Annotated in this window: 98 protein-coding genes, 1 tRNA gene and 1 pseudogene (2 of these 100 cut by a window edge); 59 read left to right on the top strand and 41 right to left on the bottom strand. The window is 44.6% G+C overall.

What is annotated here, in order from left to right:
* Window positions 1-315: the 5' end (the start) of a LysR family transcriptional regulator gene (locus K0625_RS05320; RefSeq protein WP_220108722.1), read on the bottom strand. 576 nt of this gene lie to the left of the window's left edge; 315 of the gene's 891 nt are visible here — the first part of the coding sequence; the start codon lies at window positions 313-315; the stop codon falls past the left edge of the window.
* A gap of 163 nt (window positions 316-478) precedes the next feature.
* On the opposite strand from K0625_RS05320, the gene K0625_RS05315 reads away from it, so the two are divergent.
* From K0625_RS05315 to K0625_RS05285, 7 genes are all read left to right on the top strand, one after another.
* Window positions 479-868 (top strand): RidA family protein, encoded by a 390-nt coding sequence (locus K0625_RS05315; RefSeq protein ID WP_220108721.1) that lies wholly within the window; start codon window positions 479-481, stop codon window positions 866-868.
* A 40-nt stretch (window positions 869-908) separates the two neighbouring features.
* The gene (locus K0625_RS05310; protein ID WP_220108720.1) at window positions 909-2357 is read left to right on the top strand and encodes an aldehyde dehydrogenase family protein; all 1449 of its coding nucleotides are present in this window, start codon (window positions 909-911) and stop codon (window positions 2355-2357) included.
* A gap of 9 nt (window positions 2358-2366) precedes the next feature.
* Window positions 2367-3350, top strand: a complete 984-nt coding sequence (locus tag K0625_RS05305; RefSeq protein WP_220108719.1) for a membrane dipeptidase — start codon at window positions 2367-2369, stop codon at window positions 3348-3350.
* 130 nt (window positions 3351-3480) lie between these two features.
* On the top strand, window positions 3481-5037 hold the full coding sequence (locus K0625_RS05300) for a BCCT family transporter (protein WP_220108718.1): 1557 nt from the start codon (window positions 3481-3483) through the stop codon (window positions 5035-5037).
* Window positions 5038-5090: 53 nt separating this feature from the next.
* Window positions 5091-6812, top strand: a complete 1722-nt coding sequence (locus K0625_RS05295; protein WP_232846942.1) for a hypothetical protein — start codon at window positions 5091-5093, stop codon at window positions 6810-6812.
* A 19-nt stretch (window positions 6813-6831) separates the two neighbouring features.
* Window positions 6832-7545 (top strand): DUF3726 domain-containing protein, encoded by a 714-nt coding sequence (locus K0625_RS05290; RefSeq protein ID WP_220108717.1) that lies wholly within the window; start codon window positions 6832-6834, stop codon window positions 7543-7545.
* 265 nt (window positions 7546-7810) lie between these two features.
* Complete coding sequence (locus K0625_RS05285; protein ID WP_220108716.1) at window positions 7811-8881, top strand: porin; 1071 nt, start codon at window positions 7811-7813, stop codon at window positions 8879-8881.
* Window positions 8882-8996: 115 nt separating this feature from the next.
* On the opposite strand, the gene K0625_RS05280 is transcribed toward K0625_RS05285, so the two are convergent.
* The gene (locus K0625_RS05280) at window positions 8997-10235 is read right to left on the bottom strand and encodes a CynX/NimT family MFS transporter (RefSeq protein WP_220108715.1); all 1239 of its coding nucleotides are present in this window, start codon (window positions 10233-10235) and stop codon (window positions 8997-8999) included.
* Window positions 10236-10339: 104 nt separating this feature from the next.
* Here K0625_RS05280 and K0625_RS05275 point away from each other — a divergent pair, with 104 nt between their 5' ends.
* Window positions 10340-11125: an AraC family transcriptional regulator gene (locus tag K0625_RS05275; protein ID WP_220108714.1), complete on the top strand. Its 786-nt coding sequence runs from the start codon at window positions 10340-10342 to the stop codon at window positions 11123-11125.
* 330 nt (window positions 11126-11455) lie between these two features.
* Here K0625_RS05275 and K0625_RS05270 read toward each other — a convergent pair whose 3' ends face one another.
* The gene (locus K0625_RS05270) at window positions 11456-13081 is read right to left on the bottom strand and encodes an EAL domain-containing protein (protein ID WP_220108713.1); all 1626 of its coding nucleotides are present in this window, start codon (window positions 13079-13081) and stop codon (window positions 11456-11458) included.
* 412 nt (window positions 13082-13493) lie between these two features.
* Here K0625_RS05270 and msrA point away from each other — a divergent pair, with 412 nt between their 5' ends.
* The 5 genes from msrA (at window position 13494) to K0625_RS05245 (ending at window position 17947) form a co-directional block, all read left to right on the top strand.
* Complete coding sequence (gene msrA, locus K0625_RS05265; RefSeq protein ID WP_220108712.1) at window positions 13494-13994, top strand: peptide-methionine (S)-S-oxide reductase MsrA; 501 nt, start codon at window positions 13494-13496, stop codon at window positions 13992-13994.
* A gap of 117 nt (window positions 13995-14111) precedes the next feature.
* On the top strand, window positions 14112-15593 hold the full coding sequence (locus K0625_RS05260) for a protein adenylyltransferase SelO (RefSeq protein ID WP_220108711.1): 1482 nt from the start codon (window positions 14112-14114) through the stop codon (window positions 15591-15593).
* A gap of 169 nt (window positions 15594-15762) precedes the next feature.
* Window positions 15763-16110, top strand: a complete 348-nt coding sequence (locus K0625_RS05255) for a YciI family protein (RefSeq protein ID WP_220108710.1) — start codon at window positions 15763-15765, stop codon at window positions 16108-16110.
* A 30-nt stretch (window positions 16111-16140) separates the two neighbouring features.
* Window positions 16141-17409, top strand: a complete 1269-nt coding sequence (locus tag K0625_RS05250) for an RNA polymerase sigma factor (protein WP_220108709.1) — start codon at window positions 16141-16143, stop codon at window positions 17407-17409.
* 31 nt (window positions 17410-17440) lie between these two features.
* The gene (locus K0625_RS05245; protein ID WP_333473833.1) at window positions 17441-17947 is read left to right on the top strand and encodes a peptide-methionine (S)-S-oxide reductase; all 507 of its coding nucleotides are present in this window, start codon (window positions 17441-17443) and stop codon (window positions 17945-17947) included.
* Between the two features lie 69 nt (window positions 17948-18016).
* On the opposite strand, the gene K0625_RS05240 is transcribed toward K0625_RS05245, so the two are convergent.
* Window positions 18017-18403 carry a DUF2541 family protein gene (locus K0625_RS05240; protein ID WP_220108708.1) on the bottom strand — a complete coding sequence of 129 codons (387 nt, stop codon included), beginning with the start codon at window positions 18401-18403 and terminating at the stop codon, window positions 18017-18019.
* A 262-nt stretch (window positions 18404-18665) separates the two neighbouring features.
* On the opposite strand from K0625_RS05240, the gene K0625_RS05235 reads away from it, so the two are divergent.
* The 3 genes from K0625_RS05235 to K0625_RS05225 all read left to right on the top strand — a co-directional run bounded on the left by K0625_RS05235 (window position 18666) and on the right by K0625_RS05225 (window position 20504).
* Complete coding sequence (locus K0625_RS05235; RefSeq protein WP_012323473.1) at window positions 18666-19034, top strand: response regulator; 369 nt, start codon at window positions 18666-18668, stop codon at window positions 19032-19034.
* A 147-nt stretch (window positions 19035-19181) separates the two neighbouring features.
* On the top strand, window positions 19182-19697 hold the full coding sequence (locus K0625_RS05230; RefSeq protein WP_220108707.1) for a hypothetical protein: 516 nt from the start codon (window positions 19182-19184) through the stop codon (window positions 19695-19697).
* 69 nt (window positions 19698-19766) lie between these two features.
* A complete protein-coding gene (locus tag K0625_RS05225) occupies window positions 19767-20504 on the top strand; it encodes an arginine N-succinyltransferase (protein WP_220108706.1) in 738 nt (245 codons plus the stop codon).
* 107 nt (window positions 20505-20611) lie between these two features.
* Here K0625_RS05225 and K0625_RS05220 read toward each other — a convergent pair whose 3' ends face one another.
* Window positions 20612-20857 carry an HP1242/YdcH family protein gene (locus K0625_RS05220; protein ID WP_220108705.1) on the bottom strand — a complete coding sequence of 82 codons (246 nt, stop codon included), beginning with the start codon at window positions 20855-20857 and terminating at the stop codon, window positions 20612-20614.
* A 495-nt stretch (window positions 20858-21352) separates the two neighbouring features.
* Between K0625_RS05220 and K0625_RS05215 the strand changes: the two genes are divergently transcribed.
* From K0625_RS05215 to K0625_RS05205, 3 genes are all read left to right on the top strand, one after another.
* Window positions 21353-22093 (top strand): TerC family protein, encoded by a 741-nt coding sequence (locus K0625_RS05215; protein ID WP_220108704.1) that lies wholly within the window; start codon window positions 21353-21355, stop codon window positions 22091-22093.
* Between the two features lie 169 nt (window positions 22094-22262).
* Window positions 22263-23729 (top strand): mannan-binding protein, encoded by a 1467-nt coding sequence (locus K0625_RS05210; protein ID WP_220108703.1) that lies wholly within the window; start codon window positions 22263-22265, stop codon window positions 23727-23729.
* 169 nt (window positions 23730-23898) lie between these two features.
* On the top strand, window positions 23899-24582 hold the full coding sequence (locus K0625_RS05205) for an energy-coupling factor ABC transporter permease (RefSeq protein ID WP_220108702.1): 684 nt from the start codon (window positions 23899-23901) through the stop codon (window positions 24580-24582).
* A 16-nt stretch (window positions 24583-24598) separates the two neighbouring features.
* Here the strand turns inward: K0625_RS05205 and K0625_RS05200 are convergent, their stop codons facing one another.
* Together K0625_RS05200 and K0625_RS05195 are read right to left on the bottom strand one after the other, a co-directional pair.
* Window positions 24599-25144, bottom strand: a complete 546-nt coding sequence (locus K0625_RS05200; protein WP_220108701.1) for an acyloxyacyl hydrolase — start codon at window positions 25142-25144, stop codon at window positions 24599-24601.
* Window positions 25145-25295: 151 nt separating this feature from the next.
* Window positions 25296-26063 carry a hypothetical protein gene (locus K0625_RS05195; protein WP_220108700.1) on the bottom strand — a complete coding sequence of 256 codons (768 nt, stop codon included), beginning with the start codon at window positions 26061-26063 and terminating at the stop codon, window positions 25296-25298.
* 104 nt (window positions 26064-26167) lie between these two features.
* On the opposite strand from K0625_RS05195, the gene K0625_RS05190 reads away from it, so the two are divergent.
* The 3 genes from K0625_RS05190 to K0625_RS05180 all read left to right on the top strand — a co-directional run bounded on the left by K0625_RS05190 (window position 26168) and on the right by K0625_RS05180 (window position 28954).
* Window positions 26168-27040, top strand: a complete 873-nt coding sequence (locus K0625_RS05190) for a LysR family transcriptional regulator (protein WP_220108699.1) — start codon at window positions 26168-26170, stop codon at window positions 27038-27040.
* Window positions 27041-27360: 320 nt separating this feature from the next.
* Window positions 27361-28368 (top strand): ABC transporter substrate-binding protein, encoded by a 1008-nt coding sequence (locus K0625_RS05185; protein ID WP_220108698.1) that lies wholly within the window; start codon window positions 27361-27363, stop codon window positions 28366-28368.
* A 226-nt stretch (window positions 28369-28594) separates the two neighbouring features.
* Window positions 28595-28954 carry a hypothetical protein gene (locus K0625_RS05180; RefSeq protein ID WP_220108697.1) on the top strand — a complete coding sequence of 120 codons (360 nt, stop codon included), beginning with the start codon at window positions 28595-28597 and terminating at the stop codon, window positions 28952-28954.
* Window positions 28955-29016: 62 nt separating this feature from the next.
* Here K0625_RS05180 and K0625_RS24660 read toward each other — a convergent pair whose 3' ends face one another.
* From K0625_RS24660 to K0625_RS05165, 3 genes are all read right to left on the bottom strand, one after another.
* Window positions 29017-29676 (bottom strand): type II secretion system protein, encoded by a 660-nt coding sequence (locus tag K0625_RS24660; protein WP_438944490.1) that lies wholly within the window; start codon window positions 29674-29676, stop codon window positions 29017-29019.
* A 52-nt stretch (window positions 29677-29728) separates the two neighbouring features.
* Window positions 29729-30910, bottom strand: coding sequence for an AAA family ATPase (locus tag K0625_RS05170; protein WP_220108696.1), 1182 nt, complete (start codon window positions 30908-30910; stop codon window positions 29729-29731).
* A gap of 122 nt (window positions 30911-31032) precedes the next feature.
* A complete protein-coding gene (locus K0625_RS05165; protein ID WP_220108695.1) occupies window positions 31033-32205 on the bottom strand; it encodes a membrane dipeptidase in 1173 nt (390 codons plus the stop codon).
* Between the two features lie 218 nt (window positions 32206-32423).
* Here K0625_RS05165 and K0625_RS05160 point away from each other — a divergent pair, with 218 nt between their 5' ends.
* The 3 genes from K0625_RS05160 to K0625_RS05150 all read left to right on the top strand — a co-directional run bounded on the left by K0625_RS05160 (window position 32424) and on the right by K0625_RS05150 (window position 37034).
* The gene (locus tag K0625_RS05160; RefSeq protein WP_220108694.1) at window positions 32424-33344 is read left to right on the top strand and encodes a TAXI family TRAP transporter solute-binding subunit; all 921 of its coding nucleotides are present in this window, start codon (window positions 32424-32426) and stop codon (window positions 33342-33344) included.
* Window positions 33345-33462: 118 nt separating this feature from the next.
* Window positions 33463-35364: a TRAP transporter permease gene (locus K0625_RS05155; RefSeq protein WP_220108693.1), complete on the top strand. Its 1902-nt coding sequence runs from the start codon at window positions 33463-33465 to the stop codon at window positions 35362-35364.
* 557 nt (window positions 35365-35921) lie between these two features.
* Complete coding sequence (locus K0625_RS05150) at window positions 35922-37034, top strand: DUF5700 domain-containing putative Zn-dependent protease (RefSeq protein ID WP_220108692.1); 1113 nt, start codon at window positions 35922-35924, stop codon at window positions 37032-37034.
* Window positions 37035-37574: 540 nt separating this feature from the next.
* On the opposite strand, the gene K0625_RS05145 is transcribed toward K0625_RS05150, so the two are convergent.
* Entirely contained in the window at window positions 37575-39554 is a 1980-nt protein-coding gene (locus K0625_RS05145) for a hypothetical protein (protein WP_220108691.1), read from the bottom strand.
* A 474-nt stretch (window positions 39555-40028) separates the two neighbouring features.
* On the opposite strand from K0625_RS05145, the gene K0625_RS05140 reads away from it, so the two are divergent.
* From K0625_RS05140 to K0625_RS05130, 3 genes are all read left to right on the top strand, one after another.
* Window positions 40029-40310, top strand: a complete 282-nt coding sequence (locus tag K0625_RS05140) for a hypothetical protein (protein WP_220108690.1) — start codon at window positions 40029-40031, stop codon at window positions 40308-40310.
* Window positions 40311-40378: 68 nt separating this feature from the next.
* Window positions 40379-40942, top strand: coding sequence for a hypothetical protein (locus tag K0625_RS05135; RefSeq protein WP_220108689.1), 564 nt, complete (start codon window positions 40379-40381; stop codon window positions 40940-40942).
* 1001 nt (window positions 40943-41943) lie between these two features.
* Window positions 41944-42987 (top strand): transposase, encoded by a 1044-nt coding sequence (locus K0625_RS05130; protein WP_220108688.1) that lies wholly within the window; start codon window positions 41944-41946, stop codon window positions 42985-42987.
* 560 nt (window positions 42988-43547) lie between these two features.
* Here K0625_RS05130 and K0625_RS05125 read toward each other — a convergent pair.
* From K0625_RS05125 to yjjX, 5 genes are all read right to left on the bottom strand, one after another.
* The gene (locus K0625_RS05125; RefSeq protein ID WP_220108687.1) at window positions 43548-43988 is read right to left on the bottom strand and encodes a SufE family protein; all 441 of its coding nucleotides are present in this window, start codon (window positions 43986-43988) and stop codon (window positions 43548-43550) included.
* A gap of 204 nt (window positions 43989-44192) precedes the next feature.
* The gene (locus K0625_RS05120; protein WP_220108970.1) at window positions 44193-45404 is read right to left on the bottom strand and encodes a cysteine desulfurase; all 1212 of its coding nucleotides are present in this window, start codon (window positions 45402-45404) and stop codon (window positions 44193-44195) included.
* A gap of 102 nt (window positions 45405-45506) precedes the next feature.
* Window positions 45507-46550, bottom strand: a complete 1044-nt coding sequence (locus tag K0625_RS05115) for an NADP(H)-dependent aldo-keto reductase (protein ID WP_220108686.1) — start codon at window positions 46548-46550, stop codon at window positions 45507-45509.
* A 111-nt stretch (window positions 46551-46661) separates the two neighbouring features.
* Window positions 46662-47606, bottom strand: a complete 945-nt coding sequence (locus K0625_RS05110) for a bifunctional helix-turn-helix transcriptional regulator/GNAT family N-acetyltransferase (protein ID WP_220108969.1) — start codon at window positions 47604-47606, stop codon at window positions 46662-46664.
* Between the two features lie 138 nt (window positions 47607-47744).
* A complete protein-coding gene (gene yjjX, locus K0625_RS05105) occupies window positions 47745-48308 on the bottom strand; it encodes an inosine/xanthosine triphosphatase (protein WP_220108685.1) in 564 nt (187 codons plus the stop codon).
* A gap of 656 nt (window positions 48309-48964) precedes the next feature.
* On the opposite strand from yjjX, the gene K0625_RS05100 reads away from it, so the two are divergent.
* Together K0625_RS05100 and K0625_RS05095 are read left to right on the top strand one after the other, a co-directional pair.
* Window positions 48965-50236 (top strand): serine/threonine transporter, encoded by a 1272-nt coding sequence (locus K0625_RS05100; RefSeq protein WP_220108684.1) that lies wholly within the window; start codon window positions 48965-48967, stop codon window positions 50234-50236.
* Between the two features lie 77 nt (window positions 50237-50313).
* Window positions 50314-51681: an L-serine ammonia-lyase gene (locus tag K0625_RS05095; RefSeq protein ID WP_012323505.1), complete on the top strand. Its 1368-nt coding sequence runs from the start codon at window positions 50314-50316 to the stop codon at window positions 51679-51681.
* 62 nt (window positions 51682-51743) lie between these two features.
* Here K0625_RS05095 and K0625_RS05090 read toward each other — a convergent pair whose 3' ends face one another.
* Window positions 51744-52187, bottom strand: a complete 444-nt coding sequence (locus K0625_RS05090) for a GNAT family N-acetyltransferase (protein WP_220108683.1) — start codon at window positions 52185-52187, stop codon at window positions 51744-51746.
* A 127-nt stretch (window positions 52188-52314) separates the two neighbouring features.
* Here K0625_RS05090 and K0625_RS05085 point away from each other — a divergent pair, with 127 nt between their 5' ends.
* A complete protein-coding gene (locus K0625_RS05085) occupies window positions 52315-52611 on the top strand; it encodes a DUF4234 domain-containing protein (protein WP_220108682.1) in 297 nt (98 codons plus the stop codon).
* Between the two features lie 52 nt (window positions 52612-52663).
* On the opposite strand, the gene K0625_RS05080 is transcribed toward K0625_RS05085, so the two are convergent.
* The 3 genes from K0625_RS05080 to K0625_RS05070 all read right to left on the bottom strand — a co-directional run bounded on the left by K0625_RS05080 (window position 52664) and on the right by K0625_RS05070 (window position 55312).
* Window positions 52664-53077: an META domain-containing protein gene (locus K0625_RS05080; RefSeq protein WP_220108681.1), complete on the bottom strand. Its 414-nt coding sequence runs from the start codon at window positions 53075-53077 to the stop codon at window positions 52664-52666.
* A 100-nt stretch (window positions 53078-53177) separates the two neighbouring features.
* Window positions 53178-54125: a nucleotidyl cyclase domain-containing protein gene (locus K0625_RS05075; RefSeq protein WP_220108680.1), complete on the bottom strand. Its 948-nt coding sequence runs from the start codon at window positions 54123-54125 to the stop codon at window positions 53178-53180.
* 194 nt (window positions 54126-54319) lie between these two features.
* Window positions 54320-55312 carry a nucleotidyl cyclase domain-containing protein gene (locus tag K0625_RS05070; protein ID WP_220108679.1) on the bottom strand — a complete coding sequence of 331 codons (993 nt, stop codon included), beginning with the start codon at window positions 55310-55312 and terminating at the stop codon, window positions 54320-54322.
* Window positions 55313-55480: 168 nt separating this feature from the next.
* On the opposite strand from K0625_RS05070, the gene K0625_RS05065 reads away from it, so the two are divergent.
* From K0625_RS05065 to K0625_RS05055, 3 genes are all read left to right on the top strand, one after another.
* Window positions 55481-56026, top strand: a complete 546-nt coding sequence (locus tag K0625_RS05065; protein WP_220108678.1) for a GNAT family N-acetyltransferase — start codon at window positions 55481-55483, stop codon at window positions 56024-56026.
* Between the two features lie 21 nt (window positions 56027-56047).
* Entirely contained in the window at window positions 56048-56398 is a 351-nt protein-coding gene (locus tag K0625_RS05060; RefSeq protein ID WP_220108677.1) for a hypothetical protein, read from the top strand.
* A gap of 293 nt (window positions 56399-56691) precedes the next feature.
* On the top strand, window positions 56692-57390 hold the full coding sequence (locus K0625_RS05055; protein WP_220108676.1) for a VC0807 family protein: 699 nt from the start codon (window positions 56692-56694) through the stop codon (window positions 57388-57390).
* Window positions 57391-57580: 190 nt separating this feature from the next.
* Here K0625_RS05055 and K0625_RS05050 read toward each other — a convergent pair whose 3' ends face one another.
* The 3 genes from K0625_RS05050 to metK all read right to left on the bottom strand — a co-directional run bounded on the left by K0625_RS05050 (window position 57581) and on the right by metK (window position 61496).
* Window positions 57581-59332 carry a putative bifunctional diguanylate cyclase/phosphodiesterase gene (locus tag K0625_RS05050; RefSeq protein ID WP_220108675.1) on the bottom strand — a complete coding sequence of 584 codons (1752 nt, stop codon included), beginning with the start codon at window positions 59330-59332 and terminating at the stop codon, window positions 57581-57583.
* On the bottom strand, window positions 59333-59935 hold the full coding sequence (locus K0625_RS05045; protein WP_220108674.1) for a cysteine hydrolase family protein: 603 nt from the start codon (window positions 59933-59935) through the stop codon (window positions 59333-59335).
* Window positions 59936-60341: 406 nt separating this feature from the next.
* The gene (gene metK, locus K0625_RS05040; protein ID WP_220108968.1) at window positions 60342-61496 is read right to left on the bottom strand and encodes a methionine adenosyltransferase; all 1155 of its coding nucleotides are present in this window, start codon (window positions 61494-61496) and stop codon (window positions 60342-60344) included.
* 526 nt (window positions 61497-62022) lie between these two features.
* Between metK and tkt the strand changes: the two genes are divergently transcribed.
* The 7 genes from tkt (at window position 62023) to K0625_RS05005 (ending at window position 70303) form a co-directional block, all read left to right on the top strand.
* The gene (gene tkt, locus K0625_RS05035; RefSeq protein ID WP_220108673.1) at window positions 62023-64014 is read left to right on the top strand and encodes a transketolase; all 1992 of its coding nucleotides are present in this window, start codon (window positions 62023-62025) and stop codon (window positions 64012-64014) included.
* Window positions 64015-64204: 190 nt separating this feature from the next.
* Window positions 64205-65227 carry an erythrose-4-phosphate dehydrogenase gene (gene epd / locus K0625_RS05030; RefSeq protein ID WP_220108672.1) on the top strand — a complete coding sequence of 341 codons (1023 nt, stop codon included), beginning with the start codon at window positions 64205-64207 and terminating at the stop codon, window positions 65225-65227.
* Between the two features lie 120 nt (window positions 65228-65347).
* Window positions 65348-66523 carry a phosphoglycerate kinase gene (locus tag K0625_RS05025; RefSeq protein ID WP_220108671.1) on the top strand — a complete coding sequence of 392 codons (1176 nt, stop codon included), beginning with the start codon at window positions 65348-65350 and terminating at the stop codon, window positions 66521-66523.
* Window positions 66524-66723: 200 nt separating this feature from the next.
* A complete protein-coding gene (fba, locus tag K0625_RS05020; RefSeq protein ID WP_012323520.1) occupies window positions 66724-67788 on the top strand; it encodes a class II fructose-bisphosphate aldolase in 1065 nt (354 codons plus the stop codon).
* Window positions 67789-68016: 228 nt separating this feature from the next.
* The gene (locus tag K0625_RS05015) at window positions 68017-68757 is read left to right on the top strand and encodes a DUF481 domain-containing protein (RefSeq protein WP_220108670.1); all 741 of its coding nucleotides are present in this window, start codon (window positions 68017-68019) and stop codon (window positions 68755-68757) included.
* 270 nt (window positions 68758-69027) lie between these two features.
* Window positions 69028-69768 carry a winged helix-turn-helix domain-containing protein gene (locus tag K0625_RS05010; protein ID WP_220108669.1) on the top strand — a complete coding sequence of 247 codons (741 nt, stop codon included), beginning with the start codon at window positions 69028-69030 and terminating at the stop codon, window positions 69766-69768.
* The gene (locus K0625_RS05005) at window positions 69761-70303 is read left to right on the top strand and encodes a hypothetical protein (RefSeq protein ID WP_220108668.1); all 543 of its coding nucleotides are present in this window, start codon (window positions 69761-69763) and stop codon (window positions 70301-70303) included. The genes K0625_RS05010 and K0625_RS05005 overlap by 8 nt, the downstream gene beginning before the upstream one ends.
* A gap of 54 nt (window positions 70304-70357) precedes the next feature.
* Here K0625_RS05005 and K0625_RS05000 read toward each other — a convergent pair whose 3' ends face one another.
* Both K0625_RS05000 and K0625_RS04995 read right to left on the bottom strand, forming a co-directional pair.
* Window positions 70358-70885, bottom strand: coding sequence for a hypothetical protein (locus tag K0625_RS05000; protein ID WP_232846941.1), 528 nt, complete (start codon window positions 70883-70885; stop codon window positions 70358-70360).
* A gap of 8 nt (window positions 70886-70893) precedes the next feature.
* Window positions 70894-71715 (bottom strand): cytochrome c3 family protein, encoded by an 822-nt coding sequence (locus tag K0625_RS04995; RefSeq protein WP_220108667.1) that lies wholly within the window; start codon window positions 71713-71715, stop codon window positions 70894-70896.
* A gap of 460 nt (window positions 71716-72175) precedes the next feature.
* On the opposite strand from K0625_RS04995, the gene K0625_RS04990 reads away from it, so the two are divergent.
* From K0625_RS04990 to K0625_RS04980, 3 genes are all read left to right on the top strand, one after another.
* Window positions 72176-72919: a winged helix-turn-helix domain-containing protein gene (locus K0625_RS04990; RefSeq protein WP_220108666.1), complete on the top strand. Its 744-nt coding sequence runs from the start codon at window positions 72176-72178 to the stop codon at window positions 72917-72919.
* Window positions 72912-73430, top strand: coding sequence for a hypothetical protein (locus K0625_RS04985; protein ID WP_220108665.1), 519 nt, complete (start codon window positions 72912-72914; stop codon window positions 73428-73430). The genes K0625_RS04990 and K0625_RS04985 overlap by 8 nt, the downstream gene beginning before the upstream one ends.
* Window positions 73431-73505: 75 nt before the next feature.
* Window positions 73506-74891, top strand: coding sequence for a hypothetical protein (locus K0625_RS04980; RefSeq protein ID WP_220108664.1), 1386 nt, complete (start codon window positions 73506-73508; stop codon window positions 74889-74891).
* Window positions 74892-74934: 43 nt separating this feature from the next.
* On the opposite strand, the gene K0625_RS04975 is transcribed toward K0625_RS04980, so the two are convergent.
* The 6 genes from K0625_RS04975 to K0625_RS04950 all read right to left on the bottom strand — a co-directional run bounded on the left by K0625_RS04975 (window position 74935) and on the right by K0625_RS04950 (window position 84764).
* On the bottom strand, window positions 74935-77157 hold the full coding sequence (locus K0625_RS04975) for a PAS domain-containing protein (protein ID WP_220108663.1): 2223 nt from the start codon (window positions 77155-77157) through the stop codon (window positions 74935-74937).
* 140 nt (window positions 77158-77297) lie between these two features.
* A complete protein-coding gene (locus tag K0625_RS04970) occupies window positions 77298-77900 on the bottom strand; it encodes a TatD family nuclease-associated radical SAM protein (protein WP_220108662.1) in 603 nt (200 codons plus the stop codon).
* A 112-nt stretch (window positions 77901-78012) separates the two neighbouring features.
* Window positions 78013-81174, bottom strand: coding sequence for an efflux RND transporter permease subunit (locus K0625_RS04965; RefSeq protein WP_220108661.1), 3162 nt, complete (start codon window positions 81172-81174; stop codon window positions 78013-78015).
* Window positions 81174-82388, bottom strand: coding sequence for an efflux RND transporter periplasmic adaptor subunit (locus K0625_RS04960; protein ID WP_232846940.1), 1215 nt, complete (start codon window positions 82386-82388; stop codon window positions 81174-81176). The genes K0625_RS04965 and K0625_RS04960 overlap by 1 nt, the downstream gene beginning before the upstream one ends.
* Window positions 82389-82646: 258 nt before the next feature.
* Window positions 82647-83873, bottom strand: a complete 1227-nt coding sequence (srmB, locus tag K0625_RS04955; protein WP_220108660.1) for an ATP-dependent RNA helicase SrmB — start codon at window positions 83871-83873, stop codon at window positions 82647-82649.
* A gap of 159 nt (window positions 83874-84032) precedes the next feature.
* Window positions 84033-84764 (bottom strand): tRNA1(Val) (adenine(37)-N6)-methyltransferase, encoded by a 732-nt coding sequence (locus K0625_RS04950; protein ID WP_220108659.1) that lies wholly within the window; start codon window positions 84762-84764, stop codon window positions 84033-84035.
* A 525-nt stretch (window positions 84765-85289) separates the two neighbouring features.
* Between K0625_RS04950 and brnQ the strand changes: the two genes are divergently transcribed.
* The 4 genes from brnQ (at window position 85290) to recJ (ending at window position 90484) form a co-directional block, all read left to right on the top strand.
* Window positions 85290-86636 carry a branched-chain amino acid transport system II carrier protein gene (gene brnQ / locus K0625_RS04945; RefSeq protein WP_220108965.1) on the top strand — a complete coding sequence of 449 codons (1347 nt, stop codon included), beginning with the start codon at window positions 85290-85292 and terminating at the stop codon, window positions 86634-86636.
* A gap of 152 nt (window positions 86637-86788) precedes the next feature.
* On the top strand, window positions 86789-87691 hold the full coding sequence (gene xerD / locus K0625_RS04940; RefSeq protein WP_220108964.1) for a site-specific tyrosine recombinase XerD: 903 nt from the start codon (window positions 86789-86791) through the stop codon (window positions 87689-87691).
* Between the two features lie 189 nt (window positions 87692-87880).
* Complete coding sequence (dsbC, locus tag K0625_RS04935) at window positions 87881-88609, top strand: bifunctional protein-disulfide isomerase/oxidoreductase DsbC (protein ID WP_220108658.1); 729 nt, start codon at window positions 87881-87883, stop codon at window positions 88607-88609.
* Window positions 88610-88759: 150 nt separating this feature from the next.
* Window positions 88760-90484: a single-stranded-DNA-specific exonuclease RecJ gene (gene recJ, locus K0625_RS04930; RefSeq protein WP_220108657.1), complete on the top strand. Its 1725-nt coding sequence runs from the start codon at window positions 88760-88762 to the stop codon at window positions 90482-90484.
* 26 nt (window positions 90485-90510) lie between these two features.
* Here the strand turns inward: recJ and K0625_RS04925 are convergent, their stop codons facing one another.
* The 4 genes and pseudogenes from K0625_RS04925 to K0625_RS04915 form a co-directional block, all read right to left on the bottom strand.
* A complete protein-coding gene (locus K0625_RS04925; RefSeq protein ID WP_232846938.1) occupies window positions 90511-91404 on the bottom strand; it encodes an MBL fold metallo-hydrolase in 894 nt (297 codons plus the stop codon).
* A 532-nt stretch (window positions 91405-91936) separates the two neighbouring features.
* Window positions 91937-92542 carry a hypothetical protein gene (locus K0625_RS04920; protein ID WP_220108655.1) on the bottom strand — a complete coding sequence of 202 codons (606 nt, stop codon included), beginning with the start codon at window positions 92540-92542 and terminating at the stop codon, window positions 91937-91939.
* 228 nt (window positions 92543-92770) lie between these two features.
* A pseudogene (locus tag K0625_RS24895) lies at window positions 92771-92898 on the bottom strand (transposase); the annotation flags it as partial.
* Between the two features lie 507 nt (window positions 92899-93405).
* The gene (locus K0625_RS04915; RefSeq protein WP_220108654.1) at window positions 93406-95094 is read right to left on the bottom strand and encodes an NAD-dependent malic enzyme; all 1689 of its coding nucleotides are present in this window, start codon (window positions 95092-95094) and stop codon (window positions 93406-93408) included.
* Between the two features lie 951 nt (window positions 95095-96045).
* On the opposite strand from K0625_RS04915, the gene fdnG reads away from it, so the two are divergent.
* The 6 genes from fdnG to selB all read left to right on the top strand — a co-directional run bounded on the left by fdnG (window position 96046) and on the right by selB (window position 105131).
* Window positions 96046-99066 (top strand): formate dehydrogenase-N subunit alpha, encoded by a 3021-nt coding sequence (fdnG, locus tag K0625_RS04910; RefSeq protein WP_220108653.1) that lies wholly within the window; start codon window positions 96046-96048, stop codon window positions 99064-99066.
* 2 nt (window positions 99067-99068) lie between these two features.
* The gene (gene fdxH / locus K0625_RS04905) at window positions 99069-99971 is read left to right on the top strand and encodes a formate dehydrogenase subunit beta (protein ID WP_220108652.1); all 903 of its coding nucleotides are present in this window, start codon (window positions 99069-99071) and stop codon (window positions 99969-99971) included.
* Window positions 99972-99976: 5 nt separating this feature from the next.
* Window positions 99977-100621 (top strand): formate dehydrogenase subunit gamma, encoded by a 645-nt coding sequence (locus K0625_RS04900; protein WP_220108651.1) that lies wholly within the window; start codon window positions 99977-99979, stop codon window positions 100619-100621.
* A 2-nt stretch (window positions 100622-100623) separates the two neighbouring features.
* Window positions 100624-101589 carry a formate dehydrogenase accessory protein FdhE gene (fdhE, locus tag K0625_RS04895; protein WP_220108650.1) on the top strand — a complete coding sequence of 322 codons (966 nt, stop codon included), beginning with the start codon at window positions 100624-100626 and terminating at the stop codon, window positions 101587-101589.
* A gap of 123 nt (window positions 101590-101712) precedes the next feature.
* Entirely contained in the window at window positions 101713-103218 is a 1506-nt protein-coding gene (gene selA, locus K0625_RS04890; protein ID WP_232846937.1) for an L-seryl-tRNA(Sec) selenium transferase, read from the top strand.
* The gene (gene selB / locus K0625_RS04885) at window positions 103215-105131 is read left to right on the top strand and encodes a selenocysteine-specific translation elongation factor (RefSeq protein WP_220108649.1); all 1917 of its coding nucleotides are present in this window, start codon (window positions 103215-103217) and stop codon (window positions 105129-105131) included. Before selA ends, selB begins: the two co-directional genes overlap by 4 nt.
* Here selB and K0625_RS04880 read toward each other — a convergent pair.
* A tRNA-Sec gene (locus K0625_RS04880) sits at window positions 105109-105203 on the bottom strand. The two genes, selB and K0625_RS04880, sit on opposite strands and share 23 nt — an antisense overlap.
* 147 nt (window positions 105204-105350) lie before the next feature.
* Between K0625_RS04880 and fdhD the strand changes: the two genes are divergently transcribed.
* The 3 genes from fdhD to yedF all read left to right on the top strand — a co-directional run bounded on the left by fdhD (window position 105351) and on the right by yedF (window position 107837).
* Window positions 105351-106214, top strand: a complete 864-nt coding sequence (gene fdhD / locus K0625_RS04875) for a formate dehydrogenase accessory sulfurtransferase FdhD (protein WP_220108648.1) — start codon at window positions 105351-105353, stop codon at window positions 106212-106214.
* 22 nt (window positions 106215-106236) lie between these two features.
* Complete coding sequence (gene yedE, locus K0625_RS04870; protein ID WP_220108647.1) at window positions 106237-107511, top strand: selenium metabolism membrane protein YedE/FdhT; 1275 nt, start codon at window positions 106237-106239, stop codon at window positions 107509-107511.
* A gap of 89 nt (window positions 107512-107600) precedes the next feature.
* Complete coding sequence (gene yedF, locus K0625_RS04865) at window positions 107601-107837, top strand: sulfurtransferase-like selenium metabolism protein YedF (protein WP_220108646.1); 237 nt, start codon at window positions 107601-107603, stop codon at window positions 107835-107837.
* 115 nt (window positions 107838-107952) lie between these two features.
* On the opposite strand, the gene K0625_RS04860 is transcribed toward yedF, so the two are convergent.
* Both K0625_RS04860 and K0625_RS04855 read right to left on the bottom strand, forming a co-directional pair.
* Complete coding sequence (locus K0625_RS04860) at window positions 107953-108417, bottom strand: YehS family protein (protein WP_012323544.1); 465 nt, start codon at window positions 108415-108417, stop codon at window positions 107953-107955.
* Between the two features lie 117 nt (window positions 108418-108534).
* Window positions 108535-109809, bottom strand: a complete 1275-nt coding sequence (locus tag K0625_RS04855; RefSeq protein WP_220108645.1) for an NRAMP family divalent metal transporter — start codon at window positions 109807-109809, stop codon at window positions 108535-108537.
* A gap of 392 nt (window positions 109810-110201) precedes the next feature.
* Here K0625_RS04855 and K0625_RS04850 point away from each other — a divergent pair, with 392 nt between their 5' ends.
* Both K0625_RS04850 and K0625_RS04845 read left to right on the top strand, forming a co-directional pair.
* Window positions 110202-112814 (top strand): TonB-dependent receptor plug domain-containing protein, encoded by a 2613-nt coding sequence (locus tag K0625_RS04850; RefSeq protein ID WP_220108644.1) that lies wholly within the window; start codon window positions 110202-110204, stop codon window positions 112812-112814.
* 110 nt (window positions 112815-112924) lie between these two features.
* The gene (locus tag K0625_RS04845) at window positions 112925-113548 is read left to right on the top strand and encodes a glutathione S-transferase family protein (RefSeq protein WP_220108643.1); all 624 of its coding nucleotides are present in this window, start codon (window positions 112925-112927) and stop codon (window positions 113546-113548) included.
* A 105-nt stretch (window positions 113549-113653) separates the two neighbouring features.
* Here the strand turns inward: K0625_RS04845 and K0625_RS04840 are convergent, their stop codons facing one another.
* The 3 genes from K0625_RS04840 to K0625_RS04830 all read right to left on the bottom strand — a co-directional run.
* Window positions 113654-114154, bottom strand: a complete 501-nt coding sequence (locus tag K0625_RS04840; RefSeq protein ID WP_220108642.1) for a DUF4447 family protein — start codon at window positions 114152-114154, stop codon at window positions 113654-113656.
* Between the two features lie 90 nt (window positions 114155-114244).
* A complete protein-coding gene (locus tag K0625_RS04835; RefSeq protein ID WP_012323550.1) occupies window positions 114245-114646 on the bottom strand; it encodes an SMI1/KNR4 family protein in 402 nt (133 codons plus the stop codon).
* 115 nt (window positions 114647-114761) lie between these two features.
* Window positions 114762-115343 carry the 3' portion of a RelA/SpoT-related domain-containing protein gene (locus K0625_RS04830; RefSeq protein ID WP_220108641.1) on the bottom strand. 204 nt of this gene lie beyond the right edge of the window, so the window shows 582 of its 786 coding nt (coding positions 205-786); the start codon falls outside the window, past its right edge; it ends in the stop codon at window positions 114762-114764.

Here is a 115343-nt window from a genome sequence, read left to right as displayed (position 1 = left end):
CTTGGCAGCAACAGAGGGGACGGAGGCAATTTTTAAACGGCCAAACTCCCCTTTAGCAGCGGCTCTGAGGTCACTGTCCAATGATTGATATAGGTTTAAAAACTGATTAACCATAGGCAAACAGACCTCGCCATAGGGGGTAAGTTGCGCCTTATGACCCGTATCAAACAGGGCTTGGCCCAGTATCTTCTCTAACTCTTTCACTGAGGTGGACAGAGCGGCTTGAGATCGATTTGCCGTATCTGATGCCGCTCTAAATCCCCCCTTTTCCGCCACGAGAGAGAAATACTTTAACTGCTGCAATTTAATATCCATAACGCCTTCTTTGCCTTTATTTTTCTAATTAGTGTTGCTGAAATGGTCGGTATTAGTGATAAAAAAAACTTATCAATCGTAAAAAATAAAGCGTTCGATTGATGACTTATTCTTGCGCATACTTTAGCCATTACGCAATAACAATTGTCAATAAAGGTTAAGTATGAGCTCAAAGTTAATTAAACAAGCCGTGAAAACAGAGCTATTTGCATCTAAGGCTCCACTAGAGTGGGCGGTGGTTAATAACGGCACTCTCTATACGGCTCAGATCCCTATCAACGCATCCGGTGAGGTGGTTGCTGGTGGCATCAATGCCCAGTCAAAACAGGTGATGGATAACTTAATGCATACCTTAGAGGCGGCCGGTGTTAACTCCGACGCGGTATTGCAAGTGCTTATCTATGTTACTGATCGCAGTTATTTAGCCGAATTTAATCAGGTATACAGTCAATATTTTACCGCGCCTTTTCCCAATAGAGCGGCAATGGTTATTGCTGGATTGGCAAGAGAGGAGATGTTGGTCGAGCTCGTCGTTTATGCGGCAGTGAATTAATCAATCACCTAAAAATTAAATTAAAACAATGGGATTTCATATGACATTTTCTGCAGAAAAATCACTCTATATTAACGGCGAGTGGCACACAGGTATTGCGACAAAAGCCAATATCAACCCCTCAGATATCTCTGAAAGCTTAGGTGAGTTCTCACAGGCCAGTAAGCAGCAAGTTATTGATGCAATTGAGGCGGCAAGAGGCGCGCAACCTCAATGGGAACATACATCACTAGAGAAAAAACAGAGTGTTCTGCAAGCCATTGGCGATGAGTTGATTGCCCGTTGTGATGAACTAGGAAAGCTACTCGCCAGCGAAGAGGGCAAGCCCTTTGCAGAGGGAAGAGGAGAGATCTATCGCGCCGGACAGTTTTTCCACTATTTTGCCGCCGAAGTGTTAAGGCAGATGGGCGACCTTGCTCAATCTGTGCGTCCAGGTGTCTCTGTTGAGGTCACGCGTGAAGCCTTAGGTGTGGTCGCAGTGATCTCTCCTTGGAACTTCCCAACGGCGACAGCGGCTTGGAAAATCGCCCCAGCACTGGCATTTGGTAATAGTGTTATCTGGAAACCTGCAAACCTAACGCCAGCAAGTGCCGTGGCTCTGACTGAGATCATCCACAGACAAGGCTTGCCAGCGGGGACGTTTAATTTAGTGTTAGGCAGTGGTGCTGAGGTGGGCAATACCTTGATCCACTCCCCAGATATCGATGGAGTTAGTTTTACTGGCTCAGTTGAAACAGGCCGTAAAGTGGCAACAGCGACAGCGGCTAACTTTGTGCGTTGCCAACTTGAGATGGGGAGTAAGAATGCACTTGTTATTGCCGACGACGCGGATATCGATATTGCCGTTGAGGCCACCATTATGGGGTCATTCTCAGGTGCTGGCCAAAAGTGCACTGCCTCTTCGAGGTTGGTGGTCTTTGATAGCGTCCATGATGCTTATGTCGACGCCCTGATAAAACGGATGTCAGGACTCAAGGTTGGTCATGCACTAACTGAAGGCGTGTTTATGGGGCCTGTTGTTGATAAAAATCAGTTGGATGCCAATTTTGATTGGCTGGAAAAGGCCAAGGCGGAAGGAGCATCAGTAGGATTTGGCGGTGAAAAGCTGACCCTAGATCATGATGGTTACTATATGTCGCCAACCCTATTACTAGAGACTGATAACAGCTGGTCAGTGAATCAGGAGGAGGTGTTTGCGCCTATGGCTGGGATCATCAAGGTGCAAGATCTAGATGAAGCGATTGCTACGGTTAACGATACGCGATTTGGCTTAACTGGTGGGATCATTACTCAAAGCCTGCGTAATAGTGCAGTGTTTAAACAGCAGGCCCAGACAGGCTGTGTGATGGTGAACTTACCGACAGCGGGTACCGATTACCATGTGCCTTTTGGTGGCCGTAAAGAGTCAAGTTTCGGTCCAAGAGAGCAGGGGCAATACGCCAAAGAGTTCTATACCGTGATCAAAACCACTTATCAGCGTCCCTACTAAGGAGATTCTATGTATCAGGATCAAATTATTATCGACGGCCTGCAGTACTGCAACTGGACCCGAGATTATTTTATCACCTTGAGAGAGAGCGGGATCACCGCAGTCCATGTGACCTTGGCCTACCATGAGGATGCTCGTCAGACCTTGACACAATTTGGGCAATGGAACCGTTTATTTGAGCAAAATAACGACCTGATTATGCCAGTAAATGGCGTGGAAGACATTGCGAGCGCGAAAGCATCTGGCCGTGTGGGGATCTTATTTGGCGCGCAAAACTGCTCACCCATAGATGATGAGATTGACCTGATTGAGGTGATGCGTAAGCAGGGCTTACTGATTATGCAGCTGACCTATAACAATCAAAGCCTACTGGCGACAGGGTGTTATGAAAGTGTCGACTCAGGTGTGACCCGCTTTGGTAAGCAGGTCATTAAAGAGATGAACCGAGTCGGCATGATCATCGATATGTCCCATAGCGCTGAACGCTCAACATTGGAGACGATTGAGCTCTCAGAGCGCCCTATCTGTATCAGCCACGCCAATCCAACTTTTGCCCATGATGCACTGCGTAATAAATCCAACGAGGTGTTAACGGCATTGGGAGACTCTGGAGGGTTATTGGGATTTAGTTTGTACCCATTCCATCTGCCAAATGGAAGCCAATGTCAGCTAAACGATTTTTGCGAGATGGTGGCTAAAACCGCTGATTTAATTGGGGTTGATCGTTTGGCCATTGGTAGCGATCTGTGTCTGAACCAGCCTCAGTCGGTGCTGGAGTGGATGCGAAATGGACGCTGGTCTAAGTCAATGGATTATGGCGAGGGCTCTTCCTCAAACTCAGGTTGGCCAGCGGCTTTACCTTGGTTTGATGCTCAAAACGGGATGAAAAATATCTATAACGGCTTACTCGAACATGGTTTTAACCAAGAGGAAACCAACCAAATTATTGGGGGGAATTGGTTTAATTTCTTGGAGTTAAGTTTAAAAAAATAACAAAACCGAATGATGTCAACATCACTCATATTATTTAAGAGCGTGTGGTTATTAGTTCCTCTAATTAGCAAAAGAAAAGATAGGAGCTGATATGTGCAAAAAAAAGCAGTTAAATGCTGGGGGACACTCAATGTCTAATATAACCGATAGCACAATGATGACGGATAAACCTGGATCCGTTTTAGAGAAATTAGGAGTCGATAATCCAGCTTTTTGGATGAGCGGTGGTTTTATCAGTCTGTTCGTTATCTTAGCTCTTTTTGATAACCAACTTCTGTCAGAGATAGTTAACGCTGGTTTCGCCTGGTCAGTGAACTATTTTGGTCCATTTTGGCAAATTTTGATGTTACTGGCCTTTGTGATTGCCATCGCTTTGGCCTCAGCAAAAACGGGTAATGTTCGTTTAGGTAATCTGGATAAACCGGAAATTGACGGCTTCAAATGGATGGCGATCATTCTATGTACCCTGTTGGCCGGTGGTGGCGTATTTTGGGCCGCAGCTGAGCCTATTGCACATTTCGTGTCTCCACCACCACTTTATGGTGCTCAAGAGGATAAGATGCAGGGGGCATTTAATGCCTTATCTCAATCTTTTATGCACTGGGGATTTTTAGCCTGGGCGATTTTAGGTAGCTTAACTTCCATTGTCTTGATGCACCTCCATTACGATAAGGGCTTACCACTGCAGCCTAGAACCTTGCTTTACCCCATCTTAGGTGAGCGGGCATTGAAAGGCGCGACAGGCGCTTTGATTGATGCATGTTGTATCATTGCTGTGGCTGCTGGAACGATTGGCCCCATTGGATTTTTAGGCTTGCAGCTTAGTTTCGCGTTAAATGCTCTTTTTGGTATTCCCGATGGCTTTACTACACAGCTTATTATCGTGATGTTAGCTATCGTTATCTATACCATCTCAGCCTTGAGTGGGGTAAACCGAGGGATCCAGATCCTTAGCCGTTATAACGTCATTTTAGCGGTTGGTTTGATTATCTATATCCTACTATTTGGTCCAACAAATTTTATCGTTAATAGCTACCTGCAAGGGGTTGGGACTATGATCGATAACTTTATCCCTATGGCGACCTATCGAGGTGACGAGGGCTGGTTAAGCTGGTGGACAGTATTCTTCTGGGGCTGGTTTATTGGCTACGGTCCTATGATGGCGATCTTTCTTGCCAAGATATCTCGAGGTTACACCATTAGAAAGGTCGTTTTCTCAATCTGTATTATCGCACCGCTGATCACCTGCTTCTGGTTTACTGTGGTAGGTGGCTCTGGGCTGGCGTTTGAGATAGCCAATCCAGGTTCTGTCAGTAAGGCATTTGAAGGGTTTAATCTACCCGGTGCTTTATTAGCGGTCACTAATCAACTACCTTTCCCTATGGTGATCTCGATTCTATTCTTAATTCTGACCACCATTTTTATTGTCACAACCGGTGATTCAATGACCTACACCATTAGTGTTGTGATCAGTGGTTCAACAGAACCAAACGCTGTGATTAGGATTTTTTGGGGAATTATGATGGGGATCACCGCCATTATATTGATCTCATTAGGCTCTGGAGGGGTGACGGCATTGCAGTCCTTTATCGTTATTACCGCGGTTCCAGTGTCGCTGATCCTCTTACCTTCCTTATGGAATGGGCCACAGATCGCCATGAAGATGGCGAAGGCTCAAGGTCTATAAACCGATATGGTGCAGTGAGTTTACTGCACCGTTTCCAATGAAAAGGGGGAGTTATGTGTCGTGAGAGTGTAGAGGGAATGGTGTTGAATATGCCTGAAAGAGATGAGTTTCAATCAGAGAGCTCCATGCGAGATCCTGCGATAGTGATGGATCCAATAAGATTAGGTGCGATGCACCAAACTCGTCTTAGCTTTGTAAGAGGTCTATTAAGGCGTATGTACCACAATAAGTGGCAACTCGATGTGGCTCAATGGCAGATCTGTTCTAAAGGTTTTGGTGTGGTGATATATAAGCTAACGACGCCGAATCAAGACTATCATCTGGTGATCTTTTCTAATGAGATTGATGATGAAGATCGCATTGATAGAGTTATCGCTGAAAAGTGGGATATCACTTTCGCCTTAGTCATTGGTGAGATAGATAAGAAGTTGCTGACACAACTGCAAAATAATGTGCCACTGCAGGAGGCGGGGCGAAACTCGACTCAAGTGATTGTACTGGCACGAGCCAATAAAAGTGTGCGCGTATTTGAGCACCTAGTCGATGCATTAGCGGCGGGTGAACAACCAGAGCGTGAGGTGCTGGCACAAGTTGGTTATATCTTAAGAACGACAGCTGTTTACGGGAACGGTAAGTTTGGTATTGCCGATTTTGAGATATTACAAGATAACCCAGATTTTAATCTCTCCTTTAGTGCGCAGATGTGCGCCGTCTATATTTTGAGGCAGTTTAGTCTCGATTGGGTTCACTATTTAGCGAAGCAGCAAGGGGGTGAACAGGCTGTGGAGCTTGATAAAGGTCTGCAACGCTACCTTGGTGTGGGAAATGCTACAGGTTTAGGCATGGCGCCCTATTTGATTAACCACCCTAGAGTTGTCGACCAATGGCTCTCTCAACGTGAGAAAGCGGTTGCAGTAGTCAGTGAGCAAGATATAGCCCAGGCTGATATCACCCTGCTGACTGAGTTACTTAACAGGGCGCGAACCCATCTGCAGCAGGTGGTCACCATAGATGAATATCAACAAAGGTTGAATCATCAAGCCGTGTTGGATCTCTTTGAGATAGTTAAGTTTATTGGTTATACAAAGCATCAAAACGTAACATGGCAAAGACAGATTGAATATAACCAGAGATTTAGCCTTGAATCTCAAGAGGTATTTTTAGCTTGCTTACTCGAGTGTTATCCGCAGCTTGTCGATCCATTAGAGCAGGATATGAATGCTGATGAGGTGTTGGCGATCCCGAGAGGAACCTCTATCCATCATATGCTTGAGGTGCTTAAGACACGTTATCGATGGGCTGTTGACATAGATTTCAGTCAAGAGGAGAACCAATATTGGTTCTGGTACCGCTCGGAAGATAAAGAGGAGCCCCGTTTAGGTGTCAGAGGGATTGAACCTGGCGATGATAAAGAGTTATCACTCGATATCGCCAGACAAGTTAATCAGCTTTATCGAGCCTTGATTGTTGAGCCTGATAACAGAAGCTTGGCCGAGTTTCTGTTGGCATCGCCTCAGTATGCAAGTATTGCGCGAAGAGTCTGGTCTCTTGGTCATTGTCATATGGGCGACATTCAGATGAATGTGTTGGCCAAACAGGCTCTCCCTATGAATCTGTTACGTAGTAAGTTAGCGGTATTTGGCGCGACTAAGTTTGATCCTAGATCCGACCGTTGGGTGAGGGTGACACTCTTTCAAGGAGCACCATTAATGGATGAGCTTCATCCAGATGAGTGGTTATTTCCAGTCCTTCCCGAAATATCAAAACGTAATTAAGTACTGTGGAGCAAGATGTATGATTTTAGTCTCTCATAATGAGTTGGTGGGCGTAGCCACTAAAGCCTTTCAAGGATTGAGATTACCTTATGGGGAAGCTGATCTTATTGCCAATATGGTTGCAGACCTAGAGATGGTCGGTTTACATGGTATTAAGCACTTTATTAATGCGCTTAATTATCTTGGAAATAAAAATAACAAGCCTTGTCATATCACTTTTGAATCATCCGTTGAAATTAATATTGATCTCAACGATGAGAGTATATTGTGTCATATTCCAACAATTCTTGGATATATCTCTGATAAGTTACTAGATGAAAATAGCGTTAAGTTAAATATTAATAATTGCTGTAATCGATGGTTAGCGTTTGGTGAGCTCTGTAAACTGTCAAAGAATGGTATATCCATTAATGCGTGTTGGAATGATTTTTTTGAACCTATTGGTATTAAATATCTGCTTAATTCGGGTGATGAGCTTCCTGATATATATATTAAAAGAGTAGAGGAAGCGAATAGTGACTTGGCGATAAATAGTAAAAGGAGGCTTACTATTGAGTTTAGTAATACACATTTTAAGCTGCCTAATTCAGATGAGTATCAACAACATCTATCATCGACTCGATTAAAGAGGTACCAAGAGGAATCTTGGACTAAAGGGATCTCTGTGCAGGTTAGCGATTGGGAAAAACTGAAACGTTCGTCACAAGCTATTTTAGTACCTTGTAAGAGCTGATCTGTTTTTATTATTATAATATGTGTCAATAATAAAGTAATGATAAGTTTTATTTATTAATTAATAAAAATTAACCGTTGGTAATAGTTTTGAGTGGATGTAAATATTTACATTGTCAGCTCGAATGATTTTTGTTGAATCTTAATTGTAGGTCTTCAATATCTATTGGAAACTTTCTGGTTAGTTGTGACTTCGAACATTAAATAACATTCATAGAGTTGGAATTTAAATCTACAAGTATTTTAATAAAGGTTTAGAAACTACTATGAAATATAATAAAACTATAAATTTAATTGCGATTTCAATTGTTCTATTCACCTCTAGCAGCTCTGCTGGTGAGCTGTTTGATTGGTATGGGACGATTAGAGCACAAGTGCAAGATACCAATAATGGTGAGCTTGAGTATAAGGATAACTATTCTCGCTTGGGGGCTGCGGGAAGTGCGGAGATTTTAGATGGCATAAAAGCTAGCTATAACGTTGAATTTAGGCTGTTTACCAGTGACGGTTCTTTTGCTGGCAGCGACTCACGTGCAAGGCTAGCTAACATTGGCTTAGAGAGTGAGTATGGTTCTCTACTCATAGGTAAGCAGTATTCGCCACAGTGGAATTACACCAATAATGCCATAGATATTTTTGCCGATGTTGACCAGTCAGCAGGCTGTACTAATGAGGCATCAGGTGTGATCTGTCACACCAGCCGTTATGGTTTATTCGGTTATGACCAAGCTGGAAACGGTCACTATGTTGAGGTGCTAAGGCCTGACAGGGCGGTCACCTATACCACGCCCGAACTTAATGGCTTTCAAGCCTCTGCGATGGCGATACTCAATGACGGTGACGTGAAAGCAAGCGCTGATGGTTCAGACAGTGAAACTTTAGTGGGCTACAACATAGCGGCAAAATATAAGTGGCAAGATTTTACTCTCTCTGCAGCACGGTTTGAGGTTAGCTCGTTTGTCGAGGAAGCCAGTATTGACTCAGTTCAGCTGGTATATAACCACGACAAATTAAGTATTGCTGCCCATTATCAGATGTCAGAGGATCTTAGGTTTTATGAAGGCTTGCCCGCTGCTGGTGAGATGGTTGAAGAGCAAGTTTATGAGATCTACGCTGGATATAAATTTAGCGAGGTGCAGATACAAGCCGCTTACTCAATTGTTGATATGACCTCTCCAAGCAATGTGAATGTCGATACTGATCATCTACTTATTGATGTTATTTACCCCCATAAATATGGTCGATTTTATGCTGAATACAGCATGTGGGGAGATGAAGCTGAAGAGTTATTCATTGCGGCGGATACAGTCATATTAGGCGTGCAGTTTGACTTCTAATTCATGGCTAGTTGGTTCGTTGCGATGTTAGAGAATAAAGCGTACCTATTTTAATGAGTTAGAACCTTGGCAGTTCAAAGGTGCCCGAGATGGTTTATGGGCACCTTTTCTTACTCTATTGAACCGATTGAAGTGACTGCTTAGGCTGCTTATATATGGTCTCATTTTTGGATGCAAGAAGTGAAAATATGCTCCAGAGAAAATTAGCTATAGCGCAGAGTATCAAGGGAGGTGTCCAACTGCCTGTATATTCATGCACCGCGCCCATGATGATGGGGCCTGTCGCAGCCAATAAGTAACCTAGGGATTGCGCCATACCAGATAGTGTTGCTGCTTGGTGTGCATCTGTGGTGCGAAGGCTTATCAAAGCTAATGCGACTATAAACCCGCCGCCAGCACCAAAACCAAATAACATGGCCCACAATATCGCAAGAGAGGGGGCTAAGATAAGTCCAATTACCGCGATCATGCCTGAAAGGGTTAAACCTAAGCTCAGCAGGCGTTTATCTTGAATTCTAGACATGATAGGTATCAATACAATGGCTGGAACTGCGGTAAACAGCTGCAGTAAACCATGAATGATACCAGCCTCCTCATGGCTGTAACCTGTGTCGACCAAGATGGTGGGAAACCAGCTAATGAAGATATACATCAGAAACGAGTTAAGAGCTAAGAATAGCGTGATATGCCAGGCACTAGGAGAGCACCATAGATAGCTGTGGCTATCTAGTTGACTGGTATTTTCAGCAGCAGGAGTGTGATTGCGCATCTGAGGTAGCCAGATGAGAATCGCAATAATGGGGAATAGGATGATACTCCCTAGGGAGAAAGCCCAAGTCGGGATCAGTTTTATGCTTAGGTTTTCGGCAACATGAGTCAAAGGGATCGCTAAACTGGCACTCAGAGCCGAGCCCACACCCATCATTAATACATAGATTGAGGTGATAGTCGCCACTCTATTTGGAAAGTCTCGCTTCATTAAACTCGGTAGCAATACATTGGCGATGGCTATCCCAGCTCCAATGATTAAGGTGCCGATAAACAGGGCTGCACCAGAGCCTTGTGACCGAACGGTTATGCCAGCTAGAAGCAGAAATAATGAGATCATTAGGGCGTGTTCTAGCCCTTTTTTTTGAGCCAGCTTGGATGCAAGTGGTGAGAAAAATGCGAAAGCTAACAGGGGAAGTGTGGTTAACATGCCCGCTTGCGTCGCTGATAAGTGAAGCTGTTCCCTGATGAGGTCGAGTAGCGGCCCGACACCTGTGATTGGACTGCGTAGGCTAATTGCGATTAGTAGCACTCCAAGTAGTAGGTAAGCGGTACTGGTGAGCCGGGAGGTTTGATCTTGTGTCACTAAGGAGGTCCTAATATTGCAGTTGATGATTTAGTTATATTAAATGCTAACTCGGCTACTGAATTGAGATATAGTGACTTCATATATCTAAAAACGGTCAATTCATGTCAGCTAAATCCCCCAACTTTCCAGACTTTGATTCTGATAGCTATCCGCAAAAAGTGGTCTCGTTGCGAGCAACAGGAGGGGAGCATGAGGCGGAGACACCATTTCATCAACACCATAAATGTCAGCTAGTGCTGGCTTTGAGTGGATATGTGAAGTGTAAAATTGCAGATGCCATCTGGATGGTTCCAGCGCATTGTGCTGCGTGGATCCCAAGTCAAGTGCCACACAGTAATCGTATCTCTAGCAATGCAGATGTGTGTATGTTGTTTATCGACCCTGATATTAACGGAATGCCCGATAGAAGCTGTACTCTGTCAATATCTCCACTGCTCAGGGAGCTAATCGTCCATTTAACGGAGCAAGATCAGCGCTACCTTGATGAGAGTGCCACAGCTAGATTAGTTGGGGTGCTAATAGAGCAACTGCGAAATATGCCCACTGAACATTTCGATTTTCCTACACCGATTGAACCTAGACTCAATGCCATAGCAGCTCAACTCATGACTACTCCCGACGACAGACGCAGCGTCGGCGAGTGGGCGAGGCAATATGCCATGAGTGAACGTACCTTAGCCCGGTTGACTAAACAGGAGACGGGGTTGACATTTGGTCGCTGGAGAGGCCAGCTACATATTGTACTGGCACTACAGAAGCTTGCCTTAGGTGAAACGGTGCAGCGGATCGCGGAAGATTTAGGTTATGAGTCTGTAAGTGCCTTTATTACCTTTTTTAAGAAAACATTAGGTAAGCCGCCAAAGCGATATATGAAACTAAAAAACTGATGTTTTTATAACTGGGCTAACCTTTTAGTGGGATGCTTCCCGCTTCTATAAAGCGGGAGTATATACTCAAACAACTTCAAGGTGCAGGATTCAGCATGTTGAGAAGTGACAGAGTTCAAGGCATGAAATAGTAGGACTAGTTATTCTAATTCAATATTTCATAACACAGAAAAATGTTGCTTCTCGCCATGCCCTTCGGGAGTTCCCGTAGAATATCTGCACTGTGTTACTGATATCAATAAGGGAATAACCATTATTCTCAATCACTGCCTTGTTCAGCTATCCTACGGGAGCTCTGAAACGAGCATCTTGAGGTAGCTTGGGTATTGATTACAGTAGATTAGGAGGTTTAGGGAATTTTATCTTTTTTAGTGGAAACCTTCTGGTTAATGCAAATCCGGCTTTATTTAATGTGTTATGAGCTCTCTCTTTATTCAGGTGTAGATCATAAAAGTGTTGTAATTCATCTAAGCCAACAGGTTGGGAATAGAGATAGCCTTGATGTAGATATACACCACGTTCACTAAGGTAGTCTGCCTGAACTTGAGTTTCGACGCCTTCAGCAATCATCTCCATCTTTGACTCATGCCCAAAAGCGATAATTGATTTCAGTACGCCAGCTTTTAAATCGTCAGTGCCTATGGTGTCGATAAACATCTTATCTATCTTAATGCTGTTAAATCCTAGTTTTTGCAAGTAACTGAATCCGCCAAATCCTGTACCGAAATCATCGAGTTTAAAGCCTTGGCATTGAGAAGCGAGCCGCTCGATCTCAATAGTGGCTTGTTCAAAGTTCTCCATCGGCTTGCGCTCCGTTAACTCAAAACATAATCTTTGAGTATCACAGCTTTCATGTTTATCAAGCCATTGACTAAGCAGCCCCTTTTCAAGATGTTCGGCAACAATGTTAATACTGACCCATCCAAGCAGTTTGGGCATGTCCCGCTTGACCTGCGCTAGGGTTGATTCCGTTATAGGAATAATCAGTCCTGAATCCTCCGCATAGGGGATAAATTGATTCGGCAGGACCAAGTTACCATCGCTTCTACGCCAGCGAACCAGCATCTCCTGTCCCACAATTTGATTGCTACGGGTATCTATGATTGGTTGATAAAAAGGGATAAATTCACTGTTTTTTAATCCATTGACCAGCATACTTTCCAAAGATATACGGCGCTGCTGCCAATGCCAGTAACTGATAGCGCCTAGAGATGATAAAACTAAGCTTAGGCAAACTAAGTTAAGCCAAATTTTGTCATAAAAGAGCTGATACATAGCATCGCCACTGTTCAATGTTTGAGTCAGATCCAATGCGGGAATGTAACGGCTAACAGTTCTACTATTTTTAGTGTTAGATACGGTTTGTTTTCCCCGTGACACCAAAGGCAACCCATGGTACTGGATATCTACCTGATAACAGTTAGGGCAGAGCTCAGTGAGAAAGCTGTTGAATACCGTGCTGTTAGTGATGGCAATTAAGCTGTGTTCACCAACAGGGAACTCAAAAATAAAGTCACGGAAAAAAGGATTTTGATCATTTGATGTACTGATCTTTATCTCGGTTAGAGGAATTTTTTTTGTTTTCTTTGCCAAATAATTATACGGAGAGGGCAAATTTGAACATTTTAAGCCATTCGCCAGCTCCATCTGAACTAGGCGCACCATCTTTGGGCTAAACTCAGTGCTCCTTAACAGGGCAATATCGGCCTCGTTACAGCTCCATGAGAGCAGTGACAAGTTCGCTTTTCCCTCAGGTGTTGCCGCTGAGATGGTCTGTTTAAGCATAGATTGTTCAAGCAGGGCTAAATCCTGTTGAAGTTTTGATTCAAGCTCATATTGTGCTATTTGCGGATGAATTAACGCCACCAAGAGTAAAGGGATAATAAAGATAAGCAAGGTATGAAGCCAAGGAGCTTTGCACCAATGAGTTTGATGCTTGGATTGCTTAATTAGCAAGGCTGTACTCTCTAAGGGGACGTTGTCGCAAACGTGATATATGTTGATCTAACTAGTAATCTTTTGTACAGATTACGTACGGTTAAGGGGGCGCATTATCCACCAAATTACTTTATCTACTGTGAGCTAAAGCACAAATCTAGAAAGCTTAATTTAAATAATGGTAAAGTATGAACTGTTACTAAGCTAATGGCAGACTTTGGTTTTTTTAATTTGTTTTATTTTGGGGTCATAATCAAGATTATGGTTTCAGGGGAGTATTTTATTTCTATTATTCACTTTGATAGATGGGCCTATGATCTCAGGGATATTCAGGGGTGAAATTTTTTCCTATCAAGCAGGGTCTATACCTAGTGTTGTTGATAATGAAATGTTCATCTGTCAGCCAAATTCCAACCGAGGAGAAATTATTATGGCAATAGAAAGAGCCATCTTAGCTGGTGGGTGCTTTTGGGGGATGCAAGATCTTATTCGTAAGCGTGAAGGCGTGATTGCTACGAGAGTGGGTTATACCGGTGGTGATGTGGTTAATGCCACTTATAGAAACCACGGTACCCACGCTGAAGGGATAGAGATCTTATTCGATAACACGCGAACTAGTTTCAATGAGATCCTCGCTTTCTTCTTTCAAATTCATGATCCGTCTACGCCTAACAGGCAGGGTAATGATAGAGGCTCATCTTATCGTTCAGCGATCTTTTATGATTCAAATGAGCAGAAAGAGCAGGCACAGAAGATGATTGTCCGCATGGATGCATCTGGGATCTGGCCTGGACCTGTGGTGACTGAGTTGGTCCCTGCGGGTGATTTTTGGGAGGCGGAGCCTGAACATCAAGATTATCTGGAATTGAGGCCGAACGGGTATACATGCCATTTCCCTCGACCGGACTGGGTTTTGCCAAGTGAAGAGTGATAGCCGTTAAGGCTTCTCTTTTTTACTAAACTTAGGGTCAGTCATATACTGGCCCTTTCTTTTGGCGACTGTTATTGAGTAAAGTCAATAATAGTTATTAAGCAATTGGACATAAAGATGAGCGATAAAGAGATCGATCTGGGATTAACATTCGACAATAGTTATTTCGATAAGCTGGAAGGTTTTTATGTTGCTTGCTCTGGAGCGAAGGCGCCTGATCCTAAGCTAATAAAGCTCAATGATGCACTGGCTAACAGAGTGGGTTTGACCAATGCTGACCCTATCTCACTTGCCCAGGTGCTATCGGGTACTATTGCTCCTTCAGGTTCGTCGCCGTTAGCCCAAGTCTATGCCGGCCATCAATTTGGTGGATTCAGCCCACAACTGGGGGATGGCCGCGCCTTGCTGCTGGGGGAAGTGCTTGATAAAGATGGTCATCGTCTGGATATACAGCTTAAGGGGTCAGGTCGAACGCCATTTTCACGGGGCGGAGATGGTAAGGCAGTACTCGGTGCCGTACTGCGTGAATATATCGTCAGTGAGGCTATGTTTGCCCTTGATATCCCAACGACCAGAGCCTTAGCTGTGGTCACCACTGGCGAATCTGTGATGCGCAGCCAGTATCTGCCAGGGGCTGTGTTAACTCGGGTAGCATCCAGTCATCTTCGTGTAGGGACATTTCAGTTTTTTGCCTCACGTGGTGAAAATGACAAGGTGAAGCAGCTGGCCGATTATGCCATCGCTCGTCACTACCCTAAGGTAGAGGAGAGCAAGCAGCGCTACTTTGATTTTTTATGTGCCGTTAGAGATAAACAGGCTGAGCTGGTGGCTAAGTGGCTACTGGTTGGCTTTATCCACGGTGTGATGAATACTGACAATATGACCATTAGCGGTGAAACCATAGACTATGGTCCCTGCGCTTTTATGGATAACTACGGCTCTGACACTGTATTTAGCTCAATCGATAGAGATGGTCGCTACTCCTATAATAATCAGCCTGTGATGGCTCAGTGGGATCTGGCGCGTTTGGCCGAAACGCTATTGCCGCTTATTCATGATGATCAGGATGAGGCGATTGCACTTGCCACAACGGCTGTTACTGGTTTTTGGGAGGTGTTCCAGCAACACTGGACGGCTGGCATGAGACGTAAGCTTGGGCTGTCGGCTCAGGAGGAGGGAGATTTTGCTCTCGGAGAACAGCTGCTTGAATCCATGTCTGGTGAAGAGGTTGATTTTACTCAACTGTTCCGTCAGCTTGCGTTAGATCTGCAAAGTGGTAGTGATGAGAGTCAAAAGCTGTTTAATAATGCAGATAAGTTTCTTGTGTGGAGAGGGGAGTGGGAGACGCGTTTAGCTAAAGAGTCGTTAACTGTGTCAAAGCGTATAGAGATGATGAACAGTGCTAATCCTATCTATATTCCTAGGAACCATCAGGTTGAACGTGCTATTGAGGCCGCTGAGATGAGAGGAGATTACCAGCCTTTTGAACAGCTTCTTACTGTACTGGCGACGCCTTTTACGCTTCAAAAAGGTGCCCAGGAGTATGCAGAGCCTGCACCTAATGATTTTGGTCCCTATACAACTTTCTGTGGGACATAACGCTTAATCTTGTTGGTAAAAAACATTACCGTTTTTAGCTGTGGTGCTTTTTTACTTTTATTTTTGGGCGTATGTAGAAATTTCAGCTCCTTATCCGTCTTTAATACAACCAAGCGGTTAGCTTGGTACTTGTACCTTTTATAAAAATTGCGTCATTAAGGAGATAACAATGAAGTTTCTAGCATTAATCTATAGCCAACCTGAGAGTGAGCCTGAATACAATACGCCTGAGTGGGATGAGATGCTCAAAGATTACATGGCAATTACAGAAGAGTTTAAACGTGATGGAGTATTTATTGCTGGCGAAGGGTTGCAGGATGTGAGCACTGCGACATCGGTTAAAGTTCGCGTTAATCAGGCGGAGCTTCATGATGGTCCCTTTGCTGAAACAAAAGAGCAACTCGGTGGTTTTTATCTGTTGGACTGTAAAGATCTCGATCAGGCTTTGCAATACGCCGCCAAGATCCCTTCCGCTAAGTGGGGGACCGTTGAAGTCCGCCCTGTGGCTGAGTATTAATCAGCTCTTTTACGCAGAAAAGGGGGGCTGATGATTGGGCTTATATCTGAACAACTAGATAAGTTAGTTCGTGAAGATAGGGGGCGGATCATGGCAACCTTGATGGCTCAATTCGGTGATTTAGACCGTTGTGAGGAGGCGTTTCAGGACGCTCAAGCCTTAGCGATGCGCGCATGGTTTAGAGGCGTTCCTGATAATGCCAGAGCGTGGATCTTAACAACTGCCCGTCGCCGAGCGATTGATAGTATTCGCCGAGAGCAGTGTTTTCAACATGTCGTATCAGATCTTAGTGAAGAGTTTAGTAGTGAGCTCTGTTTGCCCATCTCAGAAGAGGAGCTTGATGAGTTCTCACTGCCAGATGAGCGCTTAAAACTCCTGTTGATCTGTTGTCATCCAGCTCTTGAGGAGAAAACCTCTGTGGCGTTATCTCTTCGATTTATCGCCGGTTTAACAACAATCGAGATCGCCCGAGCTTTCCTTGATAAACCAGCAACCATAGGCCAGAGGATCACCCGAGCCAAAAGCAAGATCCGCTTAAGTGGCATTCGTTATGGTATGCCAACTCATGAGCAACTCGATGTTCGTATTGCTGCAGTCCTTAAGGTTATCTACTTTATTTTCAATGAGGGGTATGCCTGTCAACAGGGAGATGGGCAGTTGCGATTGGACCTGTGTGAAGAGGCGCTTTATCTGGCAGAGCTAGTATCGCAGCTGCAGCCTAATAACGCAGAGGCTCAGGGTTTATTAGCTCTGATGCAGCTCTCCTATGCGAGAAGCGCCGCTAGGCAAAGTGACGAAGGGCTTTTTATTCCGTTAGAGCTACAAAACCGTGAACTGTGGAATGGAGAGTTGATCAGCAGTGCCTGTCAACGTCTAGAACGTGCACTCGAGCTGGGGGAGTTAGGTCCATACCAACTTCAGGCGAGCATTGGGGCCATACATTGTGAGGCGAAGACGTTTAGCTGCACTGACTGGCCACAAATAGTGATGATGTACCGATTACTGTTTAAATGCCAAACCAATGATGTGGTGTTGCTTAATCTGTTTGTTGCCGAGTCCTACATTTATGGAGCGGAATATGGGTTACATAAAATTGAGCCCCTATCTCGCTCCTTGTCTGCTTATCAACCATTTCATGCGGCACGAGCGGAACTCTTATCAAAACTAGCGCGCTTTGATGAGGCTGTTAAAGCGTATGGGCAAGCGTTGGCTTTAACCTCTGTAGTCAGCGAAAAGCGATATCTGCAGATGCAAAAACAGCAGGTAATGATAAGAAAGGAGGAGTCAAAAGAGGATTAGAGGGGCATCTGAATTTTGATATAGGAGGAGCATGATGGGGAGTGAAAAACTGGGGTTGAGCGGTACCTGTTACTGGTGTACTGAGGCGATATTTCAGTCATTAAATGGAGTTGAAGCCGTTGAGCAGGGGTGGATATCCTCAATTGGTGAGGATGACTGGTTTTCTGAAGGGATCATTGTCACTTTTAACCCTGAACTTATCAGTCTTAAAAACCTTATAGATGTACATCTGCATACCCATAGCAGTACTAGAAATCATTCGATGAGAGACAGATATCGAAGCGGTGTTTATGCAATTGAACCTAAGCAGTTGCCTGAAATAGCAGATGCTTTAATGGTGCTGCAGAGTGAGTTTACTGAAAAGTTAATTACGCAAGCTTACGCTTTTAATCTGTTTAAGCCATCGGCTGATGAGATGCAAAACTATTATTATAAAGATACAGAGCGCCCGTTTTGTCAAAATATAATAACGCCTAAATTGCAAAAGTTGCTTGATACCCACGGGGAGTTGCTCAATAAGGATAAATTGAATCTCTAATGCTTATTTGGGGTTATCTAGAAGCCGGAAAGCTAAGCGTTTTCGGCTTCTGCTTAGATTCAGCTCAAATTACTTTTTACGGCCAAGTACTTTAACACCAGCTCTAGAGCCGTCTGAATTACCAAACACCTCTAACTTTTTAACGCAGCGGTTATAACCGAATCCGCGCCATTGTGTTTCTTGATCTTTTTTCAGATCGCGATAGAAACTGATGGTTTTCGTGCTGCCGTTGTTAAAGGTGACAATAATCTTCTCAAGGTTCAGGTTTCGCTCGGCTCTGACCTTTAATGCATCTGATTTACGGCAGATAAGTAGTGGTATTTTTGCACCGTGATCACCCGCACCCAATAAAATAGTACGACCTAAAGTGATCTGATCATCGGCTTGAGCTAGGCAAGCAGTGACAAGTAAGCTAGTGGTCACTAAAGCCTTAGCTACCAGTTGTTTTATGTTCATATTTAATACTAGTGAGTCAAAAGGGCGGCTACACTAGCCCCAAGCTCAAGACTGCGCTATCAGATGATGACAATTATTCGATCTAGATATCATTTTATCTCTATTAAGTGCTGTTAAAAGCCACAATGACGGCGCTTTATATGAGATTTAGGTAAAGACACGACAGATATTCCCGTTCTCTAGCTATGGGTGGTCAGCTTCTAGCTTTCTTGGTGGTTTTGGATACAATAAAGCTTATGTTTATAGAGCTGAGAGCATCTAAATGAAGCGAGCTAAAATATTGATAATTGATGATGATCCTGTTTGTACTGGGTTATTGCTTGCTGTTTTAGGTGATGATCATCAAGTTTTTACTGCTAACTCTGGCGATGGGGGGATAGATATTATCGATACCCAAACACCTGATCTTATCTTGCTCGATATTACCATGCCCCATGTTAACGGCTATCAAGTGTTAAAACACCTTAAGGCTGACCCGAGTAAAGCTGATATCGCAGTGATAGTGATCAGTAGTTTAGTTGAAACATCCGACAAAGATTTTGCGTTAAAGTTAGGCGCTGATGATTATATGACTAAGCCAGTTTTACCTGCCGTTTTGCAAAATAAAGTGGAGATGTTTTTACAAAGGTAAACTGTTCACTCTCTTACTTTTCATAACTCCTCAGCTCTTTCCTAAGGGGCTCCTGCTCATCCCACATTAACTAAGATTAAAAGTCGCTGTTATCTTATGTTGATATAATCGCACTAACGTTACTTCTTAACTTAAAGAGATGAAATCATGCAGTTTAAACGTCTTGTCCTACCCGCTCTATTTACGTTGGGTTTAGGAGGTTGTGGCTATTTTGATGGCGATGAAAAGCAGCAGTTAGAGCAAGCTTGGTTAGCCAAAAATGCGCAGTTACAGCAAGTGATTGAACAGATCCGCAGTCAAGGTATCGAAGCGGTAGCAAATGGCGCCGAAGTGGGCAGTGTCGCCGCTTGTGTTGCCAGTAAACTGGAGATGGATCCCCTTGGTGAGCTGGTTAATGTAGAGGGGGCTTTAGTTGAGCCTGCCAAGATTGCAGAGCTTCTTAGTGAACTAGAAGGCTTAATGGAGCAAGATTTTAGTCTGGAAAGTATCTCTAGTTTGCTGCAAAAAGGGGCCGATGCGGCGGCTTATGCTAAACAGATCATTGCAGATCAGGGATTAGAGAAAGGAGTGGAACATCTACAGCAGATGGCTGATTCTAGCAGAGAGTTTGCCAGCGAAGATTTAGGAGCTCACTTTCAACAGCTATTGAGTGAGTGCCAGTAATAACCTGTTCTTTCTTCGGCGGCAAGGTTACCATAGTGTTAATGACTGAGTTGAGATAGAGGGAAACGGATGGGAGCATTGCTTTCGAATAGGGTGGCAGCGCAGCGCTTTCAGCGTGGGTTATCTGGGTTGAAGATTTTGCTGATTATTCTGATCACGATTCTTCTCACCATGGGGATAACTATTTTTATTATTCGTACCTATGTTTTTCCCTCTGAATTAACACCTGTGGTATTAAATGCTAAAGAGGAGTCAAGGTTAGATAAAAAGCTGAGTCAGCTTGGCTGGCAAGCCGATACTGGTTCTACATCGAAAACGAGTTCAAATTCCCAAGGAAGTAAGGATCGAACTGCTAAGGCGAGAGTTTCTGAAGTTGATGAGTTAACGCCTGAGCCATATCGAGAGTTAGATGGTGATCGTCAGGTGACCTTTAGTGAGAAGGAGGTCAACGCCATGATAGGAAATAATCCAGATTTTGCCCGTCGTGTTGCTATCGATTTCTCCGATGAACTTGCCAGTGCAAAGATTTTAGTCCCAATTCCTGAAGATTTTCCCATCATGCCTGGTCAGATCCTGCGGGTTAATGCTGGTATTGATATCCACCTCGATGATACACGTCGCCCTGTCGTTGCCTTAGTCGGAGTCAGCTTAATGGGCGTTCCCATTCCTAACGCTTGGCTTGGCAATATGAAAAATGTGAATCTAGTGGGGGAGTTCGGCGATAGTGGTTTTTGGAACAGTTTTGCCGATGGGGTGGAAGATCTACAGGTGCGAGATGGCGAGTTGTATATCAAGCTACGCGAGTAATACCGATTGGTATCATATCGCTCCGCCACTTGCGATGTAGTGTTGAGGAGTAAACGCTAAAACAGATATCAAGGTTAATCTGTTTTAGCGGACTTTATATACTCTTATTATCTGTTATCAAGCGTTAAACATTGATACAGAGAATCTTTTAACACTGCTCTATCATGCTTTAGTTGATGCATGGCCTCATCATCGATGGGAGCCCCATTGAGTTCAAGTTCCCTGATCTCTTTATCGAGTGCATTGTACTGTTTGACACTATTTGCAAACGTGTCATTGCTTTGAGAAAGTTTCACTATGACATCTTTATACTCGGGAAACTCGTGGATAAGAGAGTGATCTTCACCTAACATAAAATCCCCTTAAAACTAGTTAAGAAATAACGAAATTAACCGCACAACCCATGCTAACCCCAAATCCTTTTAGCTTCAAATTTAAACAGATGGTATAGAGTTATTCTAGTCGCTCATACTAATTTAAAAAGTATTTCTGGTTAAGCTTCTCTCGCAGACTTTGAGAACTAGGCGACATAATCACCAAAAGTAGGTAAGTAAATTAAGCTACCAGCTATTCTAAAAATAAATTAATCTGCGTTTAATCTTCTTAGTTGATGATTTTATCCTTATGTTTTAAAAGGGTTTAATGTGGGGTTGTTGATGTTTTTTTAGATTGCTTGTTGAAAATCAACGGGTTTGATAAACAGTGGGGATTAACACATATTGCGGAAACAAAATATTGGTGGTGTAATCGTGCCACTATTAATTTTGGAGGTAACAAACCTAAATGGACGGCCCTGGTAGTCGACTTTACTTTTTAACTGGTTCCTTGTTCGAGGAGCTTCCCCTATTATGTTAGAACTTTTCCTATTACCTGAAACCTGGGTTATTTTTGCTACCTTATTTGCTTTAGAGGTGGTACTCGGTGTCGATAATGTGGTGTTTATCTCGGTTCTTTGTGAACGCTTACCTAAAGAGCAGAGAAAGCTGGCTCGAAATCTTGGGATCAGCTTAGCCGTTGTTGCCCGTATTGGTTTAGTGTTTTCAATTGCATGGATAATGTCATTAACTAAGCCTCTTATTGGGCTGGGAGAGGTGTCGTTTACCGGCAGTGATCTGATTATGATCTTCGGTGGTTTCTTCCTGTTGGCAAAGAGTTTGAAAGAGCTCTGGTCTTGGTTAACAGAATCGGAAACTAATCATTCGACCTATGCTCGAACTGGACTCATGGTAGTGTTACTGCAGATTGTTGCGGTCGATGCGGTTTTCTCCATGGATTCGGTGATCACTGCGGTGGGATTAACAAGTGAAGTCCCCATTATGGTTGCTGCGATATTGTCATCGGCGGTAGTGATGATCTTAGTGGCGGGCAGAATTAATAAGCTGATAACCGATCACCCGGGGTTTAAAACCTTAGCGCTGCTATTTTTAGTCCTACTGGGTGGTTTATTAATGGCTGAAGGTTTTGATATTCACGTTAACAAAGGCTATGTCTATTTTGCCATGGCATTTGGTTTAATCATTGAACTTTGTCATCTTCAATTAAAGAGAAAACAGCAGTTAACTGTTAAGGGGTTAGCGCCTCAGCTGTAGTTGCCTTCTCTATTAAATTAGATATCATAAAGTGAATAGAGGCTTATGCAGTGATGCATAAGCCTTTTTAATATCAATCACTAATAAGGTTAAGTGTAATCGCATGTAATATTAATTACCGTCTGACAGGGTTAATGTTTTATACCTCTTTATTTATAAGGAATATAAAATGAGTAACTTGTATAGACATCTATCACTGGCTAGCTTGTTGGTATTAAGTAGTTGTTTCCCTTCTCTTGCTTTGGCTAACACTTGGAACTGTCCTATAGAAAAGAGTTGGTTGACAGCGCCCTCCCTACCAACAGAAGTTGATAAAAGTAATAAAGATAACACCTCCAACTTCTGTGATTTTTACCGTTTTTCAACTCAAGCCTACCTTTATCTAATGTCACCATCATCAGATAAATCAGGTAAGCGAAACTTTCAGGTCAATGCTAATTACCCTGTACTTGAATATAACGGAGATAATAGCCCGGGTAACTCTTGTGATAAAGAGATCACAGGCCATACACTGCTCACCAGTTTGGAGCAGTCCTCTATCTCAACTGGTCAAGCTGGCGGTGATGCCACCATCTATGCTCAAGACGGCAATGTGGCCTACTATGATGTGAGGTTTAATAAAGCGCTCTGTGATCTGACCGGGAGCGCGACCGAGATGCAGCAGCAAGGGATATATAACTTCCCAGGTGGAACGACAGAGTTAAAATTTGCATGGAAGGTGCTGAGTGCGGTTGAAGTGAGATCGGGTCAGTTTGTGACTCAGGAGCAGTTAATCTCAGGAAAGATGAAGACGCTTGGCCTTCTAGGTATGCATATCGCCATTGCAACAGCGGATCACCCAGAGTTTGTCTGGGCGACTTATGAGCATAAGACTAACTCCCCAGACTGTGATGCATCGGCTTCGCAGAAAAAGCAGGCATGGATGTTTGCAGATAAAACTTGTACTCAAGCTCTACCTGGCTCTGCGGAAAAAGGTGATAAGTGTAACTTTAACCACCCTGAATTAGGACTAACTGCTCCTACTGGTACGCCGACCAATATCTGCCGTATTCATCCATATGGTACTGCTAAAGGTGATCGTGATGCTGCCGAGAACTTAGGTGATATTCTCAGTCAAAATCAAAGCTTGCTCGATCAGTTGGCTAAGAGTAGCACCCCTGATGCGATGAAAGTGCTCACTAACTACTTTAACCTTGGGGCAATTTGGGTGAGTGATATTGCTCAAAGCTCAGGTGGTGTTGGAGTACCAAATGAGCGTGGTTCACTGCGTCTGGCCAATAGCGTTGCAGAAACCGATTATCAAGATGTTAACCTCAACAGTCAGTTTGCTAGTAACTGTTTTGGTTGCCATAACTATCAGGGAACTGCAGAGGCGCAGAAGAATAATATTACCACTCAGGCCCTGAGCCATACTTTTAAAGATATTAAGATTGGTCAAGGTCAACATATCGATGTGACTGCCTCAAGCTATATCGCCAGTAATGAACAAGCCGCTGGGATATGTGGCGTCACTGGTAAAAGTGAGAAAGAGCAGGGTACCTGTAAAGGAACGGCCAGCTTCTTAAAATGGGATGGAAATTGGACTAATGCTAATACGAGTGCAGGCTCTGTATGTGGCTGTGGTCCTGATAAGTAAGCAGTAATGGGAGGTGGTACCTGTTGGTTAGTCGGAATTAGCCTCTTGTTCACGCTCTCGTATTTTTAAACTCCTACCTAAAAATAATCCAGCACTAATATTCGACAGTGCTGGATTTTTTATGTAAACAGATAGCTAGAGAGTAGTATTTTTATCCCAGAGAGAGGATATGAAGGACTTTTTAGCTAGAACAGCAGATGAACTTGATTGGTATTATGGCCCAGAACAGCTGATTTTTATGGGGCTGCTCCTATTATGGCTTTGGCTTATCTGGCCGTCTGATGAGTTTAAGGCGCTGCTTACCGATAAAGCTAAACAGACACAGATCCTATTAGCGTCAGTTGCTTTAAATGCTCTATGGTTACTTAATGCCAATGTTACCCAAGGGATACATGTTCATTTTCTTGGGATTGTGACCTTGATGCTGATGTACGGTTGGCGAATGGCAAGTGTGATATCTATCCTGCCCGTACTCTTCTTTACCACCTTTGTGATTAAAAGCCCGTTTGATTTTGCCATCTATGGCCTACTGGGTATCAACTTGCCTCTGTTTCTCTGCTTTATGGTTTATAGCCAGATATTTAAATACTTACCGCATCATCTTTTTGTGTATATCTTTGGTGGGGCCTTTATTAATGCTTTCCTATCAATCCTATTCCATATCCTTTTATGGGCAGCTTGGCTTTGGTTAAGCACAGATTATGATTGGGCTTTCTTAAGAGATAACTACTTACTGGTTATCCCTCTGCTTGGATTTCCTGAAGCCCTACTTAATGGGATGGCCATTACTCTGTTGGTGGTCTATCGTCCACAGTGGTTATATGATTACTCAGATAGCACCTATCTCAAGTGACTTGCTAGGTGTGTGTTCACCAAAAAAAACCATAACTGAAACCAACGGCGTTTAGCCCATCGTTCTTTTGCGCTAGATTCGCGTTTGAGTAGTGGATAAATGAGAAACCTAATTGGTGATGTTTAAACAGAACTACCCCTGCACCTAACTTATCCTCAAATTGCCAGTGAGAGCCCATATCTCTGTCGCCATAATATGGGCTGCTTAGGTAGGTTGCGCCTATGCCTAGCTCGACATATAGCGATAGATAATCAAATTCAATTTGATACCTGAGTGAAGGGGTAATTGAGCCTCCATTTTTACTGCTAGAGAGGAAGTCATCCCAATGGTGATAGGCAAACTCTACGTTAAAATCGATATTGTTGCGACTAAGAAAGTTATCGTCCATTTCAATATTGTGCACATATGCAAATCGATAAGCTGTGCTTGAATTTGATTCTTTCCAGCCATCCCACCTGGGATCTATCTCACTTTGGATATAGGTCAGGCCTGAGTTTGCTAAGCTTATTTGCGGGGTTAGGATTAAGATAATGAAAGTCGAGTATAGAAAGATTTTGACCATGAAATGAGTTACCTACCATAGTAATTAGCGTATTTAATATTTATCGCTCTCGATATACATCTAATCATAGTCGTCAAAATGGAGGTTGTGAGTGTCAGTTTTAATCGCTGGTAGTTGAAGAGGGGATAGAGGCGCTCCCCTCTGAATAAGATTATTTAAGTCGATATAGCTCAAAGCGATTGACGCCGCTTTTTATCAGGTGAGAGTGTTGCTTGAAGGTGGATGATTGCTGAAATTTAGCTAATCCATCAAACGTATCCCACTCGACGAAGGTCAGCTGACCTGGAGCTATTAGGGGGGAAGCGTGCGCTTCAAAGTTTGGGTTATTCATCTTGTAGATAAAGCGCCCTCCGAGCCCGTTAACAGACTCCTTTATATAATTCATATATTGAAAGTAGTCGTTGGGGTTAGCAGGGTTTAGCCAGGCTACAGCTAAGGTGTAGTGTTTATCTGATTTGAAGGTGAGTTGGAGATCGTATTCTAGCTCCTGAGTATAGATCTTAATTTCATTCCAACCCTGAGGGCGACTCTGTTTCATCGATGGCCAGTCTTGATGTGAAATAAGCTTGTTTTCAGCAGCTTTACTTGGCCAAGAGTAAAAGATTAATCCGTCGGGGTTAAAGTTGCCTACTAAAGTGTCGTCAATCTGGAGTAGTGCTTCGCGTTTAAGGCCAAAGCTTTCACCAAGGGGCAAGACCTCTTTGTAGTATTTTTGTCGGGCTTGCTCTCCCGCCTCTCTTCTCTTTGGCATAACAAGGGAAAACAGTTGCCCCTTAGAGAGATTAATGCTTGTTTCTTTAGGCGTAACAGCTGTTTGTGAGCTGCCTTTTGAGGAGATATCATTTGTGCAGGCGAGGAGCCCAAGGGATAAGGTTAACAGTATTGTATGGGGGATGAGGCTTTTATTGTCTATTCTCATGGATCACTAAATCTTGCTAGTTGTTGAAGTGATATACAGCCTAACAGGGATTATTGGTGCGGCATTGGATTTACTTTTAGAATTAGTGGTGCGAATATGCACCAATGAAAGATTGGGATAACTACCGACTCATACTCGCTCTGCATCGTTCGGGCACCTTACGTGGCGCCGCTGAGCGACTGAATGTTAATCACTCTACCGTCTCCAGACGCTTAGTATTGATGAATAAGGATGCAGGTGGGGAGCTGTTTGAGAAGACGACGTTAGGCTATCGTTCAACTCCTTTAGGGGATGAACTTATTAGTGCAGCGCTTCATATCGAAGAGATCACTATCTCAAGTGAAAGGCGAAAACGTGCCAGTGCAGAGGATATGTCTGGTGAGATTAACCTCTCTGTTCCCCCACCAATATTCCAATACCTGCTACTCGATGATTTTAAGCGGTTTCAACAGCTGTATCCAAATATACGCTTAAATATCAACGCCTCTTTTAATCTCTTAAGTTTAGATAACTCCGATGCCGATATTGTGATCCGCGGCACCGACAATCCCCCTGAACACTTGGTTGGTCGCTGTATTGGTACCATTAGATTGGGCTATTACGCCCAAAAAGCCTATCTAGCCAATACTCCAGAAAATGAACGTCGGTGGATTGGTCGAGATGCGCAGGAGGAGTCGCCTCAGTGGATAAAAGACTCTCCCTTTCCAGAGTTTAAGATAGGTATACGTTCAGATGACATTATGACTCGCCACCAGATGGCTGTTGCAGGGTATGGTCTTACTCGTGGAGCCTGCTTTATGGCTGAACAGGAGCGAGAGTTAGTTCGGCTTTCAGATCAATGCACAGATTACTCTGCTCTTTGGGTGTTAACCCACCCAGATCTGAAAGAGACCCAGCGGATAAGAGTGTTAGCTAAGTTCCTTATCGATTGCCTACTTGAGAAAAAAGGCCTCATTGAGGGGAGAATATTAAGTTAACGCTTAACTCTAGCTTTTAAATTTGAATACATTATTCATTACTTATTATTCATCGTTAAAGATGTTACTCTGACTATAATGGTTTTGTTAGGGGTAAATATTTTTCAGGGGTGGAGTGGTAGTTAATTATGTTGTTAGGTTTTAGGGTTATTGTTTTTACTTTTTTTTGCTTATTAGCTTTTGATTTACCTGCAAAAGAGTCTGCTTTAAATTCAGTTGAACATGTGCATTCCGAAGTGCTGCAAAGCCAAGCAGCTATTCATAAGTCGAGCACTAACGCTTGCTCGAACAAAAATGCTGCTCCAAAGGTGATGGTCATAATGCCACTGGATAGGAGCAGTACTTTTTGGGAAAACATAGTTAAGCACATGGAGTTAGCTGCAAAGCAGTTAAACATTAGCCTTGATGTCCACTACATAAGTCAACTAGAGAGAAAGCGTTTCAGTTATTCAGAATACCTAGACACTGTTATCACTAACAGTGAAAAACCTGATTATTTAATTACCCCTTTTTTTAAGGGAATTGAGCAGAGTTTATTAAGTAAAGTGACTGAGGAGAGGATTTCCCTTTTTACGTTTAATATTCCACTTTCACCTGAATTTATTGCTAAATTCGGCTTTCCTAGAGAAAAATTTCCCTACTGGATAGGGCACATATCACCAGATGAGGTTGATGCTGGTTTTCAGTTGGCGGATCAATTAATCACCCTAGCCGCAAGTCGGTCGCAGCTCGGTGTGATTAAATTATTAGCTGTTAATGGTGATCGCACAGGTGTCGTGGGGCAATTAAGAGAGAAGGGGCTAATGAAGAGGCTAGCATTAAGTCCAGATGTGGAATTATTACAGCTAGTTGATGCTAAGTGGATGCCAGGTAAAGCTCAGTATATGGCGAGCAGGTTAGTGAGGCGTCATCAAAATATTGATCTGTTTTGGACTGCTAGCGATCATATTGCAATGGCAGTAGTGAATGCCTTAGAGGGCTACGAAACTCAAAGAGAGAAGGCTATCGTAGGCAGTATTGATTGGACTAAAGAGATAGAGTCATACATAGAGAGCAGGAGTGTTGGTGTGAGCTTTGGAGGTCATATCTTCGAGGGAGCGTGGATCTTACCTTTACTCTATGATCACTTTAATCATCAAGATTTTGCTAAGGAGCTGACCTCGGTTATCAGTTATAAAATGCAGAGTATCACAGCTAAAAACAGTGTCTTGTTGAAAGCTGATAATATAAAGAAAATCGACTTTAGTTATTTAAGTCAGTGCTTTACTGGTAAAGATAATGCTTACCGTTTCTCCCCATTAAAGCAGTTAATCCAATATGGTTTCTAATCGATACACTCTATCTTTCCCCTTTTTACATTCTCGGCATAACAGCTTCTACTTATAGCACTGCGCTGTGTTATGTGAGCTAGCTCAAGTTTTCCCTCTTTTTTCTATTACCTTAGTGATACATCTTGAACCAATTGTTATCCAGTTAGTCAATGGGAGGGATTCTTGTTGCCTTTATAGGAGTGGGAGTTTGAAAAGTTAAATACGAAAATAAAGGATAACAGAGATGAAGAAGCTAAGTTGGTTATTGATATTTATTCCTGCCCTGTCTGTTTGCGCAGCAGTAATATTGGGGATCGCACACTATTTTCACCTTATTGATAGCTCAGACTTAGTTGTGAAGATGATGATGTTTATTCTTGGATTAAACCTGGCGAGTTGTTTGTTTATTGCCATGAAAACCAGCGGAAACTTACCTTACTTATTGCTAGGTAATATGATGTTTTTTATTGTGTTCGTTTTTTCAATTACGACAGTGAGAAACCATAACTGTAATCATCATGAAGATGTTGAGGTATTTCAGCACCTTCATGAGTTTGAAGGGATAAACATAGGTGTCGATATTCGATGTGATACCTGCAGCTGATATTAAAGAGACTAAGCCATGACCTTCGGGGCATGGCTCTATGGTTGAGCTTTAAGCTGGCTCTAAGGTGAATAGGGCCAGCTAAGTAACTTGGTTTCGCCGTTAACGATATTATATTGAATCGTGGGAAGCCTATCATCAAGCTGGCCGCTGAAACTGCCGTTATAAAACCCGCCAGTGTAGACAAAGTGGCAGTAGTTATCTTGGGTCTCACCCAGCTGCGGTAGAACACCTGCATTACGTGACCACTCACTTTTAACATGGCTGCTCTGCCATCCGTTACTGCCAGAGATAAAGTTTAGCGGCTCCTTATTCTCAATCATATCGTGCCAGATAAGGCTGCAATCACTTTCAAATGCTTCATCTAGGATATCGCCGCCAGCCGGGAATCCAAGTTCGCTGGGGGTACTTTGATAGATAGAGAAAGCTGTGCTTGGCTGTTGATCTATGTTCCATTTACTGTGGAACAGGGTTTTGCCAGCAAAGATGGCGCTCAGGTGCTGTTTGACGAGCGCAGAGTCGGCCTCTTTATTGAGATTGATAAACTTGGGAAGGGCTACAACGGCTAAGATCCCTAAAATGATGATCACTACCACGAGTTCGATTAAGGTAAAGCCTTTTTGTTTTTGTGAGCTTAAATACATTGAGGTAAAAATTTTCTTCCTATTAAGTGTGCAGCTCTCGCCGCTGTCGGTTACGTATTGATACATATAAGAGGGCATTAAAACACATTTACTGTCACAAAGACCATGCTAAAAGGAGGGACTAGTCACTTTATGAGCGGCTCTGCCAATGCCAACTGGGCGTGGTCAAGATATCTTGGCCGAGAATTTCTGTCTGACCTAACTGCTTATCCAGTTCAATTAAGTTGCAGTGTTCAAACTCATTAAGTGCATTGATAAGCCGATTGGCGTGGGAGACTATCCAGAGCTGACAATGCTCAGAGGCTTTGGCTATAAGACGCGAAAGCGCTGGCAGCAGATCTGGGTGTAAGCTGGTTTCCGGCTCATTTAAGACCATCAACTCCGGGGGCCTTGGTGTCAGCAGTGCTGCGATTAGCAATAGGTATCTTAAGGTGCCATCGGATAACTCTGCGGCGTTTAATGGCCTAAGTAATCCCTCTTGATGAAATTGAACCGTTAACATACCGTTAGACTCATATCCGATATGAACCTGAGCTCCTGGAAAGGCGTCGCTGACCGCTTCATTGAATCCCTGTTTATCACCTACCTCAAAGATGGTTTGAATCGCTGAGGCCAGATCGCGGCCGTCATGATGCAACACAGGTGTTCGGGTACCCAGCTGAGCTTTACGTGCAGGGGCATCGCTGTCACTACGAAAGTGATCGTAGAAGCGCCAGGCGCGAATGCTATCACGCAGTTTTATCACCTCAGGTGTTCGCTCAGGATCCGCAAGCTCAGTAAAGATGCTATCGCCATGCTGCATATGCAGATTTAAGGTTTCCCAGCCAGCTTGCTTATTCTGTTCGGCGCGGCTTTTGACTAAGGGTCCACGCCTTTCGACTAATACCGATGCTGGACGGTATCTATTGCCGACCCAGATAGCCTCACGTTTCACTTGCGGATCTAGGCCAAATAAGGTGGTGGAGTCAGGTTTAGGTAAGCCAAGTTCGATAAGGTAACTGTACTCGTCACTGGCAAACCCCAGTTTTAAGCGCTTAGCGTGTTGGCGAACAGTCGGTTCAATAGGCGTCTCACCACTGCGCATCCTTTTGCTGATGGTCTCAGGCCCAGCCCAGAAACTGGAATCCAGCCCTCCCTCTAAAGCCAGTGCATTGACCACGCCCCCTTGTGCGGTTTGTGCAAGTAATCGAAGGGCTTTATAGAGGTTAGACTTACCGCTACCATTGGCTCCAGTGACCAGATTGAGCCGCTCCAGAGGAACGCGAATTTCACGTAGGGAGCGGTAATTTTGAATGGCTAGAGTGGTTAGCATAACTCAGTGGCTTCTCGCTGGCAGGGAACTGAGAGCCATAGTGCCAGCTTTTTTCTATAAGTGTTAGTCAGTGTAGTTAAAAAGATACTGTTGAGTGAATATGGGAAACAGTGGAGTCGCTATTAACCTAACACAGCTTTTAGTACTCTTTGCCAGTTGCCACCCATGATTTTGTCTCTGTCACTGCTGCTAAATCCTGTGTCTGCTAGGGCTGTATCGATACGCTCCATACGGTGGATATGATTGAGCTCAGGGACCACCACATGGACAGGCTCTATCTCGTAACCAAGGACATTTTTAGCACGTAAGCTGTGCCACCAATCTAAGTACTGTTTGACCCCCTCGCTATTATCGTTATTGAGTTTGAGCAGGCTTTTCTGTCCCCGTAACGGGTAGTCATTGGCGATGGCGACAGCATCTATGCCGCCAACTTTTGCCACATGTTTTAGATGGGCCATGTAGTGCTCTGTTGTCGGTACTTTGTCATTGGTCAGCCAGAAGCTCATCATAAACACACCAAACAGGCCCCCTGTGTCACTAATGGCTTTAATCACCTCATCCGGTGAGCAGCGGGCATGATTGACGATGGCGCGAACGGCGCCATGACTCTGTACTATGGGGGCATCGGACAGTTTAGCTGTGTCCAAGGCAGATTGAGGGCTCGAGTGGCTGACATCAATTAAGATCTGTTTCTGATTAAGCTTCTCGATTAACGCTTTACCTGCGCTCGTTAGTGGCTTGTTCAACCCTTGGTTTATGCCACTAGATGAAGGAGCGTTATCCAGTGCGCCGCCACTAAATAGGTTGCCATAGTGATGGGTGAGCTGCAGCGCCCGCAGACCTTTATCAAAAAACTCATCAACCTGGCTGAGCCCTGAGCTTATGCTCTCCTCAACGCAATCGGCTCCCTGAATTTGAAAGAAAACAGCGGTTTTCCCTGTGTGATGCGCTCGGGTAATATCGGCGGCACTCTCTCCTAAAATAAGCTTATCTGGGTGCTGTTTGACCCGAGTAAACGCCTTATCAATGCTCTTCATGCAGGCGTTATAGGTGCGTTTATAGTTGGTGGTGCCATCGCTTTGCTTTATCGCTTCAATATCTGAGATATCACACAGGTAAGCATCGATTTTAGAGTCGGTTAAATCCGATAGTTCGTCGGGGAGAAAGCATAAACCGTCGACATAGAGGCGTTTAGTCGTCGAAGCAAATGTTGAGAAACTGCCAAGTTGGCTCAGTAGGCCCGTTGCGGCTAGTGCTTTAATCAGCTGGCGTCTATCGAGTGTTGTCTTCATCATTTCTCTTCTTTACCCATCTCTCTGGCGTCGATTTATTATTCTTATAACTGGTCATATTAACCTATCTAAATAGACTATTCGATACCTTGACTTTGACCTGTCCTTAAGTGAATATCAGTGCGAAATTAAAGAATAAAACCACTAATAATTAAAGGTTTTTATTAAAAGCAATCTGTAATTGCTAATAAGAAAATATCCTACACCTTAAGGGGAAACCTATGTTTAATCGCATGTTTGCACTCACACTGCTGTTTGCTTTTTCGTCAGTTGTCAGTGCCGAAAATTACTCTATTGGAACAGGTGGGCAGAGTGGGGTTTACTACCCATTTGGTGGTGCGTTAGCTAAGGTGTGGTCTGAGCAGGTGCCCGATGTCAATGTTAAAGCAGAGGTGACTGCCGCGTCGGTGGAGAACACCATTAAGGTGGTACGTGGTGATATGATTGCGGGTATCGCCATGGGCAATGTGGTGTTAGATGCTTACAAGGGCGAGGGGAAGTTTAAGGGCAAGCTACCCGTAAAAACCCTGTTTGCCCTGTACCCTAACTTGGTTCATGCCCTAACTTTAGAGAAATCAGGCATTACCTCGCTGGCAGATCTTAAAGGTAAGCGTATCTCATTAGGCGCGCCTGCCAGTGGCACTGCGGTTACGTCGACGGCTCTGCTTGAGTCTATCGGTATTGATGTGAAAAAGGACATTGATGCTGTATACCTTAACTACTCTGAAACCACCAATGCGTTAGCGAATGGCCAGATTGATGCGGGCTTTATCGTTGGCGGTCAAGGTGTTGGCGCCGTTACCCAGATAGCGTTAACCCATAAGGTGAATATCTTACCTATCTCTGCAAAGGAGAGTGCCGCCTTTATTGAAGCCTTCCCCGCTTACAGCAGTTACACCATTCCAGCTGACACCTACAATCATGTGGCAGCAGTACCAACATTGAGTGTTTGGAATGTATTGGTGGTGAATGCCAAGATGAGTGATGAGATGGCCTATAACCTAACGAAATCAGCATTTGAGAATATCGATCAGGTACGCAAAGTGGTGAAGGCCGCTGAGATGACGACGCCGGCGAACGCTAATCGCCTCGAAGGTGTACCACTGCATGCGGGTGCGCAAAAGTACTTAGATTCATTATAAAAAAATGAGCAAAGTTGACGTTTAGGCGTCAACTTTGCGCTATTGCTCTTCTATATTTTAGCGCTCTCCACTTAGATAACAAAAACAACAAAAACAACAAAAATAAGAGGATAAAAAGATGGCTCCTCGTTCAGTACTGTTTCCTGTGAGCGATCCCGATTTAACGGGGACTAAATCCCATGTGATCACGCTATTGGGTTATCTGATCTTAATGATGGCGGTGGCGCTGTCGGCGTTTCAGATCTGGCAGGGGATCACCTCGACCATCTCCGCAACCTATTTCAGGCCTGTGCACCTAAGCTGGGTGCTAGTGCTTATTTTTCTCCACTACCCTTTAGTTAAACAGCAGCAGAGCCGCTTCTATCTGCCTGGAAGAGTGTTCGATCTGGCGCTTTGTGGATTAACCCTGTTTGCCGCCTATCGAATGTCGATATTTGATTATAACGATATCGACCACCTTCTTTATGGCTTAGGGACTGAAGATCTTGTTGCAGGTTGTCTATTACTAGCATTGTTGATGGAGGGCTGTCGCCGCACTGTCGGCTGGGTGATGGTATTGATTGCTTCGATATTTCTCTCCTATAGCGCCTTTGGCGATCTACTGCCAAGCGGCTTTGCAACTAAGTCCTATTCGCTACAGGAGTTGATCCAGTTCCAGATCTATTCGGCCAATGGCGTATTTGGATCTGCACTAGGGATCGCGGCAACGACTGTGTTTATCTTTGTGCTATTTGGCGCCTTTTTAGAGGTGACTGGGGCGGGTAAGTTCTTTATCGATTTAGCGTTTTCCATTGCGGGTAAATATCGCGGCGGTCCAGCTAAAGCGGCAGTGCTAGCCTCGGCTGGGCTTGGCTCTATCTCAGGTTCTGCTATCGCCAATACGGTGACCACAGGCTCAGTGACCATCCCCATGATGAAGAAGTTAGGCTATAAACCTGAGCAAGCGGCGGGGATTGAAGCGTCGGCCTCGACAGGTGGGCAGATCATGCCGCCCATCATGGGCGCGGGTGCATTTGTGATGGCGCAGTTTACCGGCGTTCCCTATAGCGAGATCATGCTGGCCTCTATCGCACCTGCGATCCTCTACTTCTTCTGCACCTTACTCTACGTGCACTTGATGGCGTGCAAGTTGAATTTGCAAGCGGTGAGTCGCACCGAAGCAGTTTTGGCTGTGATGAAACAGGGCGCACACCACCTGATTCCGCTGGCGTTAATCACAACACTATTGATGATGGCTTATTCACCACTGCTTGTTGGGGTTGCAGGCTGCGCCGCTATCATAGTGACGGCAGCACTGCGTAAACACAGCCGTATTGGGCTCACTAAGTTTATGCTTGGGATGAAAAATGGCGCGCTGATGGCGCTGCCTATCTCGGTGGCCTGCGGCGCGGCGGGGATTATTGTCGGCGTGGTAGGACAAACCGGCATAGGCTTGCAGTTCACTCAGTTTGTGATGGAGTTTTCCGGTGGCTACATGCTAGTAGCGCTGGGGCTTATCAGTATTGTGGCGCTGATATTGGGGATGGGATTACCCGTGACCGCGGCCTATATCGTGCTCGCTGTGATGGCGGTGCCCATGCTGGGTGATTTTGGACTGCCGCTATTAACCGCTCATCTTATTGTGTTCTGGCTATCGCAAACCTCCAATGTCACGCCGCCTATTGCACTTGCGGCGTTTGCAGGGGCGGGTGTCGCCAACGCTAACCCCATGAAATCCTCGATAGAGGCGTTCAAACTTGCTGGTGGCCTGTTTATTATCCCCATCATGATGGCCTATACGGATCTGCTTAATCCTGAGGCGAGTGTGTTCGAGTTTGCTTTTGCCATCGCCCAAACAACGGCAATTATTGTTGCGATTGCAGTCTCTATCGAGGGCTATCTTCTGCGGCGTTTATCGAATGTTGAGAGAGGCGTTGCCTTTATGACTGTACCGCTTATTTTACTTAATCCATTTGGGGCTGGGGCTATTGGAATATTACTGTTAGCGGGTTTGATTGCTGTGCAGTGGAGAACTCGGTAAAGCATAGAAGGGCGGGCTTTGCCCTGCTAGGGCGGCACTGCGTGCCTTCGAGGACGTTCGCAAGCTCACTGCGAGGGCGCTTCGCTGCTAGAAAAAGCTGAGACGAACGTCGCGGGCGACTCATTTGAGTACGGAACGCGTTACTTACGGAATAGCCTGCGGCTACAGGAATGCTTCGCTGACAGTAAAAGCAAAACTGAGTATTTGCCATTGCCGTCATCCCGGGCTTGTTCCGGGATCCATTGTTTTTAAGCTTGGAAGGCGGGCTTTGCCCTGCTAGGGCGTTCGCAGGCTCACTGCGAGGGCGCTGCGCTTCGATAAGTTCAAGAGATAGATGTTGTTGAGCTTCTCCGTGGTCTCCGTGTCCTCCGTGGTGAATAGCTTTTGTCTTGGTAAGTAATGAAGGGCGGCTAAATCGCTTATAACATAGGGATTCACTTAAATATCACTTAGCTTCACCTAGGTGATATTGAATTAGCACTAGTCAGTGCATGAGAGTGATAGGCTCAAAATAACGGTTAAAAATGAATTTAACGTAAGAGTTTTTAAGGGAGATTATGAAGTATCTAGTCAGTGGTTTGTTATCTGTTTTTTGTATCTTAATCCTGTCGATAAATTCAGTATCGGCTCAGTCTGGTGAGCTTGAGAGTAAAGCACCTGCTACTCAAGATAAACCTGTGATTCGAGATAAACAGTATGATTTCACCGCCGTGGAGGCTGGGCTTAAGTTAATTGAGGAGCTTAAGCGAGATAAGACACCTTCAGAGCAGCAGTGGGATGAGCTGTTTAGCCTGCAAGCTTATCAACTTATTTTTGCGATTTCAGGCTTAACCCCCAAGGCGCTAAAGTCACGTTTTAACCATGCATTTAAGCCGAGTATGAACGGTGAGTTTGAAGGGCTGCCAAGTGGAGAGAGGTTTGAGGCTCAGCATCTGCGAAATGCGGTAGAGGAGTTAAGTTGGTTACCTAAATATCAGCAGTGGCTAGTGGAAAATCGCGCGGCAGGAAATGCCACTGAGCTTGCGAAAACTCAACTGCCTGAGTTCGATGCTAATCGCTTTCCAGTTAGCTTTACCTTTGGTCTGTTTGGCCAAAATGCCCACGCCGCTTCGATGGGCGTAGTGCTGGACCCCTATATCGCTTACCTGTCAGATCAACAGGCGCCCTATGAACTAGCAGCTCACGAACTGCATCATTTCTTTTATGATTCACTCTACCCTGAGCCTCTGCTCAATAGGGACGATCCTTTTGAGCGGGCCCTGTACCATATTCAAAAAGAGGGGATCGCCAACCTAATGGATAAACACCATTTCCTTGAGGCTGAATCGCCATTTGATGCCGAGATAAAATCGGCATTTAGACTAGAGATGCAATCAGTTCCAGCGAACATCATTAAGCTGAATAATTTGATGCTAGCCGCGCTTGATTCAAGTGAAGAGACAGATTTTATGGTGTTTCAGCAAGCACTGCCTTATTGGGGACACACAGTTGGCTGGTATATGGCTCAAACCATAGTAAAGGCTGATCTACAATCGGAACTAACCCAAACCATTAGCCAACCCAGGAAGCTATTTGCTGTTTATAACCAAGCTGTGACTAAGTTAAATACTAAGCAGCCGATTTTTTCAGAGCGAGTTTTGCAGCATTATGAGCATCTATCTAAGTTGTAGGTGAATCGCTTTTATCTTGGAAAGCGGAGAAGGACGGGCTTCGCCCTGCTAGGACGTTCGCAAGCTCACTGCTAGGACGTTCGCAAGCTCACTGCTAGAGCGCTACGCTGCTAGAAAAAACTGAGACGAACGTCGCTGGCGACTCATTTGAGTACAGAGCGCGTTGCTCACGGAATAGCCTGCGGCTACAGGAACGCTGCGCTGACAGTAAAAGCTAAGAAGGTCGGGCTTTGCCCTGCTAGGGCGGCACGATGTGCCTACGAGGGCGTTCGCAAGCTCACTGCGAGGGCGCTTCGCTGCTAGAAAAAGCCGAGCTGTAAAGCAAACTGAGAGTTTGGCATTGCCGTCATCCCGGGCTTGTTCCGGGGTCCACTCTCTCTTGATCTTTTCCGTGCTCCTCTGTGTACTCCGTGGTGAATAGTTTTTATCTTGGAAAGTGGAGAAGGGCGGGCTTCGCCTTGCGAGGACGGTACTGCGTGCCTGCGAGAACGTTACCCTACTTTGGGTTTATTCTGCGTAACTGTGTTTGCATATCCTTGATTACTTAGTAGCAGAAACACTTTCGGTTGTCTGGTAGGTATATTGCTTGCTTCTCCAAGGATTATCACCAATTTTTGTCCAAAGAGTTACGTATATAGTGCTACCATTCGTAGGTAAACTTTTCACTAAAGCCAACTGGTTAGTGGTGGTGGAAGAAGATCGAATATTCGAAGAGAACTTCCCCTCCGTACCTACAATCAGGTCGTATAAATATAAATCATTTTCTTGCTTTTCATCTGGTTTATCCCATTCGAATAACACGTTAGAGGATTCTAGTTGTGACTGAGAGCCACTAGAGTCGCTATTTATTGCTACTCTCGTTGTAATACCGTTGGCTGCTTTGTAAGTGTATAACTTGTGCATCCAAGGGTTGTTGCCTTTTTTTGTCCATAAGGTTGCATATACAGTTCTACCATCAATAGGTAAACCTTCTATCAATAAAGACTCATCCTGAGTGATAGATGAGGCGCGGATATTATTAGAGTGCACACCATTAGTACCCACAATGAGATCATAAAAATAATCCTTATCAACGTGTGGCTTTACAAAATCAAATACAACACTCGATGAGTCTAGTTGAGTACCATCAAGAGGTGAAAGCATGCTTACTGCGTCAGGGTCATTTAATGCTTTATAAACAAAGTCTTTGTAATTCCAAGAGTCTGTGTGGGTCCAAAGCCGGGCATAGACATTTCGACCATCACTGGGTAAACCTTCAGTTGCTTTATGTTGGAATGTATAAATAGATTTTTCCTGCACATCTGAAGAAAGAATATCGTTACCACCAGGGTAGGAGCCAAGGAGTAGATCGTAATGTGTCGCGTCTTTGGGGTTATCCCAATAGAAAGCTTCTCGAACACCGTTAAATACAGCGCCATTCTTCTTTGGATAGATTATGCTAGCCGTAGTCCTGTTAGAGTCTAGGGTCGGTGAGGTAAAGCGGTAATCTCGATATACCCACCCATCGGCTATACTGGCTGACCACAATCTCACATATAAAGTTTTATGGTCATCAGGAAGGCCTTCAACGAAAAGTTGATTTACATCTAACACTTCACTGGAGAGAATAGTATTAGAACCGATTTCATCGGTTCCTACATTCAATTGATATGCGTAAACTCCATGAGGTTGATTCCACGAAAAGGTCACGCTTTTACCTTCGATATCGGCTTCAGGAGTATGAGAAACTATGGTAGCAGCTCGAGAACGAGTATTAGGCATATATGGGCTTAGATTAAGATTCTGATTATCAAGGTATTTTAACCTGTTTGGAATTAAGTTATTAACTTTTTCTAAAATTGATGGAGGTACCCTGTCTGGTACGTATCTTGATAGAAAATACATTAAAAACGTTTCAGCGAAATCTTCTCGTATAGGGTAATCATTTCCATACTTAGATATAGATATCCCATCGGCTTTTTGTGCTGCATGCCAAACTGGATTATTTTTGTGATTTAGTTCTACAGCTGAATGTATAGCCTCATGAAACAATGTTTCCTCAAACATACCAGTTCTCTCTAATTTTGCTCCATGGTCTGTATGAACCAGAATTTCCCCCTTGAGACCTCCCCACTTTGCGTCACCATCAAAGATAGTGATTCTTAGTAGACCATCACGTATAGCTCTAGGTAACTGGCCTAGATAAAAAGCGTATTTTTGTGCTTGCGCACGAGCAGCTACAATATTCCCGAACTCAGGACTGACAAAAGCTTGAGTTTGGGTGCCATCTGAAAACTTCATGTCAAAAATATATGCGTAAATAACTCCCCAAGAGTCAGCTCTACGATCATATGTGTAATGCTTTTTGCGACCAAGGTAACCCAGACCATAAAAGGTTGTAGGATCAGTAGGTAATAATATGTTTCGATCTATGCTCAATGTACTAACCCATGGCGGTTCATTCTGAGCATGGCTAATTGACGGGAGCAATAGTAAAAGAAGGGTGAAATACACAAATGAACTATTAGTTAGAATATTCAAAACTAGATTTTCTCCTTATTATTTTCTTTTTATGGAAAACATAATCATTAATATGTAAAGGAAATTAGCATTTAATTTTATAGGATAATGTATGCAATTTACCATATCGACTCTTAGTTGTCTATTTTTTGTTCGAGGTTGTGTTTTGGTGGTGGGGGACTTGAAGCTGAGAAGGGCGGGCTTTGCCCTGCTAGGGCGGCACTGCGTGCCTTCGAGGTTCTAGGGCGCTTCGTTGCGAGTTAAGGAAAGAGCAAAGGCAAGAGCACCTTTTACCACTGAGCGCTGCCCTTCACGGAGGTAAAGATGGAGGAAGAGATTATGGCTTTCGAATCTATGCTGATTAAGCATGAGAGCTTTCACTGTGGTTTCCTTACCGAATTATTATGTTATCGATTTATTTTTATGGGGTGTATAGATAACAGATTGCACCTAGCCAATTGTGGCAAGTGAAGTTAGTTAGGAGAAATGTAGGTCATGAAGCAAGAGCAAGATTTTACAGAGGCTGAACTCATCAATATAGCTGAAATTCTGGATCAATATCAGGGGAAGATGTTGAAGGAAATTGAGTCCGTAATAGAGAAGCATGTTCAAGCTGCCAGTTCAGAACTGGTGAGCACTAACCCAGAACTGGCTAATTACGACTATTTTTCGGCAGTGGTTTTGGGAGACTTATTCTCTAAACTGCACGGAGGGAACAAAGATACAGCCGAAATAATCATACACAACCTTCAAGGGCAGGCAGACTTGAACAATTAAGGTAGACAGAGAGATAATCAGGATAGCCCTATCTTTTGTTGAAATATTAATATTGGAATTAAATGATAATGAGACAGGAAGCTAAACTTTTTATATTTACAATATTGTTTGTTTTAGTGTCAGCTTGTACAAGACAAGTGCAAGAGAAAGAGCTTTTAGACATCTTTGTTGAAAACCAATCTAAGTTTGAAGAGTTATCTAATCTATCGTGCTCTTTACTAAATCATGATTTTAAATCGCTGTACTATGAAGTAGGTGATTATAGTGATAGAGAGCAGAAAGCTAAATCAGCTGATTCAGATAAGGATTATAAATTTAAGTGGTCTGCATTTAATAAATATGGAGAAGAGTTTGAAAATGACATGCAAAAAATTGATGACCTTTTAGCTGACTTAGATCTTGATGGGATATTGATTAGAACATTATCTGAGAAGTGTCGACTATATATTGATGTATGGTCTATCTGGATGACGGGAGAAGGGCAAGAGATGACATACTTGTATAACCCTGAAACCATCTATGAATATAGCCCTAACATTCATGCTAAACCGAATAGAGATCTGAAAACCCAAATTGATTTTACTATGCCGTTATCTTCAGGCTGGTTCGTTGGATACTCTAATACTCCTTGACTAGATTAATGCGAAAATCGAAGAGGTACTTTGCTTGTCATAACTCAGTGTAAACGTGGCTGTGACCTTCCGTGACATGGCCGTTCCTTGGCATCCATGCCATCATGGCATTTGTGAATCCATTCACATCAGATTCCCCATCGAAAGCGTTAGCTATTTTTTCAAGAAAGAACTGAGGAAGATAACTTCGTCGGGGCGTCGAGGACTCTCATTTATAAAGGGGAAAAAGGGGGACTGGCGTTTTCCCCCTTTTGGTCGGGTGTGGGTTGAAAACCCACGACCTTAATCCAAACGAAGCTTGGAAAGCTTATTTACTTAAAGCAAAGAATGGATCCCGGCTAAAAGCATCGCCGGGATGACGGACTAATTCGTTTAGGCTTTTGGTCACAGGGCAAACAAGCTTCCCTCCAATTCAATGAGGCTTGGTAAATACCGAGCACTGTTGCAACAGTAGGCGTTGATGGCACGGATGCCATCATCGAGCCCTCAGGGATGAGTTGATGGCGTTCTACTGAGGTAACAGTGCATAAGCCTGCGGCAAGCAATAGATACAAAAACACCTGCTGCCAATAAAGAATCAAAACAGATATCTCATCAGCCTGCGGACGTAGCTTACCTATATGGGAAGGATCAGGTTATTCAGGGTTGGAAAAGACAGAAGATCCATACCTTCATTGCTACTTCAAATGCCGACTAAGGCTATAAAAAATCACGACCTTAATCCAAACGAAGTTTGGAAAGCTTATTTACTTAAAGCAAAGAATGGATCCCGGCTAAAAGCATCGCCGGGATGACGGACTAATTCGTTTAGGCTTTTGGTCATAGGGCAAACAAGCTTCCCTCCAATTCAATGGGGCTTGGTAAATACCGAGCACTGTTGCAACAGTAGGCGTTGATAGAACAAAAGACAAAAGACAGGACAGCCATATCTTTTTGTCTTCTCGGTGATCCCTTACTAAGCTTTTAGTTATCTTGACTTAGTTTTTTATGGGGGAGTATTTATGACTTCAGCTCGCCGGACATTGATTGATGCAGAAACAACGCCTTTCTACCACGTAATTAATCGTTGTGTGAGAAGGGCTTACCTCTGCGGTAGCGATGATCTGACAGGTAAGAGTTTTGAACATCGACGTGGCTGGATTGTCGATAAAATCAAGGTTCTCTCTTCCATATTTTGTATTGATGTTTGTGCTTATGCGGTGATGAGTAACCACTATCATCTAGTGTTAAAAATTGACTTGAATGAAGTTAATGCATTAAGTCATCGAGATGTGATTAGTCGCTGGCAGCGGTTGTTTCATGGTCATGAGGTTGCCACTAAATACATGAAAGGTGAGGAACTCATTGAGGGAGAGCAGATTCTACTTGATGGACTGATTGCTGAGTGGCAGGAACGTTTAGCTAGTATTAGTTGGTTTATGCGCTGTCTCAATGAAGAGGTTGCACGAAAGGCCAATCGCGAAGATGAGTGTAAAGGCGCTTTCTGGGAGGGACGTTTTAAGTCACAAGCATTACTTGATGAGCAAGCACTTCTTGCATGTATGATGTATGTGGACTTAAACCCCATTAGAGCGGGGATTGCGGACTCGCTGCAAACTTCTGATTTTACCTCAATTCAAGAGCGTATTGCTGAGCTAAGTACTGCTAGGAATACTCAAGAAAAAGCGCTAAAAGCGGTAGATGATAAAACAGAGCCTAACACTGTGGCGCGGTTAAAGCCCCTTGCTGAATTCGATGGTGCAACTCATCAGACAACACAATCCGGTATTCCATTTCACTTTTCTGATTACCTACAACTCATTGATTGGACAAGCAGAATAATTAGGTATGATAAGAAAGGATTTATTGACTCAAGTCGCCCTAAGTTACTTTGTGAATTAGGCATTTCATCAGCTGCCTGGTTAACCTCAACACGAGAGTTTCGTCGTCAATACAGCGGAGTTAGTGGCCGTTGGGATGCAATGTGTAAATTTAAAAAGAAACATCAGAGTGGGAAATGGTGCAAAGGCAAAGCTTCTAGCCAAGCAATTCATCCATCGCCATAAAATGAGGAGAAGCCGAAAAAAGGTAAAAGACAGACAAAAGACAGGACAATCACACCTTCTGCCTTTTGAGCCGCCCCTTTTGTTCAAAGCAAAAGATGGTTTGCAGAGATAATCACAATACTTTGAATTCAATGAGGCTTGGTAAATACCGAGCACTATTGCAACAGTAGGCGTTGATGGCACGGATGTCATCGTCGAGCCCTCAGGGATGAGTTGATGGCGTCCTACTGAGGTAACAGTGCATAAGCCTGCGGCAAGCAATAGATACAAAAACACCTACTGCCAACAAAGAATCAAAACAGGTATCTCATCAGCCTGCAGGATTAGTCGCCTAAATAGGAGGGTTAGATTATAAAGGGTTGGAAAAGACAGAAGAGCCACACCTTCATTGCTACTTCAAATGCTGACTAAGGCTACAAAAAACCACGACCTTAATCCAAACGAAGTTAGGAAAGCACGATTAAAGTCCAGAATCAAAAATCGGGCATAACTGCCCATTCAACCTTCCCAATGACCCAATCAAAAATATTTGAAACTTACTATTAGGTAAGTTTGCCAAATTAAACAGAAAAAGCCTTAATCGCCTTAGCCAAGGCAAACAACCCATTAGTCCGTGAGGGACTCAGCTGCCCCGTTAGCCCTAACATATCGAAATACCCCTCTATATCAAACCTTGCTATCTCAGCTGAGGTTTTACCATGACAGGCGGCCAATAACAGGCCAATCAGTCCCTTTACAATGCGTGCGTCGCTATCGGCGACAAAGTAGTGTTTGCCCGCGATTTCACTGTGATAGAGCCAAGCACTGCTTTCGCAGCCTCTGACCTGAGCCGATTCGACCCGAAAGGCCTCATCAAGCTTTGGCAGCGCTTTGCCGAGCAACATGATTTGACGATAGCGCTCCTGCCAGTTACTGGCTTGCGCAAACAGCGGCAGTATCTCACTGCTGTCGAGCTTAAGGGCTAAAAACGTTTCCTGTGAGGGTTGTGATACTTGACTCATACTCGACCTAATTTGAATGCTTACTATATTAAAATAAAACCGCGCTTGGCTTTGCCGTCTTAGCCTTTCCTAGCTCCTGCTTTCCCTAGGATCTTCTTTCAAACCTGTGACGGCATAAATGCCGACCTACAAAATCTATTTTTTTTGGCTTAGCCCTTCCTAGCACCTTCTCTTCCTAGGACCTTTTTTACCTAGAACCTTCTCTTACAACAACATCTCTTTCACCGATGCCAGAGCTTCGATAAAGCGATCGATATCCTCTTTACTTGTATATACACCCAGCGAGGCGCGACAGCACCCCTTGAGCCCCAAACTTTGCATTAACGGCATGGCGCAGTGGTGGCCGCTGCGAACGGCAATGCCTTGCTGGTCGAGCAGTATGCCCACATCTTGATGATGCTCATCGGCAAGATTAAACGCCACTGCGCCGATATTGCTGGTGTTGGCACCATAGAGAGTGATATCGCCTAGCTGTTTCAGCTGAGTTTGTAGGTAGCTGAGTAGCTCAGCTTCCTGCTTGGCAATGACCTCTCTTGGGAGCGCATTAAGAAAATCGATAGCGGCGCCTAAACCTATCACCTCTGCAATAGGCGGCGTGCCGGGTTCGAGTCGGTTGGGCAGCTGGTTAAATTCGGTGGTTTCGAAACTCACTGTCTTTATCATCTCTCCGCCAGTCATCAGTGGCATTAAAGTGTCCAGACTATCAAAGCGCCCGTAAAGCACGCCTACGCCTGTGGGACCATACATTTTATGGCCAGAGAAGACATAAAAATCACAGCCTATTGCTTGGACATCGATATCTAGATGTGCGATAGCTTGGGCGCCATCGACCAAGGTGATGGCGCCTACCTCTTTTGCAAGAGCAACGAACTTGTTAACCGGATTGAGCGTACCTAAGGCATTGGATACATGGCTTAGGGCGACAATGGCTGGGTTTTCCTGCAGTAGGAGCTTATAGGCGGTCTCATCGAGACGGCACTCACTGTCTAAGGGGATTGGCTTAATGATGGCGCTAGTGCGTTTAGCCAGCTCCTGCCAAGGGACGATATTGGCGTGATGGGCGGCGGTGTCGATTAGGATGAGGTCACCTGATTTTATCTGCCCAGTTAAGCCGTAAGCAACTAAGTTTATCGACTCTGTGGTGCCGTGGGTAAAGATGATCTCTTCACGCTGTTTAGCCTTAATAAACTGGCACAGGTTATCGCGCACTGCTTCATAGTTACTGGTTGCACGGGATGAAAGCTGGTGCGCCGCACGGTGAACGTTAGCGTTATCATTTTCATAGTATCGGGCCATGGCGTTGAGCACTTGCTTAGGCTTTTGACTGGTGGCTGCGGTATCTAGGTAGCACAGTGGGTAACCAGCTAAAGTCTGCTCTAAGGTAGGAAATTGAGCGCGCAGGTGGTGAAAATCCATGGTTTGGGTCCGATATTTGGCTGAAAATAGAAAAGGCGATGAGATCATCAAAGATCTTATCGCCTAATGCAAGTGGCTTTTGCCCTTAACTTAGGGTTTAGCTTATGGGCAGGGCAGGCGGTAAACCTGGGCTAACTCATCGAGTCGTATCATCAACTCAGGTGAGATACTGGTGTTGATGCTGTCGATATTCTCTTTGAGCTGCTCAAGGTTGGTGGCTCCTATGATGTTTGAACCCACAAATTTACGAGAATTGACAAAAGCCAATGACATCTGCGCTGGGCTGAGCTTGAACTCGCGGGCGAGCTCAACATAGGCTTTGGTGGCATCGAGAGCGACTTGTGAGCCTGTATAACGAGCAAACCGTTTAAAGAGGGTCAGGCGCGCGCCTTCAGGCCATTGGTCATCTAAATATTTACCGCTAAGTGCACCGAATGCTAATGGAGAGTAGGCAAGTAGCGGCACCTCTTCACGGTGGCTTATCTCGGCCATTCCCACTTCAAAGCTGCGATTGAGCAAGTTGTAGGGGTTCTGTACTGAGACAACGCGGGGGAGGTTATGCTTCTCTGCAAGTTGCAGGTATTTCATTAAGCCCCAAGGTGTTTCGTTCGAGACGCCGATATAGCGGATCTTGCCCTCTTTTTGCAATGCGGCTAGTGCTTCCAATGTATCTATGATGGGAGTGAGTTTCTCATTCTCATCAATCTGTTGGTAGGAGAGTTCGCCGAAAAAATTGGTGTTTCTGTCGGGCCAGTGTACCTGATAGAGATCTATGGTATCTATTTGTAAGCGCTCAAGTGAGGAGTCGACCGCTTCATGGAGGTTACGCCAGTCTAGGGCCATATTGGGGCGTATATAATCACCTTTTCCACCTGGCGCTGCGATTTTAGTGGCGATGACTAAGTTATCGCGATTGCCTGTTTTCTTGAGATAATTGCCTAAGATGCGCTCGGTGGCACCTTGTGTTTCAGCTTTTGGTGGTACTGGATACATCTCGGCAGTATCAATAAAATTGATGCCTTGGCCGATGGCGTAGTCAAGCTGGGAAAATGCTTCAGATTGGGTGTTCTGCTCACCCCAAGTCATGGTGCCTAAACAGAGTTTGCTCACTTCAAGGTTGGAATGTGGTAGTCGACGATATTCCATAAGATCTCCACTGTGTGTTAAGGAATGCCTTTCCTATCTTTGAGGCTAGCAAGCTTTTATAGAAAAGACTAGGGAGAATATGGCTTAAGAGTGTGAGTTAGGTCGATGAAACTAGCTTAGTTTTAACAACATAGGCATTTCGCAGGCATCGTGCCCTGTATCACCTAAATGTTGTGACATGTGCTCAAAACCGAGGGATTCATACAATGAGATTGCTTCAGTGAGACAAGCGGTGGTTTCAAGATAACAGGCTTGATATTGTTGCTCGCAAGCGTAATCCAGCGCCAAATAAGCCATACGCTTTGCAAATCCTTTACCTCTGAGTTGCTTGCTAAAGTACATCTTCTGCAGTTCACAGACCCCCTTTTCACCACTTAATGGGGCGATGCCTACGCCACCGAGCAGTTCGCCATCGAGTTCGATAACCCAGTAACATGCGCCCGCAACTTGATACTGCTCGCTGGTGTTATCTAAGCTGGGATCGGCGACGCTAAAGCCTTTATCGGCGCAGAGTCCATACTCTGCCGATACCTCTCTTATCAGTTTGGCGATAGCCTGATCATCCTCAGGGATTATCTCTCTGATGGTATAACCTTGCTGGGCTTGAGTGCGACTGATGGCTTTATTATAAGTGGCCATGGCCGACTCGATAGTGGTCGCCTCTTCGGTTGAGAGCTGAGATAGGATCTGGTCGAACATGGTGTTTTGTTGATGATGGAGCTTTTGTAGTAGCTTCTTTCCCTGAGGCGTTAAATGGGCCAGCAGGCTTCGAGTGTCTTTAGGGTTACATTGCGTGTAGGCAAACCCTTTCTCTGTAAGATGTGTGACGGCGCGACTGGCATTGGATTTATCGATATTGAGCCGCTGGGCCAGTTGCTTGATGGACACTGCTTGGTTACTGAGCTCAATGAGTGCATGGGCTTGAACTGGCGAGAGTGGCAGCTCCCCAAAGGAGGAGTTGAGCATGCCTAGCTGTCTGACAATGTGGCGTGAGACTGCTCTTAATCCAGCCCTCGCTCTAACTCTAGGGCAAGGCTCACTATCCAAATCTGTCACACTATTACTAAACGATGTCAATCTTATTCCCTCTGTTAAGGTTTTGGTGCGACTAACATCGATATTCAAAATCGCAAAGTATAACCTAGAGCGGTTTTAGATAAATTGCAAGTGGGGCTGAGCACATGCTAAGCAGTATTAACGTTGGTAAAGCTCCTCATTGAGTAGCGGCGCCATGGTTAAGATTAGGGCTTGGGTGTAGATGCTCTCTCTTGTTGCCACGCCTTGGGTCAATAGCCCGATCGCGCCGCCTTTTTGTTTGATGTTATCTGTGTTGAACAGCCTGTCCATCACATCGCCCAGCTCCTCACCTTCGCTTAATGCTTTATAAACCACTGGCGGCAGTGGGAGTATGGCACTGCGGCCCACTAAGCGTTGCTGTTTATCTGAGATCACTATGTAGGCAAACGTGGCTGGGCCATAGCTGAAGTTATCGACGCCGCCCTCGATGGCAATAAACAGATCGGCTTCGCTGGTGTCTGGCGCCGACTGGCAATGTTCAACTCTGTTAATCGCTCCCTTAAGGGTTTCATCTGTCGTCATAGGTTGCTCTGCCACTCCAGAAGGGGCATGACAACCAAGGCACTCTATCTCGGTATCAGGAAGCAGTTGAGTGAGGGCATGTTTAGCGGCTTGAACCTTGACTGGGTTCTTGGAGCCGATAACGACTCGGATCTTTGCTAATTGACTAATCTTTGACATCTGTTTTTCGCTTTTTTATTTTTTAGTTGTAGTTGATTTTTAGCAGTGTCGCTCGTTTGCATTTAGGTTGCAATCCAATGAGAGCGATAGATATAAAAATTATTGATGTTATGGAGTTAACCATTGTTTACTATGGTTAAATGTTAAATTTCCCTCCGTTTTTCCTCTCTTTTGCTCTCAGAAAGTCGCGCTGTTAAAAAATGAATTGTGAATGAATCTAGTGTGTTTTGCCGAAAGAGGCTAGGTAGGCAGTTAAATTGACTGTGACATGGTTCAAGTTTTTGCTTTGGCTTGTAGGTCGATATCTCGTTAGTGTGGTTTTTTGTGATGTCAATCGTGCAGGGCAAAATTGCCACGTGATTTTAAATATCAGCGTTTGGTAATTCATGTGATCATAATGTTGGGCTTTGGTTCGATCTCGTTATTCTCGTGGTGGTTTTATGAAAACTTCTTACATAATAACTGAGAGGTGGGTCACATTGTTCGCTTGTTCTGAAATTCGATTTCAAAACCCCGCGCTAGATCAACTTTTCAATGTACTAATTCTATATTCTGACCTCGAATTTTGCTCTGACTGTGGGGCTTACCCATAACGACACAGTCAATGCTTATACCTCGAAAACCAAAGGTGTCATTAGCACCTCTAAGGTAACTTTATGCAAGAAGAAGTGATGAATACCCAAGTAGAATCATCTGGCCGTCAAGGTTGGACACGTCAGGATACAACTTGGATGTTAAGTTTATTTGGTACTGCGGTCGGTGCCGGTATTCTTTTCCTACCTATCAATGCAGGGATGGGTGGTTTCTGGCCACTTGTAATGATGGCGATAATTATTGGTCCTATGACCTATTTGGCTCATCGTGGTTTATCTCGATTCGTGTGCTCTTCGCAGAGACAGAGCAGCGATATTACTCACGTAGTTGAAGAGTATTTTGGTGTTGGCGCTGGTAAGGCAATTACATTGCTCTACTTCTTTGCTATCTATCCAATTGTATTGATCTATGGTGTTGGTATCACAAACACTATCGATAGCTTCATTGTTAATCAGCTTGGCATGGCATCGCCACCACGTTGGTTGCTATCTGGTGTGCTTATTCTTGCCATGATGTCTGTAATGGTATCTGGTGAGAAGTTCATGTTGAAGGTGACTCAGTTCCTGGTTTACCCGCTTGTGGCTATTTTGGCATTTATGTCTCTATACCTTATTCCAAGCTGGAAAATGGATGCACTGACTCAAATTCCTACAACGGGTGAGTTTTTAGGTACTGTTTGGTTAACCATTCCGGTATTGGTATTTGCTTTTAACCACTCACCAGCAATTTCACAGTTCTCTGTTTCATTGAAGCGTGAGCACGGTGTTAATGCGGCTAAGAAGGCGGATGTGATTCTTCGTAATACATCTATGATGTTAGTTGGTTTTGTCATGCTGTTTGTATTCTCTTGTGTGCTTTCATTAAGCCCAGCACAACTTGCAGAATCTAAAGCGCAAAACTTGCCAATTCTTTCTTACCTAGCGAACGTACACGCCAGTGGTTTTGTTAGTTACTTTGGTCCTATCATTGCTGTGATTGCCATTGTGTCTTCTTTCTTCGGCCACTACTTAGGTGCGACTGAAGGTCTGAAGGGCATTATTACTAAGCAGTTACGTAGCAGTAATAAAGAAGTATCTGACAAGAAAATTAATAAGTTTATTCTTGGCTTTATGTTCTTCACCATCTGGGGTGTTGCCATTATTAACCCAAGCATCTTAGGTATGATTGAAGCGTTAGGTGGTCCAATCATCGCTGCGATTCTTTACCTGATGCCAATGTACGCCGTTTATAAAGTGCCAGCTCTTAAGGCATACCGCGGTCGTATCAGCAACATCTTTGTGATTATTGCCGGCTTGTTAGCGATGACTGCTATCCTGTTCGGTATGATGTCTTAAGCTACACCATTTTAAGATTGAATAAGGGGATCAGCACTGAATTGGTGCTGGTCCTTTCTGCTTTTGAGGTAATTAATATGTTTAGCGCATTTGATATTTTTAAGATAGGTGTGGGTCCATCCAGCTCACACACTGTCGGGCCGATGAAGGCCGCCAAAGAGTTTGTTGATGAGTTACGTCAACGTGGAGATATGACAAAAGTAACCCGTGTTAGTGTTGATATTTATGGTTCACTTTCACTGACAGGTAAAGGCCACCACACAGATACGGCTATCTTAATGGGATTAGGTGGAAATCTGCCTGAGAGTGTTGATATCGAGGCGATTCCTGAATTTATCCGTCAGATTGAAACCACTGAAACTTTACCATTAGGAAAAGAAGCCAAAAGTGTTGCGTTTCCTACAGGTTCTGTGACCTTTCATGCTTACGCACTACCGCTACATGAAAACGGTATGTCTATCCATGCTTGGGACGGTGATACCAGCTTATTCTCTAAAACTTACTACTCAACCGGTGGTGGCTTTATTGTTGATGAGGAGCATTTTGGGTTAGAAGCGGCTAATGAGGTGATGGTTCCATATCCGTTTGCCTTTGCTGACGATCTGCTTGCTATCTGCAAAGAGACTGGCATGAGTATCAGTGCTGTTATGTTGGCCAACGAGAAGGCTTTTAATAGCGAAGCGGTGATCTATGAGCGTTTAGGTGCAATTTGGGACACCATGAAGTCGGGTATCGAGAGAGGCTGTCAGACTGAGGGGATCCTTGCCGGTCCACTACGTGTGCCGCGCCGTGCACCTGCACTGTACCGTCAACTTGTCACTGGTGAACGTCACTCATCTGATCCTATGGCTATTCTAGACTGGGTCAATATGTTTGCCTTAGCGGTAAGCGAAGAGAATGCTGCTGGCGGACGCGTGGTGACGTCACCGACTAACGGTGCTGCGGGTATTATTCCTGCTGTGATGGCTTATTACGATAAGTTTATTCAGCCAATGACTCAGTCTGAGTACACCCGTTTTTACATGGCGGCGTCTGCGATCGGTAATCTGTATAAGCGTAACGCGTCTATCTCTGGTGCCGAGGTTGGTTGTCAAGGTGAGGTCGGTGTGGCTTGCTCTATGGCAGCGGCAGGTTTAGCTGAGATCATGGGAGCTACACCATCTCAAGTCTGTATTGCGGCTGAGATCGGTATGGAGCATAACTTAGGACTGACTTGTGACCCCGTTGCTGGCCAAGTTCAAGTGCCATGTATCGAGCGTAATGCTATCGCGTCTGTTAAAGCGATTAACTCATCGCGCATGGCGATGCGTCGCAGCAGTGAGCCTACCGTGAGTTTAGATAAAGTTATCGAGACCATGTATGAAACAGGCAAAGATATGCATGTTAAGTACCGTGAAACCAGCCAAGGCGGTTTAGCTATTAAAGTGACCAGTATCTGCGCGTAATCTATAAAATACGAGTTCCTAGGACCTAGGACCTAGGAACTCGTATTTGAGCTTTATTGGGACTATTTCTCTTCATACATCTGGTAGTAGCTTTTCTCCATCCCCAGTGCTGCATAGGTGCTTTGCGCTTTGGCGTTATCTTGTTCTACATAGAGCCTGAAACTTGCAGCCCCACCATTTTGCTCCGCTATTTGTTTAACCTCGTGATAAAGTTTCGCGTAGATCCCTTGTCTGCGGTTTTGTGGGCGGATATAGACACTCTGGATCCAGTAGTAATCTTTAGCGCGCCAATCGCTCCATTCAAAGGTTACCATTAAGGAACCAGCGATCTCTCCATCGACTTCAGCTACAAGGTAGAAGCCTTTCTCAGGGTTAGAGAGTAGGGTGTTGACCCCTTGGGTGAGAACCGATTCATCTAAGGCAAGATTTTCAGTCTCCTTCGCCATGGCTAAATTAAATTGAATCAAAGCATTAAGGTCTGATTTCTGGCCTTTTCTAATGTGCATTTTAGACTCCTTTTTTGTGGGTACTCTAGCATGTTACGGCGGCTCTTGGCTGAAATATTATTCAAATTAAATATTCGACCAAAGTCTAACTCTGCTAAACTTTTTAATAGTAAAGATGGAGGTGTCTATGGCGATGACTCATCACAAATTTCGTGTACGTAGATTATCTGCGGGTAAAGCTGTTAATCAGGAGCCGACAGAGCAGCATAAGTTGCTCCATTTTTTGCTGACCTTGGTCACTTTTGGCCTTTGGGGATTGGTCTGGTGGTGGTTGATTTTGAAATCTGAAGGCAAGGCTGATCAACTTTTTAGGGGGTTTGATGATGCCTATTGGAGCTACTTGATTGAACGAGAGCAGCCGCCAGCAGCACTGCATAAGATGAAGGTTGATGCCGATCTGAAGAGGGGATATTTTGATGCTTAGGGCATGTTACCAATAAAAAACCGCCAAAAGGCGGTTTTTTATTGGTATGAATTTATTGCCTGCTTAATACGATTTGAGTCTTACCCGCTTCATCTTTTAAGAGTAACTTGCCTTTTGCAAGTACTGCATTGGTGATCTCAGGCATTGAAGACATCACTCTTTGTTCTTGATCCATCAGAGCATCAACGCAGGCTTTCATGGTGTTACCAGCAGGCATCAGACGCACGTTATCTCCATCGATAGAGTAACTTCCGAAGAAATTATTGCAGCTGTTGTTGCCTGTGAGTTTCCCTTCATCAGCGAAAATAAGCTGAGCCGGGCTATAGTCGATAACAGGTTTGCCTGCAACGACCTCTATGTTCCATGTGCCAATAAGTTCGATATCTTGAGTTTGTGGGACGCTTGTACTTTGGCAAGCCGTTAAGCTGATTAAGGCTGCGGAGATAATGAGAGATTTAATAGACATGAGAGAGCCCTGAAATAATATAATGGCCATATTGTGACAATTATAATGCAAGATAAACAGTATTAAATCTGCCAAAAAGTGAGAAAGTGGGATGAAAGTGTTAAAAGTTGTTCGCGCTTCCCAGCTTGTTTAGATTTAGGTTGTCATCTGCTTGCTTTTTCATCGGTTCAAGGCTTATTTGAGTATCTGGAGTGAAGAAGCTTTGACCTGTATTGATGGTCAGTCCTGGTGCTTCTTTTGCTATCTGTTTTTTTAGTCTTGAAACTAACGAGTCTAAATTGGCTTCATGATCGATAAAACAGAGAATAATAAATTGGTTATGGCTGATCCTTGCAGAAACATCAGCATCTCTCATATTGTCATGGATAATTCGGGCCAGAAGTCGTCGTTTTTGAGCTTGAGAGTCGCAGGCTAAGGCTGAGTTATTACTCTCCTCAATGTTCTCCTCAATCAAAATAATGCCCGCATGGGAGCCAAAACGACGACTTAGGCTTAACTGCCTAGGGGCCATTAAGCTGAAACCATAGGGGTTAAGCATGCAGGTTTGGTCATCTTGTACCGAGAGCATCTTAATTTGCTGCATTAAAAATAGGTGCTTTAGCTCAGCTTGAATAAAAGATTTACTGTTTTCAATTAGGGAGGATAGTGGTCCCGTCTGTTTATTTAGATCTGGGTCGCAGATTAAAATAGAGCCAAACAGCTCCCCGTCAGGCCAAAAAATAGGTTGGGTCAGCAGGTGCTTAAATTGATTCAAAGAGGAGGATAGCTCTCTGCCCTCAGAGATTGTTGCCGTGTAACCGTTATGCTCCTCTATGATGGACTGTAAACCTGCGTCCTCAAATTGAGTGCCACCAATCAACTGATACTTCTTACCTTTACGGGCGCATACAATCTGAAATGAGTTACCGATGAACTGCACGATGAGGCAAGTTTCCGCTTGATAAAACTCTCCAAGCAGAGACAGTTGTTGCTGCCACTTAGGCCAGCTAATAGCAGGGTGGTCTTGCTCTCTTAGCCAAAGAAGATGGTGTTGACTTTGGGCTAGCATAATTCATGTCTCACTTTATGTTGGATTTATAGAGTCATTTAAACAGCCACGTACTTGAATTTAGTACCTTACTATTTGTAATCATACTTGTTTTTTTAGGTTATCTAAATGTAATTATGCAGTCGTGAAGAGAATAGAGAGTTTCACTTTTGAGGTTAAAAAGTAGCTGCTAATGGAGATTGAGTTTGAAAGCTCTATGAGAGCGTGTTACTGGCTTCATCTCTGGTTTCTTGCTCCAACATAGCGAGCTGAGCTTCCTGTTTTGCCTGTTCAGATCTCAACCCTTTTCTCGACTCTTCAATCATGGGGGAGAGTTTCAGGGATGAATCAGGGGTAAAGAAGTTGCAACTAACATCAATTTTGAGGCTTTCATTTTGTTGATAGAGGAGTTTTTCAACGCGTTGAGAGATGTGAAGAAGGTCTCGCTCTGAATCGATAAACACTAGCACTACAAATTGAGTATCATCGTAATGAGCCGCAATATCTGCTGTGCGTATGGTGTCTTGAATTATCTTGCCTAATAATCGGTTGTGATGTTCTTGAATTCGGTTGGTTAACGGATCGGGTAACAACTCAAAGAAAACAATCCCCGCATGAGCACCAAATCGTCTTCCTAAACTCAGCTGTCTGGGGGCCATCATGATGAATCCATACTCATTCAACATGCCTGTATCTTTGTCTCTCATGGACAGAGACTCGATACGTTGGGTCTGACAGTAGAGTGAGAGTTCCTGTTGCAGCAGCACCTGAAAAGGTTCAAGCATAAAGGCGTTAGCTTCACTTTTAGTTGTTCTGGAGTTTAGGACACAGATGCAGCCGAAATGGGTACCATCAGGCCACAATATGGGCCGAGTTAACATGCTGTTTGCTTCGTTAAAATCTTGAGGTAAATCTTGTGATTTTTGACTGGTTAGATCGATATTTAACCCTTCAGGGGGCGTATGAACTAAACGTTGAAAAATAGGGGTCTCTTTATCGAATAGGGTTCCTGTGGTAAAACACCTAGCCTCACTAATTGAGCTCACAATAATCTCAAACCCTTGACCTGTTTGCTGAATGACAAACACGACATCTGATTCATAGTAGCGATGCATTAACTCACATTGGTGCATCCATCGAACCAAGTTTAACTGAGTATTATCACTTTCAAGCAGGCTGACACTGGTATCAATATTTTCAGGAAGCATAGGAACCTAGACAAGACTAATCTTATTGACACTAATTGTGGTTGTCATATTGGTTTTTGGCAAATTTTTGCACAATCAAAGTCGATATTTTAGGGGATATTTCAATGGATTTGAGTATGTCTGTATAATACCAAGTATCAAAAATATGGATCTGAAACGAGTTATAGAATGAAAACTAGGCTTGCCCTTAGTGGTGATCTTGAGCAGTTAGAAAAGCTTGAGCGGCTTTACCTGAATGATGAGCTCGGTGATGCTTCACAAGCCGATGGTTTTGATGGTCAGGTATTTGGCTCAAAAGAGCTGAGGCTCCTGATTGAGAAGGGGTGGATTGTTGTCGCCGAAGAGAAGCAAATTATTCTTGGCTATGTGATTGCAGGCCCTTGGTCATTTTTTGAAACTGGGCCTGTTTATCGGAATATATTAGCGCGTCTTCATCGAGTCGAATTTGACGGTGCTAAGTTAACTAAAAGTAATTCGTGCCAATATGGCCCTATCTGGATCCACCCTGAACATCGCGGGCAGGGCATCTTTGAGCTCTTAGTTGGTACTTTGAAGGAGCATGTCAGTGCTAAGTATCCCTTTATGATAACTTTTATCGCCGAAGATAATATGGCTTCATTCTCCGCTCATACGAATAAGGCATCGATGCAGGTATTGGACTTTTTTACTTTCGATGACAGAGATTACTACCTGCTAGTTTTGCCAACTCAATAATGCCATTGCTAAGGATATCCTATGTTATCTAAACCCCTTGCTTCAATCTTTGCTCCCTACTTAGGGCTTAACTTGCCCGCTTTTGATAATCTGAAGTTGGTTGTTGCGGTATTAACTGAGCTGGGTGAGGAGTGTCACGGATTGGAGGCTGAGGTTTGTTTTGATAATGGGCAGCAAACTGCTTATCTGGTGCGCTGGAAAAAGCACTTTATCTATTGTGGGCGCACTAACTCTTACGCCAATTCGATAGATGAAGTGAGCAATTTAGATGATATTAATCCTGCGTCGATTAAGGTGTTGCAGCCACCAGTTTTGTCGATGCAACAGATCTCATTTATGTGTATGGAAAATGCCCATTTTGATCACTGTTAATGGTGTTTGATTGCTGCAAATTTTGCCGCTTTTTGGGGTTATCAGGCTGCGCTTGAACTTATAGTATTGTGGCTTAATAAACCTGTGCACCGATATGAGGTAAACTCTCCTTAATGTAGAAGGGTGTATAAGTAATGAAGAGTGATACATGATGTAGAGTAAGGTATTTTTACGCCGCTAAACACTATTGAGTATCAATACTGGCACCATAGAAACACTAATCTAGCATCAAAGCATTGGTTTTTATCTTTAAATTTTTTCGAAGCTTGCATGCTTCGTCTGGAAAATAACACATGAGTAGTACATCGACACATAAACCTCGGCCTATGGTTGACCTGTTAGTGAGTATCGTCATCCCCGCTTTTATTCTAATGAAGCTAAGTGGTGACGATCAGTTAGGGGCGAGTGGTGGCTTAATGTTGGCGTTAAGCTTTCCGCTAGGCTGGGGCATATTTGAGTTGATAAAATACAGGAAGTTTAATTTTATCGCCTTGCTTGGCTTAGCCAATGTGCTATTGACTGGTGGCATAGGTTTACTGGAGCTTGACCTTAAGTGGTTGGCAATCAAAGAGGCCGCAATTCCAGCCGCTATCGGTATTGCGGTACTTATTTCAACCTTTACCTCTAAGCCATTAATCAAAGCCCTCATATTTAATCCGGCGGTGATGGACGTTGATAAAATCAATGACAGGCTCAAACAGAACAATTGTGTGGCGGCATTTGAACAACGATTAATGAAGGCCACCTATTTGGTTGCCGGCTCGTTTGCATTCTCAGCTACCATGAATTACATACTGGCTAAGTGGATAGTGACTAGCCCAACCGGCACGCCTGAGTTTAATGAGCAGTTGGGGCAATTGAGTTTATACAGTTACCCAATGATCGCCGTACCATCTATGTTGATGATGATGGGCACCTTTTATTATTTATGGCGCACGATTCGTGATTTAACAGGGCTTAAACTGGAAGAGGTTTTGGCCAATCAGGGATAGTTGTTGTGGGGGGCATTCCAGATCCCCTCGGGTGATCAAGCTTAGCTTGATAGCATAGCCACAAAGACTCGGTATATTTTTAGGCTGGGAGTGGCATCCAACAAAAGTTGTTCCAATGGCCTGTGGCTGGCGTATGTGCAGACACTTCTGAGACACTCTGAGTAGATGTACTGATTGGTATTATTACACCTTATAAGATCAGCTTGCTAAAGTGATCGACATTGAGTGGCTGGCTAAACAAAAAACCTTGATAAAGGTGGCATTGCTGTTTTTTAAGGAAGGCCAGTTGCACTCTATTTTCTACCCCTTCAGCGACAACGGTTAAACCTAAATGGTGAGCCATCACCATGGTGGTTTCAACAATGGCGGCATCGTAGCCATCATGGGGCAGACCTTGTACAAAAGATTGATCAATTTTAAGGGTGTTGATTGGCAGGTGTTTGAGGTAGGAGAGTGAGGAGTAACCAGTGCCAAAGTCATCTAAGGCGATGCGAATACCTAGCTCTTGAAGTCTATCCATCTTTCTTATCGTTGAAGGGATATCATGGATAGCAACGCCTTCGGTTAACTCAAGCTCTATCTGCTCTCCATTTATCTGGTGTTTGATTAAACATATCTCAATAAATTCAATAAAATCAGGGTGCTTAAACTGGTTGGCACTGACGTTAATGGATAGGCACAGTTCACTCTTTCCTGCGTTATGCCACACTTTTAGTTGGCGACAGCTCTCCTCTAAAATCCACTTACCCACGGGAATAATTAGACCGTACTCCTCGAGGTGAGGGATAAACTCATCGGGGTTGACGATTCCATGTTTGGGGTGTTGCCAGCGAAGTAGTACTTCGGCCTTTAGGATATTTGTCCCCTCGGCATCGACCTGAGGTTGATAGTAGAGCAGGAACTCTTCATTTGTTATGGCTTGGCTTAACTCATCTTCTAGTTGGTGGCGTCGCCGTTCACTTTGCTCTAGCTCCTCATCATAGAAGCGGACTTGGTTTTTCCCTGTGTTTTTTGAGTGATATAGTGCGGCATCTGCGTATTTAAAGATGTCACTGTGACTCATGGTGGCATGATCTAAAATGACGACACCTATACTGCTGGTTATCTGAATTTTTAATTTACCAAGCAGTACAGGTTTACTCAGCTGTACCCTAATTCTCTCGGTTATCTGCTCCAACTCTTGGGTAACCAAGGCGGAGTTTTCTCCCAAGTTTGACAAAAAGAGAATAAATTCATCACCGCCCATCCGTGCAACCAGATCTTCCTCATCTTGGATATATTCACTGAGTATGTCACTCACCTCACACAGGAGAAGATCGCCTACTGTATGCCCATAATGATCATTAACCTGCTTAAAATTATCGAGATCGATATAAAGTAAGGCTGAGCAGTATCGGCAGGGTTTTGTCAGCTCTTGAGCTAAGTGTTCCATCAGAAGACGCCTGTTTGCCACTCCAGTTAAGGCATCATGATATGCCATAAAAGTGATCTTATTTTCGGCGGCAATGCGCTCAGTGATATCTGTGATGATCCCTGCAAAACCAGCAAACTGACCCGTTTCATCTCTAACCGCTCTGCAGGAGAGCTCAAATATACGTTTATCATTTTCGGCAGTATTAAAGGTTACCTCCTCACTTATCTCGATTAACTGCTTGTTGAGTAGTGCTTGAAACCCCTCTGTGCATTTTTGAGTATCTTGTTCAGAGAGGTTTTCAGCAAAATGTTGCCCTAAAGAGCTTTCGATGGAGTAGCCAGACATCCCATGCCAGGCTTGATTGAGAAATGTCCACTTGAGTGCTAAGTCGAGATGAAAGACGACATCACGTAGGTGCCCTACTAAATCTTCGTAGCGTTTCTCTGATGCTTGCAGGTGCTCAATCAGTCTGTTTTGTGCCTGCGATAGGAGTTCGCTTGAGCTAGGTCCTTTCAAACCATCAGGCATCTATAGTCCTAACGATTTTTCAATATCTTTTGAGGACATCACATTGGCGTAGAGAGGCATGATCTCATTGAGGTAGTACTCCTGCTCGAAGGTGGTTCTTGCTACCGTGCAGTCGGATATAATGGTGACGCGATAACCAAGGTCAGCAGCTTCTCGACCTGCTGTATCAATGCAGAGGGAGGTCACAGCACCTGCGATAATCACATCTGTTATCTTATTCTCCTGCAGTACTTTATGTAGCTCAGTATTGGAGAAACAGCTCAATCCCCGCTTACCAGGTAAGGTGATAATATCGGCTGACATAGATTCCACTTCGTCAATTGTTGCAGCGCCTAGGGTATTAGATCTGAATGCACCGTTATCTTTGATTATTTTTAAGATCCCTATGGGGTCGTTGAGCTCGGAGTAATCGGGAGTGAATATGATAGGTGTTGCAGCGATGACGGCATCTGTCGGAAGTAACGTTTTAATTAACTTTAGTGAATTAGATAAAATTGTGCCGACTTGTTCTGAGTTTTCCAAGGCACTGTGAAGGATACCGTCTTTGGCAAAATAGTCATTTTGATAGCCGATTAAGAGTAGAGCTGTATTTTGAATATTCATGACAATTCCCGCTATTTATCTGAACTTGAGTTTTGCTCATCTGCTTTGTTGTAAACATCACTTTTATAGGGTCTTTAATTAGTATAGTTAACTCTGATTTTTTATTGTTAAAAGGTAGGGGCTTAGTAGTACTGTGCTATCTACTTCAGTGAGCAAATAATTAATAACTGAGTAAATCACTGGTCTGGTATGTGATTATAGTTCAGATTGCCTGTTTTTCATTTTTTTATGCTTTTATTTTTACTGTTTATAATTTTTTGTCTGGAGTTGTGGCTTTCTTTGAAAGTGATGAGGCATATAAAAGTGCCGTTATTGATATGGCGGTTTATAGTTTGTGATAGGTAATAAAAAACCGCCAGAAGGCGGTTTTTTATGGGCTAAAGCGCGAGGCTTTAAGCGGTGAAGATTAAAGGCCAGCGTCTGCGCGTAGTACTTCAACTTTGTCAGTCGCTTCCCATGGGAACTCTTCACGACCAAAGTGGCCGTAGGCCGCTGTGGACTTGTAGATTGGACGAGCTAGGTTCAACATCTCTGTTAAGCCATATGGACGTAGATCGAAGTGACGACGTACCAGATCAATCAATAACTCCTCTGCCACTTTAGCTGTACCAAATGTTTCGATACTGATTGAGGTTGGCTCTGCAACACCAATCGCGTAAGAGACTTGAAGCTCACAGCGATCAGCTAGACCTGCTGCAACTATGTTCTTAGCCACATAACGTGCTGCGTATGCTGCACTACGGTCAACTTTTGATGGATCTTTACCTGAGAAAGCACCACCACCGTGACGCGCCATACCACCGTAGGTATCAACGATGATCTTACGGCCAGTTAGACCACAGTCGCCTACTGGACCACCGATAACGAAACGGCCAGTTGGGTTGATGAAGTATTTGGTCTCTTTAGATAACCACTTAGCCGGCAGTACAGGCTTAATGATGGTTTCCATGACACCTTCAATTAGGTCTGCTTGAGTCACCTCTTCGCTGTGTTGCGTAGAGAGAACAACTGCGTCGATACCTGCAATGCTACCATCACTGTTATAAGCAAAAGTCACCTGACTCTTTGCATCTGGACGTAACCAAGGAAGCGTCTTGTCTTTACGTACTTCAGACTGACGCTTAACCAGCATGTGCGAGTAAGTGATAGGCGCAGGCATTAATACGTCGGTTTCATTATTGGCGTAACCAAACATTAGACCTTGGTCACCGGCGCCTTGCTCTTTAGGATCAGCGCGATCAACACCTTGGTTGATATCAGGAGATTGCTTACCAATTACGTTTAATATGGCGCAAGAGTCTGCATCAAAACCCATATCTGAGTGAGTGTAACCAATTTCGCGAACGGTATTACGGGTGATCTCTTCGATATCAACCCAAGCAGAGGTTGTGACTTCACCACCTACCATGACCATGCCGGTCTTAACGTAAGTTTCACACGCAACACGAGCTTTTGGATCTTGCTCAAGTATTGCGTCTAATACCGCATCAGAAATCTGATCGGCTATTTTATCTGGATGACCTTCTGATACTGACTCAGAGGTGAACAAGTGCTTTGCCATGGTGGGAAATCTCGTCGTTGAACTATTTGAATGCATACCCAAGCTCTCAAGCCACATACATAGAGGGCGAACAGATCATCTGCTTAGAATAGAACTCAGCATCATGAAGCCGCTTGGGTATAGAAGTATTTACATCTAGACGGCTATTTTAATCCATTATTGCACTCTTATCACCCCCGATGATGAATTATTCCTCGAAATTGTGACATTAAGTCTATTCCTTTGTCAGAGGTTTATGGCTTTTACCTTTTACTATTAGTCGGTTACCTGTTTGTTCACCGAGTTCTATTTCCAGAAATATTTTTATTGTTAAGTGTAAATGTCCATTAATGGGCCATCCGTTGCCGACGACTATTTTCTTGATGGGGCAGTAAAATGCCCATTAGGGCAATAAACATTTGCGTCAAGGTGCTATGTAGGTGAAAATATGGCTCCCAAATTTGCCGTAGAGCATCGATGGTTTAATAAGTGCTGATCGATATAGTGCTCGTTGCTCTAGACCTCAAAAAATCAAGCAGGAGAGAGCATGTCATCTCGTAAAGAACTCGCAAACGCTATCCGTGCATTAACCATGGATGCCGTTCAAAAAGCCAATTCAGGTCACCCAGGTGCACCAATGGGGATGGCTGACATCGCTGAAGTGCTTTGGAACGATTTCCTTAAGCATAACCCGAATAACCCTGAGTGGGTTGATCGTGACCGTTTCATCTTATCAAACGGCCATGGCTCTATGCTTATCTACTCTTTGCTTCATTTGACTGGCTACGCACTGCCTATTGAAGAGCTTAAGAACTTCCGTCAACTGCACTCAAAAACACCGGGTCACCCTGAATATGGTTACACGCCAGGTGTTGAAACCACGACAGGTCCATTAGGCGCTGGTATCAGTAATGCTGTGGGTATGGCGATTGCAGAGAAGACATTGGCTGCTCAGTTTAACCAGCCTGGTCACGACATCGTTGACCACTTCACATACTGCTTCCTAGGCGATGGTTGTTTGATGGAAGGTATCTCTCATGAAGCATGTTCACTAGCTGGGACCTTAGGTCTTGGTAAGCTAGTGGCGTTCTGGGATGACAACGGTATCTCTATCGACGGCCATGTAGAAGGTTGGTTCACCGATGATACGCCTAAGCGTTTCGAGTCATACGGCTGGCATGTAATTGCTAACGTTGATGGCCATGATAGCGACGCTATCCGTGCTGCAATCGAAGAAGCTAAGTCTGTAACAGATAAGCCAACAATGATCTGCTGCAAAACCACTATCGGTTTTGGTTCACCAAACAAGTCCGGCAGCCATGATTGTCACGGCGCACCATTAGGTGATGCTGAGATTGCTGCTGCACGTGAATTCCTCGGCTGGAACCACGATGCATTTGAGATCCCAGAAAACGTATACGCAGGTTGGGACGCTAAAGAAGCGGGTCAAGCGAGTGAGTCAAACTGGAATGATAAGTTCGCAGCATATGAAGCGGCATTCCCTGAGCTTGCAGCTGAATATAAGCGCCGTGTGATCACGGGTGAATTACCAGCTGACTTTGAAGAGAAGGCACAGGCTTTCATTCAAGAGTCTCAAGATAAAGCGGAAGGCATTGCGAGTCGTAAGGCTTCACAAAATGCGATTGGTGCATTTGGTGCCATCCTACCTGAAATGCTAGGTGGCTCTGCAGACCTTGCAGGTTCTAACCTAACGCTTTGGTCTGGTTCTAAAGGTATTCAAGACGATCCTGCTGGTAACTACATCTATTACGGTGTACGTGAATTCGGCATGAGCGGTATCATGAACGGTGCATCACTTCACGGTGGTTTCATCAATTATGGTGCAACGTTCATGATGTTTATGGAGTATGCACGTAACGCAGTACGTATGTCTGCATTGATGGGCATCCAGAACATCTTCGTTTACACCCATGATTCAATCGGTCAAGGTGAAGATGGTCCAACTCACCAGCCAGTAGAGCAGCTTGCAAACCTTCGTATGACACCAAACATGACGGTATGGCGTCCATGTGATGCGGCGGAAACTGCAGTATCTTGGAAAAATGCAATCGAGCGTCGTGATGCGCCAACTTCGCTTATCTTTAGCCGTCAAGGTTTGAAAGCTCAAGCGCGCACCGCTGAGCAGCTAGCAAATGTGGCTAAAGGGGGTTATGTACTGAGTGATTGCGCTGGTACGCCAGAGCTAATCCTTATTGCAACAGGCTCTGAAGTGCAACTCGCTCTTGATTCTGCTGCTGCACTGACAGAGCAAGGTAAGCAGGTTCGCGTTGTCTCTATGCCGTCAACTAACGAGTTTGACAAGCAAGATGCAGCTTATAAAGAGTCTGTACTGCCACGTAACGTTACTAAGCGCGTTGCTATCGAAGCGGCTCACGTTGACTTCTGGCACAAGTATGTTGGTTTCGACGGCGCGGTTGTTGGTATGACAACCTTCGGAGAATCAGCACCTGGTGGTGATTTGATGAAGCACTTCGGTTTCACTGTTGAAAACGTAGTTGCTACAGTTAACGCTCTTTAAGCTAGTTAGCGTTGCCATTGATGACTCTATCAATGGCTCTGTTTAGTTAGCGCATCAATTGGTTGCTCTATGATGCAAAATAATTGTTTAAGTGTTTTTTGCTTTAAGCATTTATGATACAACGGCTTACCTAATAAGGTAGGCCGTTGTCGTATCAATAAATGAGCTGTTAAAGGGAATAGAAAGCTTAATGATCAGAGTTGCCATCAATGGATATGGCCGTATCGGTCGCTCAATTCTTCGTGCAGTTTACGAAACGGGTAAACGTGCCCAAATTCAGATCGTTGCTATTAACGAGCTCGCCAAACCTGAAGCTATGCTTCATCTCACTCAGTACGATACTACCCATGGCCGCTTCCAATCTCAGGCTGAATTAGATGCTGACGGCAAAAGGCTCTTGATTGGTGATGATGCCATTACCTTGCTGCATGAAAGCGATGCCAGCAAGCTTCCTTGGCGTGAGATGGATATCGATATTGTCTATGAGGCGACCGGAGTCTTGTCTGATAGGGAAAGCTGTGAAGCCCATATCCAAGCGGGGGCTAAGCAGGTACTGATCAGCCACCCATCCTCCAGTGATGTAGACGCTACCATAGTGTATGGCGTCAATCATCACCTGCTTGAAGCTGACCATACTGTGGTTTCAAATGCTTCCTGTACCACTAACTGTATTGTGCCTGTCATCGAAGTGTTAGATAAACACTTTAAGGTGAAAAGCGGGGCTATTACCACGATACATTCGGCGATGAATGATCAGCAAGTGATCGATGCTTATCATGATGACCTTCGTCGTACCCGGGCAGCGGGTCAATCTATCATTCCGGTGGATACTAAATTAGCGCGGGGGATAGAGCGCATTCTACCTCAAATGAAAGATAAGTTTGAAGCTATCTCTGTGCGTGTGCCGACCATCAATGTGACGGCAATTGATGTCTCTGTGACTATTGACTCAAAAGTTGATATCGCCTTAGTAAATCAAGTGCTTTGTGATGCATCTAAGGGACTTTATAAAGGTGTTTTAGGGTATACTAACGAGCCATTAGTCTCCTGCGATTTTAATCATGATCCCAGATCTAGCATAGTCGACGGCACCCAGACCCGTGTCAGCGACGGACACCTAGTGAAGCTACTTTTATGGTGTGATAACGAGTGGGGCTTTGCCAACCGTATGTTAGATACCAGTTTAGAGATGATTAGAGCACGAAGGGCATAATAAGCTCACAAAGCTTCGAGCTAAATTTTTAAACCTGATGGCTTGGTGTTGTGTCCCAGCGTTCAGGTAACCGTTTACTTTATTTTTAACTTTAATTTTAAGCATTTAAGGAAACGTAATATGGCTATTATTAATATGTCAGAGTTAGATCTACAGGGTAAGCGTGTGCTTATTCGTGAAGACCTCAATGTGCCTGTGAGTGAAGGTGTTGTGACTAGTGATGCACGCCTACGTGCAGCTTTGCCGACCATCAAGTTAGCGCTAGAGAAGGGCGCCGCTGTGATGGTGATGTCACATTTAGGGCGTCCAACAGAAGGTGAGTTTAACCCTGAGTTTTCACTTCAGCCTGTGGTTGATTACCTGACTAAAGCCCTCTCTTGCCCTGTGCGTTTAGCTAAAGATTACCTCGACGGTGTTGAAGCTAACGCTGGTGAAGTCGTGGTTTTCGAAAACGTCCGCTTTAATGTCGGTGAGAAGAAAAATGATGAAGCGCTAGCTAAGAAATTAGCGACGCTTTGTGATGTCTATGTGATGGATGCTTTTGGTACGGCTCACCGCGCACAAGCTTCAACCCATGGTGTTGGTTTACATGCACCTGTTGCCTGTGCAGGTCCTCTACTTGCCGGTGAGCTTGAAGCTTTAGGTAAGGCGATGGATAACCCTGCACGTCCACTTGTGGCAATTGTGGGTGGCTCAAAAGTATCGACTAAACTGACAGTATTAGAGTCCCTCTCTAAGATTGTTGATCAGCTGGTTGTCGGTGGTGGTATCGCTAACACCTTTATCGCAGCGGCTGGTCACGAGGTGGGTAAGTCACTTTATGAAGCCGATCTGATTGATGAAGCTAAGCGTCTTGTGGCGAACGCCCAGAGTCGCGGCGGTGATATCCCTGTGCCGACTGATGTTGTGGTTGCCGGTGAGTTTAGCCCAACGGCTGCAGCAAGATTAAAAGATGTGAGCGCAGTGACTAGCGAGGATATGATCTTCGATATCGGTCCTGACAGCAGTGAGGCTCTAGCCGAGATCTTAAAAAATGCAGGCACGATTGTATGGAACGGTCCTGTCGGTGTATTTGAGTTTGACCAGTTCGGTGAAGGCACCAAACGTATCGCGGCAGCCATTGCTGATTCAAGTGCATTCTCTATTGCTGGCGGTGGAGACACTTTAGCGGCAGTAGATAAATATGGTATCGCTGACAAGGTCTCTTATATCTCTACCGGTGGTGGTGCTTTCCTTGAATTTTTAGAAGGTAAGGAACTTCCTGCGGTAGCTATGTTAGAATCTCGCGGAAAATAATGAACATCAGTCGATTTAGCGCCTAATAATTGAAAATATAATGATAAATAGGCGTTAGTGCGACATATAAAAGAAACCGTGTTTCGATTCAGGGGCTTTCATTGTCTATGATTAATGGATGAACTTGAATCGAGACATAAAAATCAATCCAAACGATAGTGACCTCGCTGGTGTGAACCAGCCTATTATTGGAGTAAAAAATGGCTTTAATTTCCCTACGTCAAATGCTTGATCATGCTGCTGAACATGGTTACGGCGTCCCAGCTTTTAACGTGAATAACCTTGAACAGATGCGTGCGATTATGCAGGCTGCTGAAGCAACTGATAGCCCTGTGATCGTTCAGGCATCAGCTGGTGCACGTAAATATGCACGTCCTCAGTTCCTTAAGTACTTGATGGCCGCAGCGCTTGAGCAGTACCCAGATATCCCTGTTTGTATTCACCAAGATCATGGTACCGACCCAGATATCTGTCAGCGTTCTATCCAGCTTGGCATGTCCTCTGTCATGATGGATGGCTCTTTGATGGCCGACGGTAAGACGCCAGCTTCTTATGAGTACAACGTGGATGTGACCCGTAAGACGGTAGCGTTTGCCCACGCCTGTGGTGTGTCTGTTGAAGGCGAGATTGGCTGTCTTGGTAGCCTTGAAACTGGAGAGGCTGGTGAAGAGGATGGTATCGGTGCTGCTGGTATTCTTAGCATGGATCAGATGCTTACGACGCCTGAAGAGGCTGCTCGTTTTGTTGCCGATACTCATGTTGATGCTCTGGCTATCGCAATCGGTACCAGCCATGGTGCTTATAAGTTTAGCCGCAAGCCTACCGGTGATGTACTACGTATCGATCGTATCAAGGAGATCCACGCACGTATTCCTAATACTCACCTTGTGATGCACGGTTCATCTTCAGTGCCTCAAGAGTGGTTAGAGGTGATCAACCAGTATGGTGGCGCGATCCCTGAAACTTACGGTGTGCCTCTTGAGGAGATCGTTGAAGGTATCAAGCATGGTGTACGTAAGGTCAATATCGATACCGATCTACGTCTGGCTTCTACTGGCGCGGTACGTAAGTTCCTCGCTGAAAACCCAACAGAGTTTGACCCTCGTAAATTCCTGAAGGCATCTATGGAAGCGATGGCAGATATCTGTACGACACGTTATGAAGCGTTTGGTTGTGCAGGAATGGGCTCTAAGATCAAGCCTAAGTCATTGCAGGCTATGTATAAAGCATACCAGTCTGGTGAGCTAGATCCACAAGTTAAGTAAATAGCCGTTTACTTAATTGTTTAAAAGTGCCCGCTATCTGCGGGCATTTTTGTATTTATCGCTTTAGTTAGCCTTTTTTGTGTCAAATCCTTCAAATGCTAGTGTCTTCATCTTTTTTTTGTTTATTTCTCAGAATTTATTAATCTGTATCACCATTTTCAATTCTGTTTTTTGAGTGTTAAAATTGCGCGGATTTTAAGGGAAATGATCTTTCGGAGTATTAGAAAAATGAAAAAACTGCTTATTGCATCAGCTATATTAATGGCGGCGCCTTTTGCTGCTCAAGCCGGTGCTGATTTTGTTGAAGGCGATAAGACCTTTGGTGGTGACGCCGAGCTGGGTGCTACCATTACTACAGGTAATACCGATACGACCTCATTAAAGGGCCGTCTAGATATGAAGCATGAACTAGGTAACTGGGAAAACCAGTACCTATTAGAAGCGCTATATAAAGAGGACACGGGTGAAGTTACTGGTAAGCGTTATTATGGTCTAGTACAAGCCGATTATAAGTTTGATGAAGTGAGTTACCTGTTTATCAATGCAAATCACGAGATTGATCCCTTCACTGGTTTCGATTCTAAATCAACCATCTCAGCTGGTTATGGTCATAAGTTTGTCGATACAGGAAAGACCCTATTTAATGTTGAGATTGGTCCTGGTTACCAATATAAGCGCTTGGATAATGAGAGTGCACTTGCAGCGGGCTACGATACAGAAGATAGCTGGGTTGCTCACGGTGTTGTGAACTTTGAGACTGAAATTACTGACAGCTCTACCTTTAAGCAGATGTTTGTTGCCGATTATGGTGACAGTTTAGAAGGACGTTCAGAGACCTCTATTACGGCCAATATTATTGGTGCACTTGCGATGAAGTTTGCCGTCGTGGTTCGTTATAACAGTGAGCCATTGGACAATAAAGAAAGCACTGATACAGAAACAAATATGACGTTACTGTACGCGTTCTAACTCTTCATAAAAGAGTTTTTTGTCTGTTTCTATATAGGGATGAAAGCATGTTTAACGGCTTTCATCCCTTTTTAGCTATATATCCATCAAAATCATTGCTTTTTTATAACATTAAAAACCTGTATTGATTATGCATCTTATTGATATTAAATAAAAATGAGTGCTATATCACGCTTCCTGTTATTGGGTGAAAATAATGACTTGTGATCACAGAACAGCGTGTTAGGAGAGGCTAGAATAATTTGCTATTTAGTTCGTTGAGGCTGATATATGCAGATAGGCTCATGTTGGTTTGATATAAATAGTAAGACATTATCAAATCTCGGCAATGACACCAGCTGGAAGATGCCAGCTGCCGAATTTTCAGTTCTTGAAATCTTAGTGTTGCAACGGGGACAGGTGCTATCTAGGGAGGAGCTTTTAGCGAGTATGCCTGAAGGGCAACAGGAACTGGCTCAATTAATATTGGCCATTGAGCGGGTTAGGTTCTATTTAGGTGCAGAGCATGCTGAGTTACTCGAGACCGTCGATAAGCAAGGCTATCTACTGCATAGCGCGCCTAAGTCAAAAATCAGAACGACCTCCTCGATCCCATTTGGTAGCATTTCGGCTAAGCATTACTTCATTTTTATTGCACTTCTGCTAGGTCTGCTTTGGGTCATAAACTCCCTGTTTGTTCCGGCGGTGAAGATCAACTCAGTCAGAGAGCAAGTGATCATTAGTCACTCCTCTAAACTCTCTTTTTACCCAGTGTTTAGCTCTGAAGAGGTGAGAATGAATCATGCTATTCAGATCCAATCACTGATCCAGACCATAGAGACCTGTCGTCAGGTGCCATGGGAACATCTATTTCTCTCGATCTCTACAGAAGATAACCTGATTAGTATGGTACTTAAAAGAGGAGTGAGTGCAGGTGTGGAGGTGAAGAATTTAAAGATCGTTCCTTTAGATGCGGATTGGCATTTTATCGATGAAAGCTGGCTAGTTAAGGTCGGGGTGTGTGGTGAATAGATATCGTCATCTTTTTTGTAATGGCAAAAAATTCTGGATCTTGCTATCCAGTCTCATCGCGATTGTGGGTTTATGTGCGGCATTGCATCTCCTCTTTGTTCCTGAAGATAATGTCTCTTTGAGTTGCAGTGCAGATCTCTATAGTAAAAAACCTAACAGAGATCTATCTCTTGGTTTAGAGATTGAGACGAGAGGGGAGTTGGTCACGCTTAAGTATCGCTTCTTTAAATCGGGAATAGAGAAAAACTCCATGATTTTAAGCGGCAAGGTGAGCAAGCTTGATCTGACCTCTATGTCGTTAAAACTTGAGCTAGATAGTGGTCAAGTTATCTCAAACCTTGCACAAAAAGGACTTTCCAAGCATATGAATACAATTGTCGATGCGAGTCGTCTGGCTATTACAAATGGCACTCCCTTAACACTTGGCATCCATCTTCTTGAGCTAGATGAGAAGAATAATTATGCCATCATCCAGTTTACACCTGATGATGGCATATGGGGCTGTGATCTAAAGATCCACAAGTTACCATTCTAATAAATGTTGTAAGAGTGGAGTGAGGGAAAGATGAACCTGTCCCTCTAAGCCTCCTTATAAAGGAGGTAAAAGTGCTACTTCGTTCGAACTTAATGCACCTTTGATCTCGATGGCTACCTTGTACCTTGTAACTACTCCATCAGAGTCCCCTCGACTCCAGTCAAGATCAGGGGCTTCGAAGGTGTAGTTACCTTTCGTCTCTGACTCAGTGAGTATTCCCTCACATTGCTTCTCTTGATTGTTACAGCTGTAGCTGTTTGTTAGGTGCCAACGCTGCCACCCCTTAGGGTTATTTATTTTACCGCTCTGTTCTGGAAAGCCGAAGTAGATGATCTTGTAATCTTTGGCTTGTGTGATCGCTTGTTGCTCATTATCACTTAAATTAAAACTCAGTGCGCCTGACACTCCTTCAAAGCCTATGAGTTCAACTTGTATGCTAGTGGCTTTATCGATATCAATTGCTGTGTCAACGGGAGGCGGAGCTATCTCGCCGCCATCATTACTGTTATTGCTATCACTGCCGCACGCTGTGGCCAAAAGGCTACAGGCAAGGAGTGAAGCGAGCCGTATATTGTTCATCATCTGCTCCTTTAGTTAAAGTGACCGGTATGACATGTTGTGCATTCCATATCAGTCTTGACGCTAGCAGCAGAGCTCATGGTATCGCTAACGCCATGGCAGCTCTGACAGCTTTGGGCTTCGCTCGATGGCTTAGACTCTGGAAGTGCAGCAATATCCTCTCCGTGGTAAGCGCGATTGAGGAGTTCCACCAGATGAAAAGCGATGGAGGCGGATAGACGGTAACAGCGCTCACCTTTCTGACTAAAAGTTTTACCTGAGGCTTTAGACCAGTTACTGATTGAGGAGTGACATAGAATACTATTTGCCGTAGAGGAGCTGCCTACTAATGCTGTTTTCTCATCTGTCGAACCGATACCGCTAACAAATTCTGGTGATGAGAATGGCAGTTCAGTGTTTTCGTAATAACGGAATGCGGCGCCAATAACGGCTGAGTTTTGTTTGTTAATATCATCAAGAATATTGATCAGCATGCCTGCCGCGTTAAGGTTTCCACATATGGTTCCCTGGCCAACAACACCTGCGAACCCGAAACCCGCTAAGGCAGTTGGTATGGTTTTAAATTTGGCTGCATCAGCGCTTGCTGAGTTACCTAACATGGTAACAAGGGAGTGGAAAACCTGATGCATACAACCACCGCCTGTTTCATAGGCAAGCTTTGCAGTGGCCATGGGATCCAGCGGCACATATTTAAGCTTATCTCCCAGCTCGAGGTGGAAGTTTCCCTGATCATCTGTTGCTGCAAAGGCTGATGTGCCTACTAAGCTTACTCCGGCTGCGGCAGTACTTATTCCGATAATTCTTGTTAATGCCTGGCGTCTGTTAATTGTCATCACTGTCCCTCACTTAGCTTAAGTTGTTTTCATTGCTATCTGGTACACCGAACAGCTTCTAGCTGGCCGGTTTGCTTGGGATAAGTGTCTAATTTGAATAGCGTAAATAGTGTGATCTCGTGTGGATAAATATTGAACTATCACAAGTTCGGTGAAGGATAACTTTTCAGTGCTCAAATCTAAGGGGCGGGAGAGTAAACTCACCCATGAGATCTAAGCATGCGCCTAAATGGTGAGCTGGATCATGATATTTATAATCTTCATGTTAATTTATCGAATTTGAAGCTCTCTTAATTGATGTATTTATATATTTATCAATGTGATCCCCTTCGCAAACTAATAAGCTATTTACACGCTTAGAGCAGCTTTTAACATGGGCTTTCAGAGGAGATAACCGTGATCACAGAAATGACTGCTTAATTTACATATTATCGCTTCGATATTGGTGATGGGGCGTATTATGATTTTGGGTGCTTGTCAGTTTGATGCCCGTCGGGCTCAACTAAAGAACCTTACTACTGGTGATGAATGGCTGCTACCGAGAGCTGAGCTTCAAGTATTAAAGTTACTGTTAGCTAGCCGAGGCTCAGTGGTTGCGAAGCATAGACTCGGCGCTGCCGATGATGATCATCCAGCCCTGACTGATTCTTCTGTGACGCGAGCGGTATTTATGTTGCGCTCATTTCTTGGGCCCGAACATGAACACCTTATCGAAACGGTAAAGGGACGAGGCTACCGTTTACGTAGCGAAACTCGTCGTCGTAGAAGAGAGAGGTGGTTAACGCTAACCTGGGGGAAACCTCGGCTAACTCTCGTTATTTTATTGCCTTTTATTGTATTAACTGCATTTTATTTTAGTGAAAGCTATACAGGTAGTGAGCCTACTGCTCCCTTAAAGAGTGTGTCAATCTCTCTCCCTTCAGGGCAAGAACTGAGCTTGATTAGTTACAGTAAATCAAAGACAAATAATGAGTCGTTATTACTCCTCATTCAACAGCTTGAAATGGGCTTTAAGCAATGCATCTCAACGAGTTGGCAACAGGTCTACTTATCTCTTTCCCACGACAAACAAATATTTAATATCACAATGAAAGGCGAGAAACTCGGTCAGTCGGTGATCAGAAACTTGAAACTATCTGATTTTAGACAGCAGAAACAGTTTATCTCTCAAACCTGGTTAGATGAGGTCGCGCTTTGTGAATAGAAAGCTTTTGTGGGGGATCAATGGGTTAATCTTATTCATACTGATAATGAGTGTGACTTTTAGCTACCGTCAGCTTAACCCTACACAGGAGTTAATGATGAGCTGTAGCTCTGAGCTCTTCGATCCCAGCGACGAGGGGGAGAGTAAAAGCCGTCATTATCTATTGGTTGATCTGTTCGCTAAAGGGGAGCTGGCACAGTTTAACTATCGTTATTTTAACCATGATGGCAGTTCTGCTGGTAATATCAGAATGAAAGGCAGTGTGGTTGGGGTCGATAATAGTGCGCAGAGATACGCTTTTTCGGTGAAGACTAAGGAGGAGTCAGGGTTAGACGGAGATGAGGTACCCGAGCATATGCGTTATCTCTCCTATGTAAGCTCTTTTAATTTGGATAAAAAGGGGATGCATAATTTAAGTGTTGAGATGTTAGATCTCAATGAACAGAATGATTATGCTGTGGTGCTTTTTCAACCAAGTAACACCGTTTGCGGCTGCCGTTTGGTTCAATAATCGACTTTTACGCTATAATTAGGAATAAATTAAAAATAACTATCTGATTTAATTTCGTAAATATTTAGGGGCTCAGTGTCTAAAGTTCGCGTTAAGCAGGAAGAATCTCTCTCTATCAAGTTTATCCACCAGATGAAGGTGGGGGATAACCGACGTCTGGATCTTTACTTTTTTCTGCCTAAAGAGATGGGGATAGGCCCCCACAGCTTAAATGAGGAGGAGTATTACCACTCCGCTATCACAGGACGACGCTCCTACTACTCCACAGGCTTACATCTGCCGCTCGTACAAAGTCGATTTGCCAGTCAGAAGAAGCGAACTGTTGAGGAGTTTAGGCTTTATCTTAATCTTTTTGCTTATCAATTTGCGGTAGCCATTGAGACTGACAGTAAAGAGCTGAGACAGATTGAGGAGCCAGAAGAGTTCTTTACTGCGTTAAAGGATCTGAGTGAGTTAGTGGCGCAGCTACTAAAAAAGTTTCGCCGTAACGAGCCGAGCGATACTAAGAGAAAACCCTACTTTGAAAATGCCGATAACTACCTCTCCTGGTTTTGTGAGCAGCAGTTGTTAAAGCTCTTGTCGCGAGCCCCCAGAGGCAGTGAGTACAGTGAGATGATAGAGGCGGTTGTGGCTCAATGTCGAGCAGAACATCAGCACAGAGATGCTAGGCGTTATAACTCACAACAAACTCAAGATGATCCTAATCGTATCTCGAATAAAATGTTGCTATTAAGGCGCCTTATTCAACAAGGGGTTGTGCTTAAGGATGAGCTGAAAACCTTAGGGACTGGCCTTAAGAAGATGACCACAGGCTTTGCTACGGCCATGGTGATGTTAGTGGTTTCCGCCTTAATCATTAAGGCTCAGGGGGTATTCAGTGGGCTCACCATCGCATTAGTGCTCACCCTCGCGGTGATCTATGGTTTTCGTGAGATCTTTAAAGAGGATATTCGTAACGCACTGTGGCGTTTCATTCAGAAGGGGCGACCTAAGTGGAGCCGGATTTTACGGGATACGACCAGTCAAACTGCCATCGCGAAACAGTTGGTCTGGCTCGATTTTATGAAGACATCTGAGCTGCCAGATCCCATCACGGATATTTTAAAGAGACGCCACTCCCAGAATAAGCTCGATGCTGAAGTACTGCACTATGGCATACATACTCGGGTTACTCAGAAGGAGTTTTTGACTGGTTATACTTCGATTCAGGAGCAGGTTAACTTTAGTCTAGTGCCCTTTGCCCGTTATCTGGAGCGGGGTAAGGCGAAGATCTATAAAGAGTTAGATGGCAAGATAAGCAATGATTCAGTGGAGCGGCGTTATCAGATCAATATGATCCTCGCCCTAAAAAGCGGCAAAGGGGAGACCGAATACGCTAGGTATAAGGTCACCATGAACCGCTCAACGATTATCGATATCAGTCAAAGTGACATCCCCGAGGGGATCCCTTTAATGGAGTAAGCCGTTTCAAAATGCAAAGCTACGAGTTCCTAGTACTGCTATTTTACCCTAGGCCTTGTCTGGTAAACGCCTGACAGATCATCTGCTCCCCTGTTTGCTTAGCGCGTTTAAGCGCTACCTCTGCATTACTTAGGTACTGCTCCAATGATTGGCCGCTTTGATAGGCTGCGATCCCCATGCATATCCCTTCGCTTAGTCCAATATCACTTAAGTTGCTCATGGATTTTATTGCGAAGTGGTGGGCCTTATCGGCATCGGTATCTGGTAAAATGATGATGAGCTTCCCAAGCTGCCAATGGGACATCTGGTAACCCGCAGGCAGATCCCTAAGGATCTTCAATTCAACCTCTTTCTGCCTATTCTCTAGTTGGCCGATATCACTCATATGACTGAGCATGCTCTCTGCCGTGATATCCATCAGTATCAAGCTTGAGCTCTCTCTCTTATTCGAAGGGAGTGATTTAAAGTAGCTCTCTAGATCCCTTAGGTTGACTAAGACTGTGGTTCTGTGGGGAACCAGTTCACCGCGGTCTGAGTGTGACTCTTTTTGAATCGCTTGTTCAAAGGTACATACGATATATTCGATCTCCCCTGAGGTGTCCAGATGTCCTTTTAACGTCGCTTGAAGGCAATCACTGGCAATATGGCTTTGGGTACAGAGCACCTGTCCTTTCCAACTTCCCTGAAGAATTATCTGCTGAAGTATCTGTGACCATTTACTTCCTATATCGGGATTGAGCAGCTCAGTCAGATTTTTAGTGGGATTTTGCTGTATTTGCATCTGCTGATCGAAGGCGTGATTAGTGCGAACTAGGTTGCCATCGGCCTGAATTAACGCCGTTGCAACTGAGCTATCATTGAGCATCTGATTGATATACGCATCATTTTTAGCGCTATAAAGCTCACTGACATCTTCAAATGTGATCAAAAGATAGGCTTTGGTCTTCACCGAATCATGCTGGGTTTTAATATGAGCAATCAGTTGAGCTTGAGTCTCAGTGCCTGAATCGAACTCACCTTTCCACTCTCCATGCTGCTGAACATGAAGCATTATCTCTGTGTATTCATCATCTTCGAGATGCAATAGACGCTGTAGACTTCGGTCGAGTAATTCATCTTTGGGCAGTCCTAATTGATCGGCCGCTCGTTTATTGGCTGAGATAACGCGGCTATTATCGTTGACGATAATGCAACCGATATCACGATGAAATAGGCGGCTTGATAGTTCGATGCTGTACATACGTGACGCTTGCTCAAGACGATAAAGGTGGCTAAGGAATATGAGCAAAGAAGCAAGGATTGTCAGTACAGATGCACCTATTATCAGTAAGCTACGCCACTCTGTGAATTTAGCGGCAATATCATCATTGCGTACATATGAGACCAGGAAGTACTCTCTTCGGGTTTCATACTGAGTGGTGAGTTCGACTTTCAGGTAGACAAATGTGGCATTGTCGCCATGAAATTGGCCAAAGTTACTGGTTGCCATCTTACGCCAAAGAGCGGGATAGCTCTGTCTTAAACTGCCCCCCATAGTGTCGGGCACTCTTTGTAGCGAAGGGCGAGATTCGGCTCCTGCGTAAAGCAGGCCTTGGGTGTCTAACATCAATAGGGGGGACTGGCTGCTTGAGTATGCAGGCTTGACGCTCTTTAACATCTGCGCCATGGAGTTATAGGTGACCAGATATCCTCTAATGCTTTGATCTGGGTTTTCCAGCCAGGCGAGTTGGTACATGTAAGGCTCTAGTTTGCCATTTATCGGGCTAAATTCGAGTGGGGAGGTATAGATCTCATTGCCGCCCATATTACTCGATGAACCCAGCAGTGCTGCTGGTATTGGCTCATGACCGAAGTCATCACTGGTGGCGAATTTAAATTTACCTTGGGGATCGAACAGGGCCATATCAAGCAGCTCTGGAATGTTGTCTCGTATAATATTCCAGTTTTGTTTGAGCTTCTCCTCTCTCTCTTTAGTGGGGAGATCAAGATAGCGCTTGAGTAGCTCAGATTTGGCAAACATCTGAGTACGAAACTGTTGAAATGCGACTTTGTCGGCAATAACAGTCCCAACAGCCTGAAGTTCACTGTATCTCTGAGTTGCCCAGTCCTCCTGAAGACGGCGCTCACCTAACGTGATGATAACATTGCTTAACAGGGTGACACTTATGATGAGTAAGCAGAGCTGAGCTGCGACGGCTAGCAAACGTTGGTGGGACCAATGGATCCCTTGGGCTGCGATTAGAAGAGGTTGTTTTCGCGTCAGCATCAGAATTTAATTGTCGTTAGTTTTATGGAACAATATATTAGCACAAAACTATCATCCAAACAGTGTCTGTTACACTCTGTCAGATTATTGAAACTTGCTCTTTATTCTGCGTATTTTGTGACTAATCGCCTTGCTATGAATCACCCGACGATATCGAGCACTCTGTGTTTGAAACTGGCTCCACAGCTCTCAACAAATGTTTGACAGGCTTGGATATCGACCCCCTCGAGTCCATCGATAGCCGATACTTGAACTGAGTCAATATAGTGAGGTGCCAGCGAGATAAACTCTTTTACCGCTTGATAGCTGTTTTTAAGTTTAGGTTGGCAATGAGTTTGGTAAGCTTGTTCTGTGTCGGCATTCAGTGAGATAGATAGCGCGTCTATCCAAGGGGCTAATTCTGGTAAAATATTACGCCTATGTACTAGGTTTCCTAAACCATCGGTATTGACTCTTACTCTGCCGCCTCTTTGCTTAATGACTTGAGCTACTGCAAGTAGAGTCGGCAGATTCAGCGTTGGTTCACCATATCCGCAGAACACATACTCATCAAATTGAGTCACGTCACCAAGCAGCTTAACGAGCTCTTCAGCTTTTGGTTGATGCTCCAGATCAAGCTGATATTCATGCAGCTGTTTACTGCCCTTCTGTTTAGGGCAAAACTGACAGCGAAGGGTACAACGACCTGTGATATTAAGGTAACGGCTGTTGCGGATATCGTAGATGAGAGTTGCGTTGCTCATAAGATGGGATCTGGAGTGAGTTTTTGCAATGTTATCTCAAACTACTGAGGGAAAATGTTGTTTAGATCGAAAAAGGGAGGCTAAGCCTCCCTTTTGTTTACTTAACGTGACATTAAGTCAAATCATCTTGTGCAGACTTAGGTTGCCACCACCAGATATAGAAGCGGCGTAACCCGCCACTCAATCGTGTGAATAGCTGCTTGAGATCATCTAACATGATGTAGAGCAGTGGGATCAGGATAAGCGTCACTAAGGTTGAGAAGAGGATACCGAAGGCGAGTGAGGTCGCCATGGGGATCACAATTTTAGCCTGTAAGCTGGTTTCTAATAGAATAGGAACCAGCCCGACAAAGGTGGTTAATGATGTCAGGATAATCGCCCGAAAACGATAACAACCTGAGTCGATGGCGGCTTGTGTTATCGATTGACCCTCTGCGCGTGCCTTATTGACAAAATCAACCAAGATAAGTGAGTCATTCACCACGACACCTGCCAGTGCAACTATGCCACATAGACTAAGAATATTGAGCGTTAAACCCAATATGAGGTGACCAAAGAGGGCTCCAATGATCCCAAAGGGTATCACAGCCATAATGATGAGCGGTTGGCTGTATGATTTTAGTGGTATCGCCATTAGTGCATAGATGGCGAATAGTGCAACTAAAAAACCTAATACTAAGCTAATGAGCGCACTTTGTTCATCGGCACTGCCGCCATCTAAGCTTGTCGAGATCTGTGGGTATTTTCCCTCCAAGTAAGGGAGAAACTCACTTTGTATCTCTGTGACCACCTTAGAGGGTTCCACCTCCTCTTTATCTGCATTGGCGATAATAGTGATGGCGCGGCGGCCATCGACACGAGTGATCGATGAGTAGGAGTCTCCTAGTTCAACTTCAGCCACAGTGGAGAAGGGAACCGAGTTCCCAGAGGGAGTACGGATCATCATATTTTCCAGATGACCTATGGTTCGGCGCTGCTCCAAAGGATAGCGCACCATGACTTTGACCTCCTCCTTATTTCTCAATATTCTCTGGGCTTCGAAGCCGTAAAAACCGTAACGAACTTGGCTGGCCAGATCCGATAGGGTTAAGCCTTGGGCTTCCGCTTCAGGTTTAATATCAAGGAGGATTTCATGGCTTCCCGATGAGTTATTATCGGAGATATCATAGATACCCTCATAGGTTTTGAGTTTCTGTTTTAATTCGGCAGAAGCCAGTGCTAGCTGCTCCAAATTGCCTGAGGAGAGCCTAAATGAGATATCACTGCCTCCTCCACCGGTACTGGCTGCGATACTGAGCTTCTTAACTGAAAGTAATTCAGGCAGTTTGTCACGCCAAGCATTGGAGATAGTGACACCGTCAACCTCACGGTCTTCCCCTTTCGTGAGCTCTGCAAAGATAAAGGCTGAGGTGCGAGATCCCATATTGATATAACTGTGTTTTACCACTGGGTATCCATATTCCTCCTCCATCTCTTGATCCATGGCATAAAGGGCGTCTTCAACCTGCTTGACGACCTTTAGCGTATTCTCCTCTGAGCTTCCTGGTTCCATCTCTAGTTGTACCTGCATAAAGTCAGATGGAAGATCGGGGAAGAATACCCAACGTACCGTGCCACTTACCACCAGAGCGATAGAGAGGATAAGTACGCCGATAAAGAGGGAGACGACACTGTATCTATTCTTAATGCAGCGCTCTAAAAAATAGCGATATTTGTGGTGGATAAAGTGTTGAAGCTTACTGTTAAGGGCTAGTTTAAAACGCACAAAGGCATTGGGGTTTAGGTTTGGTTTTTTCGGCTTCATATGGGCAAGGTGAGCCGGCAGGATCAGCTTGGACTCCACTAACGAGAAAACTAAACAAAGAATGACGATCATGCCTATGGACTTCCAAATTATCCCTTGGGGTCCAGATACCATTAACATGGGGATAAAGGCCGCTATAGTGGTTAGCACGCCAAATGTGGCTGGCATAGCTACCCTTTTTGCTCCCTTGACGACATTATCTAAGGAGTGGCCATGTAACTGTGTTTCAGAGTAAGCACTCTCTCCTATGACGATGGCATCGTCAACAACGATACCGAGCACCAGAATAAAGGCGAACAGGGTCAATAGGTTGATTGACATGGAGAAGGGCTCGATAGGCATCAAGAGTGCGGTGCCTAAGAAGCAGACGGGAAGCCCCATCATGACCCAGAAGGCGAGCTTAAGTTCAAGGAAAAGTGCGAGAATAAGAAACACTAATATAGCGCCGTAAAACATGTTAGATAACATCATGTTTAGACGACCTTTGAGGTAGTGCGTCATATCTCCCCAAGTATCGACCTTAACTGAGGCGGGCAAGGTTTCACTGCGCTTAGCAATATAGGTTTTTACCTCTTCTGAAATTTTCAGAGCATTTTGATCGTCAATGCTGGTGACTTCGATGATTGCAGCAGGTTTGCCGTTAAAACGTGTGTACTCCTGTCGCTCCTCAAAATCATCCTTAATGGTGGCGACTTGAGAGAGCATGATTCGGCTGCCATCGGCACGAGTGGATACTAAGATGTTAGCAAAGTCATCACCAGTATAGGCTTGCCCTTTAGTCCTTAAGAGAATGTCACCATCTTGGGCTCGAATCGCACCGCCTGGAAGATCGATAGAGGAGTTTTGAACCGCCTGTGCGACTTGAGCAAAGCTAAGGCCGTACTCTCTGAGTTTATCTTCCGATAGCTCAATGCCTACCTCGTAATCCCTGACTCCTGTCACTTTTGCCCGGGTTACCGAGGGGAGGGAGGTGATATCCTCTCGTATACTTTTAGCAATCTCCTTCATCTCATGCAGGTCGATGTCACCATAGACAGAGACCCAGATAACATAGTTTTCTGGCTTCATACGGTAGATATCTGGTTTTTCGATATTATCGGGAAAGGTAGAGATAGCATCGAGCCTGAGTTTGGCTTCATCGAGTATATCTTGTGGGTCATAACCCTCTTGAACTTCAATGGATACAGAGCCTACGCCTTCGCTTGCGACAGAGGTGACTTTTTTGATCCCAATAATATCTTGAATCGACTCCTCTATCTTTATGTTGATCCCCTCCTCAATCTCTTGAGGAGCCGCGCCAGGATAGGCTACTGAGATCTGCAGGTAGTTCGCCTCAAAAGTGGGCATCACCTCTTTATTGATGACAAATATACTGCTTGCTAGGCCGCCCATGATAAGGAAAAACATCAATAGGTTTGCAGCAACAATATTTTTAGCGAACCAAGCTATGACTCCTTTTTGTGGCTCCATTATTGATCACCTGTTGCTGCTAGGTGTTGCTCTTTATCTTCATCTGTTTGTGGCGATTTGCTACCACTATTATCCACTTCCCCTAATATTTTGACTGGTTGGCCTGATCGCATGCTGGAGAGCTTAGTTAAGGAGATACGCTCGCCATCTAAAAGGCTGTCTTTAATGTACACACTGTCGACATCGGTGCGGACAATATTGACGTCGCGGACCTCAACAATATTATCCTTAGAAACGACGGCAACCTGGTTATTGCGAACGATATGACGAGGCAGTTTTACAATGCCCTCAACGGTACGTCCTTTAATTACTGCGGTAACAAAACTGCCATATTTAAGTGGTAACTGCCCTTGATGTTTTGATTCTCTTAGGTAGGGGTCTTTTATCTCGGCGACCAGATATACCATGCGATTATCGGCATCAATAACCCCTTCACTGCGGACGATATCTCCTGTCCAGCTTACCTCTTTACCTGCAAGTGATGCACTGAGGGTGACTTGTGTATCGGGTTTATCAACAGACTCTAAGTAGGCAAGGTCATTGTTGGCAAGTGGCAGGCGGATCTCGGCGATACGGGTGTCATAAAGCTCACCTAGGTTGGTGCCTAAGGTGACATATTGGCCTAGATCAACCATTCTTGTTTTGATGATCCCTTCAAAGGGGGCGCGGATAATAGTTCTCTCTAAGTTACGCTCGGCGCGCGCCATAGCTGCTTGAGCAAACTTAACATTGGCCTGCTCTTTTTTTAATTGGGGCAGTCTGAGACCTAACTCTGGCGGTAGCCCACCATCGTAGCCTTTCCAGTCGTTTTTTGCGACTTCACCTCGTGCCATCTCCTCCTCTAATGCAGCCTGTGCTTGGGCTAGGCTGGCTTGAGCTTGACTGAGATCGGCTTCATAATCCGATGGCTCAATCATGGCGAGCTGCTCCCCTTTTTTTACCACTCCACCGGCAACAAAGTTGGGGGAGATGCTAAGTAGGCGCCCCTTAACCTCAGTGACTAGCTGAGTTTTGTTTTTAGGGGTGACGACACCATATGAGGGTAAGTTTAGGGAAACGGTTTGTTGTTCAACTTTTACCACATCCACGATTTGGGCTGGTTTTTCTTCCTCTTTCTGCTCAGGGCTTTCTTTGGTATTAATGAGTAGCCAAGCGGCCATGCCAAAGAAAAAAAGTATGAGGAGAGGGGTTAATCTTCGTATTATTTTTATCATTATTATCCCGCTGTTCCATGCTGACATTCCTATACTCGGTTAAATCTACCAGAGTCTAGAGATGTGACAAAACGGTTTTTGTAAATAAAGTGTATCAAATGTGGATTAAATGCTGCTGGGGGAGGGGGTTAATACTGAAGTACTAGAACAAATAGGTTTTATTGCTTAATAATTGAGCTTTTTGTGGTTGGTTATTTGGCGATGTTGGTTGAAGAGGGAGCCGCGATTGCGGCTCCTAAGGCTTACCTAATATTAGGCTTATCTCTTTTTCTTCTTTTTATTTTTCTTACTGAAGCTTTTCTCACTAGGCTTAACCTTGTTTTTCCCCGGTGGTTTGGCCTCTTTGTTCTTAGGTCTGAGATCTTTAATGAAGCGACGTTTTAGTGGTTGATCCATATAACGTTCAATCTTACCAACAACACGGATATCGTGGGCTTCAACTAGGGAGATTGCCGTTCCCTTTGCACCTGCACGACCTGTACGACCGATACGGTGAACATAGGTATCAGCAGAGCGTGGCATATCGAAATTGATCACATGGGTGATATCTTCAACATCAATTCCGCGGGCGGCAACATCGGTGGCAAGCAGGACATTTACTTCACCTTTAGTGAAACGACCTAGCGCTTGGAATCTTTGCTTTTGCTCCATATCACCGCGCATATAGCTGCAAGGTATCCCTACACGCTGCAGCATCCCCTCTAAGCTGGCAACGGCTTCACGGGTTTTAACGAATACGATGGCTCTTTGGGTCTCCTCTTGCTGGAGAATGCTACACAGGAGCTTAAACTTGTGCTCTTTATCATCGGCAATATGGATCCACTGATGAATTTTCGCTTTCTCACTGCGAGGCGCTTCGGCTTCAACCTTTACCGGATCGGTAAGCAGTTGATGGGAGAATCGGCCAACATCGCTGCCCTCTAGTGTGGCAGAAAACAGCATAGTTTGTTTACGACCAACAGACTCAATGGCGATGGTTTCGACAACGGCAGAGAAGCCCATATCTAACATTCTGTCGGCTTCATCGATCACTAAGATCTCCACCTCTTCAGCGTTAAAAAGCCCCTTATCTAGGTACTCCATCAGACGGCCTGGGGTTGCCACTAATATATCGACATTCCCTTTTAATGCTTCCTCTTGAGGGGCATAAGGGACACCGCCAGTGATGATGACAGTATTAAGGTCTAGCTCATAGGCAAGGTGAGAGGCATATCTGTGGATCTGACTTGCCAGTTCACGGGTAGGCGTGAGAATGACAACACGTGCCTGGCCAGAGAATCGACGCGGGAAATCGATTATATGCTGTAGAGCCGGGAGTAGGAAGCTGGCTGTTTTGCCTGTTCCAGTCGGTGCACGCGCAAGAATGTCCCGCTGATCCATGGCCAAGGGGATCGTTTGTTGCTGTATGGTGGTGGGCTTGTGGTGGCCCATGGCTTTTAATGACTCTAGTAAAATAGGGTCAAGCAGGAGGTCTTCAAATAGCATGTGCAGCGTCTCAATAAATAATAGCGGCACATTATAAAGGTTAATCGGGCTAACTTAAATCATTAGTATTGAAAATCACCGCTAAAGGAAACAACAAAATGGGTTAAGTGGTCCTTGGTGTCAGAAAATAGCCTTTAAATGATGCTTGCGTTAGTCACTTTAATATTTGAGATAGAAGCCAGTGATTAGCGCTATCATCTCTGGGGTATAACTTGTATCGGACTCTTTGATACAAAGGTTGTCAGTGAGCACTGTGTTATTTTCAGCTAACTTAGTTGCCTTGTGCTTAAGGGTGAAAAGGTGACGGTGAGCTGCTTTCAGCCTTGAGTCACTAATGTCGGTTAGACGGTTCATCCATAGCTCACTCTTCTCTATCTCTTCGATAAAAGGGGCCATGCTTTGGTTTGGCAAGATTAAGCTTGCGGTCCCTGTTACAGCAAGTAGCTTAGTTATCGCCTCAAGAAGAGCGTGAAAAGTTAAGCTGTCAGTATGTCTGGCCTGAGCCCTGAGTCTATTGCTGGATTGTGTTCCCCCTTTGAAATAGGGAGGATTACAGATAATGTGATCAAATTGAGCGTTATTGCCAGCTCGATGCTCATTACAAAACTCCTGTACGCTGGCATGCACCAAATTCAATCTACTTTGCCACTTAGAGGCGATGAAGTTCTTATTGCAGGCATGAAATGCCGTGTCATCGAGTTCGACTGCTGTGATCAGAGCTTCACTTCGTTGGGCTGCCATCAAACTGAGCAATCCACTCCCTGCGCCTATATCTAACACATTTTTTGCCTTCGACAGCGGCGCCCAGGCACCGAGCAGTACTCCATCTGTGCTGACGGGCATACCGCAGCCATGATCATCGATATGAAATTGTTTAAAGGTAAAGGCCATTGAGGGGAGTTTGACTGGTTTAGGTTGGCGCGAATTGTACGCTAACTAAATGGATATCGCGAATATCAATAGAGGAGAGATAAGTCGGAGTTGAATGAGTGAGCTAGTGTTATATATTGAATTATTCGCTATAGAGAACAAAAAAATTACGGGATTAAATAGCCAATTTTATGTTGGATTTTTGTTTCTTCCGTCTTTTGATAGCGGTTTATGCTTGGGTTAAGTAACGGCTGTTAATTTGTAGCCTTTATTATGTTGTCTCTTTGGTGTTAATTATTGCCGAAGTGATGTGCATCCTTGTCAATATTCTACGAGTTTGATAATAGTATGCCCCCTTAAGCCGTTTTTATACGGTATTTAAGGGCAGGTAAACCAGTTTTAAACAATTTTAGCACTAGTGTTTTATGCTTCTGTTTAATAACTCGCCAAGTATCGGCCGAATTTACCATGGAGCTGTGTAATCTAAACTTTACACTGAAAATATATTCGGCTTGATGGCTTGAGAATGATAAAAACAAAATAATGATGGGGCAAAAAGTGCAAGATAAACAAATGACTATAGCTGATACCTTGGGCTTAGGTTTTATGACCTTTGCTTTTTTCTTGGGTGCAGGAAACTTAATTTTCCCGCCACTTGCGGGATTTCTCTCTGGTGAGAATATGAACCTAGCTATGCTTGGTTTCCTCATCACTGCGGTGACACTGCCTTTGATCACCTTGATAGCTGTCGCTAAGGCAAACGGTAAGATCATGGGGTTACTTCCGCCGCTGGCTGCAACAGTATTCGCTGTTGCCATCTACATCGTTATCGGTCCAGCTTTTGCCGCCCCTCGTGCTGGGCTCGTTGCTTATGAGATGGGGTTTAAACCTTTCTTAGCCGACAGCAGTGCTACCTTTATGTTGGCGGGAATCACACTTAATATCTCTCAGCTTATCTACTCAGTTATCTTTTTTGGTGGCGCCATGCTGTTGGCACTCTACCCAGGTAAACTGTTAGATAGTGTGGGTAAAGTTCTTACGCCAATCATGTTAGTGCTTCTGGTGGCTCTTGCTGCTTCCGTATTTATGACACCAGGTGCTGAGATTAGCCATGCTGTAGGGGATTATCAGAGCAACCCGTTAACCAAAGGTATCCTTGAGGGATACAATACGATGGATACACTGGCTTCACTTATCTTTGGTATGTTGATTATCGATATTCTGCGCCGAAAAGGGGTTAGTGATAGCAAGGCTCAAACTAAATATTTGATTCAAGCAGCCTTTATCGCGGCTGCTGGCTTAGCATTTGTCTATATTTCACTTTTCTACTTGGGCGCAACGGGCGGTGATATTGCTGCTGGCGCCGATAATGGTGGCGTGATTCTTACTAACTATGTGAACCGTGAGTTTGGTGAGTTTGGTAAGATACTTTTAGCGGCAGTGGTGACACTGGCTTGTTTAACCACAGTGATTGGCTTAGTGACAGCGTGTGCTGAGTTCTTTAATGAGCTCATTCCAAGCCTCTCATACCGCGCATTTGTGATTATTATCAGCCTTATCTGCGCAACGGTTGCCAATGTTGGTCTGTCTCAGCTGATCAGCATCAGCGTTCCAGTGCTCTACACCATCTATCCTGTTGCTATCGCATTGGTTGCTGTGACTTTCCTGACTGAGAAGTTCTCAATGCCTGAGTTCTCTCACCGTATAGTATTAAGTGTTGCACTGGTATTTGGTGTGATTGATGGATTGAAAGCGGCTGGCGTTAATATGGATTTAGTCGATTTCATGCCATTACACAGTGAGGGTATGGCTTGGTTATTGCCAACAGGTTTAACGATAATCGCTTGTTTATTGGTAAAAAAGCCTAAAGCCGATCCGCTATTGAACTCTTGATGATAGACACTCTTTGTTAGGCACGTAACTTTAGCTGAGATAAAATAGGGTTTGGGTATAAAATAGGGCGCAGGCATTTAATGCCTGCGCCCTATTAATTTCTGCGTTTTTTATGTTGGAGAGATAGCTTGAGTCAGTCTGATAACAATATCGTGCCTGAACAGTATAAGAGCGACCCCTTGATTGAGCTCTTTCTTGATGATCTCTGGTCCAGCCGTGGACTAAGTAGCAATACTTTGAGTGCTTATCGTACCGATCTTTGCCATTTTGAGCATTACCTTATCAAGTCTGGGATCGCCTTGTGTGATGCGACGCAGGGAACCATTAGGGATTATCTGGATGTTCGTTTTGAAAAAGGCTTTGCACGCACGAGTAGCGCACGACTTATCAGTAGTCTAAGACGTTTCTATGGCTTCTTAGTGATGCAAAATCGGATTGAGGTAGACCCCACTGCCCAGATTAAATCGCCACAGCTGGCTCGTAAACTCCCAGATTCTTTGAGTGAAGCGGATGTGGATAGCCTGCTTAGTGAGCCTAATCTGGATGATCCAATAGAGTGCCGCGATAAAGCGATGCTTGAGCTTTTGTATGCCACAGGACTTCGGGTTACTGAACTTGTGAGCCTGACCATGGAGCAGATAAGCCTACGTCAGGGAGTGGTGAGAGTGGTCGGTAAAGGGGGCAAGGAGCGACTTGTTCCTTTAGGTGAGATGGCTATCTCAGAGGTAGAGAGTTACTTAGTCGCTGCTAGAGGTGAGCTGCTTAAGCAGAAGGTGAGTGATGTGCTGTTTCCGTCAAAGCGGGGCAGCATGATGACGCGGCAAACCTTCTGGCATCGAATTAAGCACTATGCGCTGAGGGCGGGAATAAGTACTGAACTCTCACCACATACCTTAAGGCATGCGTTTGCGACGCACCTGCTTAATCATGGGGCTGATCTTCGAGTGGTGCAGTTACTTTTGGGCCACAGCGATCTCTCTACCACACAGATCTATACCCATGTTGCTAAGGCGAGATTGAGTCAGTTACATAGCGAGCATCACCCAAGAGGCTAATGTTGCTCTAATACTAATTGGTATATTTTCGTGCAATAGACAAGATTTGATGGATCTAGTTACAGTTAATATTTGCTTTAATCCTACTGAAACTGTAACTTTTCAGGACTAATTAGGGTCTAATCTTTCATGACTCATTAGTTTATCTATTTTTGACCATGTATGACCCAAATAATAACAGGATACCCCATGATTTTTACCCGAGTATGCACCCTGGTTTTTGCTGCATTGCTGGCTCAATCGGCGATTGCAGCCCCCAATACACCGACAGATGATAGCAAGGCTTTAAAAGAGAAGCTGGCTGATACGTTAAGTGTAAAAGTTCACTCTCTACAGGAGTCTCCAATCCCTGGTTTATATGAAGCATTAACCGATCGCGGTGTGCTCTATATCTCCAAAGATGGCTCTAAACTGTTTCACGGTAATCTTTACGATCTCGATAAAGGGATGAAGAACCTGACTGAGGCAGCGATGGCGGGTCCTCGTCTGGAGATGATGAAACCTCTTGAAGATAATATGTTGGTTTATAAGGCTAAAAACGAGAAGCATGTAGTTACTGTGTTTACCGATACTACCTGTGGTTACTGTCGTAAGTTACATAATGAGATGGAGGAGTATAACGATCTAGGCATTACTATTCGTTATCTCGCTTTCCCTCGCCGTGGCGTACCTTCGGCAAATGCCGATGAGATGGAATCAATATGGTGCGCTGCCGATCCACTTCAAGCGATGACAGATGCAAAAGGCGGTAAGAGCGTTAAGCAGGAGAAGTGTGATGCGAAAATTGCAGAGCAGTACAACCTAGGCCAAAGCTTTGGTGTTAATGGTACTCCTGCAATTGTGCTAGAGGATGGCAGCATGATCCCAGGCTACCAACCACCAGCTGCACTGCTTAAAGTACTTGAAGAAACCAACTAATTAGTTGCTAGGCCTAAAAGTATTAAAGCCAGTAGTATCTTAGATGCTAGTGGCTTTTTGCTTTAGTTCAATCGTATTTTTTAATGTGTCATCACTGAGCTCCTTTGATAAGCTGAGCTTCTCTGTTTTGATGCAAAAGGCTATAATGAAGTGATCCATAAGATTGTTCGCCGCGCTAGAGTCGATGATACTCACCTTCCCGAAACCCTCTCTCCACTCTTAAAGCAGATATATGCCAGTCGTGGCAGCACGGCGGCAGATTGTGATCTGGCCTTAAAGCGGTTACTTCGTCCCGATACCATGATGGGATTGCCTCGTGCGGCTGAGATCATTGCTGATGCCATTATGGCTCAGCGCTCTATCCTGATCATGGGGGATTTTGATGCCGATGGTGCAACCTCCACTTGTGTGTGTTTACTTGCACTTAAGATGATGGGCGCGGCGCGGGTCGATTACCTGATCCCAAATCGATTTGATTTTGGTTATGGACTAAGTCCAGAGATCGTGGCTGTTGCGCGGGATAAGGGCGCCGAGTTACTGATCACCGTCGATAATGGCATCTCCTCAATTGAGGGGGTTGAAGCGGCGAAATCTCTAGGGATGCAAGTGGTTATCACCGACCACCACCTTCCAGGGAAAACCATTCCCAACGCCGATGCTATCGTTAACCCAAATCAAGCAGATTGCAGCTTTGCTAGCAAATCAATTGCTGGGGTTGGGGTTGCTTTTTATCTCATGTCGGCGTTAAGAGCAGAGTTAAGAGCGCGTAACTGGTATCAAGATCAGGGGATCGCTGAGCCTAATTTAGGTCAGTTACTGGATATTGTAGCCTTAGGCACAGTGGCCGATGTGGTTGCATTAGATGGCAATAACCGCATCTTAGTGGAAGCTGGGTTGCAAAGGGTTCGCGCAGGACGATGTCGACCTGGGATCACTGCGCTGTTAGAGGTGGCCAAGCGTAACCCATCTAGAATCGTGGCCTCTGATTTTGGCTTTGCGGTTGGGCCTAGGTTAAATGCGGCGGGCCGACTCGATGAGATGTCATTGGGGGTTGAAACCCTGTTATGTGATGACATGATGACTGCCAGACGCATGGCGTCAGAGTTAGATGGCCTGAACGCTGAGCGCCGCGATCTTGAAGCTGATATGCAGCAGGAAGCCTTAAAGAGTTTAGAGAAGTTAGAGCTTAATGAGGCTGAGATTCCTTGGGGGATAGCCCTGTTTAAGGAGGATTGGCACCAAGGAGTTATAGGCATTTTAGCTTCGCGTATTAAGGACAGGTATCATCGACCCGTTATCGCCTTTGCCGATGCAGGTAATGGAGAGATAAAAGGTTCTGCACGTTCGATTAAAGGTCTGCATATGCGGGATCTGTTAGAGCTGATTAATAGTAGACACCCTGGGATGATCCTTAAGTTTGGTGGTCATGCCATGGCTGCCGGCCTCTCCCTGTTAGAGAAAGATTTTTACAAGTTTGAACAGGCTTATGATCAAGGAGTGAGAGAATTGCTAAAGCCTGAGCAGTTAACCGGTGAGATGATCACCGATGGTGAGCTGACACCCGATGAGATGACCTTACCTATGGCTTGGGAGTTAAGGAATGCCGGCCCATGGGGTCAAGAGTTTCCTGAGCCGCTGTTCGATGGTTATTTTAAGGTGGTACAGCAGCGTATAGTGGGTGAGAAGCACCTCAAGCTCGTACTGGAAACCGAATGTGGCAAGCTTATGCTTGACGGTATCGCCTTTAACGTCGATGTGACCACTTGGCCCGATGCCACAATTCAGCATGCTCGTGTTGTGTATAAGCTCGATGTTAACGAGTTTAGGGGCAATCAAACATTGCAATTGATGGTAGATCAGATAGAGGCAATGTAGCTTTAGGCTTACCATCATGGGCCTAGTTAAAGCACTAGACGTATTCCCTCTTTGGCAATATTAAAGCCGCTAGCCTTGACCTGTTTACTCTCTTTACTGTCAGGGTTAATAAGCGGATTGGAGTGGTTGAAGTGAATAAACCATACCTTCTGTTTTTGCTGCGGAGAGAGCGCTTGAAATAGCGCCATGCTTTCTGAGACAAAAGGGTGAGGGATTTTGGACATATCGCGGCCCGGTAGCTCGCCATCGGTAAAAAAGGTCGCATCAATCAGTGCATAATCAACGGTATTGATCGCATCTACAACGCTAGTTTCCCACTCTGACCACTTATCGATGTCGGGAATAAACAGGGCTGATTTGCTTGGCCCCTCAATTCGATAACCGACGGTTTCAGAATACTCATCGCGGTGGGGCACGATAAAAGGGGTAACCTTTACCGTTCCTAAAGCTTGAGGGCTATTGTTTTTAAGTGGCTGTAATTCAATGTTGTTATATTTTATCAGCTGGTTCCAAGGCCCATTGTTTTGTAAAAACTGCCCCATCTTAGGCATCACATAAACGGGGGTATTGTCAGCGCCCATCGCTTCACGGCCTAAAAACATCAGTCCAGAGTAGTGGCCGATATGGGCGTGAGTGATAAACACCCCATCTAACTCAAATTGCTCATTAGGTGCTTCTTTTTCCAGTTGATACAACTGTTCTGGAAAATTGGGCGTTGCTTCAAACATATATTTCTTTTTGGAGGTGGGATCAATAAGGCCTAGAGAGACCGCACCTCGTCTGAGTGAGAGGTCATTCCACCCCGGCATGCAGTGCTCTGCATAACAACCAGTCTGTGGATATCCCGCATCTTGCGCTACCCCAAGAATATACAGGTATGGGCTTTTATCTTCAGCTTGAAGTGTTGAGCTTATGAACATAAATATAGAGGTCGTTATTATTAGCGGTATACCTTGCAAGCCCATCAATCTAATCCCGTTGTTAATTATTCCCCCAAGCTAACAGTGCTTTGCTTTTGCAGCAAGGTTGATGACTTGCCAGATAGCAAGTTTCAAATATCTTTTTGAGTTGGGCTCATTGGGCAGGTTTGGTGTTTGGTTGGTTTGCTGAGTACCAAAGCTTCATTGGTGTTGATTGCCTGCAGCAGGCTTAAGTGTAAACACTTCAGTGACACGCTATGAATATGTCCCTATACGCTCTGCGACATCATCCTTGATGTCGAAGGTCACTGCCGCGTTCACACCAGTTGTTAATCTCTTCGAATTAAAATTTCGATTTTGGAGAAAAGCTTGTTAGAGTTAAAGCTCTTAAACTGATGGGGTCATTAGGGGATGTATTGCAATCTGAAATACGGTAGCGCTCTACTTAGCGGGAGCTGATTGCCCAGCTAATTTTTACGAGGCACTAGCAGAGCCGGGCAGGTTTAAATCCGCCTATCTTTATTCGTTAGGTTTACTTTTTAAGGTACTCTCGGCCTAAGTAATAATAAAAAACAGGAGCTAAATTTGTAAAATCAAGTTTAATATCGGCTGTATCACCAAACGTTTGATTATATGCAAAAATAACAGCATATCCATTAGACTTTTCATAAGTAACTTTTATAGCACTATGCTTAAATTCTTTATAAAAAAGTCCAATACAACCTTCGATTTTAAAGTCATCTTTGGGTATCAAAGAGGTTAAATGAGAGCAAGTCTTTCTTTCTAAAGCCTCATCATGGTTTCCTTTACTCTTTAATCCAAGATCAATAAACCAACCTGTGTATAACCAAGTTAACTCTTCATTTGTGTATTGATTTTGATTAACGCTCGCCAAGCTAAAAGTGACAGGGCCTGTTATTCCAATGTTGCTTGTTCCATCAGTCATTGTGTACTTATGAAAATAAAGTTTCTCCATATGTTCAGAGAATGGCCATTTAGTTTTAATTTCATGGATGGTTTCAAATTTAACAGGTGTTTCTCCATATTCATGAGTAAGCCAATCAGAAAGCACCTTTTGTTCCGTTTCATTTGAAAAAGCAAAGCTAGAAAAAAGCATTAGAATAATAAAAGTTTTCACAAAACTCCCTGTAAACCTAACGAGCCTGTAGAATTACTCGTTCTTGATTGATTTTTTGCACCATATAAGGACAGTATCGAAGTTTCTATGGCTATTCAATTTTTCACTTGGCTCTATTCTTTAATGGGCTTTTAGCGGAGATTTCAGTTTAGGTTAGCCTAAGTGGCTTTTATGGAGCCATTATAGGCTTTCGCAGCTGATTTGGATGGCAAAAAAGGCTACCTGCCTTTAATGCATACTACTTTGTAGCTTCTCTATATTATGGACTAAGCAGTACATTTTCCATTTATCTTAGTTTGACCTCGTAAGGTCAGTTTGTTCATACTTTTATTCATCGTAATATTACCAAACACTGGTTAATTAAGACGTTGTCGCTAAATAGAAACACTTACCTTACCCAACCGATAAGAAAGCTATTACTAAAAGATAGGACAGGCATAACTTATAGACTATGCAAAAGCCTTTTATATTAGCCTTTCTATAGCCAAAGCTTTACGTGTTAGCGATTTACTCAGAATAAATCAAAATTAAATCAAAATCGAAGAGATACTCTTGCTTAAAATCAGCTGGTGTAGATGCAGCTGCGAGTTTCGGTTTCAAGGATGAAACCGTAAAGCGGCCATGGATGGCTTCACAGCGTCTCGCAGAAGTATCTGCACATACCTCGCTGGAGGCGATAGGTTACCGTGAAGGTACGACCTTCAATAATCTATCCAGTACCAATTCAGCCAAAAGCTAAATAAGAAAATGTAATCAGCCTTCATTCGAAGGCGAAAAAAAGCGACCAGTTTAAAGTGGTCGCTTTATGATTTCTCGAAACTTGGATCCTGAAACAAGTTCAGGATGACGAGTTAGCGCTCTGGTTAGAAAGAGGTTCTCTTGTAACGTCGATACTCTGCTGTCCAGAAGTTGTTCTCGATTGATTGTGCGAGTAACTCATCGGTACAGGGGAGAGCGTGTCCCTGCTCGACTGCAACTTTAGCGACGGCAAAAGCGATATGCTTACTGACTTGGTGGATATCTTCAAGTGGTGGCAGTAGTGGGCCTTCACCATTTAGGGCAAGTGGTGAGCACTCGGCTAAGGCGCGGCTTGATGCCATTAGCATCTCATCGCTGACCCGGTTAGCGCCGGCAGAGAGTACCCCAAGGCCGATACCTGGGAAGATGTAGCTGTTATTACACTGGGCAATTTCGAAGGTTTCACCATTAAGGGCGACAGGCTCGAACGGGCTACCTGTAGCAACTAAAGCTTGGCCGTTTGTCCAGTGCAGTACATCTTTCGGTGTGGCTTCAACGCGGCTAGTTGGGTTAGAGAGCGGGAAGACAATTGGGCGAGGGCAGTGTTGATGCATCGCCTTGATGATCTCTTCGCTAAAGAGTCCAGGGGCACCTGAGACACCGATAAGCACGGTTGGCTTAGCATTGTTCATCACATCGAGCAGACTGATATTGCCGTTCTCGATTGTCCAATCCTTAACTGCTTGCGTTTTTTGGGCTAACTTCTCTTGGAAGTTAAGCAGGTTAGGCATGTTGTCCTGTAACAGTCCCCAACGGTCAACCATAAATACTTGGCTGCGCGCCTGAGCTTCATCAATCCCTTCCGATACCATCTGGGCCACAATTGCTTCAGCAATCCCGCAGCCGGCAGAGCCTGCACCAAGAAAGGCGATACGCTGTTCACAAAGTTGGCTTTTTGCGGCTTTACAAGCGGCAAGCAGTGAGCCTACGGTTACTGCGGCGGTGCCCTGAATATCATCGTTAAAACAGCAGTACTGATCTTTATAGCGCTCAAGCAGTGGCATCGCATTTTTTTGAGCGAAATCTTCAAACTGAATAAGGGCATCAGGCCAGCGACGATTAACCGCCTGCATAAAGGCTTCAACAAACTCTTTATACTCTTCTCCGCCGATGCGCTGGTTGCGCCAGCCCATATACATAGGATCTTCAAGTAGGTGCGGATTATCAGTACCCACATCTAAGGTAATTGGCAGTGTGTAAGCGGGACTTATACCGCCACAGCTAGTGTAAAGTGAGAGTTTACCGATTGGGATCCCCATGCCGCCAATGCCTTGATCGCCTAGACCTAAGATCCGCTCACCGTCGGTGACCACGATAATTTTGACCTTTTGGCGGGTCGAGTTATTCAGGATATCTTCGATACGGTCTTTATGGGGGTATGAAATAAACAAACCTCGGTTACGACGATAGTTCTTTGAGAAACGCTCACAGGCCATCCCTACGGTTGGCGTGTAGATGATCGGCATCATCTCTGTGATGTGATTCTGAACTAAACGGTAATAAAGAGTCTCGTTGGTATCTTGGATGTTTCTTAGGTAGATATGCCTGTCAAGATCATTGGTGAAGTTGGTGTATTGATCATAGGCACGGGACGCTTGCTCTTCGATGGTTTCAATGACATGGGGAAGCAGGCCTTCAAGATTAAAAAATACGCGCTCTTCATCAGTAAATGCGCTGCCCTTGTTAATGAGGGGAGCTTCGAGAATCGCGGGACCAGCGAATGGAAGGTAGAGCGGGCGTTTATGATCGTCCATTGGTGACCTTTATGATGTTTTAGTTATTTGGAATGCTGTTTGTACTGCAAGATTAGCATGAAATGTGATCTTTGATCTCCTTTCGAGGAGGATTTATTTCTGTTTTTTCTACTTATTTTCCTACCGGTATTCAGAAGAGATCATCGCTTTCTATTGTGAAAAGAGGTGAGGAGATCGATGAGAATTTTACCTTTCTAGAGTTTTCTAGCTTTTTTAGCCAACGTATTTGCAAAAAGTTGAAGATTGAGCCGACGGCAATTTAAGACAATTTTAGGCAAGCCAAGCTTTTTTGTGCCAAATAGAGATTGAGCAGTGTGCCATATTGTCTCGTTTGCATTAATTGGTCCCTTGATGAAATGAAAACGATATTTCGATGATGACTAGGTATTAGATAGATTTTTCGTTATCAATAGTTGTTGCCTTTCTTGAGGGAGTCAAAATGAGAGTGAGATTAAGCTATTGAGTTAATTGCTATCTCTTATGTTGAATTGGCTGAACTCTCTAGGTTAAGTCATGTTTTTTCGCTGTCTAAACCGGATATAGATTCTGTTAAGTTGGAGTTCTATTTGCTGTTGACAACAATTCTCAGCGTTATAGATTCAAAGTGTTTATTTTAGTCAAAATGTCCACTCTTGTATAGACTTTTTGTCTCCGCTTTAGTTTTGCCGTTATTTTGGCTTTTAGTTTTGTAATTATTGGTGTTTTAGGTGGTTAATCCTAAGATCTTGTTTTTTTCTTGTTATTTTTAGTGTTTTGTTCTGTTTGGTTTTTAGTGTGATCTAAATCGTTTGTTATAAATTGTCCGTATAGCTGACTTTGAGGATAATTGGTTTTCGTTGATAAGCCTCTTTAGCATCTAAAGTTTGGGTTTAATTAACGAAAAACCAAAACTACAGCGCCGAGATGAGAAAGCCGGCTCTAAGTAGAAAATACTAATTGTGTGAGGGTGATATGGACAGACGACAGTTTTTTAAACTGTGTGCCTGCGGAGCGACCACATCGGCAATATCAGCGTTGGGATTAATGCCCGGCACTGCGATGGCTGCGCCTCGTGAGTATAAGTTGTTGAAAGCAAAAGAAACCCGCAATAACTGCTGTTATTGCTCAGTGGGTTGTGGCTTGTTGATGTACAGCTATGGCAGTAATGGTAAAAATGCTGAGAAAGCGATTTTCCACATTGAAGGCGACGCTGACCACCCGGTTAACCGCGGCGCATTGTGTCCTAAAGGTGCCGGTCTAGTCGACTATGTGAATAGCCCTAACCGTAACCATTTCCCTGAAGTACGTGAGCCAGGTACTAACGAGTGGAAGCGTATCAGCTGGAATGAGGCATTTAGTCGTATCGCTCGTTTGATGAAAGACGACCGCGATGAAAACTTCATTGAAAAAAATAGTGATGGCACCACAGTAAACCGTTGGTTGAGTACCGGCATGATGACTTCATCTGCACAGCCAAACGAAGGTGGTTTTATTACTCACAAGTTTGCTCGTTCTCTTGGCCTAGTGGCCATCGATACTATTGCGCGTAACTGACACTCCCCAACGGTAGCAAGTCTTGCTCCAACATTTGGGCGCGGTGCCATGACCAACCACTGGATCGATATTAAGAACGCTAATGTCGTGGTGATCATGGGCGGTAATGCCGCTGAAGCACATCCTGTCGGTTTCGGTTGGGTTACGGAAGCTATGGAACACAATAACGCCAAGTTGGTGGTTGTGGATCCACGCTTTAACCGCAGTGCAGCATTAGCTGACTGCTATGCACCACTTCGTAGTGGTACTGATATCGCATTCCTTTTAGGTTTATGTCGATACCTCATTGAGACTAAACAAGTTAACTACGAATATGTTAAAGCGTATACCAACGCGAGTTACATTATTCGTGAAGATTTCGAATTCAATGAAGGCCTATTTAGTGGTTTTGATGACAAGAGTCGTACTTACGACAAGGATTCTTGGTACTACGAATTAGATGAAGATGGTTATGCCAAAGTCGATGAGACTTATGAGCACCCACGTTGTGTGTGGAACTTATTAAAGCATCACGTTGACCGTTACGACTTTGAAACGGTAAGTAATATTACCGGAACACCAGTTGAAGATTATGAAAAAGTTTGTGCATTAATTGGCAGCACACACGTTCATGATAAAGCAGCTACCTTCATGTATGCATTGGGCTGGACCCACCACACTAAAGGCGCGCAGAACATACGTTCTATGGCATTAGTGCAGCTGCTACTGGGTAATATTGGCGTATTGGGTGGTGGTGTTAACGCACTACGTGGTCACTCAAACGTACAGGGTGCAACCGATATGGGTCTGCTATGTCAGAACCTGCCGGGTTACTTAAAGCTACCAAATGATAACGACACAGATTTAAGCACATATTTAGAAAACTATACGCCTAAGGCGCTGCGTCCAGGCCAAACTAACTATTGGTCTAATTATCCTAAGTTCTTTATCTCACAAATGAAGAGTTTCTGGGGCGAGAACGCGACTGCGGCCAATAACTTTGGTTATGACTGGTTACCTAAGTGGGACTTACAGTACGACTACACCAAGCACATCGACATGATGTACAAGGGCCAAGTTAACGGTTACTTCGTGCAAGGGGTTAACGCAATTAACTCTATGCCAAACCGTAACAAGACCTTAGCAGCATTATGCAAGCTTAAATACTTAGTGGTAATGGATCCGCTAGCGACAGAAACATCGGTTTTCTGGCAAAAAGCTGGCGAATTTAACGACGTGCAGCCAAGCGAAATTCAAACAGAGGTTTTCCGCTTACCTACGACGTTATTTGCTGAAGAAGAGGGCTGTATCGTTAACTCTGGTCGCTGGATGCAGTGGCACTGGAAGGGCGCGAATCCACCGGGCGAGTCTAAGCCTGATGCTGAAATTTTATCTGGCATCTTAATGAAGCTGCGTGAGCTGTATAAAGCCGAAGGTGGCGTGCTACCAGAGCCGATTGAAGCGGTTAACTGGGCAGGGTATCACAATCCACACTTCCCACACGGCGAAGAAGTGGCAAAAGAGCTTAACGGTATCGATCTTAAAACCGGTAAGCAGCTTGATAGCTTTAGCCAGCTAAAAGATGACGGTAGTACTTCATGTGGTTGCTGGATCTACTCAGGTAGCTGGACAGAAGACGGCAACATGATGGCGCGTCGTGATAACTCTGATACCTCAGGTAAAGGTATCACTCCAGGTTGGGCGTTCTCTTGGCCACAAAACCGCCGCGTACTATACAACCGCGCGTCCTGTGACGTTAACGGTAAGCCTTGGGATCCAAAACGGATGATCCTTGAGTGGAACCACGGTAAGTGGCACGGCATTGACGTGGGTGACTTCAATATGACGTTACCACCAAAAGAGTCGGCGCATCCGTTCATTATGCAACCTGAAGGTGTGGGTCGTTTCTTCTCGCTTAAGATGCTAGCAGAAGGTCCGTTCCCAGAGCATTACGAGCCGATGGAATCGCCAATCGGTACTAACCCATTACACCCTAATGTGGTCAGTAACCCTGCGGTACGTTTGTTAGAGGGCGTGGAAGAGACATTAGGTTCACATACTGAATTCCCATATGTGTGTACCACTTACTCACTAACCGAGCACTTTAACTTCTGGACGATTCACTGTCGTTTAGCGGCGATCTCTATGCCTGAGACTTTCGTTGAACTGGACGAAATCTTAGCGGCGAAGAAAGGTATCGCCAATGGCGATTGGGTCAAGGTGAGCTCTAAGCGCGGTAGCTTGTTAACTAAAGCGTTAGTGACTAAACGTCTGCAGCCACTGAAAGTTCATGGCCAGATGGTGCATACGGTTGGTCTACCACGTCATGGTGGTCACAACGCACTCACCCGTAGAAGTTATAGCTGTAACGTACTAACCACAGAAGTGGGCGATGCGAATACACAGGTACCTGAATTTAAGGCGTTCCTAGTGGATATCGCTAAGGCTGAGGGAGTTTAATTATGTCTGCTCAAGATATCATTTTAAGCTCTGGCACATCAGAGCTCACTCCTGCAGCGCAGGTACGACGTAAGTTAAGTAAGGTGGCTAAGTTATTCGACGCCACTAAGTGTAATGGCTGTAAAGCGTGTCAGGTGTCGTGCTCTGAATGGAACGATCTGCGCGCACCAGTGGGGAGCTTCCAAGGTTCTTACCAGAACCCAATGGACCTGTCTTCAGAGTGTTGGACACTGATGAAGTACCAGGAAGTGGAGCGAGATAACAAGCTTAATTGGCGTTTCGCCCACAGCGCATGCATGCACTGTGACGACCCTGCTTGTTTAACCGCTTGTTCAACCAAAGGCGCTATCGTAAAACATGCTAACGGTGTGGTGGATTTTGATTCTGATAAGTGCACCGGTTGTGGTTACTGCGTTTCGGCCTGTCCGTTCGATGTACCAAGACTCGACCCTATCGATCAAAAGGCCTACAAGTGCAGCATGTGTTCAGACCGTTTGCAAGTGGGTCAAGAGCCGGCCTGTGTGAAGTCTTGTATCACTGGCGCACTTAAGTTCGGTACCCGTGAAGACATGCTGTTTATTGCAGACTTACGGATTAAAGAACTGCATAAGCGTGGCTTTACTAAGGCCGGTCTATACAACCCTGAGGGCGTGGGTGGCACAGGCATGATGATGATCCTTCATGATGTGAGTAAGCCACAAGACTACGGTTTACCAGCGGATCCGAAAACGAGTGTGCCAGTTAAACTATGGCAAGACGTGGTTAAGCCATTGGGTACCGCGGGTATTCTCGCGACCGTGGCGGTGGCCTGTCTACATCGCATTACTGTGGGGCGTAACATTGTCGAAGAAGACGAGCCTGCAGCATTTGATCACACTCACTCAGACAAGTCAGATAAGGAGTAACGCTCATGCATAAGCAGAATATGATTTTGCGCCATAAGTTGTTCGACCGCATCTGTCACTGGTTTGTGGTCGCAGCAGGTTTGGTGACATTCCTAACCGGCTTTGCTTTCTTCTTCCCATCATTTCAATGGTTGGGAGCGATTGCAGGTACGCCACAAATGGCGCGCTTTGTTCACCCAATTGCCGGTTTGATGATGTGTCTGCCGTTAATGGTGATGTTGGTGCGCTATTACCACCATAACAAGTGGGAAAAGAACGACCTAACTTGGATGTTAGCTATCAAGGACGTGATGTTCGAAAACGAGGACAAGATCCCTGCTATCGGCCATTACAATCCAGGTCAAAAAGTGCTGTTCCGTACCTTCGTGGTGACCTCTATCGCTTTGACGATTACCGGCATCATGATGTGGCAGCCTTACTTTGCCCCTTACTTTGAAACAATCGCCATTCAGTGGGCCATTTTGATCCACGCAATCTGCGCCGTGATCATGTTGATCTTCGTGATTGTGCACTTTTGGATGGCAACATGGGTAGAAGGATCGGTTGCTGGCATGTTGTACGGCTACGTGTCGCGGGCTTGGTGCAAGAAGCACCACCCTAACATGTTAAACGATCCTGAATTAAAGACTAATAAGCAGGAAAAACACTAATTATGAGCACAGCAATACTCGACGCTGAAAAGATCCCAGGTCAGTCATTGGACATTAAAACCGTGATCGCAGCTGATCCAAAAGCCGTTTATCAATTTCGCGCTAAGCGACTTGCAGAGCTTGCCGAAGAGTCTGGATTAACAGAATACTTTGGCTTACTTGAGCAGTTAGTTGGCGCCCAAGAAAAGGTGGCGGCACTTTACGGTGAGGCGGCAAAGAGCTGCTTTGGCCCTCAGCCAAAGTTAGCTCTAAGTCAAAGTCAGCCGATGGCGCAGCAGCATTTTGAGTGGGGCAATTATTGGCAGTCGGTATTGCTGGAGCTGATTAGTGAGCTTATGCCTAAAGTCAGTACTGACTTGCATGTAGTGCTAAAGGAATTAGCTAAAGCTAAGGCTGATGTGTTGCAAGGTTATGCCCAGTCGATGCTTGGCGGCCACTTTGCACAAGTGCCTGCGCAGTACAGCCTGTTTATCTGGGCGGCTCTGTCAGTGTACTGGTCACATTGGGCGGTTGATGTTGCTCAGTCTTTGGCTGATGAGGGCGAGGCGCATAAACGTTTATGCCCAGTGTGCGGCAGCCATCCAATAGGCAGCGTGATCAAGGAAGAGCCACGTGTGGGGTTACGCTACCTACATTGCAGCTTGTGTGAAACCGAGTGGCATGAAGTGCGCGCTGAGTGTACCTCGTGCGGCGAAAGCAAGGGGGTGTTCTTGTGGGCTGAGACTGAAACTAATGCCGCTATTCGGGTAGAAAGCTGCGACACCTGTCAGGGTTATACCAAGATGTTCTTTACCGACATCAACCCAAGACTGGAAGTGGCAGCCGACGACTTGGCGACCTTAGTGATGGACAGCCATTTGGTTGAACAAGGATACAGCGCAACCACGGTGAATCCGCTGCTGCTGGCTCATGAGCAAGAGCTTCAGCCAAGTGCAGAGCCTCAGCCAAAGGTGGGTGATATCCACTAGCCAGCTGTAATCAACAGGCAGTAAGCAACTTTTAAGTTAATTAGTAAGCAAGAGCCGCATTTCGGTGCGGCTCTTTTCTTAACCCAAATCTTTAAAACCATTGAACCAACTAGACGAAGACCTATGACTCAAGCTATCAACTCTACTCAAGCGCTATACCGTTGTTTACCTGCAATGGACAGCTTGCTGCTGATACCTCAAGTGATAGGTTTTATCGACCAGCAAGGCAAGCCTTGGATTAAATCCTTACTGGCGCAAATGCTTGACGATGCGCGTCAGCAAATCGCCAGCAGCCAAAGCTTGCCAAGCTGGTGTTTAGACTCTGCTAATATTAGCGCTGAGTTAGCCTGCCGGATTGCTAAAGCTCAGCGTCAAAGCATGACCCCTGTGATTAACCTGACTGGCACCATATTGCACACCAACCTTGGCCGCTCGCAGATGTGTGAAGCGGCAATTGATGCGGTCACCCAAGTGATGCGCAGCCCAGTGCCGCTAGAGTTCGATATGGGTCAAGGCAAGCGTGGTCATCGTGACAGTGCAATATCAGCGCTTATTCATGAGCTAACAGGCGCAGACACTTGCTGTATCGTTAATAACAACGCTGCTGCGGTTTTGCTGATGCTGGCCGCAACCTCCGCCGGAAAAGAGGTGATAGTGTCTCGCGGTGAGCTGGTGGAGATTGGCGGCGCGTTTCGTATCCCCGATATCATGGCGCAAGCGGGTTGCAAGCTGGTGGAAGTGGGCTGTACCAACCGCACTCACCTTAAAGATTATGTCGCGGCGATTACTGAAAACACTGCCGCAATTATGAAAGTGCACACCAGTAATTATCATATTAGTGGTTTTACTAAGGTCATCGAAGAGGCTGAGCTTGCGGCTTTATGTAAAGAGAAAGGTATTGCACTGATCTCCGATCTTGGCAGTGGCGCACTGACGGATCTGTCGCGCTTTGGTTTATCAAAAGAGCCGATGCCGCAGCAGATGCTTAAAGATGGGGTCAATCTGGTGAGTTTCTCTGGCGACAAACTGCTCGGCGGACCGCAAGCTGGGCTCGTGGTGGGTGATAGCGAGCTGATTGCCAAGCTGCAAGCGCACCCACTTAAACGTGCACTTCGCTGCGATAAAATGACCTTGGCTGCATTGGAAGCGACGCTTATGCAGTATCGTAATCCCGCAAGTCTTGATACTCAATTACCCATCTTTAGAAAACTCTCCCGTCCTTTGGTTGAGCTGGAGCTGCTTGCACAAACACTTCTGCAGCAGTTAGCCGATAGCGCTAATACCAGCTTGTTTGATATGACAATTCAAGCTTGCCAAACCCAAGTGGGTAGTGGTTCGCAGCCAGATGTGCTGCTGGATTCTGTCGCGCTGTGTTTTGCTGTAAATCCTGCTGCCACCAAAGAACACTGCTCGCTAACTGTGTTGCAGCTGGATAAACATTTTAAAGCTGCCAACTTGCCAATTATTGGCCGGATTACCGCTAATCAGTTGTGGTTAGACTTGCGCGGCACAGACAACGATGCCCAGCTTATCGAGGTACTGACAACAAGCCTACTTAGGTTTCATAGAGAGATTAGCTTTCATAGAGAGATTGGCTTTGAGATAAAAAGCCTAGAGGCAGTGTCATGATTATTGTGACTGCAGGTCATGTGGATCACGGCAAAACCAGCCTGATTCAAGCGCTAACTGGTACCGATGCCGACCGCTTACCGGAAGAGAAGCTGCGCGGCATGACCATAGAACTTGGCTACGCCTTTATGGATTTATCAGATGGCGAGCGCTTAGCCTTTGTCGATGTGCCGGGTCACAGCAAGTTTATTAATACCATGCTGGCTGGGGTGAGCTGCGCCAAACACGCGCTATTGATTATCGCTTGTGATGATGGGGTAATGCCGCAAACCCATGAGCATTTAGCTATCTTGCAGCTGCTTAACCTTGAGCACTTAATGGTGGTGTTAACCAAGCAAGATAAAGTCGATAGCGAACGTGTTGAAATGGTCAAGTTTGAGGTTAATGAGCTACTGGCAACACATCAAAGGCAAACAGATATCTACGTGGTATCCGCGCAAACAGGCTTTGGTATTAGTGAGTTAAGCGATGCGATTACTCAGCTTGCCGAGGCGCAAATGGCAAAGCTTAAACAGACTCGCGAGCAAGCCAGCTTTCGTATGGCAATCGACAGAGCTTTTAGCGTAAAAGGTGCGGGTCTTGTGGTTACTGGTACTGTGATTAGCGGGCAGGTCAGCCAAGGACAAAATCTGTATCTATCAGGCCAGCGTAAAGCGGTAAAAGTTAGAACTCTGCACTGCCAAGGCCAGGTAAGCGCAAGCGCTCATCATTGTCAGCGAGTGGCACTCAATATTACCGGAGTCGATGCGCATCGCGGCGCTGAGCGCGGAGACTGGCTAACCGCACTTGATCCTACGGCAGCCGCCATTGAAGCGTCAAAAGTGATTTGTGGCGTATTTGAATCTGTATTGCCGTTTAAGCATTGGCAAAGTGTGCAAGTGCATCTTGGTAATCGCCACACTACGGCGCGTTTAGGCTTGCTGCAAAATCTGGCAGACGGCAGCGCCTTAGTTGAGCTGCAATGTGAGCAATCATTAGGCTCTGTCGAGCAAGATAGGATCGTCGTGCGCGATAGCGCCGCTAAAACCACTTTAGGTGCGCTGAGGGTACTAGACATTAATCCGCCAACGCGCGGCAAGCGCAGTGATGAACGTTTAGCTTACTTAGAAAACCTTAAACAGTGTGACTCGTTAACGGCCAGTTTACAGGTGCAAATAAACCATCACTGCGTGCAAAAGTCAGCTTTTATGTGGGCGAATCAGTTAACTGAAGAAACTCCCTGTTTGGCAGACGAGCAGGTGATTAGCCTCGATGGTTATCTGTTATCCAGCGGATTACAAAAGCTAATTGAAGCGCAGCTACTGGCACTTATTGCTAACTATCATCAACAGTCGCCTGAGTTATTAGGATTAAGTATTAATCGCCTGCAGCGCATGACTCATAACCAATATCCACTAGCAGTGCTGCTGAAACTCACCGATGGGCTTAGAGAGCAAAAGCAGCTGCAAAGTACTCGCGGCTTATTGCATCTGCCGCAGCATAACTTGGCATTGTCGGATGTTGAGCAACTGCTGTGGTCGCAAATAAAGCAGCAGATGCTTAGCGCCAAGGGCCCCTTATGGTCATCAGACTTAGCTCAAGCGCTCAATCTTGAGCTGACGGTTGTGCGCGGCCTGTGTCGTAAGCTCATTCAGTTGGGTTATCTGTCGGCGATTATTAAAGATAGATTTATGCTCACCGAAAGCTTGTACTTCTACGCCGATGTCATTCGTAACCAAATCAAGGAGAGTGGTGAGATCAAGACCGCCGATTTCAATTCAATCATTAAGCTTGGTCGCAAAGCCAGTATTCAGTTGTTGGAATTTTATGACCGCAGTGGATTAACGTGGCGCAAGAAGAAAGACAATTCGAGAGTGATACGCGATAGCAGCATATTTATAGCAAGTGATTTGGCGGAAGAACATAGGAGTTGAACCTACCCGGGACTGCTGGCAGCCCCACCTGGATTTGAAATCCAGACGTTTCACCGGAAACGACCTTCTTCCTTAGCACGGAGCGAATATTAAGTGACTAATTTTTATAAAACAATATCTGACACTTTCTATATTTTTAAATTGTGAGCCCAGGAGGCGTTTATCGAGATAGATGGCGCAGAGTGGGACATTATTTACCAGCACAGATGGAATAAATCGATGACAGAGGCTTTATTTAGTTCAAATAGTATTACTGAGCAGGCTGAGGTCACCTGCTTTCGAAATGATAGGGAGCAATTATTAATCGAGATGGTGGCGAAAGAGGTTAGAGTCGCACTGATCTATAATGGTATTTCTCATGTGGTAATGATGGCCTGCCCCACGGCGTTAAAAGAGTTCGCTATCGGCTTTAGTTTGTCCGAGTCGATTATTGAAACGGTCAAAGATATTCGCTCAATCGATATAGAACCTGTGGATAATGGGATTTTGGTGCATATAGAGCTAAGTTCGCGCTGTTTTATGCAGCTAAAAGCGCACCGTCGAAGCTTAGCTGGCCGTACTGGTTGTGGAATTTGTGGTGTTGAGCAGATTGAGCAAACAGTTAAGCCGATTGTTAAAGTGACAGGCACAGAAAGATTCAATTTACAGAGTTTAAAGCACGCATTAATTAACCTACATAAACACCAAGCTGCATTTAATCTGACTGGAGCCACCCACGCTGCTGCCACTTTATCGGCTGAAGGGGAGGTGATCTCTTGCTTTGAAGATGTGGGGCGCCATGTCGCACTCGATAAATTAATTGGTCATATCTGCTGTGAAAATCAGACTCGTCATTCGGCCTTGTTATTAACCAGTCGAGCCAGTTTTGAAATGGTGCAAAAAGCGGCTATTGCAAATATTAGTATTATATTTGCTATTTCTTCTGCAACTTCGTTAGCGATTGAGATCGCGAACAGATCGAATATTACCTTGGTTGGTTTTTGCCGTGAAAATAGAGTGACAATCTATACTCATCCCGAAAGGTTGTATTTATGTAATGAGATACTAAGTGATTTTGAAAATAATAACTTAGCTGTAATGTAATTAAGTTTTGGTAAGTTGAAATATGTGGTTAACGTTTAAAAATCAGTTTTTTATTAAATTCTGGTCGCCTTTTACTGCCGTGATTGCGGCGGGGATATTGTCTAGCTATTTCTTTGGTTTAACTGGCTCCTTGTGGGCGGTAACGGGCGAGTTTACCCGCTGGGGTGGCCATGTATTGCAGTGGTTTGGCGCAGAGCCAGAAACTTGGGAGTACTTTAAAATCATTGGCCTCAATGGTACGCCGCTCGATCGCGTTGGCGGAGTGATGATTATCGGTATGTTTGGTGGCTGTATGGCGGCGGTTTTATGGGCCAACAACTTAAAGCTACGCATGCCAAGCAGTAAAAAACGTATTGCTCAGGCACTGATTGGCGGCATGATCGCCGGCTTTGGTGCTCGCCTAGCGATGGGCTGTAACTTAGCGGCCTTCTTTACCGGTATTCCGCAGTTTACCTTGCATGCGTGGATTTTTGCCTTTGCTGCAGCTGCAGGTACATACATAGGCGCTAAAATCACCTTGATGCCGTTTTTCCGATCAAGTGCCACACTAAAGGTTGGCGGTTTGAAGAAAATCCCTAAGCCTAACCCAAATCAAGTGCAAAACCGTTTTCGCTTGGGCTGGCTGGTATTTGCGGCTATGGTCGCTCTGTCGCTGTATATCATGCAAAGCTCCACTAAGCTGGGTATTGCCATGCTAATGGGGATTATCTTCGGTCTCTTGATTGAACGTGCGCAGATCTGTTTTACCTCGGCATTTAGGGATATGTGGATCACTGGCCGTACCCATATGGCCAAGGCGATTATCTTAGGTATGGCGGTGAGCGTGATTGGTATTTATAGCTATGTGCAACTAGGCATGACGCCGAAAACCCTTTGGGCTGGCCCGAATGCGGTGATTGGTGGTTTGCTATTTGGCATAGGAATTGTGATTGCTGGTGGCTGTGAAACTGGCTGGATGTACCGCGCGTTAGAGGGCCAAGTGCACTTTTGGTGGGTCGGCATAGGTAATATTGTTGGCGCAACCATATTGGCTTATTACTGGGATGTGGTGGCTGAGCCATTGGCGACTAACTGGGACAAGGTGAATTTGCTTGATCTCTTTGGACCATTAGGTGGTTTAGGTGTGACTTATCTATTACTGGGCTTATCCTTTGTGCTGATTCTAGTGTGGGAACTGCATTTCTTTAACAAGCAAAAAAGCCAGCAACAAGAGTTAGTGGCAAAGCTCGCTGAATTAAAAGTTGCCGAGTTGAAGGCTGCTCCTGCGGCAATAGCAACGTCAGCAACACAAGCTTAAAAGACCAGCTTACAAAATAGTGAATTGATTTATGTGTTTTATATTCGGCTCAAGTCACTTGAGCCGACTTTTTTGCTGAGGAGCATCAAATGCCAGCATCTATCGTACCGGATTACAATTTAGAGATTTACGGTGAGCCTTGTCCCTATCCAGCTGTAGCCACACTTGAGGCGATGCAGTCACTTAAGGCGGGTGAAGTATTGGAAGTTATTACCGATTGCTCGCAGTCGATTAATAATATTCCTAACGATGCTAAAAACTATGGTTATGAGGTGTTAGAGGTTAGTCAGCAAGGTGTGATGCTGCGCTTTTTGCTTAAGAAGTAGTTGTGGTTTAATACCAATCGGTATAAGAGAAAACAGCAAAAAAATGCGCTTCAGGTTTTTACTGAAACGCATTTTTTGTAGCTATTACTTTAATATATCTATCACATTGAAGTGGCTACTTGCCGCGATATTTTAGCGATAACCCCGCAAGGAAGTTACGCAATACTTGATCGCCACACTCTTTAAAATGCTTGTGGCCAGGCTTTCTAAATAGCGCACCAAGCTCTGATTTAGACATATTAAACTCAGCTAATGCCAAGGTGTTAATTATGTCATCTTCGCGCATCTCAAGTGCCACTCTTAACTTTTTAAAGATAAGGTTGTTGTTGATTTGAGAGACAGGCTCTGGGATCTCAGCTCCCTCTCTTAGGCCGCGCTTTTCAATGATTAATCCATCTAAGAATAGACACATGGTCTTGTCGTTACATGGTTGGTAGCCCTCTTCTGACTCTTTCTTGAGCATATCAATCAGAAGTTCTTGAGACACTTCATGCTTTACCTTAGCGAAAATTTTAATCATTTTTGCATTTTGGTAATCAAACACGAAGCGAATACGGCGTAAAATATCATTGTTAATCATAAGTCTTCATTCTTTCTCTACGCGATTGCGCGGCTGCGCAATCATCATTGGCGGCTATTATAGCGAACAATTGACTTTATTCTGGCATTTATTTGATAACTCTATTCAGTATTTGGGTTATTGAATGACTATCGAATAGATAAATAAGCAGACAAAGCTGAGTAAATAAAACATACCTAAGGCAGAGAGACCTTTCATTTTTATTCCGTACCTATCTTGCTCGGGCAGGCTATTACTGGTCATCAGCTTGTAATTGAGCCAAGCAAATACGATTGTGGTCATAAAGGCCAATGTCATTACTATCTCAAGTAAAGGCAGTAGGGCACCTTTAAAAAACAGTACGATAGCGAGTCCCAAAGCGCTGATTATGAGCATCATTGTCGTTAGGCGCCTATTCGAGTCCTGCTGCTTACGCAGAAGCTGCCAACTCATGTTTAAGGTTCGACTGTAACCGTCGATGACAGTGACAGTGGTACTAAAGATACATAGAAGCGCGACAGCGCCGATAAGGTAGCGGGTCTGTTCACCAAGCACTTGGCTATATAGGGTGATGAGTTGGCTGGCAAACTTAACCCCTGATGGAGAGAACTGCTCACCACTGCCGTGCATCACAAGTGAGCCTAAGGCTAAGAAGGTGACGGCTAACAGTGCAGTGATCAGATAGCCAAAGTTAAAATCAAAAATCGCCTGCTTTTTGGATATAGGCTGTGACTTTTGCTTCTCCAGCAACCAGAGTGAGTTCCAAACACTCACCTCAATAGGTGCTGGCATCCAGCCCATCATGGCGACTAAAAATCCGATATTGGCCCACTGCCAAGGGGATTGAGGGATAAAGTCTGGATGTATGACTGGAGGAATATTAAAAGCCAGGGCAACTGCGGCCAAAGTTGAAACCGTTAACGCTAGCATGATTATCTTGGTTAATTTATCGAGCAGGGCATAGTGGCCTAAGATCAGTATGGTTAGACTGGCAATCAATACGATAAAGGCGAGTAGATCGATAGACAGGGGGATAAATAGCGTTAGCATAGCCGCTGTTAGCATAGTGACTCCCGCGGTACTGGCAATAGCGGCTAGTGTATTGAGTCCACTAAAGAGCAGTAAATAGCCGCGCCCCTGTTTTAAGTAACCATGGAGTAGGCTCTCTCCAGTTGCTGCTGTATAGCGAGCCCCTGCTGCAAAAAATGGGTATTTAAGTAGATTAACAGCAAGAATAACCCAAGCTAGTTGCCAGCCAAACTCTGCACCTGCTCGCGTTGATGAGACTAAGTGTGACGCGCCAATCGCAGCGGCTGCCATTAATAGCCCTGGCCCCAGTGCGGCCAAAAAATATCGAGAACGTTTTAATCGTGATGTATTGAGGTTACTGTTTGCGCTATACAACTTTTCCATTGGGCCTTTAGGTTTTCTATCGAATCAATGGCACAGAATATGACACGCTTCTCATTCAGATAAAAGGGGCTATTTATCTATCTATGAACTCTTTTTTATTTTCTTTAACTCTTCGAAGGATATTTATTTTTAATGTTAACTTTTAGATTAATGTAAGAGTTCATAATTTAAAAGTTCTAGTATTAAAGTATTAAATTAATTGAATCGGTTTTATTATATAGAGGGTGCCAGTGTAAGTCTTAATTAAATTTTACATTTTACCTCTTTCAATCTATTTGACTTTACTTATTTAGTCATTAGGTTGGGTTTTGTGATCTTTGAGTAATGTGACTGAAATTTGTAGTAGTCAGATCACTATAATAAATTAAAATAATATAACCCTGAGGATGATTATGAAATTACTACAAGCATTGCCAAGCTTATGTGCTGTGGCTGTATCAGCTGTTTATGCTCCTAATATAATGGCAGCTGATGAAGAGGTTGAACGAATAGAGGTCACAGGTTCACATATTAAACGCACTGATATGGAGGGGCCATCACCGGTTACCTCTATCTCTGAGGAGGATATTAGTAACTCTGGTGCCACGGATTTAATCGGACTTTTCTCTAAGCTTCCTATTTCGGGTCAAGGCACCTTTTCTACACAAGCAAATAGTAGTGATGACACAGCCAATGGTGGATCAAGTGTTTCATTACGCGGATTAGGAGCTGATTCCACCTTGATACTTGTTAATGGAAGACGAGTATCTGTTAGTCCATTTGCAAAAGGGATCGATACCGCTTTTGTCGATATTAATAATATCCCAGTATCGGCGATTAAACGGGTTGATATCTTAAAAGATGGCGCTTCAGCAACTTATGGCTCTGATGCTATTGCGGGCGTGATTAATATTATTCTAAGGGATGATATTGATGGCGCTGAAATAACCGCAAGAATAGGTGATACCTCTGCTGGAGGGGGTAAAGAGGAGAGTGCTAGTTTAGTTTGGGGAAGCCATACAGAAAAGAGCAGCCACACTTTTATTCTAGATTATTTTAATCGTGAGGAGTTGCTTTATGGGGATCGAGATTACTCTAGGTCTTCTAACCAACAAGCTTTAAGACCTAACGATCCATTTGCAGAAGATATGAGAAGTTCTTCTGGATTCCCTGGTACTGTTGCGCTTAAAAGTGATCCAACTAATCGTCTACCTGATACCTTTGGTAATGATGTTTGTTCACCAGAGGATACCGATCTAGTCAATAACCTGTGCCGCTATGATTATGCACCTGTTATGACCATGGTGCCTGAGAATAAGCGTTTTAGTGTTAACTATATGGGTAAGTATGATATTACCGATAATGTTAGTGGTTTCCTTGAGTTTAATGGGCAAAGCTCAAAAACGACGGTAAAAGGTGCCGGTAGCCCGAGCTTTAATGAGCTGTTTATGTCTGCAGATAATCCAAATCACCCATTTGCAGATATGCCGACCCATGAGTTTTATAATCAAGATTTAACCATGCGCCGTCGTATGGTGGATATTGGTAACCGCTTAAAAGAGGTAGAGTCTGATTATTATCGTACGGTTATTGGTCTTAACGGCCAGTTTGGCGAGTGGGATTGGGAGACAGCGTTTAGTTATATCAACAGTAAATCTGTAGAACGTGGTATCGATGGTTTCCCCAATTCTCGTCGCGCTCAGGAAGCGATTGATAACGGTAGTTGGAACCCATTTGAGCCTTCATCTAATACTCAAGAGGCGTTAGATTTTATCGAGACTACTACCAATCGTGTGGGTGAGTCGACCAACCGTTCACTCGATGCAAAGCTGTCAGGTCCTCTACTTGAGATGCCAGCAGGTGAGCTTATGGTGGCGTTTGGTGTAGAGTACCGCGAAGAGACTATCAGTGATAATCCCGATGATCAGTTCTTGCGCGGTGAGGTATTTGGAACCGAGGCGACCCAAGCGAATGGCGAGCGTGACAATACCGCGTTTTATGCCGAGTTAGGTGTGCCGGTATTTGAATCACTGGAGCTACAGTTAGCCCTTCGTCATGAGGATTACAGTGATTTTGGTACAACAACCGATCCTAAGGTTTCACTGCTTTGGTCACCATTGGAAGATCTCTCTTTTAGGGGATCATGGGGCACAGCATTTAGAGCACCATCTTTAGCTCAATTAGGGTTAGGAAGGACAGATGAATCTCCAACACTTGTTGATACCATACGTTGTAATGCGGTAGGAAATATTAACAAGGCCTGTGAGAATCAGGAATACACAGCTGTGTTTGAGGGTAACCCAGACTTAGGGCCAGAAGAGTCCACAAGTTATAACTTAGGTGTTATCTATAACATTACTGATAATTTGAATTTCTCATTAGATTATTATAGTTATGATATTGAAAATATTATAGATTCTGACACCCAGTTCGTTTTCAGTAACTTTGGTGATGATCCTAGTGTTGTTGAGCGTCTACCTTCAACGATCCCAAATGATCCCGGTGAAGTGGTGACCATCTATGATTCATTCCAAAATATTGGCGACTTAGTGACCACTGGTTTAGATCTGGATGCCAACTTCCTGCTTGAAACTGGTGCTGGCGAGTTTAAGTTTAGCTATGCTCTGAACTATATTCTTAAGTATGAAGATAAGCGCCCCGATGTGGATGGTGGACAGAGGATCAATATTGTAGAGGGGGATTTTGAGCAGCCTGAAGCACGTTGGACTGCTGGTGTCGATTGGACCATTACTGATTTTAGATCTTATCTAGGTCTAAATTATATTGGTGAGTTTAAGCAGAAAGAAGCGGTCCAAAAAGAGGGAATGGCTGATATTGATGCCATGATGACCGTTGATGCATCGGTTAACTACTATGGATTACCCGATACTGTGCTGACATTGGGGGCGACCAATCTACTTGATGAAGAGCCACCTTTCTCCTATCACGACTTTATGGGGTATGTGACCTCAGTACACAGTGGTCAAGGGAGATTTGTTTATCTACAGGCGAGCTACAGCTTTTAAACGTGTTTAACGTTTAATCTGTAACTAAATACTAAGCGGCCCCACATGGGCCGCTTTTTTTGTTTTAATGGCAACAGGCTTATAGAAAACTAATTGTCGAAGGAGTGAGAATGATTAAGTTATATGGTGTACCTCGTAGCCGTTCACTGCGTGTATCTTGGATGCTTGAGGAGCTAGGGCTGGATTGGCAGTACCATTTTATTAATTTTGCAAAGGGGGATAGTCGTAGTGAATCTTTCCTTGCTGTTAACCCTTGCGGAAAAGTACCCGCTTTAGTGGATAATGACCTAGTAGTGACAGAATCTGCAGCAATTGTACTGTATTTGGCTGAAAAATATGGTGACAGAAAGCTATTACCAGAAGCTGGAAGCGATGCCAGTGCGCTGCATCACCAGTGGGTGAGTTTTATTACCTGTGAGCTTGAGCAGCCGCTCTGGACCATAGGTAAACATAAGTTTGCGCTGCCAGAGGAGATACGTCAGCAGAGTATGTTTGCCGTGGCAAAATGGGAGTTTGATAAGGCTGCGGCCATTGCTGAAAACTGGTTACCTGACAGTGATTTTTTATTGGGTGATACGTTGTCTGCGGCTGATATCTTACTAGGACATACTCTGTTGTGGGCGACACGTTTTGAGCAGGATATTCCGCCTAAGTTAGCGGCATATCGCGATCGCGTGACAGCGAGACCTGCGATGGTTAAAGCTCTCGAAAAAGAGGTTGCAGGGGCTGAGTAACTTCTATCTTTGGTATCATCTATTAGAAATGAAAAAAGCATCGATGAAAGATGCTTTTTTTGTTTGTCATTTGGGTCTAGCTTACATACTTTTCGAAACTCGAAATTAGATCTGAGTCGCAGCCCATTTAGCGCGGCTTTCTCGACTCTCTTTTAAGCCCTCTTTTTCGCGGTAAGCTTTATAACTCTCCACCTCTAATGCCACTAGAGTGACATCGACCTCGAGTATCAGCTTACACTCTTTTTTAATGCGCCAAGCTGAGGTGTTATAGAGTTCGGTAAGGGGGAGGGCGCCTAAAAACTCTGGATTATACTGAGCGTATAGTGCCTGAGTTGGGTAGACGACAAAGCTAAGTTGGCGCTTTGGCTCCTTTTTAAAGAGTTCTTCGATACCATCACAGGTATTAAGCACCTGCATCTCGATGGTTTCGTCAATTTCGATAAGCTTTTTCTCTGCTAAACCTGAAACGGGTTTCTCACCTGCTTCCCAAGCGATCACATCCTCTTCGCTTGCTTTGCTCAGTTCGGCAACTTGTGCAGTGGTGAGGCCTAAAGATAAGCGCAGGTATTTAATTTCAATGGCGTTTAAGCCTGTATTCTTTGACATTGTATTTCCAAAAATAGTGTTCAGTGCGCTTATGGAAGCGAAAGATAAACTTATGATCTATTAGAATCGGCTAGTGAATTAGCCTATAACTTAGCTCTTCATCCAGACTTGCTCTACCCATTCCCATAAGGATTCCCAGTACTCACTCTCACTGCCATCTTCGTTCCAAAGCAGCATCTGTCCCTCTTGGTCGATACAGTAGAAACTGTTGCCCTGTTGGCAAACAGCGACGTATTCACGGGGCATGCCGATAGACCAGGCATAAGCGGTGACTTCCGGTAGGAAAGTATGGGAGTTAGGATCGCTCACGGTAACAGGTTCTAGAGAGCCATAGATGACATCACTGGCGTAGAGCAGATACTGTTTTAACTCACCAGGAAGGGGCATCAAGATCTCCTCCTCGGCCATAACGAGCTGGTCAAATGTTGGGAGTTCTAAAGGAATAGGAACGGTTTCACTCATTTCCTGTAGTTGCTCTATGATGTCGTGCATTGTCTCTTCGCTAGTTAGCTATCAGTAAAGGGGGAGTATATCTTGAATTGGTGGAATTTGTTAGTTGGATAAATGGTCGAAAGCCTAAGGTGCTTAAGGCTTTCGACTGAGGAGATTAGGCGGCCACTGGGAGCACGCCTGCACTGTCGATGCGTTTATAGTTCAGCCAAGCTTTATGATACTGCTTGTGAGAGCTTTGACGCAGCTCGATGATCCTTGCTGTTTCACTGTCAAATAGCTCCCTGTTCTCTACATTTGCTAAGGCTTCAATCTCCTGTATCTCTTCATAGGACTTATGTTCAGGGCCACTTTTTATCTTAGCTATCTCGTTAAGGTGGAGCTGAACTTCAACAATCATCCCTGTTTGAGGGAGTTTTATCAGGGTATTGAGATCTCGGTAGCCTGACTCTTTTGGAGAGGAGAAGCGGTTTTTCACTTGGAGCACTTGAGTCTGCTCACTGAGTGTTTGGTAAGCCTGCATAAGATCGTGAATATTATTGGCAAGTATGCTGGCTCTGGCTAAATCGGTGAGCTGACTGGCATCACCATCGAACTTAGTTGTGATCTTGTTTAGGGCTCTCTCATAGGTTTTTATGGGGGGAAGGGACGCGTTGAGTGAGCCTTGTTGAGTGATGGTATTGATGATGTGGTTGAGTTCATCCTGTGCGGATTGGGCTGTCGAATATAAGGTATCTAG

The organism is Shewanella nanhaiensis (assembly GCF_019457885.1).
GTDB lineage: Bacteria > Pseudomonadota > Gammaproteobacteria > Enterobacterales > Shewanellaceae > Shewanella > Shewanella nanhaiensis.
Note: the sequence above shows the minus strand (reverse complement) of the source record. Positions and strands in the feature narration are given on the sequence as shown.

Coding starts and splice junctions, on each gene's coding strand:
- msrA (WP_220108712.1), top strand. CDS start 13,494: ATGGCAATAGAAAGAGCCATCTTAGCTGGTGGGTGCTTTTGGGGGATG.
- K0625_RS05095 (WP_012323505.1), top strand. CDS start 50,314: ATGTTTAGCGCATTTGATATTTTTAAGATAGGTGTGGGTCCATCCAGC.
- epd (WP_220108672.1), top strand. CDS start 64,205: ATGATCAGAGTTGCCATCAATGGATATGGCCGTATCGGTCGCTCAATT.
- K0625_RS05310 (WP_220108720.1), top strand. CDS start 909: ATGACATTTTCTGCAGAAAAATCACTCTATATTAACGGCGAGTGGCAC.
- K0625_RS05230 (WP_220108707.1), top strand. CDS start 19,182: ATGCAGTTTAAACGTCTTGTCCTACCCGCTCTATTTACGTTGGGTTTA.
- K0625_RS05190 (WP_220108699.1), top strand. CDS start 26,168: ATGAAAGATTGGGATAACTACCGACTCATACTCGCTCTGCATCGTTCG.
- K0625_RS05225 (WP_220108706.1), top strand. CDS start 19,767: ATGGGAGCATTGCTTTCGAATAGGGTGGCAGCGCAGCGCTTTCAGCGT.
- K0625_RS05180 (WP_220108697.1), top strand. CDS start 28,595: ATGAAGAAGCTAAGTTGGTTATTGATATTTATTCCTGCCCTGTCTGTT.
- K0625_RS05170 (WP_220108696.1), bottom strand. CDS start 30,910: ATGCTAACCACTCTAGCCATTCAAAATTACCGCTCCCTACGTGAAATT.
- K0625_RS05300 (WP_220108718.1), top strand. CDS start 3,481: ATGTCTAATATAACCGATAGCACAATGATGACGGATAAACCTGGATCC.
- K0625_RS05195 (WP_220108700.1), bottom strand. CDS start 26,063: ATGAGAATAGACAATAAAAGCCTCATCCCCCATACAATACTGTTAACC.
- K0625_RS04925 (WP_232846938.1), bottom strand. CDS start 91,404: ATGTTCATAAGCTCAACACTTCAAGCTGAAGATAAAAGCCCATACCTG.
- K0625_RS05125 (WP_220108687.1), bottom strand. CDS start 43,988: ATGAGTCAAGTATCACAACCCTCACAGGAAACGTTTTTAGCCCTTAAG.
- K0625_RS05255 (WP_220108710.1), top strand. CDS start 15,763: ATGAAGTTTCTAGCATTAATCTATAGCCAACCTGAGAGTGAGCCTGAA.
- K0625_RS05315 (WP_220108721.1), top strand. CDS start 479: ATGAGCTCAAAGTTAATTAAACAAGCCGTGAAAACAGAGCTATTTGCA.
- dsbC (WP_220108658.1), top strand. CDS start 87,881: ATGATTTTTACCCGAGTATGCACCCTGGTTTTTGCTGCATTGCTGGCT.
- K0625_RS24660 (WP_438944490.1), bottom strand. CDS start 29,676: ATGCCCTCTTATATGTATCAATACGTAACCGACAGCGGCGAGAGCTGC.
- srmB (WP_220108660.1), bottom strand. CDS start 83,873: ATGCTATTTGAAGACCTCCTGCTTGACCCTATTTTACTAGAGTCATTA.
- K0625_RS05240 (WP_220108708.1), bottom strand. CDS start 18,403: ATGAACATAAAACAACTGGTAGCTAAGGCTTTAGTGACCACTAGCTTA.
- metK (WP_220108968.1), bottom strand. CDS start 61,496: ATGGCAAAGCACTTGTTCACCTCTGAGTCAGTATCAGAAGGTCATCCA.
- K0625_RS04855 (WP_220108645.1), bottom strand. CDS start 109,809: ATGGAAAAGTTGTATAGCGCAAACAGTAACCTCAATACATCACGATTA.
- K0625_RS05115 (WP_220108686.1), bottom strand. CDS start 46,550: ATGGAATATCGTCGACTACCACATTCCAACCTTGAAGTGAGCAAACTC.
- K0625_RS05155 (WP_220108693.1), top strand. CDS start 33,463: ATGGCTCCTCGTTCAGTACTGTTTCCTGTGAGCGATCCCGATTTAACG.
- K0625_RS05250 (WP_220108709.1), top strand. CDS start 16,141: ATGATTGGGCTTATATCTGAACAACTAGATAAGTTAGTTCGTGAAGAT.
- K0625_RS04970 (WP_220108662.1), bottom strand. CDS start 77,900: ATGAGCAACGCAACTCTCATCTACGATATCCGCAACAGCCGTTACCTT.
- K0625_RS05010 (WP_220108669.1), top strand. CDS start 69,028: ATGCAGATAGGCTCATGTTGGTTTGATATAAATAGTAAGACATTATCA.
- K0625_RS05290 (WP_220108717.1), top strand. CDS start 6,832: ATGATTTTAGTCTCTCATAATGAGTTGGTGGGCGTAGCCACTAAAGCC.
- K0625_RS04845 (WP_220108643.1), top strand. CDS start 112,925: ATGATTAAGTTATATGGTGTACCTCGTAGCCGTTCACTGCGTGTATCT.
- K0625_RS04995 (WP_220108667.1), bottom strand. CDS start 71,715: ATGACAATTAACAGACGCCAGGCATTAACAAGAATTATCGGAATAAGT.
- K0625_RS05025 (WP_220108671.1), top strand. CDS start 65,348: ATGGCTATTATTAATATGTCAGAGTTAGATCTACAGGGTAAGCGTGTG.
- K0625_RS05305 (WP_220108719.1), top strand. CDS start 2,367: ATGTATCAGGATCAAATTATTATCGACGGCCTGCAGTACTGCAACTGG.
- K0625_RS04975 (WP_220108663.1), bottom strand. CDS start 77,157: ATGCTGACGCGAAAACAACCTCTTCTAATCGCAGCCCAAGGGATCCAT.
- K0625_RS05130 (WP_220108688.1), top strand. CDS start 41,944: ATGACTTCAGCTCGCCGGACATTGATTGATGCAGAAACAACGCCTTTC.
- K0625_RS04950 (WP_220108659.1), bottom strand. CDS start 84,764: ATGGCCTTTACCTTTAAACAATTTCATATCGATGATCATGGCTGCGGT.
- K0625_RS04965 (WP_220108661.1), bottom strand. CDS start 81,174: ATGGAGCCACAAAAAGGAGTCATAGCTTGGTTCGCTAAAAATATTGTT.
- K0625_RS04915 (WP_220108654.1), bottom strand. CDS start 95,094: ATGGACGATCATAAACGCCCGCTCTACCTTCCATTCGCTGGTCCCGCG.
- yedE (WP_220108647.1), top strand. CDS start 106,237: ATGTGGTTAACGTTTAAAAATCAGTTTTTTATTAAATTCTGGTCGCCT.
- K0625_RS04990 (WP_220108666.1), top strand. CDS start 72,176: ATGATTTTGGGTGCTTGTCAGTTTGATGCCCGTCGGGCTCAACTAAAG.
- fdhE (WP_220108650.1), top strand. CDS start 100,624: ATGAGCACAGCAATACTCGACGCTGAAAAGATCCCAGGTCAGTCATTG.
- K0625_RS05260 (WP_220108711.1), top strand. CDS start 14,112: ATGAGCGATAAAGAGATCGATCTGGGATTAACATTCGACAATAGTTAT.
- K0625_RS04860 (WP_012323544.1), bottom strand. CDS start 108,417: ATGATTAACAATGATATTTTACGCCGTATTCGCTTCGTGTTTGATTAC.
- K0625_RS05285 (WP_220108716.1), top strand. CDS start 7,811: ATGAAATATAATAAAACTATAAATTTAATTGCGATTTCAATTGTTCTA.
- K0625_RS04835 (WP_012323550.1), bottom strand. CDS start 114,646: ATGCACGACATCATAGAGCAACTACAGGAAATGAGTGAAACCGTTCCT.
- K0625_RS05090 (WP_220108683.1), bottom strand. CDS start 52,187: ATGCACATTAGAAAAGGCCAGAAATCAGACCTTAATGCTTTGATTCAA.
- K0625_RS05050 (WP_220108675.1), bottom strand. CDS start 59,332: ATGCCTGATGGTTTGAAAGGACCTAGCTCAAGCGAACTCCTATCGCAG.
- K0625_RS05085 (WP_220108682.1), top strand. CDS start 52,315: ATGGCGATGACTCATCACAAATTTCGTGTACGTAGATTATCTGCGGGT.
- K0625_RS05065 (WP_220108678.1), top strand. CDS start 55,481: ATGAAAACTAGGCTTGCCCTTAGTGGTGATCTTGAGCAGTTAGAAAAG.
- K0625_RS05075 (WP_220108680.1), bottom strand. CDS start 54,125: ATGCTAGCCCAAAGTCAACACCATCTTCTTTGGCTAAGAGAGCAAGAC.
- K0625_RS05055 (WP_220108676.1), top strand. CDS start 56,692: ATGAGTAGTACATCGACACATAAACCTCGGCCTATGGTTGACCTGTTA.
- K0625_RS05215 (WP_220108704.1), top strand. CDS start 21,353: ATGTTAGAACTTTTCCTATTACCTGAAACCTGGGTTATTTTTGCTACC.
- K0625_RS05100 (WP_220108684.1), top strand. CDS start 48,965: ATGCAAGAAGAAGTGATGAATACCCAAGTAGAATCATCTGGCCGTCAA.
- K0625_RS05120 (WP_220108970.1), bottom strand. CDS start 45,404: ATGGATTTTCACCACCTGCGCGCTCAATTTCCTACCTTAGAGCAGACT.
- brnQ (WP_220108965.1), top strand. CDS start 85,290: ATGGGGCAAAAAGTGCAAGATAAACAAATGACTATAGCTGATACCTTG.
- K0625_RS04900 (WP_220108651.1), top strand. CDS start 99,977: ATGCATAAGCAGAATATGATTTTGCGCCATAAGTTGTTCGACCGCATC.
- K0625_RS04840 (WP_220108642.1), bottom strand. CDS start 114,154: ATGTCAAAGAATACAGGCTTAAACGCCATTGAAATTAAATACCTGCGC.
- K0625_RS05200 (WP_220108701.1), bottom strand. CDS start 25,144: ATGGTCAAAATCTTTCTATACTCGACTTTCATTATCTTAATCCTAACC.
- K0625_RS05000 (WP_232846941.1), bottom strand. CDS start 70,885: ATGATGAACAATATACGGCTCGCTTCACTCCTTGCCTGTAGCCTTTTG.
- yjjX (WP_220108685.1), bottom strand. CDS start 48,308: ATGTCAAAGATTAGTCAATTAGCAAAGATCCGAGTCGTTATCGGCTCC.
- fba (WP_012323520.1), top strand. CDS start 66,724: ATGGCTTTAATTTCCCTACGTCAAATGCTTGATCATGCTGCTGAACAT.
- selA (WP_232846937.1), top strand. CDS start 101,713: ATGACTCAAGCTATCAACTCTACTCAAGCGCTATACCGTTGTTTACCT.
- K0625_RS05150 (WP_220108692.1), top strand. CDS start 35,922: ATGAAGTATCTAGTCAGTGGTTTGTTATCTGTTTTTTGTATCTTAATC.
- K0625_RS05160 (WP_220108694.1), top strand. CDS start 32,424: ATGTTTAATCGCATGTTTGCACTCACACTGCTGTTTGCTTTTTCGTCA.
- tkt (WP_220108673.1), top strand. CDS start 62,023: ATGTCATCTCGTAAAGAACTCGCAAACGCTATCCGTGCATTAACCATG.
- yedF (WP_220108646.1), top strand. CDS start 107,601: ATGCCAGCATCTATCGTACCGGATTACAATTTAGAGATTTACGGTGAG.
- fdxH (WP_220108652.1), top strand. CDS start 99,069: ATGTCTGCTCAAGATATCATTTTAAGCTCTGGCACATCAGAGCTCACT.
- K0625_RS05235 (WP_012323473.1), top strand. CDS start 18,666: ATGAAGCGAGCTAAAATATTGATAATTGATGATGATCCTGTTTGTACT.
- K0625_RS05185 (WP_220108698.1), top strand. CDS start 27,361: ATGCCACTGGATAGGAGCAGTACTTTTTGGGAAAACATAGTTAAGCAC.
- K0625_RS05080 (WP_220108681.1), bottom strand. CDS start 53,077: ATGTCTATTAAATCTCTCATTATCTCCGCAGCCTTAATCAGCTTAACG.
- K0625_RS05070 (WP_220108679.1), bottom strand. CDS start 55,312: ATGCTTCCTGAAAATATTGATACCAGTGTCAGCCTGCTTGAAAGTGAT.
- K0625_RS04850 (WP_220108644.1), top strand. CDS start 110,202: ATGAAATTACTACAAGCATTGCCAAGCTTATGTGCTGTGGCTGTATCA.
- K0625_RS05015 (WP_220108670.1), top strand. CDS start 68,017: ATGAAAAAACTGCTTATTGCATCAGCTATATTAATGGCGGCGCCTTTT.
- K0625_RS04960 (WP_232846940.1), bottom strand. CDS start 82,388: ATGATAAAAATAATACGAAGATTAACCCCTCTCCTCATACTTTTTTTC.
- K0625_RS05245 (WP_333473833.1), top strand. CDS start 17,441: ATGATGGGGAGTGAAAAACTGGGGTTGAGCGGTACCTGTTACTGGTGT.
- selB (WP_220108649.1), top strand. CDS start 103,215: ATGATTATTGTGACTGCAGGTCATGTGGATCACGGCAAAACCAGCCTG.
- K0625_RS05210 (WP_220108703.1), top strand. CDS start 22,263: ATGAGTAACTTGTATAGACATCTATCACTGGCTAGCTTGTTGGTATTA.
- fdhD (WP_220108648.1), top strand. CDS start 105,351: ATGACAGAGGCTTTATTTAGTTCAAATAGTATTACTGAGCAGGCTGAG.
- K0625_RS05295 (WP_232846942.1), top strand. CDS start 5,091: ATGTGTCGTGAGAGTGTAGAGGGAATGGTGTTGAATATGCCTGAAAGA.
- K0625_RS05275 (WP_220108714.1), top strand. CDS start 10,340: ATGTCAGCTAAATCCCCCAACTTTCCAGACTTTGATTCTGATAGCTAT.
- K0625_RS05220 (WP_220108705.1), bottom strand. CDS start 20,857: ATGTTAGGTGAAGATCACTCTCTTATCCACGAGTTTCCCGAGTATAAA.
- K0625_RS05205 (WP_220108702.1), top strand. CDS start 23,899: ATGAAGGACTTTTTAGCTAGAACAGCAGATGAACTTGATTGGTATTAT.
- K0625_RS05135 (WP_220108689.1), top strand. CDS start 40,379: ATGAGACAGGAAGCTAAACTTTTTATATTTACAATATTGTTTGTTTTA.
- K0625_RS05045 (WP_220108674.1), bottom strand. CDS start 59,935: ATGAATATTCAAAATACAGCTCTACTCTTAATCGGCTATCAAAATGAC.
- K0625_RS05140 (WP_220108690.1), top strand. CDS start 40,029: ATGAAGCAAGAGCAAGATTTTACAGAGGCTGAACTCATCAATATAGCT.
- K0625_RS05060 (WP_220108677.1), top strand. CDS start 56,048: ATGTTATCTAAACCCCTTGCTTCAATCTTTGCTCCCTACTTAGGGCTT.
- K0625_RS05165 (WP_220108695.1), bottom strand. CDS start 32,205: ATGATGAAGACAACACTCGATAGACGCCAGCTGATTAAAGCACTAGCC.